General features: G+C 73.1%; 108 protein-coding genes (1 of these 108 cut by a window edge). 53 read left to right on the top strand and 55 right to left on the bottom strand.

Annotated features, from left to right (window positions below; genetic code table 11):
* Positions 1-861: the 3' portion of an SLC13 family permease gene (locus ACIRG6_RS24135; RefSeq protein ID WP_403324539.1), read on the top strand. The gene continues 393 nt to the left of window position 1, outside the view; the window shows 861 of its 1,254 coding nt (coding positions 394-1,254); its start codon lies off the left edge, out of view; its stop codon occupies positions 859-861.
* Positions 862-1,163: 302 nt separating this feature from the next.
* Here the strand turns inward: ACIRG6_RS24135 and ACIRG6_RS24130 are convergent, their stop codons facing one another.
* Both ACIRG6_RS24130 and ACIRG6_RS24125 read right to left on the bottom strand, forming a co-directional pair.
* Entirely contained in the window at positions 1,164-1,676 is a 513-nt protein-coding gene (locus ACIRG6_RS24130; RefSeq protein WP_364681490.1) for a GNAT family N-acetyltransferase, read from the bottom strand.
* 94 nt (positions 1,677-1,770) lie between these two features.
* The gene (locus ACIRG6_RS24125; RefSeq protein WP_403324536.1) at positions 1,771-2,331 is read right to left on the bottom strand and encodes a hypothetical protein; all 561 of its coding nucleotides are present in this window, start codon (positions 2,329-2,331) and stop codon (positions 1,771-1,773) included.
* A 170-nt stretch (positions 2,332-2,501) separates the two neighbouring features.
* Here ACIRG6_RS24125 and ACIRG6_RS24120 point away from each other — a divergent pair, with 170 nt between their 5' ends.
* Positions 2,502-3,155, top strand: coding sequence for a hypothetical protein (locus ACIRG6_RS24120; RefSeq protein ID WP_364681494.1), 654 nt, complete (start codon positions 2,502-2,504; stop codon positions 3,153-3,155).
* Positions 3,156-3,274: 119 nt separating this feature from the next.
* Here the strand turns inward: ACIRG6_RS24120 and ACIRG6_RS24115 are convergent, their stop codons facing one another.
* Both ACIRG6_RS24115 and ACIRG6_RS24110 read right to left on the bottom strand, forming a co-directional pair.
* The gene (locus ACIRG6_RS24115) at positions 3,275-3,832 is read right to left on the bottom strand and encodes a dihydrofolate reductase family protein (protein WP_364681496.1); all 558 of its coding nucleotides are present in this window, start codon (positions 3,830-3,832) and stop codon (positions 3,275-3,277) included.
* 134 nt (positions 3,833-3,966) lie between these two features.
* Entirely contained in the window at positions 3,967-5,457 is a 1,491-nt protein-coding gene (locus tag ACIRG6_RS24110; RefSeq protein WP_403324534.1) for a serine/threonine-protein kinase, read from the bottom strand.
* 259 nt (positions 5,458-5,716) lie between these two features.
* Here ACIRG6_RS24110 and ACIRG6_RS24105 point away from each other — a divergent pair, with 259 nt between their 5' ends.
* Positions 5,717-6,250, top strand: coding sequence for a GNAT family N-acetyltransferase (locus ACIRG6_RS24105; protein WP_350714788.1), 534 nt, complete (start codon positions 5,717-5,719; stop codon positions 6,248-6,250).
* 87 nt (positions 6,251-6,337) lie between these two features.
* Here ACIRG6_RS24105 and ACIRG6_RS24100 read toward each other — a convergent pair whose 3' ends face one another.
* Both ACIRG6_RS24100 and ACIRG6_RS24095 read right to left on the bottom strand, forming a co-directional pair.
* Positions 6,338-7,240: an RNA polymerase sigma-70 factor gene (locus tag ACIRG6_RS24100; protein WP_403324532.1), complete on the bottom strand. Its 903-nt coding sequence runs from the start codon at positions 7,238-7,240 to the stop codon at positions 6,338-6,340.
* On the bottom strand, positions 7,237-8,442 hold the full coding sequence (locus tag ACIRG6_RS24095; protein ID WP_364681504.1) for an NAD(P)/FAD-dependent oxidoreductase: 1,206 nt from the start codon (positions 8,440-8,442) through the stop codon (positions 7,237-7,239). The genes ACIRG6_RS24100 and ACIRG6_RS24095 overlap by 4 nt, the downstream gene beginning before the upstream one ends.
* A gap of 256 nt (positions 8,443-8,698) precedes the next feature.
* Here ACIRG6_RS24095 and ACIRG6_RS24090 point away from each other — a divergent pair, with 256 nt between their 5' ends.
* The 3 genes from ACIRG6_RS24090 to ACIRG6_RS24080 all read left to right on the top strand — a co-directional run bounded on the left by ACIRG6_RS24090 (position 8,699) and on the right by ACIRG6_RS24080 (position 13,309).
* The gene (locus ACIRG6_RS24090) at positions 8,699-10,870 is read left to right on the top strand and encodes a TerD family protein (protein ID WP_403324530.1); all 2,172 of its coding nucleotides are present in this window, start codon (positions 8,699-8,701) and stop codon (positions 10,868-10,870) included.
* A 100-nt stretch (positions 10,871-10,970) separates the two neighbouring features.
* On the top strand, positions 10,971-11,651 hold the full coding sequence (locus ACIRG6_RS24085; protein ID WP_364681508.1) for a nucleoside/nucleotide kinase family protein: 681 nt from the start codon (positions 10,971-10,973) through the stop codon (positions 11,649-11,651).
* Positions 11,652-11,683: 32 nt separating this feature from the next.
* Positions 11,684-13,309: a phospholipid carrier-dependent glycosyltransferase gene (locus tag ACIRG6_RS24080; RefSeq protein WP_403324647.1), complete on the top strand. Its 1,626-nt coding sequence runs from the start codon at positions 11,684-11,686 to the stop codon at positions 13,307-13,309.
* 57 nt (positions 13,310-13,366) lie between these two features.
* Here ACIRG6_RS24080 and ACIRG6_RS24075 read toward each other — a convergent pair whose 3' ends face one another.
* Positions 13,367-13,768, bottom strand: a complete 402-nt coding sequence (locus ACIRG6_RS24075; protein WP_318215773.1) for a DUF3662 domain-containing protein — start codon at positions 13,766-13,768, stop codon at positions 13,367-13,369.
* Positions 13,769-13,856: 88 nt separating this feature from the next.
* Positions 13,857-14,018 (bottom strand): hypothetical protein, encoded by a 162-nt coding sequence (locus ACIRG6_RS24070; RefSeq protein WP_350714801.1) that lies wholly within the window; start codon positions 14,016-14,018, stop codon positions 13,857-13,859.
* A 183-nt stretch (positions 14,019-14,201) separates the two neighbouring features.
* Between ACIRG6_RS24070 and ACIRG6_RS24065 the strand changes: the two genes are divergently transcribed.
* The 3 genes from ACIRG6_RS24065 to ACIRG6_RS24055 all read left to right on the top strand — a co-directional run bounded on the left by ACIRG6_RS24065 (position 14,202) and on the right by ACIRG6_RS24055 (position 18,389).
* On the top strand, positions 14,202-15,119 hold the full coding sequence (locus ACIRG6_RS24065; RefSeq protein WP_403324528.1) for a MurR/RpiR family transcriptional regulator: 918 nt from the start codon (positions 14,202-14,204) through the stop codon (positions 15,117-15,119).
* Positions 15,120-15,431: 312 nt separating this feature from the next.
* Positions 15,432-15,815: a hypothetical protein gene (locus ACIRG6_RS24060; RefSeq protein WP_225632628.1), complete on the top strand. Its 384-nt coding sequence runs from the start codon at positions 15,432-15,434 to the stop codon at positions 15,813-15,815.
* Positions 15,816-15,962: 147 nt separating this feature from the next.
* Positions 15,963-18,389 (top strand): SpoIIE family protein phosphatase, encoded by a 2,427-nt coding sequence (locus ACIRG6_RS24055; RefSeq protein WP_403324527.1) that lies wholly within the window; start codon positions 15,963-15,965, stop codon positions 18,387-18,389.
* Between the two features lie 8 nt (positions 18,390-18,397).
* Here the strand turns inward: ACIRG6_RS24055 and ACIRG6_RS24050 are convergent, their stop codons facing one another.
* Positions 18,398-18,886 carry a flavin reductase family protein gene (locus ACIRG6_RS24050; protein WP_364822132.1) on the bottom strand — a complete coding sequence of 163 codons (489 nt, stop codon included), beginning with the start codon at positions 18,884-18,886 and terminating at the stop codon, positions 18,398-18,400.
* A gap of 39 nt (positions 18,887-18,925) precedes the next feature.
* The gene (locus tag ACIRG6_RS24045; RefSeq protein ID WP_403324525.1) at positions 18,926-19,762 is read right to left on the bottom strand and encodes an ATP-grasp domain-containing protein; all 837 of its coding nucleotides are present in this window, start codon (positions 19,760-19,762) and stop codon (positions 18,926-18,928) included.
* Positions 19,763-20,056: 294 nt separating this feature from the next.
* Here ACIRG6_RS24045 and ACIRG6_RS24040 point away from each other — a divergent pair, with 294 nt between their 5' ends.
* A complete protein-coding gene (locus ACIRG6_RS24040) occupies positions 20,057-20,470 on the top strand; it encodes a Zn-ribbon domain-containing OB-fold protein (RefSeq protein ID WP_403324524.1) in 414 nt (137 codons plus the stop codon).
* 9 nt (positions 20,471-20,479) lie between these two features.
* Here the strand turns inward: ACIRG6_RS24040 and ACIRG6_RS24035 are convergent, their stop codons facing one another.
* Both ACIRG6_RS24035 and ACIRG6_RS24030 read right to left on the bottom strand, forming a co-directional pair.
* Positions 20,480-20,866: a PPOX class F420-dependent oxidoreductase gene (locus tag ACIRG6_RS24035; protein WP_403324523.1), complete on the bottom strand. Its 387-nt coding sequence runs from the start codon at positions 20,864-20,866 to the stop codon at positions 20,480-20,482.
* 154 nt (positions 20,867-21,020) lie between these two features.
* Complete coding sequence (locus tag ACIRG6_RS24030; RefSeq protein WP_403324521.1) at positions 21,021-22,199, bottom strand: MalY/PatB family protein; 1,179 nt, start codon at positions 22,197-22,199, stop codon at positions 21,021-21,023.
* Positions 22,200-22,224: 25 nt separating this feature from the next.
* Here ACIRG6_RS24030 and ACIRG6_RS24025 point away from each other — a divergent pair, with 25 nt between their 5' ends.
* Positions 22,225-23,232 carry a hypothetical protein gene (locus tag ACIRG6_RS24025; RefSeq protein WP_403324519.1) on the top strand — a complete coding sequence of 336 codons (1,008 nt, stop codon included), beginning with the start codon at positions 22,225-22,227 and terminating at the stop codon, positions 23,230-23,232.
* Positions 23,233-23,328: 96 nt separating this feature from the next.
* Positions 23,329-24,693, top strand: coding sequence for a S1 family peptidase (locus ACIRG6_RS24020; RefSeq protein WP_403324517.1), 1,365 nt, complete (start codon positions 23,329-23,331; stop codon positions 24,691-24,693).
* Between the two features lie 126 nt (positions 24,694-24,819).
* On the opposite strand, the gene ACIRG6_RS24015 is transcribed toward ACIRG6_RS24020, so the two are convergent.
* Positions 24,820-25,005, bottom strand: coding sequence for a hypothetical protein (locus ACIRG6_RS24015; RefSeq protein WP_189232565.1), 186 nt, complete (start codon positions 25,003-25,005; stop codon positions 24,820-24,822).
* A gap of 286 nt (positions 25,006-25,291) precedes the next feature.
* Here ACIRG6_RS24015 and ACIRG6_RS24010 point away from each other — a divergent pair, with 286 nt between their 5' ends.
* Entirely contained in the window at positions 25,292-26,494 is a 1,203-nt protein-coding gene (locus ACIRG6_RS24010; protein WP_364681526.1) for a Gfo/Idh/MocA family protein, read from the top strand.
* A 31-nt stretch (positions 26,495-26,525) separates the two neighbouring features.
* On the opposite strand, the gene ACIRG6_RS24005 is transcribed toward ACIRG6_RS24010, so the two are convergent.
* The 5 genes from ACIRG6_RS24005 to ACIRG6_RS23985 all read right to left on the bottom strand — a co-directional run bounded on the left by ACIRG6_RS24005 (position 26,526) and on the right by ACIRG6_RS23985 (position 30,997).
* A complete protein-coding gene (locus ACIRG6_RS24005) occupies positions 26,526-27,221 on the bottom strand; it encodes a L,D-transpeptidase family protein (RefSeq protein WP_403324515.1) in 696 nt (231 codons plus the stop codon).
* Positions 27,222-27,385: 164 nt separating this feature from the next.
* On the bottom strand, positions 27,386-28,186 hold the full coding sequence (locus ACIRG6_RS24000) for an SDR family NAD(P)-dependent oxidoreductase (protein ID WP_364822120.1): 801 nt from the start codon (positions 28,184-28,186) through the stop codon (positions 27,386-27,388).
* 32 nt (positions 28,187-28,218) lie between these two features.
* On the bottom strand, positions 28,219-29,133 hold the full coding sequence (locus ACIRG6_RS23995) for an SDR family oxidoreductase (RefSeq protein WP_403324514.1): 915 nt from the start codon (positions 29,131-29,133) through the stop codon (positions 28,219-28,221).
* Positions 29,134-29,279: 146 nt separating this feature from the next.
* Complete coding sequence (locus tag ACIRG6_RS23990) at positions 29,280-29,909, bottom strand: MBL fold metallo-hydrolase (protein WP_318215759.1); 630 nt, start codon at positions 29,907-29,909, stop codon at positions 29,280-29,282.
* Entirely contained in the window at positions 29,909-30,997 is a 1,089-nt protein-coding gene (locus ACIRG6_RS23985; protein ID WP_364822116.1) for an S-(hydroxymethyl)mycothiol dehydrogenase, read from the bottom strand. The genes ACIRG6_RS23990 and ACIRG6_RS23985 overlap by 1 nt, the downstream gene beginning before the upstream one ends.
* Positions 30,998-31,174: 177 nt before the next feature.
* Here ACIRG6_RS23985 and ACIRG6_RS23980 point away from each other — a divergent pair, with 177 nt between their 5' ends.
* A complete protein-coding gene (locus tag ACIRG6_RS23980; protein WP_403324512.1) occupies positions 31,175-32,929 on the top strand; it encodes an ABC transporter ATP-binding protein in 1,755 nt (584 codons plus the stop codon).
* A gap of 64 nt (positions 32,930-32,993) precedes the next feature.
* On the opposite strand, the gene ACIRG6_RS23975 is transcribed toward ACIRG6_RS23980, so the two are convergent.
* Complete coding sequence (locus tag ACIRG6_RS23975) at positions 32,994-33,269, bottom strand: hypothetical protein (RefSeq protein WP_364681537.1); 276 nt, start codon at positions 33,267-33,269, stop codon at positions 32,994-32,996.
* A gap of 172 nt (positions 33,270-33,441) precedes the next feature.
* Between ACIRG6_RS23975 and ACIRG6_RS23970 the strand changes: the two genes are divergently transcribed.
* Positions 33,442-33,807, top strand: a complete 366-nt coding sequence (locus ACIRG6_RS23970; protein ID WP_239769216.1) for a nuclear transport factor 2 family protein — start codon at positions 33,442-33,444, stop codon at positions 33,805-33,807.
* A 35-nt stretch (positions 33,808-33,842) separates the two neighbouring features.
* Here ACIRG6_RS23970 and ACIRG6_RS23965 read toward each other — a convergent pair whose 3' ends face one another.
* Positions 33,843-34,511 carry a TetR/AcrR family transcriptional regulator gene (locus ACIRG6_RS23965; protein ID WP_239769215.1) on the bottom strand — a complete coding sequence of 223 codons (669 nt, stop codon included), beginning with the start codon at positions 34,509-34,511 and terminating at the stop codon, positions 33,843-33,845.
* Positions 34,512-34,709: 198 nt separating this feature from the next.
* Here ACIRG6_RS23965 and ACIRG6_RS23960 point away from each other — a divergent pair, with 198 nt between their 5' ends.
* Entirely contained in the window at positions 34,710-35,969 is a 1,260-nt protein-coding gene (locus tag ACIRG6_RS23960) for a YncE family protein (protein WP_403324510.1), read from the top strand.
* Between the two features lie 217 nt (positions 35,970-36,186).
* Here ACIRG6_RS23960 and ACIRG6_RS23955 read toward each other — a convergent pair whose 3' ends face one another.
* Positions 36,187-36,714 (bottom strand): metallophosphoesterase family protein, encoded by a 528-nt coding sequence (locus tag ACIRG6_RS23955; protein WP_403324509.1) that lies wholly within the window; start codon positions 36,712-36,714, stop codon positions 36,187-36,189.
* Between the two features lie 93 nt (positions 36,715-36,807).
* Here ACIRG6_RS23955 and ACIRG6_RS23950 point away from each other — a divergent pair, with 93 nt between their 5' ends.
* A complete protein-coding gene (locus ACIRG6_RS23950) occupies positions 36,808-37,269 on the top strand; it encodes a MarR family winged helix-turn-helix transcriptional regulator (protein ID WP_364822103.1) in 462 nt (153 codons plus the stop codon).
* A gap of 84 nt (positions 37,270-37,353) precedes the next feature.
* Positions 37,354-37,938 (top strand): hydrolase, encoded by a 585-nt coding sequence (locus tag ACIRG6_RS23945; protein ID WP_364681547.1) that lies wholly within the window; start codon positions 37,354-37,356, stop codon positions 37,936-37,938.
* Between the two features lie 70 nt (positions 37,939-38,008).
* On the opposite strand, the gene ACIRG6_RS23940 is transcribed toward ACIRG6_RS23945, so the two are convergent.
* From ACIRG6_RS23940 to ACIRG6_RS23925, 4 genes are all read right to left on the bottom strand, one after another.
* Positions 38,009-38,188 carry a hypothetical protein gene (locus tag ACIRG6_RS23940; RefSeq protein WP_364681549.1) on the bottom strand — a complete coding sequence of 60 codons (180 nt, stop codon included), beginning with the start codon at positions 38,186-38,188 and terminating at the stop codon, positions 38,009-38,011.
* Between the two features lie 84 nt (positions 38,189-38,272).
* Entirely contained in the window at positions 38,273-38,692 is a 420-nt protein-coding gene (locus tag ACIRG6_RS23935) for a CBS domain-containing protein (RefSeq protein WP_364681656.1), read from the bottom strand.
* A 119-nt stretch (positions 38,693-38,811) separates the two neighbouring features.
* On the bottom strand, positions 38,812-41,262 hold the full coding sequence (locus ACIRG6_RS23930; protein WP_403324507.1) for a SpoIIE family protein phosphatase: 2,451 nt from the start codon (positions 41,260-41,262) through the stop codon (positions 38,812-38,814).
* Positions 41,263-41,632: 370 nt separating this feature from the next.
* Positions 41,633-42,961, bottom strand: coding sequence for a S1 family peptidase (locus ACIRG6_RS23925; protein ID WP_403324505.1), 1,329 nt, complete (start codon positions 42,959-42,961; stop codon positions 41,633-41,635).
* 566 nt (positions 42,962-43,527) lie between these two features.
* Here ACIRG6_RS23925 and ACIRG6_RS23920 point away from each other — a divergent pair.
* From ACIRG6_RS23920 to ACIRG6_RS23880, 9 genes are all read left to right on the top strand, one after another.
* Positions 43,528-43,743, top strand: a complete 216-nt coding sequence (locus tag ACIRG6_RS23920; protein ID WP_161163347.1) for a type A2 lantipeptide — start codon at positions 43,528-43,530, stop codon at positions 43,741-43,743.
* Between the two features lie 101 nt (positions 43,744-43,844).
* Positions 43,845-44,651: an HlyD family efflux transporter periplasmic adaptor subunit gene (locus tag ACIRG6_RS23915; RefSeq protein ID WP_350714855.1), complete on the top strand. Its 807-nt coding sequence runs from the start codon at positions 43,845-43,847 to the stop codon at positions 44,649-44,651.
* Complete coding sequence (locus ACIRG6_RS23910) at positions 44,648-46,870, top strand: NHLP family bacteriocin export ABC transporter peptidase/permease/ATPase subunit (RefSeq protein WP_403324504.1); 2,223 nt, start codon at positions 44,648-44,650, stop codon at positions 46,868-46,870. Before ACIRG6_RS23915 ends, ACIRG6_RS23910 begins: the two co-directional genes overlap by 4 nt.
* 1 nt (position 46,871) lies before the next feature.
* On the top strand, positions 46,872-49,694 hold the full coding sequence (locus ACIRG6_RS23905; protein WP_403324502.1) for an NHLP bacteriocin export ABC transporter permease/ATPase subunit: 2,823 nt from the start codon (positions 46,872-46,874) through the stop codon (positions 49,692-49,694).
* Positions 49,695-49,794: 100 nt separating this feature from the next.
* Complete coding sequence (locus ACIRG6_RS23900; protein ID WP_364681560.1) at positions 49,795-50,805, top strand: Ppx/GppA phosphatase family protein; 1,011 nt, start codon at positions 49,795-49,797, stop codon at positions 50,803-50,805.
* Positions 50,806-50,869: 64 nt separating this feature from the next.
* A complete protein-coding gene (locus ACIRG6_RS23895; protein WP_350714863.1) occupies positions 50,870-51,052 on the top strand; it encodes a hypothetical protein in 183 nt (60 codons plus the stop codon).
* 62 nt (positions 51,053-51,114) lie between these two features.
* Complete coding sequence (locus tag ACIRG6_RS23890) at positions 51,115-52,146, top strand: iron-containing redox enzyme family protein (RefSeq protein ID WP_365024268.1); 1,032 nt, start codon at positions 51,115-51,117, stop codon at positions 52,144-52,146.
* A gap of 12 nt (positions 52,147-52,158) precedes the next feature.
* The gene (locus ACIRG6_RS23885; protein WP_364681564.1) at positions 52,159-52,821 is read left to right on the top strand and encodes a HemK2/MTQ2 family protein methyltransferase; all 663 of its coding nucleotides are present in this window, start codon (positions 52,159-52,161) and stop codon (positions 52,819-52,821) included.
* Positions 52,802-53,059, top strand: a complete 258-nt coding sequence (locus ACIRG6_RS23880; protein WP_239769199.1) for a CDGSH iron-sulfur domain-containing protein — start codon at positions 52,802-52,804, stop codon at positions 53,057-53,059. The genes ACIRG6_RS23885 and ACIRG6_RS23880 overlap by 20 nt, the downstream gene beginning before the upstream one ends.
* A gap of 140 nt (positions 53,060-53,199) precedes the next feature.
* Here ACIRG6_RS23880 and ACIRG6_RS23875 read toward each other — a convergent pair whose 3' ends face one another.
* A complete protein-coding gene (locus ACIRG6_RS23875; protein ID WP_403324499.1) occupies positions 53,200-53,634 on the bottom strand; it encodes a protease inhibitor in 435 nt (144 codons plus the stop codon).
* A gap of 349 nt (positions 53,635-53,983) precedes the next feature.
* Between ACIRG6_RS23875 and ACIRG6_RS23870 the strand changes: the two genes are divergently transcribed.
* Positions 53,984-55,153 (top strand): lactate 2-monooxygenase, encoded by a 1,170-nt coding sequence (locus ACIRG6_RS23870; protein WP_403324646.1) that lies wholly within the window; start codon positions 53,984-53,986, stop codon positions 55,151-55,153.
* Positions 55,154-55,160: 7 nt separating this feature from the next.
* Here ACIRG6_RS23870 and ACIRG6_RS23865 read toward each other — a convergent pair whose 3' ends face one another.
* The 4 genes from ACIRG6_RS23865 to ACIRG6_RS23850 form a co-directional block, all read right to left on the bottom strand.
* The gene (locus ACIRG6_RS23865; protein ID WP_403324645.1) at positions 55,161-55,694 is read right to left on the bottom strand and encodes an AAA family ATPase; all 534 of its coding nucleotides are present in this window, start codon (positions 55,692-55,694) and stop codon (positions 55,161-55,163) included.
* A 50-nt stretch (positions 55,695-55,744) separates the two neighbouring features.
* Positions 55,745-56,350, bottom strand: a complete 606-nt coding sequence (locus tag ACIRG6_RS23860; RefSeq protein WP_403324497.1) for a class I SAM-dependent methyltransferase — start codon at positions 56,348-56,350, stop codon at positions 55,745-55,747.
* Between the two features lie 450 nt (positions 56,351-56,800).
* Positions 56,801-57,820, bottom strand: coding sequence for an LLM class flavin-dependent oxidoreductase (locus ACIRG6_RS23855; protein WP_403324495.1), 1,020 nt, complete (start codon positions 57,818-57,820; stop codon positions 56,801-56,803).
* An 11-nt stretch (positions 57,821-57,831) separates the two neighbouring features.
* The gene (locus ACIRG6_RS23850; protein ID WP_403324493.1) at positions 57,832-59,196 is read right to left on the bottom strand and encodes an MFS transporter; all 1,365 of its coding nucleotides are present in this window, start codon (positions 59,194-59,196) and stop codon (positions 57,832-57,834) included.
* A gap of 87 nt (positions 59,197-59,283) precedes the next feature.
* On the opposite strand from ACIRG6_RS23850, the gene ACIRG6_RS23845 reads away from it, so the two are divergent.
* Entirely contained in the window at positions 59,284-59,622 is a 339-nt protein-coding gene (locus ACIRG6_RS23845; protein WP_403324491.1) for an ArsR/SmtB family transcription factor, read from the top strand.
* A gap of 99 nt (positions 59,623-59,721) precedes the next feature.
* Positions 59,722-59,859, top strand: coding sequence for a hypothetical protein (locus ACIRG6_RS23840; RefSeq protein ID WP_364822085.1), 138 nt, complete (start codon positions 59,722-59,724; stop codon positions 59,857-59,859).
* Positions 59,860-60,031: 172 nt separating this feature from the next.
* Here ACIRG6_RS23840 and ACIRG6_RS23835 read toward each other — a convergent pair whose 3' ends face one another.
* Positions 60,032-60,877, bottom strand: a complete 846-nt coding sequence (locus tag ACIRG6_RS23835) for a helix-turn-helix transcriptional regulator (protein ID WP_403324489.1) — start codon at positions 60,875-60,877, stop codon at positions 60,032-60,034.
* Between the two features lie 138 nt (positions 60,878-61,015).
* On the opposite strand from ACIRG6_RS23835, the gene ACIRG6_RS23830 reads away from it, so the two are divergent.
* Positions 61,016-61,795, top strand: a complete 780-nt coding sequence (locus ACIRG6_RS23830; RefSeq protein WP_364822080.1) for an NAD(P)H-dependent oxidoreductase — start codon at positions 61,016-61,018, stop codon at positions 61,793-61,795.
* Between the two features lie 263 nt (positions 61,796-62,058).
* On the opposite strand, the gene ACIRG6_RS23825 is transcribed toward ACIRG6_RS23830, so the two are convergent.
* The 5 genes from ACIRG6_RS23825 to ACIRG6_RS23805 form a co-directional block, all read right to left on the bottom strand.
* Positions 62,059-63,669, bottom strand: a complete 1,611-nt coding sequence (locus ACIRG6_RS23825) for an RICIN domain-containing protein (protein WP_403324486.1) — start codon at positions 63,667-63,669, stop codon at positions 62,059-62,061.
* A gap of 319 nt (positions 63,670-63,988) precedes the next feature.
* The gene (locus ACIRG6_RS23820) at positions 63,989-64,366 is read right to left on the bottom strand and encodes a toxin Doc (protein WP_189232535.1); all 378 of its coding nucleotides are present in this window, start codon (positions 64,364-64,366) and stop codon (positions 63,989-63,991) included.
* Between the two features lie 3 nt (positions 64,367-64,369).
* Complete coding sequence (locus tag ACIRG6_RS23815; protein ID WP_077797179.1) at positions 64,370-64,618, bottom strand: hypothetical protein; 249 nt, start codon at positions 64,616-64,618, stop codon at positions 64,370-64,372.
* 97 nt (positions 64,619-64,715) lie between these two features.
* A complete protein-coding gene (locus tag ACIRG6_RS23810) occupies positions 64,716-66,959 on the bottom strand; it encodes a glycoside hydrolase family 9 protein (RefSeq protein ID WP_403324484.1) in 2,244 nt (747 codons plus the stop codon).
* A 149-nt stretch (positions 66,960-67,108) separates the two neighbouring features.
* Positions 67,109-70,204: a glycoside hydrolase family 2 TIM barrel-domain containing protein gene (locus tag ACIRG6_RS23805; protein ID WP_403324482.1), complete on the bottom strand. Its 3,096-nt coding sequence runs from the start codon at positions 70,202-70,204 to the stop codon at positions 67,109-67,111.
* A gap of 255 nt (positions 70,205-70,459) precedes the next feature.
* Here ACIRG6_RS23805 and ACIRG6_RS23800 point away from each other — a divergent pair, with 255 nt between their 5' ends.
* Together ACIRG6_RS23800 and ACIRG6_RS23795 are read left to right on the top strand one after the other, a co-directional pair.
* The gene (locus ACIRG6_RS23800) at positions 70,460-72,838 is read left to right on the top strand and encodes a SpoIIE family protein phosphatase (protein WP_403324480.1); all 2,379 of its coding nucleotides are present in this window, start codon (positions 70,460-70,462) and stop codon (positions 72,836-72,838) included.
* Positions 72,839-72,944: 106 nt separating this feature from the next.
* Positions 72,945-73,607, top strand: a complete 663-nt coding sequence (locus tag ACIRG6_RS23795; RefSeq protein ID WP_364681591.1) for a DUF4232 domain-containing protein — start codon at positions 72,945-72,947, stop codon at positions 73,605-73,607.
* 19 nt (positions 73,608-73,626) lie between these two features.
* Here ACIRG6_RS23795 and ACIRG6_RS23790 read toward each other — a convergent pair whose 3' ends face one another.
* From ACIRG6_RS23790 to ACIRG6_RS23780, 3 genes are all read right to left on the bottom strand, one after another.
* Positions 73,627-74,595, bottom strand: a complete 969-nt coding sequence (locus ACIRG6_RS23790) for an aldo/keto reductase (RefSeq protein ID WP_364822070.1) — start codon at positions 74,593-74,595, stop codon at positions 73,627-73,629.
* A 73-nt stretch (positions 74,596-74,668) separates the two neighbouring features.
* Positions 74,669-75,211, bottom strand: coding sequence for a flavoprotein (locus tag ACIRG6_RS23785; protein ID WP_403324477.1), 543 nt, complete (start codon positions 75,209-75,211; stop codon positions 74,669-74,671).
* A gap of 31 nt (positions 75,212-75,242) precedes the next feature.
* Positions 75,243-75,704, bottom strand: a complete 462-nt coding sequence (locus tag ACIRG6_RS23780; protein WP_403324475.1) for a nuclear transport factor 2 family protein — start codon at positions 75,702-75,704, stop codon at positions 75,243-75,245.
* A 97-nt stretch (positions 75,705-75,801) separates the two neighbouring features.
* Between ACIRG6_RS23780 and ACIRG6_RS23775 the strand changes: the two genes are divergently transcribed.
* Positions 75,802-76,374: a TetR/AcrR family transcriptional regulator gene (locus tag ACIRG6_RS23775; protein WP_403324473.1), complete on the top strand. Its 573-nt coding sequence runs from the start codon at positions 75,802-75,804 to the stop codon at positions 76,372-76,374.
* 180 nt (positions 76,375-76,554) lie between these two features.
* Complete coding sequence (locus ACIRG6_RS23770) at positions 76,555-77,004, top strand: nitroreductase family deazaflavin-dependent oxidoreductase (RefSeq protein WP_350724415.1); 450 nt, start codon at positions 76,555-76,557, stop codon at positions 77,002-77,004.
* 66 nt (positions 77,005-77,070) lie between these two features.
* Here ACIRG6_RS23770 and ACIRG6_RS23765 read toward each other — a convergent pair whose 3' ends face one another.
* Complete coding sequence (locus ACIRG6_RS23765) at positions 77,071-77,997, bottom strand: cation diffusion facilitator family transporter (protein WP_364681661.1); 927 nt, start codon at positions 77,995-77,997, stop codon at positions 77,071-77,073.
* A gap of 239 nt (positions 77,998-78,236) precedes the next feature.
* On the opposite strand from ACIRG6_RS23765, the gene ACIRG6_RS23760 reads away from it, so the two are divergent.
* Both ACIRG6_RS23760 and ACIRG6_RS23755 read left to right on the top strand, forming a co-directional pair.
* Positions 78,237-79,262 (top strand): glutathione S-transferase family protein, encoded by a 1,026-nt coding sequence (locus tag ACIRG6_RS23760; protein WP_318215727.1) that lies wholly within the window; start codon positions 78,237-78,239, stop codon positions 79,260-79,262.
* A 72-nt stretch (positions 79,263-79,334) separates the two neighbouring features.
* A complete protein-coding gene (locus tag ACIRG6_RS23755; RefSeq protein WP_318215726.1) occupies positions 79,335-79,637 on the top strand; it encodes a DUF4235 domain-containing protein in 303 nt (100 codons plus the stop codon).
* Between the two features lie 57 nt (positions 79,638-79,694).
* Here ACIRG6_RS23755 and ACIRG6_RS23750 read toward each other — a convergent pair whose 3' ends face one another.
* Together ACIRG6_RS23750 and ACIRG6_RS23745 are read right to left on the bottom strand one after the other, a co-directional pair.
* Positions 79,695-80,090 (bottom strand): VOC family protein, encoded by a 396-nt coding sequence (locus tag ACIRG6_RS23750; RefSeq protein ID WP_364681602.1) that lies wholly within the window; start codon positions 80,088-80,090, stop codon positions 79,695-79,697.
* Positions 80,091-80,260: 170 nt separating this feature from the next.
* The gene (locus tag ACIRG6_RS23745; protein ID WP_364681604.1) at positions 80,261-81,229 is read right to left on the bottom strand and encodes a GlxA family transcriptional regulator; all 969 of its coding nucleotides are present in this window, start codon (positions 81,227-81,229) and stop codon (positions 80,261-80,263) included.
* Positions 81,230-81,300: 71 nt separating this feature from the next.
* Here ACIRG6_RS23745 and ACIRG6_RS23740 point away from each other — a divergent pair, with 71 nt between their 5' ends.
* Together ACIRG6_RS23740 and ACIRG6_RS23735 are read left to right on the top strand one after the other, a co-directional pair.
* Positions 81,301-82,251, top strand: coding sequence for an NADP-dependent oxidoreductase (locus tag ACIRG6_RS23740; RefSeq protein ID WP_364681606.1), 951 nt, complete (start codon positions 81,301-81,303; stop codon positions 82,249-82,251).
* Positions 82,252-82,376: 125 nt separating this feature from the next.
* The gene (locus ACIRG6_RS23735; protein WP_350724424.1) at positions 82,377-82,742 is read left to right on the top strand and encodes an anti-sigma factor antagonist; all 366 of its coding nucleotides are present in this window, start codon (positions 82,377-82,379) and stop codon (positions 82,740-82,742) included.
* On the opposite strand, the gene ACIRG6_RS23730 is transcribed toward ACIRG6_RS23735, so the two are convergent.
* Positions 82,729-83,682, bottom strand: coding sequence for a ribose-phosphate diphosphokinase (locus tag ACIRG6_RS23730; protein ID WP_403324469.1), 954 nt, complete (start codon positions 83,680-83,682; stop codon positions 82,729-82,731). The two genes, ACIRG6_RS23735 and ACIRG6_RS23730, sit on opposite strands and share 14 nt — an antisense overlap.
* Positions 83,683-83,872: 190 nt before the next feature.
* Here ACIRG6_RS23730 and otr(A) point away from each other — a divergent pair, with 190 nt between their 5' ends.
* From otr(A) to ACIRG6_RS23710, 4 genes are all read left to right on the top strand, one after another.
* Positions 83,873-85,756, top strand: coding sequence for a tetracycline resistance ribosomal protection protein Otr(A) (otr(A), locus tag ACIRG6_RS23725; protein ID WP_364681612.1), 1,884 nt, complete (start codon positions 83,873-83,875; stop codon positions 85,754-85,756).
* Positions 85,757-85,859: 103 nt separating this feature from the next.
* On the top strand, positions 85,860-86,522 hold the full coding sequence (locus ACIRG6_RS23720) for a DUF4230 domain-containing protein (RefSeq protein ID WP_364681614.1): 663 nt from the start codon (positions 85,860-85,862) through the stop codon (positions 86,520-86,522).
* A gap of 79 nt (positions 86,523-86,601) precedes the next feature.
* Complete coding sequence (locus tag ACIRG6_RS23715) at positions 86,602-87,141, top strand: VanZ family protein (RefSeq protein WP_350724432.1); 540 nt, start codon at positions 86,602-86,604, stop codon at positions 87,139-87,141.
* A 152-nt stretch (positions 87,142-87,293) separates the two neighbouring features.
* Positions 87,294-88,541, top strand: coding sequence for an RICIN domain-containing protein (locus tag ACIRG6_RS23710; RefSeq protein ID WP_403324466.1), 1,248 nt, complete (start codon positions 87,294-87,296; stop codon positions 88,539-88,541).
* A 46-nt stretch (positions 88,542-88,587) separates the two neighbouring features.
* On the opposite strand, the gene ACIRG6_RS23705 is transcribed toward ACIRG6_RS23710, so the two are convergent.
* The 3 genes from ACIRG6_RS23705 to ACIRG6_RS23695 all read right to left on the bottom strand — a co-directional run bounded on the left by ACIRG6_RS23705 (position 88,588) and on the right by ACIRG6_RS23695 (position 90,887).
* A complete protein-coding gene (locus ACIRG6_RS23705; RefSeq protein ID WP_364681618.1) occupies positions 88,588-89,700 on the bottom strand; it encodes an ABC transporter substrate-binding protein in 1,113 nt (370 codons plus the stop codon).
* A 90-nt stretch (positions 89,701-89,790) separates the two neighbouring features.
* Positions 89,791-90,027 carry a hypothetical protein gene (locus ACIRG6_RS23700; protein WP_239769172.1) on the bottom strand — a complete coding sequence of 79 codons (237 nt, stop codon included), beginning with the start codon at positions 90,025-90,027 and terminating at the stop codon, positions 89,791-89,793.
* Positions 90,028-90,077: 50 nt separating this feature from the next.
* The gene (locus ACIRG6_RS23695; RefSeq protein ID WP_365023466.1) at positions 90,078-90,887 is read right to left on the bottom strand and encodes an SDR family oxidoreductase; all 810 of its coding nucleotides are present in this window, start codon (positions 90,885-90,887) and stop codon (positions 90,078-90,080) included.
* A 136-nt stretch (positions 90,888-91,023) separates the two neighbouring features.
* Here ACIRG6_RS23695 and ACIRG6_RS23690 point away from each other — a divergent pair, with 136 nt between their 5' ends.
* The 4 genes from ACIRG6_RS23690 (at position 91,024) to ACIRG6_RS23675 (ending at position 95,402) form a co-directional block, all read left to right on the top strand.
* Entirely contained in the window at positions 91,024-92,061 is a 1,038-nt protein-coding gene (locus ACIRG6_RS23690) for a PHP domain-containing protein (protein WP_364681621.1), read from the top strand.
* Positions 92,062-92,106: 45 nt separating this feature from the next.
* A complete protein-coding gene (locus tag ACIRG6_RS23685) occupies positions 92,107-92,763 on the top strand; it encodes an HAD family hydrolase (RefSeq protein ID WP_403324463.1) in 657 nt (218 codons plus the stop codon).
* A 40-nt stretch (positions 92,764-92,803) separates the two neighbouring features.
* Complete coding sequence (locus ACIRG6_RS23680) at positions 92,804-94,081, top strand: FUSC family protein (RefSeq protein WP_403324462.1); 1,278 nt, start codon at positions 92,804-92,806, stop codon at positions 94,079-94,081.
* 289 nt (positions 94,082-94,370) lie between these two features.
* Complete coding sequence (locus ACIRG6_RS23675; protein WP_364681625.1) at positions 94,371-95,402, top strand: SDR family oxidoreductase; 1,032 nt, start codon at positions 94,371-94,373, stop codon at positions 95,400-95,402.
* A 227-nt stretch (positions 95,403-95,629) separates the two neighbouring features.
* Here the strand turns inward: ACIRG6_RS23675 and ACIRG6_RS23670 are convergent, their stop codons facing one another.
* The gene (locus ACIRG6_RS23670) at positions 95,630-95,935 is read right to left on the bottom strand and encodes a hypothetical protein (RefSeq protein WP_364681627.1); all 306 of its coding nucleotides are present in this window, start codon (positions 95,933-95,935) and stop codon (positions 95,630-95,632) included.
* A gap of 73 nt (positions 95,936-96,008) precedes the next feature.
* The gene (locus ACIRG6_RS23665; RefSeq protein ID WP_318215712.1) at positions 96,009-97,298 is read right to left on the bottom strand and encodes an ROK family transcriptional regulator; all 1,290 of its coding nucleotides are present in this window, start codon (positions 97,296-97,298) and stop codon (positions 96,009-96,011) included.
* 226 nt (positions 97,299-97,524) lie between these two features.
* Here ACIRG6_RS23665 and ACIRG6_RS23660 point away from each other — a divergent pair, with 226 nt between their 5' ends.
* The 4 genes from ACIRG6_RS23660 to ACIRG6_RS23645 all read left to right on the top strand — a co-directional run bounded on the left by ACIRG6_RS23660 (position 97,525) and on the right by ACIRG6_RS23645 (position 101,768).
* Positions 97,525-98,019, top strand: a complete 495-nt coding sequence (locus tag ACIRG6_RS23660; RefSeq protein WP_364681630.1) for an FBP domain-containing protein — start codon at positions 97,525-97,527, stop codon at positions 98,017-98,019.
* Positions 98,020-98,140: 121 nt separating this feature from the next.
* A complete protein-coding gene (locus tag ACIRG6_RS23655; RefSeq protein WP_364822040.1) occupies positions 98,141-99,412 on the top strand; it encodes an FUSC family protein in 1,272 nt (423 codons plus the stop codon).
* A 54-nt stretch (positions 99,413-99,466) separates the two neighbouring features.
* The gene (locus ACIRG6_RS23650) at positions 99,467-100,522 is read left to right on the top strand and encodes a hypothetical protein (protein ID WP_403324460.1); all 1,056 of its coding nucleotides are present in this window, start codon (positions 99,467-99,469) and stop codon (positions 100,520-100,522) included.
* A gap of 40 nt (positions 100,523-100,562) precedes the next feature.
* Complete coding sequence (locus ACIRG6_RS23645; RefSeq protein WP_403324458.1) at positions 100,563-101,768, top strand: lactonase family protein; 1,206 nt, start codon at positions 100,563-100,565, stop codon at positions 101,766-101,768.
* On the opposite strand, the gene ACIRG6_RS23640 is transcribed toward ACIRG6_RS23645, so the two are convergent.
* Both ACIRG6_RS23640 and ACIRG6_RS23635 read right to left on the bottom strand, forming a co-directional pair.
* A complete protein-coding gene (locus ACIRG6_RS23640) occupies positions 101,736-102,461 on the bottom strand; it encodes a DUF2470 domain-containing protein (RefSeq protein WP_364681638.1) in 726 nt (241 codons plus the stop codon). The genes ACIRG6_RS23645 and ACIRG6_RS23640 overlap by 33 nt on opposite strands.
* A gap of 155 nt (positions 102,462-102,616) precedes the next feature.
* The gene (locus ACIRG6_RS23635) at positions 102,617-103,225 is read right to left on the bottom strand and encodes a TetR/AcrR family transcriptional regulator (protein WP_318215706.1); all 609 of its coding nucleotides are present in this window, start codon (positions 103,223-103,225) and stop codon (positions 102,617-102,619) included.
* 107 nt (positions 103,226-103,332) lie between these two features.
* Here ACIRG6_RS23635 and ACIRG6_RS23630 point away from each other — a divergent pair, with 107 nt between their 5' ends.
* A complete protein-coding gene (locus tag ACIRG6_RS23630; RefSeq protein WP_403324456.1) occupies positions 103,333-104,877 on the top strand; it encodes a cytochrome P450 in 1,545 nt (514 codons plus the stop codon).
* Here the strand turns inward: ACIRG6_RS23630 and ACIRG6_RS23625 are convergent.
* The 5 genes from ACIRG6_RS23625 to ACIRG6_RS23605 all read right to left on the bottom strand — a co-directional run bounded on the left by ACIRG6_RS23625 (position 104,839) and on the right by ACIRG6_RS23605 (position 109,897).
* Positions 104,839-105,681, bottom strand: a complete 843-nt coding sequence (locus ACIRG6_RS23625; protein WP_364681642.1) for a pentapeptide repeat-containing protein — start codon at positions 105,679-105,681, stop codon at positions 104,839-104,841. The two genes, ACIRG6_RS23630 and ACIRG6_RS23625, sit on opposite strands and share 39 nt — an antisense overlap.
* A gap of 51 nt (positions 105,682-105,732) precedes the next feature.
* Positions 105,733-106,626, bottom strand: a complete 894-nt coding sequence (locus ACIRG6_RS23620) for a sigma-70 family RNA polymerase sigma factor (protein ID WP_364681644.1) — start codon at positions 106,624-106,626, stop codon at positions 105,733-105,735.
* A gap of 5 nt (positions 106,627-106,631) precedes the next feature.
* Positions 106,632-107,375 carry a PIG-L deacetylase family protein gene (locus ACIRG6_RS23615; RefSeq protein WP_403324455.1) on the bottom strand — a complete coding sequence of 248 codons (744 nt, stop codon included), beginning with the start codon at positions 107,373-107,375 and terminating at the stop codon, positions 106,632-106,634.
* 76 nt (positions 107,376-107,451) lie between these two features.
* The gene (locus tag ACIRG6_RS23610) at positions 107,452-108,756 is read right to left on the bottom strand and encodes an alpha/beta fold hydrolase (RefSeq protein ID WP_403324453.1); all 1,305 of its coding nucleotides are present in this window, start codon (positions 108,754-108,756) and stop codon (positions 107,452-107,454) included.
* A gap of 115 nt (positions 108,757-108,871) precedes the next feature.
* Entirely contained in the window at positions 108,872-109,897 is a 1,026-nt protein-coding gene (locus tag ACIRG6_RS23605; protein ID WP_364681650.1) for a LacI family DNA-binding transcriptional regulator, read from the bottom strand.
* A 205-nt stretch (positions 109,898-110,102) separates the two neighbouring features.
* Here ACIRG6_RS23605 and ACIRG6_RS23600 point away from each other — a divergent pair, with 205 nt between their 5' ends.
* The gene (locus ACIRG6_RS23600) at positions 110,103-110,858 is read left to right on the top strand and encodes a (Fe-S)-binding protein (protein WP_403324452.1); all 756 of its coding nucleotides are present in this window, start codon (positions 110,103-110,105) and stop codon (positions 110,856-110,858) included.
* Positions 110,859-110,977: the final 119 nt, after the last annotated feature.

The raw sequence follows: 110,977 nt of genomic DNA, 5'->3' as shown, positions 1-110,977 counted from the left end.
ATCAACCCCTTGGTGGCCGGGATGATGGTGATCAGCGGTGGGCACGCGGGCGCGTTCTCCCCCCTCGCCGTCTCCGGTGCCCTCGTGCTCGGGCTCGTCGACGACACCCAGCTGCACGTCTCGCCGGTGGCCCTGTTCACCGCCAGTTTCGCCATCAATCTGCTGATCTCCGTCCTCACCTTCGTCTTCCTCGCCAAGCGGCCCGCTCCGCTGGACGAGAAGGCCGCCGAGGCAGCCGCCGACGAGGAGGTCGCCGGCCACACGGGGCTCGACTGGCGTCAGTGGCTGACGCTCGGCTGCCTCGTCGCCCTGGTGATCGGCGCGCTCGGCTTCCACCTGGAGATCGGCTTCCTCGCCCTCGTGGCCGGCGCGCTGCTGGCACTGGTGGACATGAAGCGCCAGGAGAAGGCCGTGGACGGCATCAGCTGGTCGACCCTGCTGCTGGTGGCCGGCATGATGACGTACATCGCGATGCTGGAGAAGGCCGGCATCATCGAAAAGCTCTCCGAGCACGCCGCGGATCTCGGCGCCCCGCTCGTCGTCGCCCTGGTGCTCTGCTTCACCGTGGCGATCACCTCGGCCTTCGCCTCCTCCACGGCAATCCTGACCGCGATCATCCCCCTCGCGGTTCCACTGCTGCTCTCCAGCCACCTCAGCGCCCCCGGACTGATCGCGGCCCTGGCGGTGTCCACCACCATCGTCGACACCTCCCCCTTCTCGACCAACGGCGCGCTCGTCCTCGGCAATGCCCGCGGCGTGGACACCCGTCGCTTCTACCGACAGGTGATGGGCTACACCGGCGGTATCGTCGCGATCGGTCCGGTCGTCGCGTGGGGGGCCCTCGTCCTTCCCTGGTCCTGACCCGGACGGTCAGAGCGCCCTCGCGGGCACCGGGCACCCCGGTGCCCGCTGGCGTTCTGCGCGCAAGAGGGCCCGGGCGCGAGTCGTCCGCCGGCGCCGGGAGGTGGTCAGCGTTCGAGGAGGGCGACGCGGATGGCTCGTTCGACGTGAAAGAGCTCCGTGACTCGCCGTCCCAGGCGGAGGTGTGCGAACTTCACTGAACGGTGGCACCGAGTGGACGGCCTCGCCCGGGGCGATCGTGCCCATCGCCGCGCCGGGAACCCTCCGGCGGACCGGGCTACAGACGGCTGCTGGACGGATGCTCACAGGTCCTTTCGCAGGAGAACGCACATCGTCTCGTGGCGGCGGATCGACCCGTCGGGCCCTTCCTCGTCCCAGGCGTCCGGTGCGCGACCGTATGCGACGTAGCCCAGGCGCTCGTACAGGGCGCGCGCCCGGGGGTTGTCCTCCTCCACAGCGAGTTCGGCCCTGCGTAGTCCGCGGAGCCGGATCCGCTGTTCGGCAGCGCGGACGAGCAGCGTCCCCAAGCCGAGGGACTGCAGCGCCGGCAGCACGGCGAGCTGCCACAAGGTTCCGGCCTCCTCGCAGACCTGGTAGTCGATGCCGCCGATCGCCACCGGGAGATCCACCGGAGTGCATACAGCCAGGTAGTCCACCTCGCCCGACGCTGTGCGCGCCAGCTCTCGCTCCACATGGCGTAGATGGGTGGCCGAGCCGGACCAGGTGCACGCCGGCAGATCCTGGGGCAGCAGATCGCGCACGGTGACGGGCAGGGGGACGGTGGCGTCGTCTTCAGTGGTCACGCCCTGAAGCATGGGACCCGCGGCGATGGGACGACAACGGATTTCTCCGCCCGGTGCCGTGCTTCGGCGCCGACAGGGGTCGCTGCCGTCGCTGTCGTTTCGCGCGTCACAGTCCGGCCGCCTGGACCAGTGACGCCCGCTCGTCCTCGCCCAGGTGAAGGCCGGCCAGCAATGCGTCGTCGGCCAGTAGTCGTCGTACCCATGCCGCGCCGGCACCGAATGCGGCTCGGCACAGGGCCCGTTCGGGGTGGTCCTCTTCAAGACCGCCGACCGCCATGTCCCACGCGTTGTCGGGGTCGGTCGGTGCGGACAGTGCGGCGGCTACGAGCACGAGCCCGAACAACTCGTCCCGGCGTGGGACCGATGGATCGGCAGCCAGTCGCAGCAGGTACGGGAGGACCGCTGGCATCACGGCGCTGATGGACATCGGTCCTGACATCACGAGCCAGTCCAGGGCTCGTTCGGCCATCTCCGCCGCGTCGGGATCGAGCAGCCCGCGCAGGACGACCGGTACATCGACGGGGCAGCCAGGAATGGCCGACCACTCCACGTCCTCGCAACCTGCCAGCGCCGGATGCGAGGAAGTCTCGTTCCTCAGGTGAGGGTGGGCTGCTGTCAGAGCTGCCGTTGCGGCCACCGCCGCGGCCTCGTGATCCACCTTGCACACCGGCGTACCTCCCCTCGGCCAATGGCTCCGTCCCGGCGGACATGAACGACATCGACGCCAGGAGTCTGCCAGAGCCCCCGCTCCCCGGCGGTGCCCAAGCGGTCCCTGCGGGCGGCGCCTTTGTGCGAAGGCGGTCCACGTAAGATCACCGCTCGACGAGGGGTGGTGGCATGACCACGCAGAACTACCGGTGGTGCGCGGCGATCGCGGCGGCCCTGCTGCTGGCCGGCTGTGGCGGTGGCGCGGAGGGCGACAGCGGGAGCGGCAAGGCGGTGGCGCTCACGAAGGAACAGGTACGGGAGACGTTGCCGGATGGCGAGGCCATGACGGGTTGGAAGGAGTCCGCTCGGTCCACGGCCGTCGAGATGGACAAGCTCTACCGTTCACAGGCCTGCCCCATCAAGGGCAACGCGGGCTGCGAGAACTCCCGCTACTTCGGCGCCTCGACCTTCCGGCACACCGACGACGCCGCCACCGTCACCTTTCTGATCGTCGCCTACGACAGCGAACAGGCCGCCCGGGAGGCGTACGACGTGCTCTGGGACGGCTACTACAGCAGGAGGGCGGGACAGAGGGCCAAGACGTTCAGCCTCGACCCGGTCGGGGACGAGCGCGATGCCCGGTTCGGTTCCTCCGGCTTCCTCGGCGAGCCCGGCGCCGTGACCCAGACCCGGGTCGGCACGACGCTGCTGTGGACCGAGGCGGCTTCCGCGGACAAGGGCGGCATCGACGAGGACGGAGTCCGGGACCTGGCCACGGTGCTCGCCAAGCGGGCCCGACAGGCCCAGAACGGGGACGCGCCTTCCGCCGCGCTCGCCGGCTGACCGGGCGGCCACGCAGGGACCCGGCCCGCTGCTGGAGCGCTGAGGAGCCGATCCACCCTTGGTTCATCCGACCTGGCAGCGGCAGCGCAGGAGCTCGTGGACGACCCGGTCCGTCCCGCTCAGCGGGTCCGGTAGCGCGCGTAGATCAGGCCGCTTTCGAAGGCGCGCTCCTCGACCAGCTCGAGGTCGAGGCGCACGCCGTCGGGGAAGAACCGCTTGCCGCCGCCGACCACGCTCGTGGTGATGAACAGGTGGTACTCGTCCACCAGGCCGGCCGCGATCGCCTGGGCCGCGAGGTTCGGGCCGTCGACGGTGAGGTCGTGATCGGCCTCGGCCTTGAGCTTGCGCACCGCGTCCGGGTCGAAGGTCCGCTCGACCCTGGTCTTCGCGCTGGACACCGAGTCGAGCGTCGTGGAGTACACGATCTTCTCCGCGGCCTGCCAGTCGCGGGCGTACTGCAGGATGTGCGGCGGCTGCCCGGGCTCGGTGTGCGCGGTTTCCCAGTAGACCATCGTCTCGTACATCCGTCGGCCGTAGAGGTACGTGCCCACGGGGCGGAAGAGGTCGTTGACGAAGGTGTGCACCTCCTCGTCCTCGGCCCCGGTGCCGAGGCCGCCCTCCGCCGCCTCGGCATAGCCGTCGAGCGAAGTGATCATCGAGTAGATGAGCTGTGCCATGCGTCTCCTCCGGGTACGAGCGCGTCAGTCAGCCGACGGTCCTGCGAGTGGTGACCCCCGCACGACCCGGAACTCATCGATCGGCCGGCCCTGCCGCGCGCCTTCCGACGACGGCCAGTGCTCCGTAACTCCCGTCAGCGTTCCGCGGTCGCCTCCTCGGCCGTCGTCTCCTGCGCCTTCTTCGTGGCCTTTTCGGCCTTCTTCGCCTGGCCAGGAGGGCTGTGCGGGGTCCGGGGTGCCGCGCTGTCCTTCGTTTCCGCGGCAGGTGAGTCCGTGGCTCGCGGCGTGGTCGGCGCCGTCGTGGCCGCGGAACCGTGTGTGGCCGCGTCGACGGCGGATCGCCGGGTCGGTCCGTGAGAGGTGGAGGGAATTCCGTCGCCGGGTGTGTCGTCGGGGGCCGTGCCGGCCGGGGCGCTTCCGACGGGGGCCGTGCCGACGGAGGCGCTGCGGTCGGGGGCCGTGCCGGCGAAGGCGCTGCGGTCGGACGGCTGCGCCGGGGCGGGCGTGGTGGCCGTCTCCGACTGCCCCGCGCCGCGAGGAGGGCCCGCTTCTCCCGTGGGGGTGCTCGTGACCTTGGGTGCGCTTCGGTCCTCGCCCTGGGACCCGGAGTCGTCGGTGACAGCGAAGGCGGTTGCCATGACGGCGGCGAGCGCAACGGTCGCGCCGGCCACGAGGGGGCGCCTCCGCACGGGTGCGGGGCGCGGAGCGGTCTGCTCCCTGCCGGGCACCTCGTTCCTGTGGGTGCGGTCGGCCGTCTGCGAGGGTCCGTGGTCGGCGACCAGGCTCGTGGAGTGCGCCGCCGGGCCTGTTCCCGCCGGCGGGGATGTCTCGGCCAACCCCGCCAGTACGTGGGCGCAGTCGTGGGCTGTCGGGCGGTTCAACTCGTCCAGGTCCGTCATGTTCCGCAGTACGTCCGCCAGTTGATCCGGCAGGTGCTGAGGCAGGACGGGCCGGCGGTGCAGTCGAGCGATCGCGGCTTCCAGGGGGCCGCCGTCGTACTCGAGCCTGCCCGTGAGGCATTCCAGGAGCACCAGGCCGAGGGCGTAGATGTCGGCGGGCCGGCCGACGGGCCGTCCGAGGACCTGCTCGGGCGAGAGGTAGGCGGCCGTGCCGGTGAGGGTGCCGGTGGCGGTGCGGGTGGTGGCGTCCAGGAGTCGGGAGATGCCGAAGTCGGTCAGGTAGGGCCGGTGGGAGGCGTCCAGGAGGATGTTGGACGGTTTGACGTCCCGGTGGACGATTCCCTCGTCGTGTGCGTGAGCCAGCGCCTGGGCGAGGCCGGCGCCGAGTCCGGCAGTCTCCGCGGGAGACAAGGGGGCCGTGTTGATGCGGTTCTTCAGCGTGCTGCCCTCGATCAGTTGCATGACCAGGAAGACACGTCCGTTGTGCCGGCCCGCGTCGTAGGCGGTGACGAGTCCGGGATGGTGCAGCCGGGCCAGGATCACTGCTTCGCCGTGCACGTCGTCCTCGATGTCGGCACCGGTGTCGGGCCGGAAGACCTTGACCGCCACCGGTCGCCGCAGCCGCAGATCGAACCCGCGATGGACGTCCGCGGCTCCGCCCGAGCCGAGGAGACCGTCGAGACGGTACCGGCCGCTCAACACCTCGGCGGAGCATCGGGAAACCATGACGCGGGCCGACTCACGAATCCACATTCCCTCTCCCACCGCATCGGGGCCGAACGCCCGTGGTGAGCCATGTCCGGCGCACCGCTGGGCTCAGGTACCCAGGGAGTGGCGGCATATCCCGCGTCGCCTCGGACAGCGAGGGGCGCCTCGACAGCCTCCGGTGAGGGCGTCCCCGCCATGAGGCCCCCGCGGGTGCCAGCTCCGCCCCGTACGGGGAGCCCGTCGTGATGAGGCGCGGTGCCTGCGGCAGGATGGGCCCATGACCGAGATCCGTACCCCCCGCCTCCTTCTTCGCCGCTGGCACGAGGACGACCTCGCGCCGATGGCGGACATCAACGCGGACCCGCGCGTCATGCACTGGATCGACGACGGCTCCGTGCACGACCTGGACCACACGGCGGAGTCCATCGAGAGGTGGGAGGAGGAGTGGGACGAGGAGGGCTTCGGGCTCTTCGCCGTCGAACTGCTGGCCTCGGGCGAACTGGCCGGCTTCACAGGTCTGTCCGTGCCCGAGTTCCTGCCGGAGGTGCTGCCCGCCGTGGCGATCAGCTGGCGGCTCGGCTCACAGTTCTGGGGCCAGGGATACGCGTCCGAAGCCGCCCAGGCCACTTTGGAGTTCGCACTCCAGGACCGTGGCCTCGACCGCGTCATCAGCATCAGCCAGGTGGGTGACGACGCCTCGGAGAACGTCGTGCGCAAGCTCGGCATGGTGCCGGAACGCGAGACGGCCCACCCGGTGTACGGCTATCCGCTGCGTGTTCACGCCATCGATCTCACCGAGTTCCAGGCGTGAACCGACCGGCCCGGCGAAGGGCCGTGGGATGACGGAGACCGCAGTCGGGCCCGGGTACGGAAGTCCGGGCCGACCCCCCTCTGCCGCTCACCCCGTCCCGATGTCGTAGGCGGTGCCGCCCGTGACGGCGTGGAGCTTGTCCGGGTTGGCCACGTTGTGGATGGCGGTGATGCGGCCTTCGGCGTCGAAGTCGAAGGTGAGGGTGGCGATCACGCGTCCCGGCCCGCTGAACACCACGCCCGGCCCGCCGTTGATCTCGACGAGTTCGGCCTTCATGTCGGCGGGCTCGACGCCCTGGTAGGTGACGGTCCCGATGGCCGCGAACCAGTTGGCCACCGTGGCGGCGCCCACCACCGGGCGCAGGGCCTGGCGGACCTTGCCGCCGCCGTCGGTCCACAGGGTGACGTCCGGGGAGAGCAGTTCCATCAGGGCGTTGACGTCCCCGCCGGTCGCGGCGGCGAAGAACCGCTCGGTGACCCGGCGCTGCCGCGACCGGTCGGTGGCGAAGCGCGGGCGCCGGGCCTGTACGTGCTCGCGGGCCCGGTGCGCGGCCTGCCGCACCGCGGGTTCCGAGCGCTCCACCGCCTCGGCGATCTCGGCGTGGCTGAAGTCGAAGACCTCCTTCAGCACGAACACCGCGCGCTCCAGCGGGCTGAGCGTCTCCAGCACCACCAGCATCGCCATCGACACCGACTCGGCGTCCGTGACGGCCTCGGAGGCGTCCCCGCCGGTGAGGATGGGCTCCGGCAGCCACGGCCCCACGTAGGTCTCGCGCTTGTGCCGGGTGGAGCGCAGCCGTTCCAGCGCCAGGTTCGAGACGATCCGCGTCAGGTACGCCTTGGGGTCGGCCACCTGCGACCGGTCCGCGGCGGACCACTTGATCCAGGCGTCCTGGACCGCGTCCTCGGCGTCGGCCGCGCTGCCGAGGAGGCGGTAGGCCACGGAGAACAGCAGCCGCCGGTGCTCGTGGAAGACCTGCTGGCCGGTCACGCGCCCTGCCCGCCCCGGGTGAAGCGGCCCCCGCGGGGCCAGACGGCGCCCGAGGCGGGCATCTTCCTCATGCGGCCGTAGGTCGGCCAGGGCGAAGCGGTCACCGTCTCCTTGTACCGGACGGCCGTACGTCCCGTCAGGCAGAACCGGCGCGGACTGTCGTCGGGCCGCGTGAACTGCACCACGGCATCCCCGCGTCCCAGGCTCACCGGCGTGTGGTAGTAGCCGAAACGGAACGGCTTGGGCTTCTTGCCCCTGAGCACCCGGTCGATCGACAGCGCGGCATGCACCCCGGTCGGCATGCCGCCCTGGCAGGTGCCGTGCATGACGCCGTACCCCTGGCGGACGGCGGCCGCGTCACCGATGGCGTACACCTCGGGGTGGGAGACCGACCGCAGCGCGGCGTCGGTGACGACGCGTCCGCGGTCGTCGACGGTCAGCCCGGCGGCGGCCGCAAGCGGCGAGGTGCGCGTGCCGCTGGTCCACAGCACCGCGTCGGCGGGGATGACCTCCCCGCCCGCGAGCTCGACCGCGTCGGGCAGCACCTTCATCACCTCGACGCCGGCGCGCACGTGGACGCCCAGCCGGTCGAGCGCGGCGTGCAGATACGCCTTGGCCTTCGGGTTCATGGCCACGCCGGGTTCCTGCCGCCCCAGCAGCACCACACGCAGCCGCGGGTGCCGCTCGGCGATCTCCGCGGCCGCCTCGATGCCGGTCAGTCCGCTGCCGGCGACCACCACCGTGCCGCTGCCGAGCCGCGCCAGCCGGTCGGCCAGCGCCTCGGCGTCCTGGGCGCTGCTCAGGGTGTACGCGTGGTCCTCGGCCCCCGGCACCGCCGAGGTGTCCGCGGTGCCGCCGAGCCCGTACACCAGCGTGTCGTAGTGCAGAACCCGGTCGTCGTCGATCCGCACGGTCCGCGCGTCCGGGTCCACCGCCGTCACCCAGCCGCGTACGAACCGCGCGCCCGTGCCCTCCAGCAGCTCCGGGACGCTCAGCTCGGCGAGCCGCTGCCCGGTCGCCGTCATGTGCAGCCGCATGCGCTCGGTGAACCGCTCCCGCGCGTTCACCACGGTCACCCGCACGTCCTCGCGTCCCTTCACCCGGGCCGCCAGCTGAACGGCCGCGGCCATGCCCGCGTATCCCGCTCCCAGAATCACCACGCGGTGCGCGGTCGCCGTGCCGGTCTCCTGCTGTGCGCTCACTTCGGTCCTCCTCGGCTCGCTTGCTGACACCCACCGGATGGGAGCAGGCGGCCTGAACGTGACATGACCCGAATGTGATGCGCGCCACACACAACGCCTTCCCGCCGGGACCGCGTGGCGTTCGAGCGGGCGCGTCAACGTCTCCCGGCCGGCGATCGAGGCACGGGGCGAGCGCCGGCGACGGTCTTCCGGAGCGATGGTCCCCACTTGTCCCCACCATCGACCGCACAGCTTCTTCACTGCCACCATGTGCCTCATGACGCACATCACCAAGGGCGCCAACACCCCTGTCCCCGCAGCTCTCCTGCGGGTCGCGGTCTGTCGGCACAACGTTCCGGGCGCACCGGCCGTGGACGCCTCCGCCCTGCTGCTCGACGCCGCCGGCAAGGTGCGCGGCGATGCCGACCTCGTCTTCTACAACCAGCCCGCGCACCCGTCGGGGGCCGTACGCCACGCGGGTACGGCCGAAGGGGGCGGGCAGCTCGCCGAGTGGCTGGAGGTGGACCTGCCGCGCGTGGAGCCCGCCGTGCAGCGGGTGCTGATCGCCGGGTCCTGCGACGGCGGGGTCTTCGGCCAGGTGCCCGGGCTGCATGTACAGACCCTGACGGCCGACGGCGCGGTGGTGGCGCACTACGCGGTGAACGACGCACGGAACGAGACGGCGTTCGTGCTCGGGGAGTTCTACCGCAGGAACGGGCAGTGGAAGTTCCGGGCGGTGGGCCAGGGGTACGCGTCCGGACTGGCCGGACTGGCCACGGACTTCGGCATAGCCGTGGCGGAACCGGCCCAGCCGGTCCAGCAGACCCCGGCGCCCGTCCCGCCCCCGGCGCCCGCCCCGTCCCCGACGCCGGCGCCCGCCCCGTCCCCGACGCTCGCCGCCCCGATGGCGCACCCCGCACCGGCCGTACCGCCGGTCAAGACGCCGGACGCGCCACCGGTCGCACCGCACGTCGCACCGCAGTTCACGGCCCCGGCCGCACCCTCCGCCCCCGCCCCGGCGGACGCCGTGCCCCACTCCTTCGGCCCCGAATTCCCCCCGTACACCCAGCGCGGCCAGGGCAACGGCGTGGTCTCCGTGGACGCGCCCCTGCCGCCGGGAGCGGTCGTCGTCGAGGCCTGGCACCAGGGCGAGGGCTACTTCGGCATGCACACCCTCAACCGTCGCAACAAGGACGACGACCTGCTGTTCAACTCCACCCTGCGCGACTTCCGCGGCCGCATCCTGGTCCAGCCCCCGAAGGACCGCCCCCTGCGGCTGCGCGTGGAGGCGGACAACGACTGGACGGTGCTCGTGCAGCCCCTGTCGGTGCTCCGCCGCCTGGGCCCCGGCCCCCTCCAGGGGTACGGCCCCGAGGTCGTGGCCTACACCGGGCCCGTGGCCGACCTGGACGTGGACTTCGCCGGCGACGAGGACGGCGGCGGATACTTCGGCCTGTGGAGCCTGGAGGCGTCACGCCTGCACGACCTCGACGACCGCGACCTGCTGGTCAACGACACCGACCGGCTGCGGCAGACGGTCCCGATCGCCGACGGCCCGCTCCTGCTGCTCCTGGAGGCCGACGGCGCCTGGCAGCTCGGCGCCCGTCCCCTGCACGTGCCCGACCAGGCCGCCGCACAGGCCGCCGGTGCCTACACCGGCAGCGGCGAGAAGACACTCACGCTGGTCAACCCGACCCCGGGGCGTCCTGCCCTGCTGGAGTACGCCTGCCCGGGCACCAGCGGCGGCCTCGGCCACCGGCTGCTGCTGGTCGACGAGTACGACGACGAAGAGGACCTGGTGCAGGGCTACCGCCACGGGGAGCACGGCCGCACCCTGCTGTTCACCAAGGGCGAGTCCCAGGTGCGGCTGCGGCTGGCGGACGTGGCCGGCTGGAGCCTGCGCCTGCTGCCGGTGGAACAGGCGCCCCTGCTCACCGGACCGGCCGAGGGCCGGGGCAGCACGGTCTTCCGCTACGAGGGGCCGCCCGCCCTGCTCGGCCTGTGCCGGACCGTCTCCGGCGACCAGGTGGTGACCACCCGTACGGTCCAGGCCGACGGCCGGTCGAAGATCTCCGCCGACACGACGCGCCGCCGACCGGTCACCGGGCCGCTGTGGGTGACGCAGGCGGGCCACTGCTACGTCCAGGTCTGGGCGACCGACGAGAGCAGCTGGCGGATCGAGCCGGCCGCCCTCGCCACCGCGCCGGTGCTGGACCGGGCGCCCGTCGAGGGCCAGGGCTACGGCGTCGTACGCCACGTCGGCCCCGAGACCGAGGTCATGATCCAGCACGACGCGCTCGGCGGGGCCTCCCTGCCGGTGCTGTGGGAACTGGACGAACGCCTGGAACCGGTACGCCGGATCAGTACGGCTTCCGGTCTGCAGCGCATTCCGAGCGGATATCTCCAGATCCGGACGTCCGGCCGCTGGGCCATCGAGCCCCGGGCGTGAGCCCCGTCGCCCGGCGGGGGTCGCCGTGACCCCGCTCGTCGGCGGCGGGACGGGGCCGGACCCGGACGGCGGCCGGCCGTCGGGTGGCACACTCTGCGGTGTGCCGCTGACTTTCGACGACCTGCTCACCCGGGCCCGTGCCCTCCCGCGCGGCGGACGGCGCGCGATCCTCGGCATCGCCGGGAGTCCCGGCGCCGGGAAGTCGACGCTCGCCGAGGCCCTGGTGCGGGAGTTGAACGGGACGGACGGGACGTGGGTCGCGCACGTCCCGATGGACGGTTTCCACCTCGCCGACGCCGAACTGGACCGGCTCGGCCGCAGGGACCGCAAGGGCGCGCCGGACACCTTCGACGCGGCCGGGTACGCGGCACTGCTGCGCCGCCTGCGCGAGCAGGGGAGCGCCGGCGGAGGGGACGCGGGGGACACGGTCTACGCGCCCGGCTTCGAGCGGGTGCTGGAGCAGCCGCTCGCCGGGGCCGTCCCGGTGCCGCCGACGGCCCGGCTGGTCGTGACGGAGGGCAACTACCTTCTGCTGGGCACCGGCGCGTGGACGCGGGTGCGGTCCTGGCTCGACGAGGTGTGGTTCTGCGAGGTGCCCGAGGAGGAGCGGGTCCGCCGACTGGTGGCCCGGCACGAGGAGTTCGGCAAGTCCCCCGAGGAAGCGGTGGCCTGGGTGCTCGGCACCGACCAGCGCAACGCCGACCTGGTGGCCGCGACCCGCGACCGTGCCGACCTCGTCGTACCGGAAACGGCACTGGCCCGCGTCGCCCCGCCGCGCTGAACTCCGCCGCGTCGCACGACGTACCGGTGGGCATGACGGACGAGGAGCGGTCGGACCCCCGGTGGCGCCGGTGCGCGGGGGCGTGGACGGTGCCGGTGCTCGTGGCCGTGCTGCTCGCCCAGATGGCCTTCGCGATGGTGACCACGGCCGTACGGCAGACGCCGACGATCGACGAACCCGTGTACGTGGGGGCCGCCGCCGACTACGTGCGCGAGCACCGGCTGCGCTACAACCCCGAACACCCGCCGCTGGGAAAGCTGGTCGTCGGCGTGGGCGTCGCGCTCGCCGGTCCGCGCGCCGACCCCTCCTTCGAGGGCGACCAGAGCGCGTGGGGGCGGCATCTGCTGTACGAGTCGGGCAACGACCCGTGGCGGCTGATGCTCTGGGCGCGGCTCCCGGTGATCGCGCTGACCCTGCTGTTCGGGCTGGTGGTGTTCGCGTTCGCCCGGGAACTCGCCGGCCGGGCGGGCGGCCTGGCGGCCCTGGCCCTGTACGCCCTCTCCCCCGACGTCGTCGCCCACGGCTCGCTCGCCACCCTCGACGCGCCCGCCGCCGGTTTCGTGCTGACGTCGGTGTGGCTGCTGTGGCGCGCCCGGCGCCGTCCCCGGCTGTACCTGCCGCTCGCCGGGGCCGCGCTGGGGGCCGCCCTGGCCACCCGGGCGAGCACTCTGCCCGCGGTGCCGGTGCTGCTGGTCCTGGCCGCCCTGCCGGCCGGGCCACGGGTGCGCGGGCGCGGGGCGGTGCGGGCGACGGCGGGCGTCCTGGTCGTGGCGGTGACCGCGATCGCCGTCGTGTGGGCCACGTACCTGGCGGTCGATCCGCGGCTGCGCGGGACACCCGGCCAGGCGCTGCCCGGCGTACCCGGCCTCAAGGGCGTGGTGGTGGACCTGCTGCCGTTCCCGGAGGCCTACCGGGACGGGATGCGGCTGCAGTTCGGCCTGGAGCGCCACCCGTGGCAGGGCTTCCTGTTCGGCCGGCTGTACACGGGTTCGCTGTGGTACTACCTGCCGGCCGCGCTCCTGGTGAAGACCCCGCTGGGCGCGCTCGCCCTGTGGGCCGCCGGGTCCGTCGCCGTGGTGGCGGTACGCCGGCTGCGGCCGGCCGCGCCGTACCTGCTGCCGCCGGCCGCCGTGCTGCTGGCGTCCGCGATGGCGGGCTCCCGGAACTTCGGCACCCGGTACGCGCTGTTCCTGCCGATGTTCCTCGCGGTGGCGGCGGGGTGTGTCCTGGCGGCGCGGGTGCGGTGCGCGCCGGCCGTGACGCTCGCGCTGGTGGCGTTCGTCGCGGTCAGCTCGGTGCGGACGTACCCGTACTACCTGCCGTACGCCAACGAGGCGTTCGGCGGACCGGCCAGGACCCGGCTGCTGCTCCACGACTCGGCCGTGGACTGGGGCCAGGACCTGGGCCGGCTCGCCGACCGGCTGCGCGAGCGGTACCCGGGCGAGCGGGTCTGGCTGGTCTACAAGGGCAGCGGCGTGCCGTCCCACTACGGCATCGAGGCCGCCGACCCGCGGTCGGTGCCCGCGCGTGAGGTGCGCGGGCTGCTGGTCGTGTCCGACTCCGCGGCGGCCAAGGCGACGGGGCGGCTGGCGGCGCTGATCGACAGCAGCCGGCCTGTCGACGACGTCGGTCACTCGATCACGGTCTACCGCCGCTGAGACGCGCGCGACGCGCACGGCGTACGCGGCCGCGCGGCGTGACCGCCGGGCGCGCCGCTAGGACGCCGCGTTCGGGAATTCCTCGGCGCTGACGTGCGGCAGCACGCCGCTCGCCACCCGATAACGGCCGTTGGGCACGTCGGCGGACTTGCCGACGTGCACCGCCAGCGGGCCCGCCCACTCGTAGCCGCGCCGCTCGGCGTGCTGGACCAGGCTGTCGGTGAGCACCTGGCCCACCCGGCCGTCACGGCGCGTCAGTTCCTCGTGGACGACCTCGTCGAGCTCGACGTCGTAGGCGTTGGGGACCATGACCCGGCCTTCGGCGCAGACCACGGCGTTGTTGTCGCACTCGGTGCGCAGGGCGTCGAGGATCTCGACGGGTTCCTTGTCGAGTACCCGCGCCCACAGCGCTTCCCAACGGTTCTCCAGGGCCTTCTCCAGCGCGCTGATGGCGCCCATGCGTGTCACCTGCCGGGGTTGGGGGTCGGATGCTTCTCGGGGTCGGATGCCGTGGGGGACGCGCGGTCGGCGCGCGGCCGCGGTGCGGTCATCGCTCGTCGTAGTCGTCGGGGCGCACGTGGGCCTCCTCCAGGGCCTCGCGCATGGTCCGGCCGGTGCCACCGGGCGGGCGCGGGGCGTTCTCGTCTCGCTGGTCGAGAACGTCGTCGGTGGTGTCGGTCTTCGGCCGGTTCTCTTCCGGGACGGTCATGACTCAGGCTCCTCGTCGCTGGTGTCGGGGTCTTCCGTGGCGGCGGGTTCCCGCCCGGCGCGGTGCTATCCCCCGAGGGACGGGATGCCCGTGCGCGGGGGTCCCGATCGCCCTGGACAGCGCCCTTGTGGGCGCGGCCGGTGGGCTATGTTGACCTCCGTGGGAGACAAAGGAGGCGCACCCGTGCCATCGCCGCAGCAGGCACGCGCGCAGGCATCGGCGATCACCTCGGGACGGGCGGCCCCGGAAACTGAGGTCTCCCCCACGTCCCAGCTGAGGACGTTGTTCGACCGCCCCCGGCTCTCCCCGGGCCAGCGGCGCATCGCCCAGTACCTGATCGAGAACCTCACCGAGGCGGCGTTCCTGTCGATCACGGACCTCGCCGACCGCGTCGGCGTGAGCCAGCCGTCGGTGACACGGTTCGCGTCGGCGGTCGGCTTCAGCGGCTACCCGGCGCTGCGGGAGCGGCTCCAGTCGATCACGCTGGGCGGCCGCGGCGGCACCCCGGCCGAGGAGAACGGCGGCAACGAACTGCAGGCGGCCGTCGACGCCGAGATCGAGAACCTGGAGAACCTGCGGCGCGACTTCGCCGATCCCGGGCAGGTCATCGAGACCGGCCGGAAGCTGGCCGCGTCGACGCCGCTGACCGTCCTCGGGCTGCGCATCTCCGTGTCGCTCGCCGAGTACTTCGCCTACGCCGCCCGCCGCGTCCACCCCGACGTCAGGCTGGTCACCCGCGGCGGCAGCGTCGCCTACGACGCCCTGCTGCAGTCCCGCGAGGCGGGCGGGGCCTGGGTGCTGGCCTTCTCCCTGCCCCGGCACGCCCAGGAGACCCTCAACGCCGTCCGGGTGGCCCGCGGGGCCGGACTCAAGGTGGCCCTGATCACCGACCTGGCGCTCGGTCCGGTGGTCGACGAGGCCGACGTCACCTTCGCCACCGGCACGGGGTCGCGGCTGGTCTTCGACTCGTACGCGGCGCCGGGCGTGATGTGCGCGGCGCTGCTCCAGGCCATGACCGACGCCGATCCGGAACGGACACAGGCCCGGCTGGAGGAGTACGAGCAGATCGCCGAGCAGCACCACTTCTTCCTGCGGGACTGAGTCCCCCTCCCCCGCTGCCCCGGCCGCCGGGCGCCCGGTCGCTCGGTCGCCGTCAAAGCAGGCATGAATGTTTTCATACGTCTTGCAAAGCAGATGGCATATATAAATACTGCTCACGGATCGCGACCCGGACGCCCGGACCGCGTCCGCACCTGCGCGAACACCTGGCCGCCGACTCCTACCCGCTCCGGCGCCCCGGGTGTTCGGTCGGGCATCGCCTGCGCGAGCGCCCGCGGCGGTCCCGGTCATCCCCTAGGCCGGGGCCGCCTCACAACGTCGCAGCACCCCGTCGACGCCGCACACCCGGAAGCGATGATCATGCCCCTGACGACCACGCGCATCAGCCCGGACTGGCCGTGCCAGGTCAAGAGCCCCGGCAGCTACGACTGGGAGCGCTCGGCGGCCAAGTGGCTGCGCGAGCTGGTGCCGGCCCGTTACGCCGGCTACCCGGCACTGATCCGGCATCCCGTCCTGCTCGCCCGCCATGCGCAGATCCAGGTCCAGCAGGAGCTCCGGGTGGCCCGTACCGCCCTGCAGACCGCCCGGGCCGACCTGCCGCGGCTCGGCCTGCCCGAGTCGGTCATCGAGCACACGATCAAGCTGTACGCGGCGGAGCTCCAGCAGTTGCAGCACATCGCGCGCAGCGTGCGGGCGGTCACCGAGGCCCTGGTCGAGCGGGGTGCGGCCGGGCGCTGACCCGCGCCCTCGGCGGCGCGGGACGGTCACTCCGGGCGCACGTCCCGGGGCGGCCGGCGCACGTCCGCCCCTCGTCGCGGGACCGGCGGAGGAATCACCTTCCGACGAGCGGTCATCGAAGCCCGGTCCATGTGCCATGCTCGTCGCGTGACGAGCGAGCACGCCACGCCGACGGATTCCGGCGCCGCGCCCGACCTGGCCACACCGGCCCGGGTCGTCGCCGGACAGCATGCCGAGATCGACCGGTTGCGCGACCTCGCCACGACGGCGGCCGTCGTGGCGCGGGCCGAGGGCGCTGTCATGGCGCTCACCGGCGTCTCCGCCGAGGCGGCGCGCGAGACGCTGACCCAGCGCGCGAAGGCGCAGCGGCGCCCGCTGCTGGAGGAGTGCTGGATCACGCTCGGCACCCTGTCCCCGCCGCCCGGCGCGCACCGCGCCCCCGGGCCCGCCGGCTCCGGCGTCTCGGTCGTGCCCCCTGCCCCGCGCCTCCCCGACGACGACGTCTCGGACGACGGCCTGTCGGAGGACGGCCTCTCGGAGGACGCCTCGGCCGCGCCGGCCGGCCTCGCCGAGGCCCTGGTGCGCGTCGGCTCCCCGCGAGAACTCGCCCGGTGCCTCAGGGAGCGGCTCGCGCCGGCAGTCGGCGCGGACGCGGTGGTGCTCTACGCCCGGCTGCCCTCGGGCGGCCTCGAACTGGTCGGCCACGCCGGAATCGACGACACGCTTGCCGCCCGGTGGCAGCAGGTGTCGCCGTGGAGCGGGATCCCCGCGCTGGAGGCCCTGCGCGCCGGTGAACCGCGCTGGCTGGACGACACCGGGCGGAACGGCGACCGGTGGCCGCCGGCCGGTGATCCGTCCGGGCACGGGCGGTCGCAGGCCTGGCTGCCGGTGCCGCCCGGCGACGTGTGCCTCGGGGTACTGCGCCACGACGACGCCCCCTTCACGCCCGCCGACCGGGCCCGCCTGCGGGCCGTCGCCCGCCTGTGCGCCGGGTGGCTGCGGACGTTCGGCGGCCGGCCGGAGCCCGCCGGGACCGGCGCCGCCGACGCCGTGCGGCGGGTGTTCGACGCCCTGCCGGTCGCGGCGGTGCTGCTCACCCCGGTGCGCGCGCCATCGGGGCGGGTCCAGGACTTCCGGATCGACGCCGCGACCCCGCACGCCGCGCCGTTCGCCCGCGGCGACGGCACGGACCCGGTCGGCCGGCGGCTCCCCCAGTGGCTGCCGGACGCGGTGGCCGAGCCGCTGCGGCAGGCCTGCCTGCGCACGCTGGCCACCGGGGAACCGTACGAGGGCGAGCCGTTCGCCCACCGGGACGTGGCGGACGGTGCCGCGGAGCCGGCCACGTACTCGGTGCGGGCGGCTCCGCTGGGCGACGGGCTCGTTCTGTCCTGGGTCCGGTTCGACGCCTCCGACCGGCAGGAGCAGCGGCTGGCCGATCTGCAACGACTGGGCAACCTCGGCTGGGCGAACTGGGACCTGGTCACCCACGAGGCCGCCTGGTCCGACCAGGTCTTCGCCATCTTCGGCCGCGATCCCGCACGCGGCCCGGTCGCCCTCGCCGGCCTGCCCGGCCTCGCGCTGGCGGACGACGTGCCCGCGCTGACCCAGGCCGTGGGGGAGCTGACGCGCGAAGGACGGCCGTGCGACGTCCCGTTCCGGACCAGGACGCCGGCCGGTGTCCGGCACCTGCGGATCGTGGCGGAGGCCGTGACGGACGGCGAGGGCACGCCCGTCGAGGTGCACGGCTTCGTCCAGGACCTGACCGCCCGGCGCCGGGCGGAGCTGGCGCTGGTCGAGAGCGAGCGGGCGATGCTGACCCAGCACGACGTGCTGCTGGCCGAACGGACGCTGGCCGCCCGGTTGCAGGACGCGCTGCTGCCTCTGCCCCGGGGCCCCGTGCGGCCGGCCGGGCTGCGCGTCGAGGTCGCCTATCTGCCCGCGCAGGCGGGTGTGCTGGTCGGCGGCGACTGGTTCAGCGCCATAGAACTCCCGGACGGGGACGCCCTGTTCGTGGTCGGAGACGTCGCCGGTCACGGTGTGGACGCCGTCGCCACGATGGCCCAGCTGCGCTTCACCGCCAAGGGCATGGTCGTCACGGGTTCCTCGCTGACCGGCGCACTGGCCCGCCTCAACGCCCTGCTGCTGCACTCCCGGGGGGCCCACGGCACCGCGAGCATGGTCCTGGCGCGCTACTCACCGGAGCGCCGACGGCTGGTGTGGGCACAGGCCGGTCATCTGCCGCCGCTGCTGCTGCGCGCCGGAAAGGCCCGCTACCTCGACCGGCCGCCGGGCATCCTGCTGGGGGCGAGCACCACCCCGGTCTACGCGGAGGCGGAGTGCCTCCTGGAGCCGGGCGACCGTCTCCTGCTGTACACGGACGGCCTGGTGGAGCGGCCTCCCGACGGCATCGACCAGGGTCTGGAGCGGCTCGCCAGGGCCGCCGCGGCCCACCAGGCCGACGCGGCGGGCACGCTGGAGCCGCTGCTGGCCGCGCTGCTGCCCGGGGACGAACTGCGGGACGACGTCTGCGTCCTCGACATACAGGTGCCGGACGCTCCGGCACGGCGGTCGTAGGCGGTGCGTCAGTCCACCGGGTGGCCGGGCTCGATGGTGAGGGCGTCGCCGAGCCGCAGCAGCGGCCCGCCGGACGTCTCGCGCCCGCCCCACTCGACGGGGTCGAGGACGAAACCGACGTGGTCGCCTCCGGTGACCCGCTCCACGACCCGGCCGACGAACCAGGCTTCGACGTCGTCCAGCACGACCGCCCCGCCGTACTCGTGGCGCCGGCGGACCTGCTGGAACTTGTCCACGTCGTCGCCGGTCTGCCCGCCGAACACCTCGGCCAGTCCGTGCTGTCCGCGGGCGAGCACGTGGACGGCCAGGTACTCGGCGGAACGGGCCACCTGGAAGGTCCGGTTGACCTCGGACAGCCATACGACGAACCGCACGGGGTTCATGGAGCACTGGGAGGAGAAGCCGACCAGACAGCCCGCCTCCTCCCCTCCCGCGGCCGCCGTCACCACGCACATGTCCGGGTCGAGCCTGTCGAGAAACACGTCCATGCCCGCCATGTTAGGCGGGCCGGAACGGACGGGGACGGATCGCGTCCGTCAGGTGTCGAGGAGCCGGCGCAGGGCCGCCTTGGCCGCCTCGACGAAGGCGTCCCGGCGCGGTTCGTCGAGGGCGTCCAGCGACAGGTACGGGTTGAGGTCCTCCAGTTCGACCAGCAGCAGCGCGCCGCCGGGAGCGCGGCAGGCGTCGACGCGCTGGATGCCGTGCTCGATGCCGTTCCACTCGATGAACCGCCGTGCGAACACGAGGTCGTCCGGGGTGGCTTCGTAGGGTTCGAGCTGCCAGCGCCGGTCGGGGTGCGGCGCGTAGAGGGCGTACTGGAAGTCGTGGTCGACGAAGTAGAAGGACACCTCGTAGGCGAAGTCGACGCGCGGCTGGACGAGGACGTCACCGGCTTCGGCGCGCACCGCCTCCCGGACGCGGTCCGCCGGCACGAACCGCAGCCCGAGGGAGTCGGCGCCCAGCTTCGGCTTCACGACGTACTCCTCGGCGGCGGGCAGCCGGTCCAGGTGCTCCGGCCGGTCGGCGGTGGGGATGACGGGGTAGCCGGCGGCGGTCAGGTCCAGCAGGTACTGCTTGCCGGCCATGTCCGCCCGGCCGGTGAGCTGGTTGTAGATGCGGGCACCGCACTCGGCCGCCCGCTCGCGGAAGGCGTCGTACGCGGCCCGGTGGCCCAGCACCGGACCGCTGTTGCGGACGACGACGGCGTCGAAACCTTCCAGCAGCGCGGCGGCGTCGCGCGGGTCGCACAGGGCCAGGTCGAAGTCCTCGCGCAGCCGGGAGGTGAGGAAGATGTCCTCGTCGCAGTAGCGCCGCCCCTGGGCCTGATAGGCGAGGTCGGTGACGTAGAGGACGCGGGGGCGGGCGGACGGCATACGGAACTCCGGAACTCCTCGGGATGACCGCAAGTGATCGTATGCGATCACTTGGGAGGAGGTGGCGGGCTCCTCGGACTCCCCTTTTCTCCCTGCACTCAGTGCCACGTTTCCCTCGTCGACCACCGCACCACCCCCACACGGGCCAGGAATTCAGCGGCATGCAGCGTCTTTACGAGTGGCACTCAGTGCCATATTCTGTCGTCGTGCACGGTGGCACGGTCTGCCGGGCACACGCGTGCCCGGGCAACCGGCGCACGCCGGATTCCGGCCCGAGTGCAGGGAGTTGACAGCGTGTACCACCCCTCAGGAAGCGTCGCTCAGCAGGCAGCCGGCTCCGCGACGGCCGTGCTCGCCCCCAAGGCCCCGGAGACCGACGCCATCTGGTTCCAGCGCTGCACCTGGTGCGGCACCTCGATGTACCACCGGCTGCTGTGTCCGGTCTGCCGCGGCAGCGACCTGCGCACGGAGCGCAGCGAGGGCACCGGGACGGTGCGCCACGCCACGGTGGTGCACCGCAACACCCCCGCCGCGCGCAATGTGTCCCTGATCGAGATGGCCGAGGGCTTCGTCCTGCGGGGCCGGGTCACCGGCCCGCTCATCGGCATCCACAGCGGGGACCGGGTGCGGCTGTCCACGGCCAAGGACCCGGTACGGGGCGAGCCGGTCTTCCAGTTGGTCGACGAGCCGTACCGCGCCTGGACCTGAGCCGGGCCGTCACGGCGTGAGCGTGATCGTGATCCCCACGGTGCCGTCCAGACCCCGGCGCAGCCGGCTCCCGAAGAGGGTGAGCCGCCCGAGGATGCCGTACTTGCGGGCGATGAGCCCGCGGTAGCGGCCGGCCGTGGCCGCGTCGCCGATCTCGGCGGTCGCGGGGATCTGGTCGCCGGTCGGATTGCCCCGCACGTCGCAGGGGCCGACCAGGACGTCGGCACGCCTGCGGATGCGCTTGACCTTCCACGAGTCGGCGGCCGTCCACACGCCGAGCACGTCCCCGTCCCGCACCACCCACACCGGGGTGGCGGCCGGGGTGCCGTTCTTGCGGTAGCTGGTGACCAACAGGTACTTACCGGCACCGAGCCGGGCCAGTGACGCCTCGTCCATGGTCCGGAAGTCTAGGGGGTGTCACTCGGATCGTGCCGGGGTCGCGGTCGGTTTCGAGGCACCGTTGCCTGGAGGCGGCCCGATCCGGACGACACCCCCTGGGCCCGCCCGCTCGAACGCGTTACCTGTACGCGACACGTGCGCGCGCCGCGGCTCAGGTCAGGGCCGACGCCATCCTGCGTACCGCCTCCGTGATCACCTCCGGGGAGGTGGCGAGGTTGAGCCGGACGTGTCCCGCCCCGCCGGTGCCGAAGTCCGGGCCCGGGCTGAGCGCCACCCGGCCGCGGTGGAGGAAGGCCTGGGCCGGGTCGTCGCCGAGGCCGAGCGCGCGGCAGTCGAGCCAGGCCAGGTAGGTGGCCTCCCCCGGGTGGTGGACGACGCCGGGCAGGTGCGCGGCCAGCAGGTCGGTGAGCAGCCTCCGGTTCACGTCGAGCCCGGCGAGCACGGCGTCCAGCCAGGCGGTGCCGTCGCGCAGGGCGGCGGTGTGGGCGATGACGCCGACATGGCTCGGACCGTGTCCGACCTCCTCGGGCATCCGGGCCAGGTCGCCGGCGGCACCGGGCCCGGCGAGGGCGAGCGCCGCCTTGAGTCCGGGCAGGTTCCACCCCTTGGACGCCGACATCAGCGACAGGCCGCGTTCGGCGCCGGGGACGCTCAGGTACGGCACGAACCGCACGCCTTCGGCGACGACGGGCGCGTGGATCTCGTCGGCCACGACCCGGACGCCGTACCGCTCGGCGAGGGCGGCGACGGAGGCCAGTTCCTCGGCGGTGTGCACGGTGCCGGTCGGGTTGTGCGGGCTGCACAGCAGGTAGGCGGCCCGCCCGCCGCCGGCGACCGCCCGCCGGAAGGCGTCCTCCAGCACCTGGGGATCGATGCGCAGGTCCGCGCCGAGCGGCGCCTCGACCACGCGCCGGTCCAGGTGTGTCACGAACTGGTAGAACGGCGGGTACACCGGCGGGTTGACGATCACCGGGTCGCCGGGGCCGGTGACCAGCTTGAGCATCTCGACGACGCCCAGCATCACGTCGGGCACGATCGCGGTGCGTTCCACGGCGAGGTCGTCCCAGCCCCAGCGTTTGCCCGCGAAGGCGGCCAGCGCCTCCGCGTAGGCGGTTCCGGCGGGGTAGCCGGTGTCGCCGAGTTCCATGGCGTCGGTGACGGCGCGCACGACGGGCCGGGCGAGCGGCACGTCCATCTCGGCCACCCACAGCGGCAGCACGTCCGCGGGATGCGTGCGCCACTTCATGCTCGTACGGCGGCGCAGCCGGTCGAGGGTGAGTGCGCGCAGGGGGTCGGGTTCACCGGGCGGGTCCTGCGGGATCCTGGTCATGGGGCTCAAGATAGGTGGCCGTGGTGTGACCGGGAAGCGGGACGACGGGGTGCCGGGGGCGCCGGCCGGGGCGTTCCTGGAGGTCGCGTGCGACGAGTCGGGGTCGGACGGGGAGAACCTCACCGGCGGGAACACCGACGTGTTCGCGCACGCCAGTGTGTGCCTGCCCGCGGCCTCGGCCGCCGAGGCGGTGCTGACGGTACGCAGCCGGATCCGGTCGCCCGCGGAGGAGTACAAGGCGAACCATCTGCTGCGGGAGAAGCACCGGCCCGTGCTGGAGTGGCTGCTCGGCCCGTCGGGACCGATCCACGGGCACGCGCACGTCCACCTCACCGAGAAGGCGTACTTCGTGGTGGACCGGACCGTCGCCCTGCTGCTCGGCGATCCGGCCGGGGCGCTCCTCCTGTTCCGGGCGGGGCGGCGGGTCTTCGGGGAGGAGAGCTGGCGGGAGTTCCTGACGTCGGCGAACCGGCTCCTGTGGGTGCGTGGCAACGGCAACGGCACGGACGCCGAGGACCGGGCGGCGCCCGTGGACGCCTTCTTCCGGGCGGTCGACGTGCTGCGCGCGGCCCGGCCGCCGTCCGGCCCGGCCGGGACCCTGGAGCGGCTCGCGGCGGCCCGGCCCCGCGCGGACGCCTACCGGGCCCGTCTCACGGCCGGCCCCGCGCCGATCCCGGTCCTCGAGCCGCTGCTGCCGGCCGTCGTCGCCACCGCGGCGCACTGGAGCGCGGCCGGACGACCGGTCCGCCTGGTGCACGACCGGCAGAACACCCTCACACCCGAGCGCATCGCCTGGATCGAGGAGCGGGCCCGGCTCGGCGGCGTCCGCCTCGACGGGCTGCGGCTGGTCCACGCCCGCCTCGACGCGCGGGTCCAACTCGCCGACTTCCTGGCCGGGATCGCCCGCACGATCGCCTCCGACGCGCTGGGCGGACGCGGTGACGCCGTGCTCGCCGGGCTGTTGCGTCCCTACCTCGACGCGGCCTCCGTGTGGGGCGACGAGGACAGTTGGCTGCGGCTCGCCGGGGAGTGAACGCGGCCGTCCCCGGGCCCGTATGGAGGGAGGGCGCTCGACGTCCGCAGGCCCCCGCGGTGGTGACGCCGCGTATCCGGGTTCGGGAGCGCACGCATGAGGCACGCACGACGACGCATCGTCCGGCGAGTGGCACGGCTGGCCGCCGTCGGCGGACTTCTCCTGGGCGGCACGATGGTCACCCGGGCCGTGGCGAGCGAGCCTCCCGGCGCCCCGGCCGTCCCGCACACGCTGGCGCTGCCGGCGTCCGGCACCGGCAGTGCTCTCGTGGCACGCCTCGGCGCCTCCCGTACGGCGGGCCACTGGGTCGGCCCCGACGGGCGGCCGGTCGTCGCGGTCACCGACGACGCGGCGGCCGACGAGGTGCGGCGCGCGGGCGCCGCGGCGAAGGTCGTCCCGCACAGCATGGCGGAGCTGAAGTCGGCGACGTCCGCGCTGCGTTCGGCACCCCGGGTGGCGGGGACGGCGTGGGCCCTGGACTACCGGGCGAACGAGGTGGTCGTACGGGGTGACAGCACCGTCTCCGGGGCCGACTGGTCACGGCTGACCCGGGTCGCGGAGGGCATCGGCGGCTTCGTCCGCATGGAACGCACCGAGGGCGCGTTCACGACGCGGCTGAACGGGGCGCGGCCGATCCTGTCGACGGCCGGCCGCTGCTCGGCGGGCTTCAACGTGACCGACGGCCGGAGCGACTTCCTCCTCACCGCCGGTCACTGCGGGCCGACGGGGTCGGTCTGGTTCGGGGACGGCGGGGGCGACCGGCAGCTCGGGAGGACGGTCGCCGGGAGTTTCCCCGGGGACGACTTCTCCCTGGTGGAGTACGCCAACGGCAGGGCGGGGGACGGCGCCGACGTGGTGGCCGTCGGCGACGGCAAGGGGGTGCGGATCACGGGCACGGGCGAAGCGGCCGTCGGACAGCTGGTGTTCCGCAGCGGCAGTACGAGCGGCCTGCGCGACGGTCAGGTCACCGCGCTCGACGCGACGGTCAACTACCCGGAGGGCACGGTCACCGGCCTCATCCAGACGAATGTGTGCGCCGAGCCCGGGGACAGCGGGGGCCCGATGTTCTCCGAGGGGATCGCGCTCGGTGTGACGTCGGGGGGCAGCGGCGACTGCGCCAGGGGCGGTACGACGTTCTTCCAGCCGGTGACGGAGGCCCTGACGTCGCTCGGCATGCGGATGATCGTCTCGTCGCCGGACGGGTCCGGGCAGCGGGCCGCGCCCGCGTCGCCGCCGTCCTCCGGTGGCGCCGCTCCCGGTGCGGCGTCGCCGGGGGCGCCGGCGCCGGTGACGGGTGTCGACGGTTCCACTCTGCTGTCCCGGCTCACGGACCGCCGCAATGTCGGCCCCGGTCTGCTGGTGATCGCGGGCAGCCTGATCGCGCTGGCGGCGACCCGGTGGCTGCGCGCGGAGCAGGACCGCAAGGCGTACCGGCGGCACTACTCGGCGACGTGGGGCTAGGCCGTGGTGGGCGCCGACGGACGAAGCCGACGGCGCCGCGGCGGAGGGCCGGGGCCGTTACGAGAAGAGCACCCCTCATGGGGTGCCGGGGGCCGGGGCTGCGATGCGCCGAGGAGCCTCAGGCGGTCAGGCGGCTTTCGCCGGCTCGGGGGCCGCGGAGGCCCACTCCAGGACGAGCCGCTGGTACTCCTCGCGCTGTTCGACGCTGAGTGTCCCGCCCGACCGGAGCCACAGGGCCCGGATCTCCTCGTTGACCTCGGCAGCCGATCGCTCGGAGGAGGGTTCAACAGTGGTGGACATGCTGTGAAGCATACGGCGCCCGACGTGAAGACGATGTGAGTAATCGCGAGCCAAACGGACATACCGGACCGTGTTGCTGATCACGTCGATCTTCCCATCTGTCAAGGCCCACCGGCGAGTTCGTTCACCGTGGCTGTGTCCTGGCGCACATGACCCGCCTTCATCGATGTCGTGCGCATCACGGCGGTGAACGGCCGGTGAGGGTGCCGGCGCACCGCGGCTGGGTACGGCATCGACGTGACGGCCGTCACCCGGGCGGCCGTCCCCCCACCCGCGACCAGCGAAGGACTCGCCCTCCATGACGTTCTCCCTCGGCATCGTCGGTGCCGGTCAGTTCTCCGGTCAGTTCGCCAGGCTGTTCCTGGCCCATCCCGGTGTGAGCGACGTGTACGTCACCGACCTGCTCCCGGAGCGGGCCGAGCGGCTCGCCGCCGCCGAAGGGCTCACCGGTACGTTCCCCACCTACGAGGCGATGCTGGAGTCGAGGGCGGTCGACGCCGTCGCGATCTTCACGCAGCGCTGGACCCACGGCCCGCTGGTGCTCCAGGGCCTGCGCGCGGGCAAGCATGTGTACTCGACGGTCCCCATGGCGATCAGCGCACGGGAGATCGCGGAGATCATCCACGCGGTCGAGGTGACCGGGCTGACGTACATGATGGGTGAGACGAGCCACTACCACCCGGCCACCGTGCACGCCCGCGACCGGATCGCCGAGGGCGCCTTCGGGCGGCTCTTCTACGCCGAGGGCGACTACGTCCACGACATGGACCTGGGCTTCTACGACGCCTACCGGTACAGCGGGGGCGAGGAGTGGAAGTCCACCGCCAGCTATCCGCCGCTGCTCTACCCGACGCACTCGGTGGGCGGGGTGCTGGGCGCCTGGCAGACGCACGCGGTGAGCGTCTCGGCGATCGGCGTGGTGGACGAGCGCGGGGACGGTGTCTTCGACCGGTCGGTCAGCCGGTTCGACAACGACGTCTCCAACGCGACCGCGCTGTTCGAGGTGGCCGGCGGCGGGTCGTTCCGTACGAACGAGTTCCGGCGGGTCGGCTACCCGTCGTTCATCCGGGAGTCCCGTTTCCGCTTCTTCGGCACCGAGGCGAGCATGGAGCAGCTCGCCACGGTGGCGCTGTGGCAGGACAAGAACGGGGTGGAGGACATCAGCGAGCTGCTCGAGCCCAAGGCCACCACGGCGCCCGACGATCCGTCGCTCCGGCACGTCGCGCCGGAGCTGCGGGCCGCCTTCACCTCGGGTTCGGCACCGGTGCACGACCGGACGCGGCTGCCGCGGTCCTTCGACCGTCTGCACAACGGGCACGAGGGCAGCCACCACTTCCTGGCGGACGACTTCGTGACGGCGGTCGAGGGCCGCACCCTGCCGCCCGTCAACGCGTGGGTCGCGGCCCGCTACACCCTGCCGGGCATCGTCGCGCACGAGTCCGCGCGGCAGGGCGGGGTCAGGCTGGAGATCCCGGACTTCGGGGACGCGCCACGGGGGTGACGAGGCCGTGCCCGCCCGGGTGCCCGGTCCGTCAGGTGCCCGGCTTGCGGCCGTACACGTAGACGTCGTCGCCGTTCTTCAGCAGCGACCAGTACTTCTTGGCGTCGGTCTTCGTCATGTTGACGCAGCCGTGGGATCCCGGCGGGCTCCACATGCTGACGCCGACCGAGTGGAAGGCCTGACCGCCGTCGAAGAACTGGCTGTAGGGCATCGGCACGTTGTAGATCGTGGAGACGTGGTCGATGTGCCGCCAGTAGATCTTCTTCAGGCCGGTGCGGGTCTCGTAGCCGTTGCGGCCCGTGCGGACCGGCACCGGGCCGTAGACGAGCTTCTTGCCGTCCTGGATCCAGCTCAGCTGGAGAGTCAGGTCCACGCAGGCGATGCGCCCCTTGTTGACCGGGCATTTGCCCGACTTGTTCGGGTTCTTGCCGACGGCCTTCTGCTTCTGCATGAGGTCCATCACGCCCCAGGTGACGGAGCCCGCGTAGCCGATGTTCGGCGTGATGCCGTGCTTGGTCTGGAAGGCCCGGGTCGCCTTGCAGTCGGCGGCGGACTGCTTGCCGTCGACCGGGCGGCCGAGGAACTTCTCGACCTTCTTCTGGTACGGGCCCGTCTGCGTGGTGCAGCTCGCGGCCTGCGCCGGTGCGGCACCGAGCGCGAGTGTGAGCGGCGCCACCAGTGCGGTGAGCCCGAGTGCGACGGCACCCCGTCTGCGTATGTCCCCCATGGCCGGTCAGCCTTTCGCGTCGAAGCGGTGAAGTGGGCGGAAGGTCGCCCGTGGTGCGATCCCCGCCTGCTAGACAGCCGACCGGCGGCTTCGGTTGCCCGCCGCGCCGCGTCGCGACGAAACAGTGACAAACGACACCAGGTGGCCCGTCCCGTCGGTTCCTGTCAGTCCGTGCCGCCCCACTCCTTCAGGGCCTGCCGGAAACCGGTGTTCACCGCGGTCAGACCGCCGTCGACGGCCAGGGTGGCTCCGGTGATCCAGGACGCGTCGCGCGAGGCGAGGAAGGCGACGGCCGCCGCGATGTCCCCGGGCTCCCCGACCCGCCCCAGAGGATACAGCCCCCGGACCGCCGCCAGTTCGTCGTCCCGGCCCTCCCAGGCCGTGGTGCGCACGGTGCCCGGCGCCACCAGGTTGACGCGGACACCTCGCGCGGCGGCGTGTCCGGCGAGGGTGCGGGTCAGGGAGGCCAGACCCGCCTTGGCGGCGCTGTAGGCATGGTTGCCGAAGTCCTGGAGGCCGTTGACCGAGCCGATGCTCACGATCGCGCCGCGCCCGGAGGCCGCCAGGTGGGGCAGTGCGGCACGGCAGCAGCGGTAGGCGCCGGTGAGGGTGATGTCGAGGTCGCGCGCCCACGCCTCGTCCGGTTCGTCCTCGAAGAGCGGGGCGTCGGGGGTGCACGCGTAGGCGTTGTTGACCAGCACGTCGAGGGAGCCGAAGGCGTCGACGGCACGGGCGACGGCAGCCTCGACGGACGCCCGGTCGGCGACGTCGCAGCCGAACGCCTCGGCGGTGAGTCCCCGCTCACGCAGCGCCGCCGCGGTCTTCTCCGCCGCGGGCCGGTCCACGTCGGTCACCAGCACCCCGGCGCCCTCCTCGGCGAGCCGTGCGGCGGTGGCGGCGCCGATGCCGCGCGCGGCGCCGGTGACGAGAATGCCGTGTCCCTCGAAGCGCTTGGTGTCGGTCATGGCGCCGACGGTAGTGCGTGGGCGCCCGCCGGTCAGCGGTAACCGGTCACGTCCGCCGGTTTGTCGGCGTCCTGGACCTCGACGAGGTATCGCCAGGCGTCGGGGCGGCTGCCGTCGAGGTCGGTGAAGCCGTACTCCCCCGCGAGCCCGCCGCTGGAGAGGGAGTGACCGTTGAAGCGTGCCACGCCCGGGTCGGCGGCCAGTGCGGCCACGGCGCGGCCGACGTAGCGGGGGGTCTCGGAGATGGCGAAGTGGGGGACGCGGTCGAGGGCGTCGCGCCAGTTCTCCTCCCGTACGCCGAAGTGGTCGAGCATGAGCTCCGAGCGCAGCCAGCCCGGCGTCAGCGCGACGGCGGTCGCGCCGCGCGGTCCGAGTTCGTGGCCGAGGGCGAACGCCATGCGCAGCACCGAGGACTTGGCGAGGTCGTAGAAGAAGGAGACCCGGTAGTGGTCGCGGTTGTAGTCGGCGGTGCCGTCGGTGACCTCGACGACGAGCCCGCCGGGGCTGCGCAGCAGCAGGGGCAGGGCGTGGTGGCTGGTGATCGCGTGGGTCTCCACGGCGAGCCGCAGGAGCCTCAGCCCCTTGTCGAGGTCGTGCTCCCAGACAGGGCTGTCCCACTCGAAGAGGCTCTCGCCGCCCCAGATGTCGTTGACCAGGACGTCGAGGCGTGCCTGTTCGCGGGCGATGCGGTCGACCAGCGCGGCGACCTCGGCCGGTTCGAGGTGGTCGGTGGGAACGGCGATGCCGTGGCCGCCGGCCTCGGTGACCAGGTCGGCGGTGTCCTCGATGGTCTCGGGGCGGTCGTACTCCGAGCGCCGGGCGCGGGTACTGCGTCCGGTGACGTAGACGGTGGCTCCGGCCGCGCCCAGTTCGACGGCGATGCCGCGTCCGGCGCCGCGGGTCGCTCCGGCGACCAGTGCGACCCTGCCCTCGAGTGACTTTGCCATGTCCGGCTCCCGTTCCCTCTCATCACGAGCCCACCCCGACTGCGGAGGGGCGATGTCGTGATCGAGACTGCCCGGGAAGCCGGACATCTTCTGTCACCTTTTCCGCGTGTCTCCCAGCTTGGTGCCGAGTGCCGCGCGGTCCGGTGTCAGTGGCCGCGTGCGATCCACTCCTCCAGGTGCGGGGCCTCGGCGCCGATGGTGGTCGGGTCGCCGTGGCCGGTGCGGACCTCCGTCTCGGGCGGCAGCACGAGGAGCCGGTCGCGGATCGAGTCGATGATCGTCGGGAAGTGGGAGTAGGAGCGGCCGGTGGCGCCGGGGCCGCCCTGGAAGAGCGTGTCGCCGGTGAAGACGGCGCCGAGGCCCGGGTCGTACAGGCAGACGGCGCCGGGGGCGTGTCCGGGAGTGTGCAGGACCGTCAGGTCGGCGCCGGCGGCCTCGATGACCTGGCCGTCGGTCAGCCAGGCGTCCGGGTCCCGGTCGGGGTGGGTCTGCTGCCACAGCGGCATGTCGTCGCGGTGCAGCCAGATGGTGGCGCCGGTGCGCTCGGCCAGCGCGGGGGCGGCGTTCACGTGGTCGTTGTGGGCGTGGGTGCACACGATCGCGGTCAGCCGCCGGTCCCCGACGGCCTCGGCGATGGCGTCGGCGTCGTGGGCGGCGTCGATGACGACGACCTCGTGGTCGTCGCCGACGAGCCAGACGTTGTTGTCGACGTCCCAGGTGCCGCCGTCGAGGCTGAACGTGCCGGAGGTGACGAGGCGTTCGATGCGGGCGGTCATCACAGCACCACCACCGAACGCAGCACGTCACCGGCGTGCATCCGCTCGAAGGCCTTCTCGACCTCGTCGAGCCGGATGGTCTCGGTGACGAACTTGCCGAGGTCCAGGCGGCCCTGGAGGTGGAGGTCGATGAGCATCGGGAAGTCGCGGGAGGGCAGGCAGTCGCCGTACCAGGACGACTTCAGCGAGCCGCCGCGCCCGAAGACGTCGAGGAGCGGCAGTTCGAGCTTCATCTCGGGCGTCGGTACGCCGACGAGGACGACGGTGCCGGCGAGGTCGCGGGCGTAGAAGGCCTGCCGGTACGTCTCCGGGCGGCCGACCGCCTCGATGACGACGTCGGCGCCGAAGCCGCCGGTCAGTTCGCGGATCGCCTCGACGGGGTCGCTCTCGCGGGAGTTGACGGTGTGGGTGGCGCCCATGCCGCGGGCGGTCTCCAGTTTGCGGTCGTCGATGTCGACGGCGATGATCTTCGCCGCCCCGGCGAGGTGGGAGCCGGCGATCGCCGCGTCGCCGACGCCGCCGCAGCCGATGACGGCGACGGTGTCGCCGCGGCCGACGTTGCCGGTGTTGATGGCTGCGCCGATGCCGGCCATCACGCCGCAGCCCAGCAGTCCGGCCACCTCGGCGGAGACGGCCGGGTCGACCTTGGTGCACTGCCCGGCGGCGACCAGGGTCTTCTCGGCGAAGGCACCGATGCCGAGGGCCGGGGAGAGTTCCTGGCCGGTGGAGGCGAGGGTCATCTTCTGCTCGGCGTTGTGGGTGTCGAAGCAGTACCACGGGCGCCCGCGCAGACAGGCCCGGCACTTGCCGCACACCGCACGCCAGTTGAGGATCACGAAGTCGCCGGGGGCCACGTCGGTGACTCCGGCGCCGACCGACTCCACGATGCCCGCGGCCTCGTGGCCGAGCAGGAAGGGGAAGTCGTCGCTGATGCCGCCCTGCTTGTAGTGCAGGTCGGTGTGGCACACGCCGCAGGCCTGGATCTTGACCACGGCCTCGCCGGGTCCCGGATCGGGCACGACGATCGTCTCGATCCGCACCGGCTCGTCCTTGCCCGGTGCGATCACGCCGCGTACTTCCTGCGCCATGGTCATGACTCCTTCTTCGGCCACTCGTGGTTCCTCCCCGACCCTACGCGCAACTGATCGGCAAGGGGCCGGTGACGGGGCGGTCAGGGCGTACCGGGCCGGTGAAACGGCGGGCCGTGGCGCACGGCGCCGTCGTAGCCTGGGGCGTCCGTCCGTGTGCCTGCCTGAGGAGTGCCGTTGAGCATCGCCGAGACGGAGCCGGGCCCGCCCGCCTGGCGACTGCTCCTGGGGTACGTGCGGCCGCACCGGTGGGCCCTCCTCGGGGGCGCCCTGCTCTCGCTGCTCACCGGGGTGACGGGGCTGCTGCTGCCGCTCGTGGCCCGGGGGCTGATCGACGACCTGTCGCACGACCGGGCCATCACCGGGGCGCTGCTCGCCATGTCCGCTCTGGTGGTCGCCAACGCGGTGGTGGGCGCGCTGGGTTCGTACGTGCTGCGGCGCACCGCCGAGTCGGTGGTCCTCGGCGCGCGGCGGTCGCTGGCCTCGTATCTGCTGCGGCTGCGCATCCCCGCCGTGGACCGTACGGAGCCGGGCGATCTGATGGCCCGCGTCACCTCGGACACGACGCTGCTGCGGACGGTCACCTCCGACTCGCTGGTCGGTCTCGGCACCGGCGGGCTCACGCTCGTGGCGACGGTCGTGATGATGGGGCTGGTCGATCCCGTGCTGCTCGGTGTCACGCTGGCCGTGATCGCGGGCGCGGGCGCGGTGATCGGGCTGATCGCGCCGCGCATCAACCGGGCGAGCAAGGAGGCCCAGAAGGCGGTCGGCGTGATGGGCGCCGCGCTGGAGCGGGTGCTGGGCGCCCTGCGCACGGTGAAGGCGTCGGGCGCCGAGCACCGGGAGGAGCGGGTGCTGCACGAGGCCGCCGAGGAGTCCTGGCGGCAGAGCGTGCGGGCCGCCAAGTGGTCGGCGGCGGCCGGCAACACGGCGGGGCTGGCCATCCAGATCGCGTTCATCACGGTGCTCGCGGTGGGCGGGGCGCGGGTGGCGACCGGGGCCGTGGACGTGGGCACGCTGGTGGCGTTCCTGCTGTACGTGTTCTTCCTGATATCGCCGCTCCAGGAGGTCATCGGCGCGGTCGCGCAGTACCAGACGGGCGCGGCCGCCCTGGTCCGCATCCAGGAGGCGCTGCGTCTGCCCGCCGAGCCGCCGGTGCGGTCCGCGCCGCTGCCCTCCCCCGGCGAATCGCCCGCCGCCCTGGCCTTCCGCGACGTCCGCTTCCGTTACGCCGACGATCTGCCGTACGTCCACCACGGGGTGACGTTCACCGTGCCCGCGCGGGGGATGACGGCGTTCGTCGGCCCGTCCGGCGCGGGCAAGACGACGGTCTTCTCCCTCGTCGAGCGGTTCTACGACCCCGAGTCGGGCGAGATCGCGCTGGACGGCCGCGACCTCGCGGAGTGGGACCTGGCCTCGCTGCGGGCCGCGATCGGTTACGTCGAGCAGGACGCGCCGGTGCTGTCCGGTTCGCTGCGCGACAACCTGCTGCTGGGCAGTCCGGAGGCGGACGAGGGGACGCTCGCCGCGGTGGTGAAGACGACCCGTCTCGACGCCCTGGTGGCCAGGCTGCCGGGTGGTCTCGACACGCTGGTGGGGCATCGCGGCACCAAGCTGTCCGGCGGGGAGCGCCAGCGCGTCGCCATCGCCCGGGCGCTGCTGCGCCGTCCCCGGCTGCTGCTGCTCGACGAGGCCACGTCGCAGCTGGACGCGGTCAACGAGGCGGCGTTGCGGGACACCGTGGCCGACGTGGCGCGGACGACCACGGTGCTGGTCGTCGCCCACCGGCTGTCCACGGTGACGATGGCCGACCGGATCGTCGTGATGGACGCGGGCCGCGTCCGCGCGGTCGGCACGCACCGGGAGCTGGTGACCGCGGATCCGCTGTACGCGGAGCTGGCGGCGACGCAGTTCCTGGCGACCGGCGGCTGATCCCGCGCATGCGTGAGGGCCGCCCGGATGCGGGCGGCCCTCTGCGGGGGTTGCGGCGCGGGTGTCAGCTCTGGGCGGGGCCGCCGAGCAGCGGGGACAACAGGCCGGTGACCGGCTTCAGTCTGCTGCCGTCGTCGGACCCCTGCTCCGGGGTGGTGTCCGTGCTCCGGACGTCGTTGTGCTCGACGGTCCGGCCCTTGGTGGTGAGGGACTCGAGCACCGAACCGCGTCCGCCGGCGTCCGGCGAGTCCGTGCCGGCGGCGTTCGCCATCGGCACGACGAGACCGGTGACAGCCGCGGCGAGACCGATGGCGGCGGCGATACGTCGTGTAGTGATCATGCCTTCGGCAACGCGGACGGGACGGGGGCGGACACGGGCGGGCGAGCGTACTCACCCGTCGGGAGCAGCGGTGCGGCCGGGCTTGCCGGAGCCGCCCGGGCGGAGGACGCTCGAAGGAGAGGCCCTCCGCGGCCCGTTCCCGGTCGGGCCGCGACCTTCGAAGGAGGTCGTCATGGGCACCAGCACAGGTCCCGGCTTCGACAGCGAAGTACTGCGCCGGGGCATCGAGGAGGAGACGGCGGCGACCCTGCTGTCGCTCTACGCGGACGACGCGGAGATCCGCATCGTGGATCGCTACACACAGCCCAGCAGCCCGAAGGTCCTGCACGGGCGCGACGAGATCGCCGAGATGCTCGACGACGTGTACAGCCGTGACATGACGCACCGGCTCGAGAACTGCGTCGTCCAGGGCGACCAGGCCGCCTTCACGGAGTCCTGCGCCTATCCCGACGGCGCCCGCGTCCTGGCGGAGTCGATGATGTCGCTGCGGGACGGGAAGATCGTCCGCCAGACCATGATCCAGGCCTGGGACGAGTAGCGGAGCGGCGGGGCCGGCCCGGTGCCGGGGTGCGCTCAGGTCTCGCGGCCACCGGGGTGCCAGTCCGGTGGCCTGAGGATCGACAGGAGCTGGCGGACCAGTTCGTCGACGACCTCGTCCAGCGTCGCGTCCACCCGGCCGGCGCTGAAGTCGTGGAGCAGGCCGTTGACGCTGCCGATGAACGCCGTGGCGGCGATCCGGTAGTCGCGCCGCGCCGCCTCGCCGCGCGCGGCGGCCGATCCGGCCTCGGCGCAGATGAGGTCGATCCAGCGGGCGCGGCGGGAGAGCCGCTGTTCCTCGAGGCGCGGGCTGACGCCGATGATCTCGACGAAGGTGATGCGGATGCGACGCGGGTCGGCGGTGACGTTCGCGGCGTAGGCGCGGAAGAGGGCGGCGGCGCGTTCGGCGAGCGGCAGATCGCGCGCCTGCGCCGCCGCGGCACGGACGGCTTCCTCGGCCCAGGCGTTGACCTGGAGGTGGAGCGCGGCGAGCACGTCCTCCAGGGTGCGGAACTCCTCGTAGAACTGGCGGGTGGAGAGGCCGGCGGCCTCGCTGAGGGCCGCGACGGTGGTGGCGCGGTAGCCGGGGGTGTCGCCGAACAGCCGGAGCGCGGCGTCCAGGAAGCGGCTGCGCCGTTCGGCCTGCCGCTGTGCGGCGGACTTGCCGCCGTATCGGCCCGTGGGCGCCCTGAGCCTGCCCGCCACCCGCGTCCCCCTTCGTGCCGGTTCCGGCGCCGACTCCTCGCGCCGGGGTCAATTTTGTCGTGTACGCGGTCTTGTGGAGAAGGGCACTCTCTCCTTACTTTTCAGTAAGTTCACTCTGAAAGCGGCTCTGTTCAGATTCTCCGCGCCCTCGCGCCTCCATCTCCCGCCTTTCCCCCCACCTCCAGAGGAGAGAGCAGCATGCCTGTTTCCAGATCCAGGCACCTTTGCTCCGTGGCCGCCGCCCTCGCACTCACCGTCGCCGCTCCCGCGACGGCGACCGCCGCCACCACGCCCCCGGACGCCCCCGCCGCGCTGCGCGAGGTGATGTTCGTCGGCAACAACTGGGACGGCACCGCCGACGTCATCAGGTCCACCGGCGACTTCGCGAGGATCGGCCGGATCGGCGTCGTCCCGGACAAGGAGCAGCGGATGGCCGAGATCAACGCCGATCCGATCCGCTGGATCTACTTCCAGGCCATCCGGGGCAGCGTCGGCGAGGGGCACGACCAGTTCGTCGACGACATGTACTCGACGCCGGACGGGAGGTCGATCGTCGTCTCCCGGCCGAGCTTCGCGGACGTCGTGTCCATCGACCTCGCCACCGGGCGACTCAACTGGCGCTTTCCCGTGTCGGGTTACCGCGCCGACCACATGGCGGTCTCGCCGGACGGCACCCGTGTCGCGGTGTCGGCCTCCACGTCCAACACGGTGCACGTACTGGACATCGACTCGGGCCGGCAGCTCGGGTCCTTCGGCACCGGGGACAAGCCGCACGAGAACATCTTCTCCAAGGACGGCAAGTACATCTGGAACATGTCCATCGGCGAGGTCAACACCGCACTCGACGCCCCCTGGCTGGACTGGACGAAGGGCGACCGGCGCATCACCGTCGTGGACGCGACGACGTTCCGGCAGGTCAGGGTGATCGACATGCGCGAGCGTCTCGACGCGATCGGCCTCGGCGACTACTCCGACGCCGTGCGGCCCGCCGTGTTCTCGCCCGACGAGTCCACGCTGTACTTCCAGGTCTCCTTCTTCAACGGCTTCTTCGAGTACGACCTCGCCACCGACCGGATCACCCGGACCAAGACCCTGCCGAAGAACCCCGCCACCAGCGAGGACCGCACCACCTGGGTCAACGACTCGCGGCACCACGGCCTGTCCATGAGTCCGGACGGCGCCAAGATCTGTGTCGCGGGCACGATGGACGACTACGCGACGGTCGTCGACCGTACGACGCTGAAGGAGGGCCCGCTGGTCACCGCCGCCAAGCCGTACTGGGCCACGGTCAGCGGCGACGGCACCCACTGTGTGATCTCCGAGAGCGGCGCCGATCAGGTCACCGCGATCGACTTCACGACCGGGCAGAAGTCGGTCTCCGTCCCGGTCGGCGACCATCCGCAGCGCGTCCGGCTGGGCCATGTGACGGCCGGCTGGACCGGGCCGTCGGCCGGCTGACCCGCGCGGCCCGCACTCGAGGATGTCCGCCCCGTTTTGTGTGTGTAGGAAGCGTGCGGACGGGTAGTCGCCCGGCATCGGATGAGGCATGCATGTCCTCGCAGTACTCCTGACGGAAGGAGGTCCGTGACAGCGCACACTCGTAGCGCCCGGGCCGCTTCCTCCGACACGGAGCGACCCGGCACGTAGCGGGCAGCGCCCCAGCGGCGCTGCCCGTCTATTTTTGCGGGCCCCGCGACGCCGGCCGGCGCCGCGGCAGGCGGTGGAGTTCGACGTCCCCGAGGCGGCCGTCGGCGGCCGTGGCGGTCATGTACGTGCAGTACGGCTGGCGGCGCCGGTCGGTCGGCGACCCGGGGTTGAGCAGCCGCAGGCCGGTGTCGGCCGTGGTGTCCCACGGGATGTGGCTGTGGCCGAAGACCAGCACGTCGAGGTCGGGGAAGCGGGCGGCACAGCGGGCCTCCCGGCCCTTGGCGGCACCCGTCTCGTGGACGACTCCGAAGCGCAGACCGCCGAGGTCGGCGTACGCCACCTCCGGCAGCCGTGCCCGCAGGCCGGGCCCGTCGTTGTTGCCGTACACCGCGACGAGTCGCCGGCTGTGCTCCTCCAGCAGGTCGAGCGTGTCCGTGTCGACCCAGTCCCCCGCGTGCACGACGACGTCGGCGCGCGGAATCTCCTCCAGCAAGGGCGCGGGCAGCTCCCTGGCCCGCTTCGGCAGGTGGGTGTCGGACATGAGCAGGAGGCGCACGGACCCAGCCTAGCGGCAGGGTCTCCACAATGAGCAGGTAAAACTGTTCAGCCGAAACTGGACAGTCTTCCCTGTCGAATTTACGGTGGCGGTATGGAAGCCGACGCCGCGGAGCCCGCCGAGGGCATCTCCGACTCCGCCGCCCGTGCCGCGCGCGAACTGCACGTGGTCTTCAGCCGGCTCCGGCGGCGGATCCGGGAGGTCGCCCGGGGCGAGGACCTCACGCCCTCCCAGGTGTCGGCGCTCACGCTGGTCGGCAAGCACGGTGCGGCGACGGCCAGCGCACTGGCGTCCGCCGAGGGCGTCCGGCCGCAGTCGATGGCGGCCACGCTGGTCGCCCTCGACCAGCACGGACTGATCCGCCGCAGCCCCGACCCGGAGGACGGCCGCCGGCAGCTCGTCACCCTCACCGAGGCCGGCCGCGCCCGCATCGAGGACAACCGGCAGGTCCGTGAGGAGTGGCTGGCCCGCGCCTTCCAGGACCGGTGCACCGCCGAGGAACGGGACACGGTCCTCGACGCGCTCGCCCTGCTGGAACGGCTGACCCGGCCGTGACCCCGAGGCTCGACGGGCGGACCGGCGCACTTTCGCCCACCCGAACCATCCGAACCGCCTGAACCACCCGAAAGGCCCACCCCCATGGCAGTCACCGCCCTCGACCCCCGCACGGCCCTCGTCGTGATCGACCTCCAGGCCGGCATAGTCGCCGCGCCTGCCCAGCCGCACGCCTCCGCCGACGTCGTCGCCCGCAGCGCCGAGCTGGCGGACGCCTTCCGCGCGCGGGATCTGCCCGTGGTGCTGGTCCGGGTCTCCTTCGCCGCCGACGGCGCGGACGCCGTGCCCGGCCGGACCGACGCCGGGGGCGCCGGTGGGACCCGGCCTGAGGGCTGGGACGTCGTGGTCGACGAACTGGCCGGTCGTCCCGGCGACATCACCGTGACCAAGCGCAACTGGGGGGCCTTCCACGGCACCGGACTCGACGTTCAGCTGCGCCGCCGGGGCGTCACCCAGATCGTGCTGACCGGCATCGCCACCAGCATCGGCGTGGAGTCCACCGCCCGGGCCGCGCACGAACACGGCTACCACGTCACGCTCGCCACCGACGCCATGAGCGACATGGACGCCGACGCGCACCGGAACAGTGTCGAGCGGATCTTCCCCCGGCTGGGCGAGACCGGGACCACGGCCGAAATCCTGGAACTGCTCGCCAAGACCCACTGCTGACCCCCGGGCCCGGACACGGGCCGCGCCGGCACGGTGGCCGGCGCTCGACGGTCTCGCTCCCGGGGTGCGGTCAGTCCTCGCCCCGGACGATGTTCGATTCCTGGCCCGCCTGCGACGCGCGCGGGCGGTCGCCGTCCTCGACGGCCGGTACGCAGGTGCGCATGGCGCCCTTGCTGCGCAGGCGGCGGGCTTGGGACCAGCCCGTCTCCAGGCGGCGGACAACGGGTTTCTCGCTGGTGTCCGCGATCACGAGGCATCATCTTCCTTCTGTGTCCGGTGCCGTTGCCCCACCGGGTCCCCGGGCGCGCGCCGGTGAAACGGGCGTGCCCCGCTCTCACGGGTTGGGCCGGGCCACGCTGATGTCACCCAGCGCCGAGCCCGGGTCACGCTCCATGGCCAGGTCGCCCAGGGCGACGATGCCCACGGGGTGGCCCTCGTCGACGACCGGGACACGGCGTACGGCGTGCTCGCGCATCAGCCGGATCGCACGGTCGAGTTCGTCGTCGGGGCCGACGGTCACCAGGTCGTCGCTGCACGCGCCGGCCACGGTGGTCTCCTCCGGGTCGCCGCCCTCCGCGACGGAGCGGATCACCAGGTCGCGGTCGGTGACCAGTCCGCGCAGCCGGTCGCCCTCCGTGACCAGGACGGCTCCGAGGTCCTGGTCACGCATGATGCGGGCCACTGCGGTGACCGAGGCCTGCGGCTCGACGGTCACCGGATCGGCGGTCATGATGTCCCGGACGTACTGGGTCATGACGTACCCCCTCATGGGATCACTGTGGGCTTTGCCTGCCGGGTACCCGGCGGGCGGGCGGCGATCCCTGCGGTTCCGGCCGGGCGCGGGACGGCGCCCCGCGGACGGGCCCGGCGGTCTCACCGGCCCAGCGTGATCTCGCTCCACACCTGCTTGCCGCCGCCGACCGGCAGCGTCCCCCAGGTCGCCGACACCGCCTCGACCAGCAGGATGCCGCGCCCGCCCGTGGCCTCCCAGCCGATGCTGGTCGGCTTGACGGGCGTACGCGGCGACGCGTCCGCGACCGCGACGCGCAGCCGGGCGCCGACCAGGGTGATGTCGAGCCGGACCGCGCCGTCGGTGTGCACCAGGGCGTTGGTGACCAGCTCGGAGACGACCAGGAGTACGGCGTCGATGTCGGCCGCGGGCACGCCCCAGGAGCGCAGGGTGCGGTGGGTGAAGCGGCGGGCGTGCCGGACGGCCTCGGGCAGCCGCCACACCGTCCAGGTCTCGCGCAGCGGGCGCGTCTCCATGCCGTCGTAGCGCACCAGCAGCAGGGCGACGTCGTCGCTGCGGCGGGCGTTGCCGAGCAGGGCGTCGGCGACGAGGCCGAGGTGGGCGGGGTCGGAGACGGTCAGCGCGTGCGCGAAGCGGTCCATGCCCTCGTCGATGTCGGCGTCGGCGGACTCCACGAGCCCGTCCGTGGTGAGGGCGATCAGGGTGCCGGGCCGCAGCCGGAGCGGGCTCATCGGGAAGTCGGCCTGCGCCACCACACCGAGCGGCGGGCCGCCCTCCGCCTCCGCGATCTCCGTGGTGCCGTCGGGGTGGCGCAGCACCGGCGGCAGGTGTCCCGCGCGGACGCACCAGGCGGAGCCCTCCTCCATGTCGAGGTCGACGTAGGCGCAGGTGGCGAAGAGGTCGGTGCCCATGTCGGTCAGCAGCCGGTTGGCCCGGGAGACGACCACGTCCGGCGGGTGCCCCTCGACGGCGTAGGCGCGCAGGGCGGTGCGCATCTGGCCCATGAGGGTGGCGGCGCCCGCGCTGTGGCCCTGGACGTCGCCGATGACGAGGGCGACATGGTGGTCGGGCAGCGGGATCACGTCGTACCAGTCGCCGCCGAGCTCCAGTCCGGCCGTACTGGGCAGGTAGCGGGCGACGGCGACCGCGCCGGGCAGTTCCGGCAGGCGGCGCGGGAGAAGCTGGCGCTGGAGCATGCCGACGAGTTCGTGCTCGGCGTCGAAGGCGTGGGCGCGCGTCAGCGCCTGGCCGGCGAGGCCGGCGGAGGCGGTGAGCAGGGCGCGCTCGTCGGGGCCGAAGTCGTGCGGGGAGTCCCAGCCGATCAGGCAGACGCCGGCCGTGCGGCCCGCGGCCGGCAGCGGCAGCACGGCCAGGCCGCCGGGGCCGACGTCCGCGAGCGCGGGTTCCAGCGCGGTGCCGGCGGGCCAGATCTGGGCGCGGCCCTCGCGCAGCGCCGAGGCGAGGGTGGGCATGGCGCGGACGGGCGCGTCCGGCCACTCGGTGCGCCACTCCAGCCGCCACAGCTCCGGCCACGACTCGGGTTCGGGCGGGTCGAGGACGGTGACGACGAGCCGGTCGCCCTCCAGCTCGGCCAGGGCGATCCGGTCGGCGCGCAGCGGCCTGCGCAGGGCGGCGACCACGGCCTGGCTGACGTCCCGGACGGTGCCCGCCGTGGCCAGCGCGGCGGCCAGGCGCTGGACGCGGGCGACGTCGGTCACGTCGGGGCGCAGGGTGGAGGCGTCGGCGACGGTGCCGACGAGGCGGGCGGGCCGGCCGTCGCCGCCCGGCAGCAGGCGCCCGCGCAGTTGCAGCCACTTCGGCGGGCCGGTGGGCTGCAGCACCCGGAACTCGAGCTCCCGGTCGCCGATGGACATGTGGCCGGCCTCGACCACGGACATCAGCGAGGGCAGGTCCTCGGGCACGGTCAGGCCGAGCAGCGTCTCGACCTTGCCGTCGAAGTCGCCCGGGGCGAGGGCGAACAACCGCAGGATGTCGTCGCCGACCTCGACCCGGCCGGTGTCCATGGCCAGGGAGAACGCGTCCGGCCGCAGTTCCCGGCTCTCGACGGCTACGGGCGGGACGGGACCGACGACGGCCTCGGCGACCAGCTCCAGACAGACCCGGTCCTCGGGGCCGAAGCCCCCCGGGCATTCGGTCAGGGCGAGGAGGCAGCCGCCGTCACCGGGCACGGGCAGGGCGGCGAGGGAGAAGCCGCTGGAGGGGACGTGCCGCGACTCGGCGGAGCCGGCGAACTCCTCGGGGCCGACCCACACCGGTGCCCCGCCCCGATGGGCGTCGGCGACCGGGGAGCCGCCGGCCGCGGGATAGCTGTCACGCACGCCGTACAGCGTCCTCGGCACGCCGACCGACTCGGCGAGGCAGAGCAGCTCTCGGTCCTCGCCGGGCGTGTACACGGCGGCGAAGGCGGCCCCGCCGAACACCAGGGCCTGTTCGAGGACGCGGCGCAGTCGTTCGCGGCGGTCAGGAAGGGCCGCGATCGCCTTCAGGGCACCCTCGGCACGCAGCGTTCTCGTCCCGCGTTCCGCGGTGCCCTCACTGACCACGTCGCCCATTACAGCGCGTATGGGACGGCCGCGCAGCCCCTGTGAGCGGGGGAACCCGCGATCCGGGCCCGGCAGCCGTGCCCGGCCGGTGAGCTCGGGGCGGGGGTTCGCGGGGATGCCGCACCGCGGCGGGCGGGCCCGCGTCTGCCCACCGGCGGGCCACGCTCGGCGTGCGCCGCCCGGTCGAGGCGACGGTGCGCATCCCGCACCGGAGAACCGGGCCCGCTGGTGGTCCGGCCCTCCCGCCGGAGGGCCGGACCGGTCCGCGGACCCGCGCGGGGCGGCGGCGGGCGGGGTCAGCGTGCCCGCGCGGGGCGGGGGCGAGCGGGGTCAGCGTGCCCGCGGGGCGGCCGGGCGGCGGGGCGGCCGGGCGGCGGGGTCAGCGGGTCCGGGTCAGGCCGGAGCCGTCCGCGCTGCCGGCGCCCGTTCCGTCGCCGGCGTCCCCGGCCCCTGTTCCGTCGCCGGCGTCTCCCGTACCGTCACCGGCCTGCGCGCCACCGGCCCGGTCACCGGCACCGGAGCCCTCGCCACCCGCCTGGTCGCCGGCACCCTCTCCGCCCGCCCGGTCGCCCGCGCCGCCCGCCGGGCCGCCGTCGCCGAGCGTCGCGCCGACCGCCTCCAGGGCGGTGGTGACCGGCTGGAAGAAGGTCTCGCCGCCCACCGTGCAGTCGCCGCTGCCGCCGGACGTGAGTCCGATCGCCAGGCCGTCCTGGGTGAACAGGGAACCTCCGCTGTCCCCGGGTTCGGCGCACACATCGGTCTGTATGAGGCCGGTGACGGTGCCCTCGGGGTAGTTCACGGTGGCGTCCAGGCCGAGGACCTGCCCGTCGGCCAGTCCGGTGGTGCTGCCCATCCGGAAGACCTGCTGACCGACCGTCGCCTCCGCCGCCCCACTGATCGGGACCGTCTGGTTCCCGACGTTCACCTCGCTCGGTGCCTCGGTCGCCGGGTCGTCGTACGTGACGAGCGCGAAGTCGCCCTGGCCGGGGAACACGGCCTGGTCGACGGTGGCGATCGGCTGCCCGCCCTGCGCGTCGGACCACTGCTCGGCCGCCACCCCGCAGTGACCGGCCGTCAGGAAGGCGGGCGAGCCGTCCGCCGCGGTGACGTTGAAGCCGAGCGAGCAGCGCGCACCGCCGCCGAAGACGGCGTCCCCGCCGGACACGAAGGTCTTGAAGGTTCCGCCGGACTTCCTGAGGGTGGCCATGCCGGAGCCGAGGCTGTCGACGGTGGACTCCAGCCGGTCCCACGCGGTGCCGGTGACGGTGCTGTCTGCGGTCACGAGGATCTTGTTGGTCCGGGGGTCGACGGCCCACGAGGTGCCGGGGATGGTCGCCTCGGACCTCAGGGTCTGCGCGCCGCTCCTGAGTTCGGCGATGCTGTTGTCCACCTCGCGGACGGCCGCGCCCGCCTTCTTCGCCTGCACGACGACGTTGTTGTTGTCGCCGGGTACGACGTTGACGACGAGCTGCTGCCGGCCGGCGTCGTAGTAGGAGCCCGCGAAGGCGTCGCCGAGCAGTCCGGAGAGCTGTGAGGCGAGATCCGAGGCGTCCGCCGCCTTGAGTGTCCTCGGCGCGGCGGCGTCGTCCGAACCACCACCGTCCTGTGAGGCGTTGGCGTTCGGCAGCAGGACGGCGGCCGCGCCGAGCGCCACCACCGAGCCTGCCACCATCGCGGCCTTGCGCTTCGGGATTCGCTTGTGACTCAACCTTCTCGACCTCCTGGGACGGGGTCCGTGCCGCCGGTCGGCAGCTATCGGGGGCGCCTGGACGGCTGTTGGTACGCACGGGCCGGACGGGCCGTTCAATCCCGCCCGCCCACCACGCTCAGCGATCACGCGGACACACTCCGTTCCGCTCACGGAGTGGAATCCGGGCTTCAGCGAATCTGCACACCGACTGCCCAACCCGGTCACCCCGAACAGCCGTTCTCCACAACCCACGGGTGCCGCGCACGCCTTTCAGGCGGGAGTGCCGGATTCGCGACGGCGTGGGCAAGGGATCGCGCGGTCCGATGCCGCACCCGGTGTGAAGAAGTCGCCTCGAAGACGTGCGCAGTCCTGCACGGTTGGGCGCCCCGGCGTTGCAAGTGTCCAGGTGAGAGGGGTGATTGATTGGAAGGGCCGACCGGCCGCGTGCTTTGATCCATCGCACCGCGGGGGCCGCGGAGGGGCTCCGGAAGGGGCGCCCGGCCGCCCGTGGTCGCGGCCGTCATCTGTCCCCAGAGGGGGCCGCTCCCCCCTTGTGAATTGGCTATACGAAGGGAAGTTCCATCATGAACTCCACCCCCCAGGTTGAGACCGTCGAGATCTCCGACGCCGAGCTCGACAACGTCTCCGGCGGCCTGAACGTGAACGCCGTCGGCACCGTCACCGGCCTGGTGGACGGCATCGCCCCGGTCTCGGGTCTGCTCAACACCGCCGTCGGCACCGTCGAGGGTGTCACCGGTCTGAACACCGCCCCGGTCACCGGCCTGGTCGCCGGTCTCTGATCGGGCCCTTGTGCCGCTGAGTCCCGGAGCCGTACCCCGGCTCCGGGACTTTTCGGCCGTTCCCCGACGGCTTCTTAGCGATCTCCTGGGATACGTCCGACGTGCAGTTCCGCCAACAGGCCCTCGCCAAACTCCAGTCACCGGAGGAGCTCGACCTTCCGGTGCGTTTCGCCCGCCCGCAGGGCTGGCTGGTGCTGTCCGTGACCGTAGTCGCGATGGCCGCCGCGTCCGTGTGGGCGGTGACCGGCTCGGTGACCTCCACGGTCGGCGCACCCGCCGTCCTCACCCACGGGCAGGGCAGTTACGTCCTGCAGAGCCCTGTCTCCGGCCAGGTCACCGCGGTTCTCGCCCGGCAGGGACAGCGGCTGGCCGCCGACTCGCCCGTGCTGAAGGTCCGCACCGCCGAGGGTGACACCGTCGTCCGTTCGCTCGACGCGGGCCGCGTCAGCGCGCTCGCCGCCACCGTCGGGCAGATCATCCGGACCGGCGCCGACGTCGCGTCGATCGAGAAGGTCGCCCACGCCGGCGACCCGCTCTACGCCACCGTCTACGTCCCCGCCGAGAACGCCGCCGCCATTCCCGCCGACGCCCCGGTCGACCTGACCGTCCAGTCGGTGTCGGCCCAGGAGTACGGCGTGCTGAAGGGCCATGTGAAGGCGGTGGACCGCTCGGCCCAGTCGGCACAGTCGATCGGCGCGTTCCTCGGGGACGGCCAGCTCGGCGAGCAGTTCACCAAGGACGGCAGGCCGGTGGCCGTGACGGTGCGCCTCGACACCTCGAAGTCCACGAAGAGCGGCTACGCGTGGTCGTCCGCGGACGGACCGCCGTACGACCTGACCTCCATGACGCTGGCCACGGGCTCCATCCGGCTGGCCGGGCAGCGTCCCGTCGATTGGCTGCTGCCGTGAGTACCGCGACCGACACCCGGGGCAGACGCCGGGCCGCCCCGCCCAGGCGCAAGATTCCCCAGGGCCGGGCGAAGACCGTCCGTACGCCCACCGTGCTCCAGATGGAGGCCGTGGAGTGCGGCGCCGCCTCCCTCGCGATGGTGCTGGGCCACTACGGCCGGCACGTCCCGCTGGAGGAGCTGCGCATCGCCTGCGGCGTCTCCCGCGACGGTTCGCGCGCCAGCAACCTGCTCAAGGCGGCGCGCAGTTACGGCTTCACCGCCAAGGGCATGCAGATGGACCTGGCCGCCCTCGCCGAGGTCACGGCGCCCGCCATCCTGTTCTGGGAGTTCAACCACTACGTCGTCTACGACGGCATGGGCCGGCGTTTCGGCCGGCGCGGTGTGTTCATCAACGACCCGGGCAAGGGCCGCCGCTTCGTGTCCCTGGAGGACTTCGACGGCAGCTTCACCGGGGTCGTGCTGACCATGGAGCCCGGTGAGGACTTCGCCCGGGGCGGCCGCAAGCCGGGCGTGCTCGGCGCGATGCCGGCCCGGCTGCGCGGCACCGCGGGCACGCTGCCCGCCGCCGTGCTGGCGAGCCTGCTGCTGGTGGCGGTGGGCGCGGCGGTGCCCGCGCTGAGCCGCACCTACATCGACATGTTCCTGATCGGCGGGCAGACCTCGCTGCTGGGCGTGCTGTTCGCGTCGATGGCGGCGTGCGTCCTGCTCACGGTGGTACTGACCTGGCTCCAGCAGGCGAACCTGCTGCACGGCCGCATCATCTCCTCCACCCTCTCCAGCGCCCGTTTCCTGCGGCATCTGCTGCGGCTGCCGGTGACGTTCTTCTCGCAGCGCAGCCCGGCCGACCTGGTCCAGCGCCTCCAGTCCAACGACGCCGTCGCCGAGACCCTGGCCCGCGACCTGGCGGCGGCCGGCGTCGACGCGATCGTCGTCGTGCTGTACGCCGTGCTGCTGTACACGTACGACCCTCAGCTCACCTTCGTCGGCATCGGCGTGGCGCTGCTCAACATCGTCGCGATGCGGGTCGTGATCAAGCTGCGTGCGACCCGGACGGCGAAGCTGCGCGCGGACACGGCCCGGCTGACCAACACGGCGTACTCCGGTCTTCAGCTGATCGAGACGATGAAGGCGACCGGCGGTGAGGACGGCTACTTCCGCAAGTGGGCCGGGCAGCACGCCACGACGCTGGAGGAGCAGCAGCGGCTCGGGGTGCCGGGCGCCTGGCTGGGTGTGGTCGCGCCGACGCTCGCCACGCTCAACAGCGCGCTGATCCTGTGGATCGGCGGCATGCGGGCGGTCGAGGGGCACATCTCGATCGGCCTGCTGGTCGCCTTCCAGGCGCTGGTCACCCGCTTCACGGCTCCGCTGACCCGGCTGAACGGCGTCGCGGGCCGCATCCAGGACTTCGCGGCCGACGTGGCCCGTCTCAAGGACGTGGAGAACTTCCGGGCCGACCCGCTGTACGGCCGCCCCGGCGGCGGCGACTCCACGCGCCGGCTGCACGGCCATGTCGAGCTGGAGAACATCTCGTTCGGCTACAGCCCCCTCGACAAGCCGTTGCTGACCGGCTTCGACCTGACCGTCGGGCCGGGGCGGCAGGTGGCCCTGGTGGGCGGCTCGGGCAGCGGCAAGTCCACGGTCTCCCGGCTGATCTCCGGCCTGTACACCCCGTGGGAGGGCGTGATCCGCATCGACGGGCAGCGCCTCGAGGACATTCCGCGCGGGGCGCTGGCGTCCTCCGTCTCCTTCGTCGACCAGGACGTGTTCCTCTTCGAGGGCTCGGTGCGCGACAACGTGGCGCTGTGGGACCCCTCGGTCCCGGACGACGCCGTGGTGGAGGCGCTCAGGGACGCCGCGCTGTACGACGTCGTGATGCGCCGTCCGGGCGGCATCCACAGCAGGGTCGAGCAGGACGGCCGCAACTTCTCCGGCGGGCAGCGCCAGCGCCTGGAGATCGCGCGGGCGCTGGTGCGCAGGCCCAGCATCCTGGTGCTGGACGAGGTGACCAGCGCGCTGGACGCGGAGACCGAGCTGGTGGTGATGGACAACCTGCGCCGGCGGGGCTGCGCGTGCGTGGTGATCGCGCACCGGCTGAGCACCGTGCGGGACAGCGACGAGATCGTCGTCCTGGAGCACGGCACGGTCGTGGAGCGCGGGCGGCACGAGGAACTGGTGGCGCGCGGCGGCGCGTACGCGGCGCTGGTCGGGGAGCGGTGAGATGACGACGGTGCACGAAGGGCAGGGCGATCTCGTCCTCGGCGCGCTCGGCTCCCTGGGCACCCGCGTCGACTGCGCCGGGTTCAACCGCCTCGACCTGGAGGGCCCGCAGGTGCTCTGGCTGGTCGTGTCCGGCGCGGTGGACCTGTTCGCGGTGGACGCCGGGCAGCAGGGCCACTGGCACCATCTGGGCCGCCTGGAGGCGGGCTCGGTGCTGCTCGGTCCGGTGGCCGGCCCCCAGCACACGCTGGTCGCCCGTCCCCTGCGGGACTGCGTGGTGCACCGCATCGGGCTGCGCGAGCTGTACCAGCCGGCGGCCACGCAGACCTGGTCGTACGACGAGTACGGCAACCCCCAGTACGTGCCGCCGACGACGAGTCCGCTGGAGTACGCCCTCGCCCTGGGCGTCGGCCGCAGTCTGTCCATCCTCTTCCAGGCGCCGATGGCCTCGGAACGGGCGGCGGCACCCACCGACGACGACGTCTTCTGGATGCAGGTGCCGCCCGGCAGTGTGCAGTACGGCGCGGTGTACGGCGACGAGGCGGCCGCCGACCTGCTGATGGACCCCGCGCTGTGGCAGAGCATGGTCGATCAGCAGTACCGGCTGCTGACCACCCTGGACCGCTGGATCGAGCAACTGGAGCGCACCCACGAGACGCGTACGGCGGCCGGTATCAAGGCCGGCGAGGCGGTCCGCGCCCAGGCCGACCGGACGCTGCTGGCCTCCATCGGCAGGCGGCCGGAGAAGCGGGCCACGGCCGCCGACGCCGACGCCACCTACGCGGCCTGCGAGCTGGTCGCCCGCGCGGCCGGGATCGCGCTGGCCGAGCCCGCGCAGAACGGCACCGAGAGCGACCGGCTCGACCCGGTGGAGCGGATCGCCCTGGCCTCCCGGGTCCGCACCCGGGCCGTCCGGCTGGACGGCCGCTGGTGGCGGGACGACGTCGGGCCGCTGGTCGGTCACCGGGCCCTGTCGGGCGCTCCGGTGGCGCTGCTGTGGCGGCGGGGCGGCTATGTGGCCGTCCACCCGGCGACCGGCCGGGAGACACCGGTCGAGAAGGCGAACGCCGAGGAGTTCGAGCCGCGGGCGGTGATGTTCTACCGGCCGCTGCCCGAGCGCCGGCTCGGTCCGCTGCGGCTGCTGCGGTTCTGTCTGCGGGGTACGCGCGGTGACCTGGCGAGCCTGCTGCTCGCCGGGCTGGTGACGGTGGCGATCGGCGCGCTGGTGCCGGTCGCCACCGGCAAGGTGCTCGGCGAGTTCGTGCCGAAGGCGCAGACCGGGCTGATCGTGCAGGTGTGTCTCGCGGTGATGCTCAGCAGTGTCGTCTCGGCGGCGTTCATGCTGTTGCAGAACCTCACGATCCTGCGGCTGGAGGGCCGTATCGAGGCGACCCTCCAGCCGGCCGTGTGGGACAGGCTGCTGCGGCTGCCGACCCGGTTCTTCACCGAGCGCTCCACGGGTGAGCTGGCGAGCGCGGCCATGGGCATCAGCGCGATCCGCAGGCTGCTGGCCGGGGTCGGGCCGACGGTGGCACAGTCGGTGACCGTCGGGGCGATGAACCTGGGGCTGCTGCTCTGGTACAGCGTGCCGATGGCGCTCGCGGCGATCGGCATGCTGGTGGTCGTCGCCGCGGTGTTCCTGGCTCTCGGGCTGTGGCAGGTGCGCTGGCAGCGGCGGCTGGTGCAGCTCACGAACAAGCTGAACAACCAGGCCTTCCAGACGCTGCGCGGACTGCCCAAGCTGCGGGTCGCGGCGGCCGAGAACTACGCCTACGCGGCCTGGGCGGCGCAGTTCGCGCGCAGCCGTGAGCTCCAGCAGCGGGCCGGGCGCATCAAGAACCTCAACGCGGTGCTCGGCGCGGTGTACCTGCCGCTGTGCACACTGCTGATGTTCATGCTGCTGGCCGGCCCGGCCCGCGGTTCGATGTCGGCGGCGGCGTTCCTCACCTTCAACACCTCGGTCACGATGCTGCTGACTTCGGTCACCCAGCTGACCGGGGCCTTCGTGTCGGCGGTGGCGGCGCTGCCGCTGTTCGAGGAAATCAAGCCGGTGCTGGAGGCGGCGCCCGAGGTGGGCACCGCGAGCACCCGGCCGGGACCGCTGTCCGGGGCGATCGAGGCGCGGCGGCTGTCGTTCCGGTACACCGACGACGGACCGCTGGTCCTGGACGACGTGTCGTTCGCGGTGCGGCCGGGCGAGTTCGTGGCGATCGTCGGGCCCAGCGGCTGCGGCAAGTCGACGCTGCTGAGGCTGCTCATCGGCTTCGACCGTCCGCTGTCGGGCAGCGTCCTGTACGACGGCCAGGACCTGGCCGCGCTCGACCAGTCGGCGGTTCGCCGGCAGTGCGGGGTGGTGCTCCAGCACGCGCAGCCGTTCACCGGCTCGATCCTGGACGTCATCTGCGGCACCGAGCCGTACACGCCGGAGGAGGCGATGGCGGCGGCCGAGATGGCGGGGCTCGCCGAGGACATCAAGCGGATGCCGATGGGCCTGCACACCATCGTCTCGGGCAGCGGGGCGGTCTCCGGGGGCCAGCGGCAGCGGCTGATGATCGCGCAGGCGCTGATCCGCCGGCCGCGCGTCCTCTTCTTCGACGAGGCGACCAGCGCCCTGGACAACGAGACGCAGCGCACGGTGATCGAGTCGACCAAGGCGCTGAACGCCACCCGGATCGTCATCGCGCACCGTCTGACCACGGTGCTGGACGCCGACCGCGTGATCGTGATGGAGGACGGGAAGGTCGCCCAGCAGGGCCCGCCGGCCGAGCTGCTGGCGGACACGGGCGGCCGGCTGCACGAGCTGGTGCGCCGGCAGCTGGCCTGAACCGGGCCCGGCACGGGCGGGGGCGGGACGGCGGTCCCCGGCTGCGGCGGCACGGTGCGGGCGCAGTTGGACCGGCGTATAAGTGGGTACCTGCGCCTTCATGCGAATCAGCGTGGTGGATGTCGGGTCGAACACCGTCCGGCTTGTGGTGGCGGACGCGGAGGGCGGTGTTCCGCTGCCGGTCCACACGGCGAAGTGGCGCCTGCGGCTGTCCGAGCAGGTCCCGCACGGGGCTCCGCTCCCCGAGGAGGCCGTGGAGCGGCTGGTGGCGGCGGTCGCCGGCGCGAGCCGGACCGCGGCCCGGTGGGGCGCGGCCGACCCGCTGGCGTTCGCCACCGCCGTGGTGCGTGCCGCGCCGAACCGCCGGGAGGTGCTGCACACGGTCCGGGCCCGCACCGGGGTCGGTCTGTGCACCCTGCCGGGCGAGGTGGAGGCCGAGCTGACGTTCCTCGGGGCCCGGCGCTGGATGGGCTGGCGGTCGGGGCCGCTCGCCCTGCTGGACATCGGCGGCGGCTCGCTGGAGGTCGCCTTCGGCCGCGGCCGGCTGCCCGACTTCGTGGCCTCGCTGCCGCTGGGCGCCGGGCGGCTGACCCACGAGTTCCTCGCCGGCGGCCAGGACGCACCGCATCCGGAACAGCTGCGGGCGCTGCGCCGCACGGTCCGCCACCAGCTGCGGGACGTCGCGGCCCGGATCCGCTGGGAGGGACCGCGCACGGCGGTGGCGACCTCGCGGACGTTCCAGCAGCTCGGGCGGCTGTGCGGGGCCCTGCCCGGCCGCCACGGGCCCTTCGAGGAACGCCGGATGAGCTGCGCGGACCTGAAGCGGGCGGTCGGCCGGCTGGCCGCCCTGCCCGCCGCGGAGCGGGCCCGCCTGCCCGGAATCTCCGCGCCGCGCTCCGCACAGAGCCTGGCGGGCGCGGTGGTCGGGCACACGGCGATGAAGCTGACCGGACTGGAGTCGGTGACGCTGTGCCCCTGGGCGATACGCGAGGGCGTCCTGCTGCGCCACATCGAGGACGGGCCGTCCTGGTGGGCGGAGATCGTCCGCCGCAACGACGAGCCCGCCGTCCCCGGCCCGGTTCCGCTGCGCATCGCGTCCACGGCGAACTGACACCGCCACGGTCCCCTGACGGGGACGACCGCCACACCGAACCGAACGAGAAGAGGAGCCCCACGTGTCCCACGACGCCGACCGCGGCCACCAGAAGCCCGAGACGGCCATCGAGGAGGTCATGCGCGAGATCGAGGAGGCCGAGACCCGTGACCCGGAGTCCGCGAAGGAGCGGCGGCACCGGGGTGAGGCGGGTGACGCCACCTCGCCGAACGCAGAGGCGCAGGAGGAGTCGGACAAGGACTAGGCCGGCGACGCGGGGCCCGGCGCGACGCGGATGCGACGGCGCCCGGCGGGTACCCGCGACGCATGGAGAACGTCCGCGAAGAACCACAGCTGCCGACGGCCCGGGGCCCGCTCTCCGCGGCCGTCGGCTCGTATCTGCTCGGCACCGGCCCGCTGCCCCGCCCCGAGGAGGTCGCCGCCGCGTCACCGTACGGCGACGACCTGCAGCTGGCCCTGTACCAGTGCTACGAGCTGCACTACCGCGGTTTCGCCGGCGTGTCCGCCGGCCTGGAGTGGGACCCCGGGCTGCTGCGCACCCGGGCGGCGCTGGAGGACCGCTTCCTGTCCGCGCTGCGCGCCGACACCCCGGTCCACGACAGTGTGGCAGCCGCGGTCGGGGCGCTGCTGGTCGAGCCCGTCGACGGCAAGGGCGTGAGCCACTTCCTGCGCGACGAGGGCGAGTTGTGGCACCTGCGGGAGTACGCGGCCCAGCGCTCCCTGTACCACCTCAAGGAGGCCGACCCGCACGCGTGGGTGCTGCCGCGGCTGTGGGGCCGCGCGAAGGCGGCGATGGCGGCGGTGGAGTTCGACGAGTACGGCGGCGGCCGTGCCGACCGGGTGCACGCCCGGCTGTTCGCCGACCTGATGACGGACCTCGGTCTGGACACGACGTACGGGCGTCATCTGGAAGCGGCCTCGGCCGAGTGCCTGGCCACGGTGAACATGATGTCCCTGTTCGGCCTGCACCGGGCGTTGCGCGGCGCCCTGGTCGGTCACTTCGCGGCAGTCGAGATCACCTCGTCGCCCGGTTCCCGGCGCCTCGCCGAGGCCATGCGCCGCACCGGCGCGGGCCCCGCCGCCGAGCACTTCTACGACGAGCACGTCGAGGCCGACGCGGTGCACGAACAGATCGTCCGGCACGAGGTGATCGACGGTCTGCTGGACCAGGAACCGCAGCTGGCGGCGGACGTCGTCTTCGGTATCGACGCCACCGGGTACCTGGAGGACCGCTTCGCCGACCGACTGCTCGCCGACTGGCGGGCCGGCCGCTCCTCGCTGCGCACGCCCCTGGCGGGCGTGTCCCCCGAGCCCTCGGGAACCTCCCATATTTCGTGACTGCGGGGGTACGTGGGTTCCGTGAATTTCAAGGTGCTACCGGGCGTCTACGCCCCTCAGGAGGACACCGCCCTGCTGGCCGGGGCCCTGTCCGACGAGTCGCTGCCACCGGGAGCGGCCGTGCTCGACGTGGGGACCGGCTCGGGCGCCCTGGCGCTGGCGGCGGCCCGGCTGGGCGCCCGGGTCACCGCGGTGGACGTGTCACGGCGTGCCGTGTGGGCCGCCCGGCTGAACGCGGCGCGGGCCGGCGTACGCGTCCGGGTCCTGCGCGGCAACCTCTTCACTCCGGTACGGGGTGAGTCCTTCGACCTCGTCCTGGCCAATCCGCCGTACGTGCCGGCGCCGGGCGGCGGCCACCGGCCGCGTGGTGCGGCCCGGGCCTGGGACGCGGGTCACGACGGCCGGCTGGTGCTGGACCGGATCTGCCGGGAGGCGCCCGCACTGCTGCGGCCCGCCGGTGTGCTGCTGCTCGTGCAGTCCGCGCTCAGCGACCCGGAGCAGACGGTCGGGCATCTGCGGGCGGCCGGTCTGAAGGCCGCGGTGATCAGGCGGCAGCGCATCGCCTTCGGGCCCGTGGTGCGCGGCCGGGAGCGCTGGCTGCGGCAGCGGGGTCTGCTGTCCCAGGCCGACAACGAGGAAGAGCTGGTGGTCGTCCGTGCCGAACTCCCCGTCTGACCCGCCCCGCCGGATCACCGTCCAGCGCCAGGGGCCGATGCTGGTGGAAGGCCCGGTGGAGATCGAGCTGGAGGACGGGACGACGGTGTCCTCCGACCGCTTCCGGGTCGCCCTGTGCACCTGTCGCCGCAGCCGGCGCTACCCCTGGTGCGACACCAGCCACCGTGCCCGGTCGTCCGGTCCGGGCGACGGGCCGGCGGGCGGCGCCGAAGGCCGAAGGCCGGGTGCCGAGTCCTGAGCCTTGATACCGGGGAACGGCGGACGGCCCCACTCCGTCCGCCGTCCCCGGTGCGGGACCGTCCCGTCCACGCGGCGGCGCTCGCACTCCCCAGCGACGAGCAGCCGGTCACGTCGCGCGGGCCGCGCGGTCCCGGTCTCTCAGAACGTGAAGACGCTCGTACTGCCCGCGTTCTTCACGCACTCGTTCGCGAAGGCGCGCTCGTAGGAGACGCGCCGGCCCTGCCAGACCCCCTCCACGGTGACGACGACCGGGGCGTACTCCCGGGTGCACAGCACACCCGTGTCGCCCGTCAGGGCGTCGAAGTCGCCGTCCGCGCCGCGCAGTTCCGCGCAGGCCGGGCCGGCGGCCGGGTGGGTGCCGGAGGTTCTCGGCGCACAGGTCAGGGTGACGGCGCGCAGCGGTGCGGCGGTGGCAGCGCTCTCTCCTTGCCCCACGGTCAGCACCAGGGCCGAGGGGGCGTAGAGCGACGCGGGGGCGGGGGCCGGGGAGGCGATGGAGGCTCCCGCGAGGGGCCCGCAGACGGCGGTGGCCGTCAGGCCCAGAGTCGCTGCCCAGCGCGCGGTGTTCCGCATTGTGTGCATCCTTCCGCTCGGTTCGAGGGTGGTGCCGGCCCGGCCCGGTCGGTGCCGGAACGGCGAGCGCGAGTCTGCCGAGTCCGCCGCCGAAAGACACATCGACCCCACGGATTTCAGTAACCTTGCGTATTGAATCAGTGGCGGGAAGTCACGGAATTAGAACGTTCCAAGTCCGGAACCGTGGGGTTCTTGATCACGCGATCTGGCCGGATGGCGTGATCCACACGTTTGCCAATAGGCCGGAAACACTCCCGAAACAGTCCGGCACCCGCCGGACCCCCTCGACCTACTCGCGAGTATGGTGCTGGCGGCACGCGGGCTCGACGACGAGAGGCGGGACGTACGGATGGCGAAGCACTGGGCGGACTTCCAGTACGAGATCTACCTGAACGGGATGACGGGCGCGGTGCCGCGGCTGCCCACCGACCTGACCCGGCTGGAGGAGCTGACCGAGCGGCGGCTCGGCCCCGGACCCGTGGGGTACGTCACGGGCAGCGCCGGCGACGGCTCCACCGCCCGCGCCAACCGCCGGGCCCTGGAGCGGCGCCGGATCGTGCCGCGGATGCTGCGGGACGTGCACGACCGGGACCTCTCGGTCGAGGTGCTGGGGCGTGCCCTGCCGGCTCCGCTGGCGCTGGCGCCCGTGGGCGTGCTGTCGATCATGCATCCGGACGCGGAGCGGGCCGCCGCCCGGGCCGCCGCGGCGCAGGGCGTGCCGTTCGTCCTGTCCTCGGCGTCCAGCACCCCGATGGAGCAGGTCGCCGAGGCGATGGGGGACGCCGAGCGCTGGTTCCAGCTGTACTGGCCGAAGGACCGCGAGGTGGCCCGCAGCTTCCTGGACCGGGCGAAGGCGGCCGGGTTCACGGCCCTGTTCGTCACCCTGGACACCCCGCTGCTGTCGTGGCGCCCGCGCGATCTCGACCAGGCGTACCTGCCGTTCCTGCACGGTGTGGGCACCGCCAACTACTTCTCGGACTCGGCGTTCCGGGCGGGTCTGGCGAAGCCCGTGCACGAGGACCCGAACGCGGCGGTGATGCACTTCGTCGGCATGTTCTCCGACCCGGGCAAGACCTGGCCGGACCTGGCGTTCCTGCGGGAGAACTGGGACGGCCCGATCGTCCTCAAGGGCGTCCTGCACCCGGACGACGCCCGGCTCGCCGCCGACGCCGGGATGGACGGGGTCGTGGTGTCCAACCACGGCGGGCGCCAGGTGGCCGGTTCGGTCGCGGCGGCCGACGCGCTGCCGGGCGTGGCGGAGGCGGTCGGCGACCGGCTCACCGTGCTGTTCGACAGCGGCGTCCGCACCGGCGACGACGTCTTCAAGGCGCTCGCGCTCGGCGCCCGGGCGGTGCTGCTGGGCCGCCCGTACGTCTACGGTCTCGGCCTGGACGGGCAGGCGGGCGTCGAGCACGTGATCCGCTGCCTGCTCGCCGAACTCGACCTGACGCTCGCCCTGTCCGGACACGCCTCCCCCACCACGCCCGGCCCCGCCGACCTCGTCGAGGAGCGCGCCTGAGCGCCGGTCAGCGGTCCTGTGCGGGCAGGTGGGCCAGGCCCGTGTCGCGCATGATGCGGTCGACGGTCTCGTGCAGGGCGCTGTCGGCGCCGATGACGGTCTCGACGCCGCCGGGCAGCAGATCGCGCGGCCGGTACCAGTCGCGCAGTTGCGCCTCGCCGACCTCGTCGGCGATCGGCTTGCAGGCGTGCCGGGCAAGGGTCTCGCCGAACGGCACGTCCAGGTAGTAACCGCGGGTCGGACCGCGGTGGTCGGCACGCAGCCGGGCGAGCATGTCACCGTAGCGGTCGGCGTACAGGATGCCTTCGACCACGACGTGATACCCGGCGTCCAGGGCGTAGCGGGCCGTCAGGTCGATCAGGCCGATGTTGGCGGCGCCGGGCCGGTCGCGTTCGCGGAGCACGGTGCGGCGGAGGTTGTCCTGGCCGACCAGGGCCAGGCCACGGCCGAACTTCTCCCGGAGGCCGGCCGCGACGGACGACTTGCCCGAGGCGCTGTTGCCCCGCAGGACGACCAGCCGGGTTCCTTCGGTGCCCACCATCACGACGGTCACGCTACCGGCGGCCCGGCGGCCGGTGCGGGGGACCGGCCTCAGCGGCGATGGAGGCTGACCGCGTATCCGCCGCCGTCGTACGGGTCGGCGTCCCAGGTGGCGAAGCGGTCGGTGAGGGTGAGGCCGGCCGCGGTGCAGCAGGCGTCGTACTCCGCGAGGGTCAGGCCGGGTGGCACGGGAAGATGGTCCCGGTCCAGGCCGAAGCCGGCGACGAGCAGGCCGCCCGGGCGCAGGACCCGGGCCAGCGTGGCGGCGACGGCGGCCTCGGTGCCCGGAGCGAGGAGAGGGAAGACATTGCCCGCGGCGACGACGAGGTCGAAGCCGGGGGTGATGCCCGCGGCGGCCGGGTCGAAGTCCGCGAGGTCGGCCTGCACCCAGGTCAGTCCGGGCGCGTTTCGGCGTGCCACGGCCAGCATGGAGGCGTCCTGGTCCACGCCCACTCCGTCGTGGCCGAGGCGGGCAAGCTGGATCAGGACCCGCCCGGTGCCGCAGCCGGCGTCCAGCACGCGTGCCCCGGGAGGCACCAGCGTGGCGCAGAGGCGCGCCTCGCCGTGTACGTCCTGTCCCTGTCCGGCCAGTTCCGCGAAACGAGCGGCGTACTGCTCACCGGACCCGCCCCCGGTCAGCTGCTCCCATCGGTTCATGACGGCAAGCCTAAGTCCGGGACGAAGCCGCCTGAGAGGGTGGCATGTGAACTGATGTCCGGTTTTTCGTTTCGCCGACCGGCCGGGATACCGCACCGCCACACGTTCAGGTGACGAGAGACCTCCACCACCGTGCCCCTGACCAGCCAGGGAACAGGTGCCGCCAAGAGTCACCAAGAGCTGGGTCGACACCGGCTTCAAGAACGCCGCCATCACAACGGACGAGACAACACCAATCTCGCGAGGGACCTACGAGAACAGAAAGGACAATTCGCCTAGATCGAATGCCCCCTGAGAGAGCATTCAGCACGGCGTTTCGGCGCGAAGTCGGCGTCTCACCTCGCCAGTTCCGCACGGCGACACGATAGGTGAACAAAGATGGGGAGGGGGCGGCGTCACGAATAGATTCGGGTCACCGCCCCCTCCGTTGGCTTGCATGGCTCCCTTGAGTCAACTCGCTCTCAGGGAGCGAAGAGTCGGCGCGATGTGCTCTGCAATATTGCCGAGGATGCGCAGGTTCTCCTGCACGCCGAGCGTGTTGGGGATCGTGACAAGCAGGGTGTCCGCCTCCTTCACTGCGTGATCTTGCTGAATCTCCCTGATGATGGCCTCCGGCTCTCCGATGAAGCTCTTCCCGAAACGGGAGATGGCACCTCCAAGGACGCCGACGCTTTCTTGTGCTTGGAGCGCCGCGGGGCCGAACAAGGATCGGTCACGGTCGGAGACGATCGGCAGGATGCTGCGCACGACGGCGACGCGGGGCGCACCTCGATGGCCCGCGCGATCCCAGGCGGCACGGAAGACCCTGACCTGTTCGGCCTGGAGCTCCGAGAACGGAACACCCGTGTCCTCAGAGAGCAAGGTGCTACTGAGCAGGTGCATACCCTGTTCGCCGGCCCACTGTGCGCTCTGTCGCGTGGCCGATCCCCACCAGATGCGCTGCGGAAGGGTCTCTGACTGCGGTTGGATCGGCAACGGCACCTGCACGCCGGCCTCGGCGGGGTCGCTGATCGCCATCGGGGTCCCGGCGATGGCGGCGCGGAAGCGGTCGGTGTGCTCGCGTGCCATGTCTGCGGCGTTGCTGTCGGCGGGCGGATGGAAGCCGAAGCTCTCCCATCCGCGCAGTGCGGGTTCCTGCGATCCTCGGCTGATGCCGAGCTGGAGACGTCCGCCGCTGATGAGGTCGGCTGCGGCGGAGAGCTCGGCCATGATGAGTGGGTTCTCGTAACGCATGTCGATCACGGCAGTGCCGAGCTCGAGTCGCTGAGTTCTCGCGGCCATGGCTCCCAGGAAGGACCAGGGGCTGGCGAACTGGTGCTGATAGTGGTGCACGCGCATCCAGGCGCCGTCGAAGCCGAGTTCTTCCGCGCCGACCGCGATCTCGATCCCCTGCGTCAGCGAGTCGGCTGCGGACAGGTGGTGGCGGGGCTGGTAGTGACCGAAGGAGAGGAACCCCAGATTCTTCGTCATCGTGGTTCCTTTCACAGGACCGGGATGGAATCGGTGGGCGACTCCGCCGCAGTGGGCAGCTCGTCCTCGGTGGAGTTGGGGGTGGGCGTGCCGCCGGCTCGGCGCAGGAGGATGACGGCGGCGCCGATGACCGTGGTGACGACGGCGCAGGCGATCATCATCATGCGGAACACGGTGGCGTAGACGGCTGCATGGCCGGTGGCCCCGGCTGCGACCTCGGCGCCGAGAGCTGAGTCGCCGAGCTGGGCGCCGATGATCGCGGCGAGGGCAGCGCCGAAGACGGCGACGGCGAGCGCCTCGCTGCCGAGTCGGAGGAAGTTGAGTACGCCGGCTGCGGCGGCGCTGCTGTGTGCGGGGACGGAGGCGAGTGCTTCGCCGTCGACGAGCCCGAGGGGGAGCCCCCATCCGAATCCCAGCAGGATCATCGGGACAACGAGCAGCACCGGGGACAGGCTGGGGTCGAACAGCAGGAACAGCACGTCGCCGGTGATGAGCAGGATGATGGCGGTGTTGATGATCGTGTGCGGCGAGACGCGGGTGCGGGTGATCAGCGCGCCGGCGAGCAGCGGGCCGACGAGGACGGGGAGCGTCAGCGGGAGCATGAACAGCCCCGCGGTCGCCGCGTCCTGACCGTGGACGGCGCTCAGCGCGATGGGTGCGTAGGTGAGGACTGAGACGTAGGCGAACGACGCGGCGACGGGGACTAGCGCGACTGCAAGGAAGCGAGGGCTGCGCAGCGGCGACAGATCGAGGAAGCCTCGGCGGGGCGCATCACCCGTCGACGTGGCGGACGGTGCCGGCAGGACTCTGAACGCTGCGGCCGCCAGCACGAGCGCGGCGACCCCGGCGACCACGCCGAAGACACCACGCCATCCGAGCGCCGTGACAAGCAGGCCGCTGAGCGTGGGGCCGGCCGCCAGGCCGATGCCCACGATCGTGCCCAGGAGAGCGAAGGCATGTGCGCGTCGCTTGCCGTCGTAGGCGTGGGAGATGATCGAGGTGCCGCCGGTCGCGATGGCGGCCGCGCCGACGCCGGTGATGATCCGTGCGAGGTCGAGGAGGATCAAGTTTCCGGCGAGGGCGCTTCCGACTGCTCCGAGCAGGACCGTGGCGAGGCCGATGACGAACGTCCGTCGCAGCCCGATCCAGTTGCCGATCTGCCCCCAAAGCAGCGTGGAGATCGTCAGGGCGATGTTGAAGCCGTTGACGACGCCCTGCAGCAAAGTCGGGTCGCTGCCGAGGTCCCGCGAGATGTCGGGAAGCGCGATCGCGGCGCCAGTGATGCTGATCGGCATCACGAAGATGCCCAGCAGCACGACGGGCAGCAGCAACGGCGATGGTGATGGACGCTCGGGGGTGGCGTGAGTGAGCGACAAGACTCCTCCTAGGTACGATGCGTGTCGTACCTGATAGAAGCACGCAAGCAAGGTACGATGCAAACCAGACCTGAGAGGTGGAAGCGAATGGTGAAGGAAACACCTTCGGGGCCGGCGGCTGCGGAGATGGAGCTCGGCACCGTCCTGCGAGCGCTCTCCGATGAGCACCGTCGTGCGGTGATGGTCGAGCTCGCCGCAGACGAGGAGGATCGCGAGCGCACATGTAACTCGTTCGATCTGCCGATCTCGAAGCAGACCCAGACGCACCACTTCCGTGCGCTTCGGGAGGCCGGGCTGATCTGCGAGATTGATTACGGGAACCGGAAGGGCATCCGGCTGCGCCGGTCGGACATCGACGTACGTTTCCCTGGTCTGCTCGGGATCCTCGCAGCGGAGGCGCGCAAACCGGAACACCCAAATGGCTAGCAGCGCCGCCACGGCACGCTTTGCGCAGCAAGACTCGCAGGTCGGACTCGTCCCCGCCCGCGGGTGCGGAAGGCGACGACTGCGGCGACGGTGGCCTCGGTGCGCGAAGCCCCGCAGGCGAGCGTGTGGACCGAGGTCGACGTGACACAGACGATGGACTGTCTCCGTCGCCTTCGCTCCGCGGGCACCTTCGACGGCGTGAAGGTGCCTCCACTGCTCGTCGTCCGGCAGTCCTGAGCGCGATCCGCCGGACTCCACACGAAACGAAGAACCGGACATCAGGTCTCATACGGCCCTCTGAGACCCTCGAGGGTGCGCGCGGGCTCGGGGTCGCCCTCTCGGGGATGGCCGGGCACGGGGCCGCGGGACTCGCGCAGGGCGTTCCCGGCGGTGGGCGGGCGTCGCCGAGTTACTCGCGGAACCGGGAGTTCACCGTGGGATGCGCGTCACCGCCGGCCGCGTCCAGGCCCGCGAGCAGGCGCAGCCCGTCCTCGGCGGGGCTGCCGGGGGCCGCGGACAGCACCAGCAGCTCCATGCCCGATTGGTCGGGCAGCGCGAAGTTCTCCTGGTGCAGTTCCAGCAGTCCGATCAGCGGGTGCCGGTAGGCCTTGCGTCCATGTGTGCGGGCGCACACGTCCGCGCGGGCCCAGAGACGGCGGAAGCGATCGCTGCCCATCGCCAGCTCGCCGATGAGGGAGGCCAGGCGGGGGTCCTCGGGGTATTTGCCGGCGGCCAGCCGCAGGTGCCCGACCGCGTCGAGGGTGCAGGTCTCCCAGTCCGCGTAGAGGCCGCGCTCGGCCTCCTCCAGGAAGAGGTGCCGGGCGGTGTTCAGGCCCGGCACCGGCCGGCCGTAGAGGAGCCCGGCGAGGCGGTTCCCGGCGAGCACGTCCAGCCGGTGGTTCATGATCAGCGCGGGTGCGCCGGCGACCAGGTCGAGGACGCGCAGCAGCTCCGGCCTCACCCGCCCGCCCGGTGCCTTGGCGCGGCGTCGGCGCTGCCGGGCGAGCCGGTGGAGGTGCCCGCGTTCGGTCTCGTCGAGGCCGAGGACGCGGGCGAGCGCGTCGAGGACCTGCTCGGAGGGCTGGGTCGCGCGGCCCTGCTCCAGGCGTAAGTAGTCGACACTGACTCCGGACAGGTGCGCGACCTCTTCGCGGCGCAGTCCTTCGACCCGGCGGCGGCTGTCGGTGGGGATGCCGACGGCCGCCGGGTCGACCCGGGAGCGCCGGGTCCGCAGGAAGCTCGCGAGATGGTCCATGGGCCCAGTATCGCCTCGGTGGTGCCCGTGAAGGTGGTCCTGCCAGTACCAGGAAGTCCCGTCCGACGGAAGAAGCGTCCCTGAACACCGGGCGCCGCGACGCCCAGGATCGAAGGCATCCGATCCGAAGGAGTTCCCATGAAGACGCTGATCGTCCACGCCCACCCGGAGCCGCGGTCGCTCAACGGCTCGCTGAAGGACCTCGCGGTGTCCACGCTGGAGAACGCCGGGCACGAGGTGCGGGTGAGCGATCTGTACGCGATGAACTGGAAGGCGGTCGTGGACGCCGAGGACTACGGCCCTCACGCCTCGGATCCGCTGAGGGTCGTCCGGGACTCGGGCCGGGCCTTCGACGCCGGGGCGCTCTCCCCGGACGTCCGCGCCGAGCAGGAGAAGCTGCTGTGGGCCGACACGGTCGTCTTCCAGTTCCCGCTGTGGTGGTACACGATGCCGGCGATCCTCAAGGGCTGGGTGGACCGGGTGTTCACGTCCCACTTCGCGTACGGCGTCGGCGAGCACAGCGACACCAAGTACGGCGAGCGCTTCGGTGAGGGCACCCTCGCGGGCAGGAAGGCGCTGCTGTCGGTGACCGTCGGCGGCCCGGAGGCGCACTACGCCGCTCGCGGGATCAACGGCCCCATCGACGATCTGCTGTTCCCGATCCAGCACGGCATCCTCTACTACCCGGGCATCGAGGTGCTGCCGCCGTTCGTGCTGTACGGCACCGACCGGATGACCGGCGAGGACTACCAGGACGCCGCCAAGGCCTGGGAACAGCGCCTGCTCACCCTGGAGTCGACCGATCCGATCGCGTTCCGGCGGCAGAACTTCGGCGACTACGAGATTCCCTCGCTGCACCTGAAGGAGGGACGGGAGCCCGCGGGCCGCACGGGTTTCGGGCTGCACGTGCGCGGCTGACCGACGGCCACGAGCGGGACGAGCCGGGGCATGAACCCGGCGAACAGCCCGCGGGCACTTCGAGGACAACTCCCCCCTGGGGCCTGTCGTTCGGATCGGGTCGGCCGAGAGGGACTGCGCCCTTCAGCCGACCCGAGCGGGGCGTGGTGCGTGCAGGCTGCGAGACGGAGGAGGTCGCCAGGGCGAAGCCCTGGCAACCGACGGCAACGCGGCAGATGTGCGTGCCACGCCCCGCGACGCCGGCATGATCCGAACGACCGGCCCTAGGCGCCCGAGAGCTCGACGGGGCGCGCGGCCGGGGCCGCGTCGGTCCCGGCGATCGACAGGGCCCCGTCCGCCGCCGGCGCCTTCTCGATCCGCCAGCGCTGTCCGGTGGAACCGTCGTGCACCTTGACGACGACGTCGGCGTCCGGCGCGCCGGTGGTCGCGGCGAGGGCGAGCTGGTTCTGCCAGCGCGGCAGCAGCGCGCCCTGCGCGGTGCGGTCGTAGCGCACGTCGTCGCCCCGCTCGGCGCCCTCGTCGGCGCAGGTGCCGAGAATGACGATTCCGGCGTCCGCCTGCGAGTCCAGGCACAGCCCGGGGTCGGCGACGCTGCGCAGCAGGCCGTCGTCCTCCAGGGTCCACTGCTGTGTCCATGCCTCGGAGCACGCCGCCAGCCGGGCGCCCGCCCCGGCCTTCGGCTCGCCCCGGACGTCGAGGCAGAGGCCGGCGGCGACGTTGCGCAGCCGGGTGGGGTCCGCGGCCGTGGGCAGTCCGGCGGTGCCGGGCGGCTTCGGGCGGGAGGTCGCGGACGTCGTGCCCCGGCCGTCGACGGCGCTGGTGGACGCGGCCGGATCGGCGCCGCCGCCGTCGTACGACCACACGTTCACCACGAGGACGATCGCCAGCACTCCCGCCGAGGCGGCGCCGACTCCCCTGAGCATCGACCGGGCGGAGCGCGGCCGGCCCGGGAGCCGGCGGACGGGGGCGGGGAGCCGGGCCAGCAGGCCGGGGCGGCCGCCGCGGTGCCGGGCGGCGGCCCTGGCCTGCGGGCCCCGGTCCGCGCGGCCCGGACGGGAATCGAGATAGCGCCGGGCACCCCAGCCGAGCACGGCCTCCGCGATCAGCGGCCCCAACTCGCGTTCGAAGTAGGAGAGTTGTTCGGCCGCGTGCCGGCAGTGCCGGCACTCCGCCAGATGTTTCCGCACGTCCGGCAGCAGATCCCCGCCGCGGCGGATCGGGACGTCGAGGAGACGGTTGTGGAAGCGGCAGTCCTGGCTCGGCGCGAGTTGCCGGTGGGCGTGCAGACAACCGTCACGGAATTGCTCACGCGCCTGTTCGAACGTGGCCGACGCGGTGTCGGTATCCATGCCGAGGAACCCGGCCGGCACGGCAATGGGTTCGCCTTCGACTTCTGTGTGCCACAGCAAACAACGGGCCGGTCCGGGAAGGGACGCGAATGCGCGCGCCGCGAGTGTGCGGTTTTCCGGAATCAGGGACTTCGCCGCCCGCATACCGCGTCCGCCGGCGGGTTTGAGCAGCTGCGGCAGAACGCCGGAGACCGCCTCGTCGGCCGACCACTGGCGGACGGTGTCGCGCACGGCCACGAGCAGTCGCGGGCGCAGGGCCGTGGCCGGTTCGCCCTGGGCGAGACGGTCCAGGACCCGGTGCTGGGCGGCGGCGGTGACCATGGCGGTGATCTGCCCCGACGCGGCGAGGCAGATGGCCGCGTAGTCGTGGGCGGGCTGCCAGTGCCGGGCCGTCAGCAGCGCGGCGGCCCGCGAGGCCTCGCTCTCCGGGCCGTCCCTGAGCCGGGCGGCCAGCCACTCGTCGGACTCCCCGGGATCCCCGCCGGAGGGCGGGTGGACGGGACGAGGGGGGTGGGGGGTGGGCACTGAGCTGTTTCCTTCCCACGCGCGGGTGACGCAAAAGTTCCGATGACCGAAAGGCAATTGGTGTATACCTTTTCGGCGCGGCGTGGGGGGCGTGAATTCGCCACGGCGAAATCGGACCCGGTTCTCCACGGTGCGTGCGAGACCCGGCCTTCACCCCCCGCACGAGTGCTTCACTCTCGCACAAACCACTCATGGTCAACAAGGCGTCCGGGTAACGTCGGACCTCTGGGAAAGAAGCCCGGAATCCGCGGCAACTGATGCTGCTTACACGGGCTTTCGGATTTCCCGGCGCGCCCCGTGTGAAAGGCGCCGGGCGGGCTCAGATCTGCCAGGACCGCAGACGGTCGGCCGCCCCGTAGACGTCCGCGTCGCCGGTGAGCAGGTCGCGCGCGAGGTCGACCAGGGCGCCGTAGGGCGGGTCGATGCCGACGCCGCTGGCGAACATGTACGCCACGGCCGTCGCGCAGGCGAAGCGGGCGTTGGCCGACGGCAGGGGCCTGAGCACGGCGAGGGTGTGCAGCAGCGCGGCGGCCCGCCAGGCGGGGTCGGAGTTCACCCCGAGGCGGGGCGGGTCGACGCGGTGCCGGGCGACGGCGGCGACCAGCGCGGAGAAGTCGTTGATCGTGGGCTGCTCCGGCAGCACCTCCTCGTGACGCTGGAGCAGCCAGGGCACGTCGATGTGCAGAACGGGTGCCATGGGTCAGGCGGCCCGCCCCTCGCCCCGGGCGGGCGGTGGTTCGTCGTCGGGAAAGGCGGCCGCGAACTCGTCGGCGTGGGCGGTGAAGAACCGGCGGAACGCCTCCGCGCCCTCCTGCAGTGCCCGGTGCCGGGCTATGTCGGCGGCGGCGGCCTCCCGCACGAGCGCCTTCATCGACGTACCGCGTTCCTTGGCGATCTGCCGCAGGTCCTCGAGCTCGCGGTCGCTGAACTCCACGTTCAGAGCTGGCATGCCTCCCACGGTACCGCGCGGGTACTGGCCCGTAAATACCCCCAGGTCAGAGCAGGAGTACGACGGTACCGTGGGAAGCGAACGGGTGAGCGGACGGTCAGCCCTGGTCCGCCACGAAGGACGCCATGCGGGCCAGCGCCGCGTTCCAGTTGACGGTGTGCTCGTTGGTCGACCAGGACTGGATGTCGTCGATGTAGCAGAACTGGCCGACGCACCCCTGAAGTTTGCTCTGTGCGTACGGATCCTGGATGTTCGAGTTCGGTCCGCCGGCGAGGGTGCCGTCCGGCGGGTCCGGCAGGGCGGGGTCGAGCTGGCGGGCGTACCAGCGGCTGTGCTGGTGGTGGGCGTTGACCTCTCCGTAGCCGGTGACGTACGAGATGTTCAGCGCGTTGCGGCCCAGGATGTAGTCCATGGTCTGGACGGCGCCGTCCCGGTACGCGGAGCCGCCGGTGATGTCGTAGGCGGAGGCGAGGACGACCGCGTTGTTGAGGACCTGGGCGCTGGAGCCCCAGTCGTAGACGTTGCCGTCGGGGGCGTACGGCATCCCGTAGGGCTGTGTCTTCAGCGTGGCGAGATAGCGGTCGGCGCCCTTCACGACGGAGCGGCGCACGGCGTCCCGGCCGGGGAGGCGGTTCGGCACGGTGGCCAGGTCGAGACGGGCCGCCGCCGCGGTACGCGCCCAGTCGAAGCCGAGCGGGACGAAGATGTCGGCGGTGTGGACGGGGGACGTCAGCACGTACCGCTCGAAGGCCCGCTCCCCCGTCGTCAGGTACAGCTCGGCGGCCGCCCAGTAGAACTCGTCGTCGACCCGGCTGTCGGGATACGCCCCGCCGCCGATGCCGTCGCTCTCGTCGGCGAGCACGTCCGGGTGGGCCAGGGCCGCCGTCCAGGCCGTGCGCGCGGCGTCGAGCGCCTTCGCCGCGAAGGCGCGGTCGTAGGGCCGGTAGAGGCGGGCCGCCTGGGCGGCCGTCGCCGCCAGGTTGAGGGTCGCCGCGGTGGTCGGCGGGTGCAGCTCGCGCTTTTGCGGGTCGGCGCTCGGCAGCAGCGGCAGCCCGGTCCACTGGGCGTCGTGGATCTTGTGGTGGGCCATTCCGGCCAGCGGCTGCCCGGCGGGCACCTGCATCTTCAGCAGGAACTCCAGCTCCCAGCGGGCCTCGTCGAGGATGTCCGGCACCTTGTTGCCGCTCTCCGGGAGGGCCAGCGTGCCGTCACCGAGCTTCGACGGCTTCCCGGTGCGGGCGTGCAGCGAACGCTCGTAGGTGCTCAGCAGCTCCCAGGTGGAGATGCCGCCGTTGACGACGTACTTGCCGTGGTCGCCGGCGTCGTACCAGCCGCCCGAGACGTCGAGGGTGTAGTCGCACACACCCGGCTGACAGGGCACCTGGGTGTCGCCCTGGTTGGGTGCCGTGCCCACGTGTCCGGCGGGGCGGGCGTAGCCGGGGCGCAGCTCGTCGCTGATGGCGATGCCGCTGCGCTGCGTGTAGTAGTACTTCGCGGAGTCGACGCGCAGCCGCTCGTAGGCGGCCGTGCCGATGTCGAACGGGCGGCTCGTCTCTCCGTCGGCGACCAGGGTGTAGCCGTCGCCGCGGCGCGTGTAGCGCCCGAAGTCGATCGAGTGGACGTTCTGCCCGGAGGAGGCGTCGACGCCGCGCGGCACGCTCCAGCCGTGGGCGACGACCCGGCCGCCGCCGTCCTTCAGCTGCCAGGGCAGACGCGAGGTCGCGTCGGTGACCAGCGTGGCGTTCTTCGGCCCGGACGGCAGATAGCCGACCTGGTTGACCCGCACCCGCGGCCCGGTGTCGGGCACGTACGGCTCGGGCGCCACGCCGCCCAGCAGGGACACGTCGTCCGCGCAGAACCGCCAGGCGTCGGGCGTGCCGCCGAGCTGGAAGCCGACCTGGCCCTGGGTGGTGTCGACGGGCGAGGTGAAGGTGTACGAGTAGGTGTTGCCGGAGACGCTCAGCTGGGGGCTGACCTCGTAGTAGGTGTCGTACGGGGACACCGACAGGCCCACGATCGCCCGGACCACATGGTCGGCGGGCGCGCCGGTCGCGGTGAAGGAGAACCTGTACGACTCCCCCGCGACCAGGGCGATGTCGTTCTGGCCGACGGCGGCGTCCCAGCGGTTGGTGGTGCCGCCGGGGACGTCGGCGCACAGCCGGCCGTCCGACACGGCCGCGGTGACGTTGCTGCTCGCCCACCAGGACTCGGTGCCGTTGTCGAAGGTGCCGTTCCTGACCTCCTCGGTCTCGTCGGCGCCGGCCGGCGCGGCGGGCAGCGCGGTGACGGCCGCGGCGAGCAGGGCCGTCAGGGAGACGAGCGCGGTTCTGCGTCTTTTCACGTCCGGGCTCCTCGGGGGTGAGGGAGGGGCAGCGCCACCGACGCGTGGGAGCGCTCCCAAAAGCGGTCGGGGCCATGCTTGTGGCAGACATGACAGCCCGTCAACGGTCCGGACGGGACTGGTTCCCGTCCGGACCGCTGCCCGGCCGATCAGACGGCGGGCGCCTCCAGCCGGCTGACCCGGACCGCTCCCCGCGCCTCACCGGGGTGACGGCTCGTCAGCGTGAGCCGGACGCGGGAGCCGCTCACCGGTTCGAAGGTGATCACCGTGGGGGCGTCGGACGCGGTGGCCCACTCGATACGGGCCCCCTCGGCCGTCCGCCACGCGCGTCCGTCCCAGACGGCGGCCACCACCGCGGCGGGCAGGCTGTGCGCGGCGTCCACGGTGAAGGAGACCTCGACCCGGCCGTAGCGGCGCGTCCGCCCGTGGTCGACCGAGATCCAGTCCTCGGCGCGGGCCCCGTCGAAGGCCGGCAGCAGCGCGGTGGCCGCCTTCTGGAACCCGTTGGACCAGCCGGTGGCCGGGTCGCCGTCGAGCACCGCGGCGGGCAGCGTGTCGGGGCGTCCGGAGTAGCTCGCGTCCGCGTGCGGGTGGGCCACGGGCGCCGGATGCTCGGGCGCGAACCGGGGAGCCGGCGTGGTCGCCGGGGACGCGGCCCGCCGGGCGTGCACGGTCGCCGTGTCCGCGCGCAGCCCGTCCGCGCGGGCGGTCACGCGCACCGTCCCCGGCCGGGTGCCGGAGCGCACGATGGCGAGGGCCTTGCCGTGGAAGGCGGTGCGGGTGCTCGCCTGGTACCGCTCGGCGCTCTCCTGGCGGCCGTTGTCCACCCCGGCGAGGGAACCGCCCGCGACCTCGAAGGTGATCAGGTGCTCGGCACCGGGCACCACCACCCCGTGCCGGTCGACCACGTCGGCGGTCACGAAGACCAGGGAGCGGCCGTCGGCGGCGACGGCCTCCCGGTCCGGGGTGAGGCGTACGGCGTGCGGCGCTCCGGCGGTGCGCAGGACGTCGGTGGCGACGGTCCTGCCGCCGCGCCGGGCGACGGCCTTCAGCTCGCCCGGCGCGAAGGGCACCCGCCAGGTCAGGTGGAGCTTGCCCGCGCTGCCGTTCGGACTGGTGTAACTGCCCGGGTAGGGGCCGTCGGTGAAGGTCTTGTCGTCGCCGGTGGCCTCGGTGGTCTCCAGGTAGGTCCGGCCGTCCACCGTCTTCTTGGTGTCGAACGAACGGACCCCGAGGGACTTCCCGTTCAGGAACAGCTCGACGGTGTCGACGTTCGCGTACGCCCAGACCTCGACGGTGTCGCCCTCGCGGTGGTTCCAGGTCGCCGGCAGCAGGTGGACCATCGGTGCGTCGGTCCACTGGCTGCGGAACAGGTGGTACATGTCCTTCGGGAAGCCGGCGGTGTCGACCGCGCCGAAGAACGACGCCTTCACCGGGAAGACGTCGTAGGGGGTGGGCTCCCCGATGTAGTCGATGCCCGACCACAGGAACTGCCCGGCGAACCACCTGCGGTCCCGGTCCTTCTTGTGCCCGTACTCGCCGCTCATGGTCCAGGAGGCGAGGTTGTTGTCGTACGACGAGGTCGCCCGCCCGCCGGGAGTGTGGTTCTCACCGGTGTTGAGGTGCTCGGGCTCCTGGTAGGTGCCGCGCGTGGAGGTCTCGGAGGACGACTCGGACTCGAACAGGAACAGGTGCGGATAGGCGGCGTGCAGGGCGTCCACGGACTTGGCGGTGTTGTAGTTGAGGCCGAGTCCGTCGAGCTTGGCCAGCATCAGGTCGGCCGCCGAGCCCTTGGCGGGCAGCCGGCGGTACTTGTCGGAGCCGATGACGAGCGGCCGGGTGGCGTCGGCGGCCCGGATCGCGGCGATGATCCGGTCGGCCATCGCGAGGCCGGCGGTGGAGGTGGAGTCGGGGATCTCGTTGCCGATGGACCACATGACGACGGCGGGCGAGTTGCGGGCCGCGAGCACCATCTCGGTGGCGTCCCGCTCGCACCACTCGTCGAAGAACCGGCCGTAGTCGTACCGGTTCTTGCCGGTGCGCCAGCAGTCGAAGGCCTCGACCAGCATCACGATGCCCAGCTCCTCGCAGACCTCGATCATCTCGGGCGAGGGCGGGTTGTGGGAGGTGCGGAAGGCGTTGGCGCCCATCGACTTCATGAGGGTCATCTGGCGGCGGACCGCGTCGACGCTGACGGCCGCGCCGAGCGCGCCGAGGTCGTGGTGCAGGTCGACGCCCTTGATCTTGGCGTGGGCTCCGTTGAGGTGGAAGCCCTCGTCGGGGTCGATGCGGAAGGTGCGGACGCCGAAGGGGGTGCGGTAGGTGTCGACGGTGCGTCCGCCGACGCGCAGTTCGGTGCGCAGGGTGTAGCGGTGCGGGTCCGCGAAGTCCCACAACCGGGGGCGCCGGACGGTGAGTTCGTGAACCTCGCTCCGGTCGTCCGCGACGGTGACCGTGGAGGCGGCGCGGGCCACCGTACGCCCCTCGGCATCCTCGACCCCCGACCTGATCTCGACCTCGCGCACGGCGCCCGAGGCGTTGACGACGGACGTCTCCACCCGGACGAGGGCGCGCTCACCGCTCACCTCGGGCGTGGTGACGTACGTGCCCCAGCGCCGCACGTGCACCGGTTCGGTGACGACGAGCCGGGCCTCCCGGTAGATGCCGCTGCCGGAGTACCAGCGGCTGCTCGGCAGCTGGTTCTGCACCTTGACCGCGAGGACGTTCTCGGTGCGGCCGTCGGTGTGCACCAGGTCGGTGAGGTCGAGGGCGAAACCGGTGTACCCGTAGGGGTGGCGGCCGGCCTCCCGACCGTTGCAGTAGACATGGGAGTCCATGTAGACGCCGTCGAACTCGACCGAGATCCGCTTCCCGGCCGTCGCGGGCGGCAGGGTGAAGGCGAGGCGGTACCAGCCGAGGCCGCCCGGCAGGAAGCCGGTGCCGCTGGTGGTGCCGTGGTCGGTGGTGGGCGTCTGCTCGATGCTCCAGTCGTGCGGGACGGCCACCTCGCGCCACGCCGAGTCGTCGTAGTCCGGTTCGGCGGCGCGCGCGTACGCCCCGGCCGGGTCGGTGGTCCCGCCCGGATCGACCAGGGCGAAGCGCCAGCCGTCCCGCAGGGCGACCGTGCGGCGGCCCGTGCCCTCTCCCGCGGCGTCCGCGGCCCACGCCGACGGGGCGCCCAGCAGCGCGCCCGCCGTGGGCGCCGCCGCGGAGGCGATCAGGACCGATCTGCGTGTGACCGTCATGCCGGATCTCCCTCACCAGAAATCAGAAGTACTCACAACTGATCGTGAACAAACAGATTCTGACGTCGGTCCACATGTGGCCGTCAAGGGCACGGAAAGCTCTTTCTGTCCCGGGCGCCCCAGCCGTTCGATGGCCCGTGCCCCGAGGGGGCCTCGCGACCCCGCTGGTTCGGGTCCGCGGAAGGCCCGGACGCACTAGGCTGGGGCCCAGGTGACGCGCTGTTCACTGTGGGTGTGCGCAATGGAGTGGCGACGATGAGTCCGGTCAACCCGCACGACGATGCCGCCGCGGCCCGCGTCGTCGTCGACGAATCCGGCACATTGCGGGAGTGGAGCGAGGGCGCGCGTCTGCTGCTGGGCCACTCGGCCGCGGACGTCGTGGGGCGCCCCGCCGCCGAGCTGCTGGCGGACGAGGCGGACAGCCCGGCTCTCGAGCCCGGTGCCGAGCGCTGGAACGGGACGCTGGCGCTGCGGCACCGCGACGGCCACACGGTGTCCGTGTGGGTACTCGCCCGCCACAGACCGTCCGAGGAGGACGGACCCGGCACGTGGCTGGCCGTCGCCCCCCTGGACCGTGGCCCCGAACAGCCGGACGACCCGCTGGTCAGAGCCGCCCTGACCCAGTCACCCTGCGCCACGATGATCTTCGACGACCAGCTCCGGATCCGCGGCGCCAACGACGCCATGGCACGGCTCTTCGAGCTCCCGCCGGACCGCATCCGCGGCCTGCGGGCCCCCGACCTCGGCGGCCGGACTCAGGCCGCGGAGCTGGAAGGGCACATGCGGCGCGTACTCGCCACCGGCCAGGGCCACGACATGCACACATATCTCAAGGCCCCCGGCGAGAGCCGCGCCCACGCCTGGCTCGCCCGTGTCGCCCCGCTCACCGGCGCCGACGGCGAGGTGCGCGGTGTCTGCGTGACCGCCCACGACTTCACCGAGCAGCACCTCGCCCGGGAACGGCTCCAGCTGGTCAACGAGGCCAGCGTGCGCATCGGCACCACCCTCGACGTCACCCGCACCGCCCAGGAGCTGGCCGACGTGTGCGTCCCCACGCTCGCCGACTTCGTCAGCGTCGATCTGCTGGACCCGCCGGAGCACGGGGGCGATCCCGTCGCCACTCCGACGCCGCCGGTCGCCCTGCGCCGGACCGCCCATCAGTCGGTCACCCCGGGCTGCCCGCAGGCGGTGGCCGAGCCGGGCCGCCTCGACGTCTATCCGGCTGCCTCGCCGCAGGCCCAGTGCCTGGTCGCGGGGCACGCGGTCGTCGCCGCGGTGCCCTCCGACGACCTCGAACGGTGGCGGGAGCGGGACCCCGTCCGGGTCGAGCGGATCGAGGAGTACGGCATCCACTCCATGATGTCCGTCCCGCTGCAGGCCCGCGGCACCACCCTGGGGATCGCGGTCTTCAGCCGGTTCCGCCGCCCCTACGCGTTCACGCACGACGACGTGCTGCTGGCCGAGGAGGTCAGCGCCCGCGCCGCCGTCTGCATCGACAACGCCCGCCGCTACTCCCGCGAGCGCGAGACGACTCTGATGCTGCAGCGCAGCCTGCTCCCCCGGTGGCTGCCGCCCACCGCCGCGCTGGAGGCGGCCTCCCGCTATCTCCCGGCGGCCCGCTCCGGGGTGGGCGGCGACTGGTTCGACATCATCCCCCTGTCCGGGATGCGGGTCGCGCTGGTCGTCGGGGACGTCGTCGGCCACGGCATCCAGGCCTCGGCCACCATGGGCCGGCTGCGTACCGCCGTGCGCACCCTCGCCGACATCGACCTGACCCCCGAGGAGCTGCTCACCCACCTCGACGACCTGGTCGTCCGGCTGTCGGAGGAGTCCGGCGGCGACGGCACGGGCGAGGTCGGCGCCACCTGCCTGTACGCGGTGTACGACCCGGTGTCCCGGCAGTGCTCCCTGGCCCGGGCCGGGCATCCGCAGCCCGTGCTCGTCCCGCCGGACGGCCCGCCCCGGCAGCTCGAACTGCCCTCCGGTCCGCCGCTCGGCGTCGGCGGCCTGCCCTTCGAGTCGGCCGAGCTGGAACTGCGCGAGGGCAGCGTGCTCGCGTTCTACACCGACGGCCTGGTCACGAGCCGCGACCGCGGCGCCGACGACGGCCAGGCGCTGCTGCGGGACGCCCTGGCCGCCCCCGACGGTTCGCTGGACGCGGCCTGCGACCGCGTGCTGCACGCCCTGCTGCCGACCGGCGGCGCCGCCGACGACGTGGCGCTGCTGCTGGCCCGCACCCGGGGGCTGCCCGCCGGCCAGGTCGCCACCTGGGACATTCCCGCCGACCCGTCGCTGGTCGCCCCCATCCGCAAGCAGGTCGTCGAGCAGTTGTCCGCCTGGGAGCTGCTGGAGGCCTCCTTCACCGCCGAACTGGTGGTGAGCGAGCTGGTCACCAACGCCATCCGGTACGGCTCGCCGCCCATCCGGCTGCGGCTGATCCACGACGCGACCACGCTGATCTGCGAGGTCTCCGACACCAGCCACACCGCGCCCCACCTGCGCCGGGCCAAGACCTGGGACGAGGGCGGGCGCGGTCTGCTGCTGGTGGCCCAGCTCACCCAGCGCTGGGGCAGCCGGCACACCGCCGAGGGCAAGACGATCTGGGCGGAGCTGGCCCTGCTCGAGGAGGAGTGACTCGCGGTTTCCGCACCCCTGCCGGGGGACACTCGAAGGCAGGGCGTGCCGTCCGGCACCCGTGCCGGGCCGTGCGCGACGAACCTCACGGAAGTGTGGAGAAGCGATGGCGAAGACGTCCCAGCCCGTAGGCCGGACGGCCCTGCTGGCGAGCGCGGTCGCGGTGCTCGGCATGCTGACCGCCTGCGGCACCGACAGCGGCACGGCGAGCACGACACAGACCGGCCGCGCCGAACACCCGGCCGGTGCGAGCAGCAGCCCGCTTCCGGACCGGAGCACCGGCGGCGCACCGACGGCCGGCACCGTGCCCACCGACACCGCCGGTTCCGCGTCCGCCTCGGCCCGCACCGACGGCCGCTGCCACACCTCCGAGCTGCGGGCCTCCGTCGGCCGCGTCGACCCCGGAGCCGGGCAGCGCAACTTCCCGGTCGTGCTGACCAACACCTCGGAGCGCACCTGCACCCTGTACGGCTATCCGGGCGCCGCCTTCGTGGACGCGTCCGGCAAGCAGCTGGGCCCGGACCCGCAGCGCGCACCGGAGTCGCCGCGGACGGTCACGCTGACCCCGGGCCGCAGCGCGTGGGCCGGCCTGTCGTTCTCCAGCCCGCAGATCAGCGGCGCCCGCGCCGCGGCCCCGGCGCGGCTGCTCGTCACCCCGCCGGACGAGCGGAATCCGATCGAGGTGACGTGGACCGCCGGTGAGGTCCCGGTGGGCGGCAACGAGTCGTCGGTGTCCGTCACCGCCCTGGCCCCCGGAACGGGCCCCTGAGCGCCCGGTCGCCCCGCGGTCAGTGGCCGGCGATCGGGTGCGGCGCGTACGGCCGTTCCAGCTCCTCGATCTCCTTGTCGGAGAGGGCGAGTTCGACCGCCGCCACGGCGTCCTCGAGGTGCCGCGGCTTGGCGGCGCCGATGATCGGCGCGGTGACCGTGTCCTGGTGCAGCAGCCAGGCGAGGGCCACCTGGGCGCGCGGTACGCCGCGGTCCTGCGCGATGCGGGTGACGGCCTCGACGACGGCGCGGTCGCCCTCCTGGTAGAGCGTGCTGCCGAAGGCGTCGGTGGCGCTGCGCCCGGTCGCCGCTCCCCAGTCCCGGGTGAGGCGGCCGCGGGCCAGCGGGCTCCAGGGCAGCACACCGACGCCCTGGTCGGCGCAGAGCGGCAGCATCTCGCGCTCCTCCTCGCGGTAGAGGAGGTTGTAGTGGTTCTGCATGGAGACGAACTTCGTCCAGCCGTGCCGCTCGGCGGTGTACTGCATCTTGGAGAACTGCCAGGCGTACATCGAGCTGGCCCCGATGTAGCGCACCTTGCCCGCCTTCACCAGGTCGTGCAGTGCCTCCATCGTCTCCTCGACCGGCGTATGGGGGTCGAAGCGGTGGATCTGGTACAGGTCGACGTAGTCGGTGCCCAGGCGGCGCAGGCTGTGGTCGATCTCGGACATGACGGCCTTGCGGGACAGTCCGGCGCCGTTGGGCCCGGGCCGCATCCGGTTGTTCACCTTGGTCGCGAGCACGATCTCGTCCCGGCGGGCGAAGTCCGCGAGCGCCTTGCCGACGATCTCCTCGCTGGTGCCGTCGGAGTAGACGTTGGCGGTGTCGAAGAAGGTGACGCCGGCCTCCAGCGCCTGCCGGATCAGCGGACGCGAGGCCTCCTCGTCGAGGGTCCACTCGTGCGTGCCGCGGTCGGGAACGCCGTAGGTCATGCACCCCAGACAGATCCGCGACACGTCCAGGCCCGTCGAACCGAGCTTCACGTACTGCATCGTTGCTGCTCCTGCCTTCCGGATCGGTACCGGGCGAGCGTACGTCCTCGTGCGGGTCCGCGTCCGGCGCGGGTCAGTGCTCCTGGAGCAGGTCGAGGGCCCGTTCCCAGCCGAACTCCGGGCGGCCGCCGTCCGTTTCGTCCTGTCCCGTGTACGGGTCGCCGAAGCGCACCCCCATCCCGCGCAGTCGTTCCAGACTCTCCTGGTAGGCGGGATGCGCGGCCAGCGCGTCGGCCACGCAGGGCAGGACGGCGACGGGCACGCCGAGGCCGCACGCCTCGCACAGGGTGGCCACGGCGAGGGTGTCGGCCAGTCCTGCGGCCCACTTGTTGACCGTGTTGAAGGTGGCGGGCGCGACCACGACGGCGTCGGGCGCCGGGAAGGGGCGCGCGTCGCCCGGCCGGCGCCAGGCCGAGCGGATTCGGCGGCCGGTCTGCGCCTCGACGGCGGCGGCGTCGAAGAAGCCGTCCCTGGCGACCGGGGTCGCGAAGACGCCGACCTCCCAGCCGCGTTCCTGTGCGGCGGTGATCAGCCTGCCGACGCCGGAGGCCACGCCGGCGGCGCAGACGACGACGTAGAGGAAGGGCTTCTCGGTGCTCCGGGCCGGTCCGTTCACGCCGGAACCCTACTCAACCGGCCGACGGGGCCTACCGCAGGGGGAAGGACAGCCCTCGCTCCGCCTCGGGCCGCGGGCCGTGGATGCGGCGGTCCGCCTCCTCGATGGGGACGTCGTTGATGCTCGCCTCCCGCCGGGTCATCAGGCCGTGCTCGTCGAACTCCCACAGTTCGTTGCCGTAGGAGCGCCACCACTGCCCGTCGGTGTCGCACGACTCGTACTGGAAGCGGACGGCGATGCGGTTGCCGTCGAAGGCCCACAGGTCCTTGCGCAGCGCGTACTCGCGCTCGCGCGCCCACTTGGCGGTCAGGAACGCGACGATCGCGGCGCGGCCCGTGAGGAAGGTGTCGCGGTTGCGCCAGACCGAGTCCTCGGCGTAGGCGAGCGCGACCTTGTGCGGGTCGCGGGTGTTCCAGGCGTCCTCGGCCGCCTGGACCTTCCGGGCGGCGGTCTCACGGCTGAACGGTGGCAGGGGCGGGCGGTCGGTGGTCATGGCGAACCCTCCGTCGACAGGCTGGAGAACGCTCGTTCTCCACTGTGGCTGCTACCGTTGGAGAACGATCGTTCTCACGTCAAGGAAGAGGCCCTTCATGGACAGCGAGGCCGCCCGGGAGCGGGCGCTGGACGCCGCGGAGCGGCTCTTCTACGGGCGGGGCGTCCAGGCCGTCGGCATGGACGACGTCCGCGGCACCTCGGGCGTCTCCCTCAAGCGCCTCTACCAGCTGTTCCCGGCGAAGGAGCAGTTGGTGCTGGCGTATCTGGAGCGGCGCGACGTGCGCTGGCGGGGCCGGCTGGCGCAGTACGTCGACGACCACGAGGGGGCCGGCCCCCGGATCCTCGCCGTCTTCGACTGGCTCGGGCAGTGGTTCGCCGAGCCGGACTTCCGCGGCTGCGCGTGGCTCAACGCGTACGGCGAGCTGGGCGCCGGATCGCCCCGGGTCGCGGAGCACGTACGGGCGCACAAGCGGGCGTTCCGCGAGTTCCTCGACGCTCTGGCGGCCGAGTCGGGGCTGCCCGCCGCGGTGGGCGGGCAGTTGTTCCTGCTGGCCGAGGGCGCCATGACGACCGCGGGCCTCACCGGCGGCCCGGAGCCCGCACGGGAGGCGCGGGAAGCCGCCCGGGTGCTGCTGGCGGCCGCCGGGGCGGGCGCACCGGCGCCGTGACGGCACGGCGTCCGGCTTCCGGACGGGCGGTCCGGACGGTGCTGAACGCGTCGTCGGGCACATCGTGTCGCGCGGTCGGCGGCGGTCCACCGCCGGGATGCGGTATGGATGGATCGTGCACCGGCCGGCTTCGGACCGCGGTGCCAGTCAACCGTACGACGCGACGATGGGACGGAAACCATGCCTCTTGAGGGCGAGTACGAACCCAGCCCGACGCAGTGGGTGCGCGAGCAGGTGGAGCTGTACGAGAGCTCCGGCGGCACGCAGGGGACGACCCTCCTGGACACGGGCCTGCCCGTGATCGTGCTGACCACGCGGGGCGCCCGCAGCGGGAAGATCCGCAAGACACCGCTGATGCGCGTCGAGCACGAGGGCCGCTACGCGGTGGTCGCCTCCCTGGGCGGGGCGCCCGAGCACCCGGTCTGGTACCACAACGTCAAGGCCGATCCCCATGTGGAGCTCCAGGACGGCCCGGTGAAGCAGGACATGACGGCCCGTGAGGTCACCGGCACGGAGAAGGCCGAGTGGTGGGAGCGCGCCGTCGCGGCGTTCCCGGCGTACGCCGACTACCAGAAGAAGACGGACCGGGAGATCCCGGTCTTCGTGCTGGAGCCGGCCGGCGGGAACTGACCCCGGGCCGGACGAGAAAGTTCCGGATCCGCGTGCATGGCCCGGCCGGCGCCGGGCACACGAGGGTCAGGCCCCGCCGCGTTCCCCCGTCGCGGCGGGGCTTTCCGCTGCCTCGTGCGCGGGCCGGTCGGTGACGTCGAGGAAGATCTGCTGGGCCTCGGGGACGGTCCGCGCGATGGACTTCTTGATGCGCACGGACACCTCCTCCACCCGCTCGCTGTCCAGGCCGGGCACCAGGTCGATGCGGGCGGCCACCAGCGTGGAGTCGAGGCCCGTCTTCATCGTGAACAGCGCCTCGACACTGTCGATCTCCGGCTGAGCCCGCAGCAGCGCGCGGATGCGGCCGCTCGCCTCCGGATCCGCGGCCTCGCCGATCAGCTGGTCGCGGGCCTCGCGGCCCAGCCGGTAGGCCACGTACACGAGCAGGGTGCCGATGGCGAGCGAGGCGCAGGCCTCCCACACGACCTGTCCGGTGACCATGTGCAGGACCATGCCGATCATGGCGAGGGTGACGCCGAGCACCGCGGTGCCGTCCTCGGCGACGACCGTGCGCAGGGCCGGGTCGCGCATCCCGGCGGCGACCCCGCCCTGCCCGCGCACCTGGTGCAGCGCCCGCAGCAGCGAGGCGCCCTCGGCGATCAGGGCGACGCCGAGCACGATCAGCCCGGCCACGTAGCCGCTGAGTTCCTCCTCCGCGCCCGTCCGGAGGGCTTCGACGCCCTGGAAGAACGAGAAGCAGCCGCCCATGACGAAGATGCCCACGGCCGCCAGCAGGGACCAGAAGAAGCGTTCCTTGCCGTACCCGAAGGGGTGGCGGCGGTCGGCGGGCCGGCGGCTGCGGCGCAGCGCGGCGAGGAGGAAGACCTCGTTCAGGCTGTCGGCCACCGAGTGCGCCGCCTCCGACAGCAGCGCGGGGGATCCCGCGAGGAAGCCGCCGACGGCCTTGGCGACCGCGATCACCAGGTTGGCCGCCAGGGCCACGAGCACGGTGATCCGCGTCCTGCGGTCCGCCTTGCCGGCGGACCCGCCCGCGGTCTCGCCGCCGGCCCCGTCGTCCCTTCCGTCGGTGGTCTGTCCGTTCGCTGTCGTGTTCGAGGTAGTCCGGCTCACGATTCGCCGACTGCCCCCTGCCGGCCGGGCTCACACCCGCCTTGTGGGTGGCCCACCAGTGCCGACGGCCGAAAACGGGGAACGCGTTACCAGGGCCCACCGACGACAGGGAGGTACGTCCCATGAGCGGCGACGACGGGACGCCCGGCAACAGCGGCTACGGCAGGAAGGCGTTCAAGCGGTCCAAGAGCCATTTCGCCGACCGGATCACCGCGGACGGCCGTGACGGCTGGCCGGTGGCGGCCGGGCGTTACCGGCTCGTGGCCAGCCGCGCCTGTCCGTGGGCGAGCCGGGCCCTGGTGTCCCGGCGGCTGCTCGGCCTGGAGGACGCCTTGTCCCTGGCGATCACCGACCCGATCCAGGACGACCGCAGCTGGCGGTTCACCCTGGACCCGGACGACCGCGACCCGGTCCTCGGCATCCGCTTCCTCAGCGAGGCCTACGACAAGCGGGAGACCGGCTATCCGGGCGGGGTGAGCGTGCCGGCGGTCGTGGACGTGCCCAGCGGGAGGCTGGTGACCAACGACTACCAGCAGATCACCCTGGATCTCGCGACCGAGTGGACGTCCCTGCACCGGCCCGGTGCGCCCGACCTGTATCCGCACGCCCTGCGCGACGAGATCGACGAGGTGATGGCCGACGTCTACCAGGACGTCAACAACGGTGTGTACCGGGCGGGCTTCGCCACCGGACAGGAGGAGTACGAGGCCGCCTGCGCGGGCGTGTTCCGCCGGCTGGAACAGCTGACGCCCCGGCTGGAACGTCAGCGCTATCTGGTGGGCGACACGATCACGGAGGCGGACATCCGGCTGTTCACCACGCTGGTGCGCTTCGACGCCGTCTATCACGGCCACTTCAAGTGCAACCGCTGGAAGCTGACGGAGAATCCGGTGCTGTGGGCCTACGTCCGCGACCTGTTCCAGACGCCGGGCTTCGGCGACACCGTCGACTTCGACCACATCAAGCGCCACTACTACCAGGTCCACACCGGCATCAATCCGACCGGCATCGTGCCGCTGGGCCCGGACCCGTCCGGCTGGCTCACGCCGCACCACCGGCAGGAGCTGGGCGGCCGCCCGTTCGGCGACGGCACGCCGCCCGGGCCGGTGCCCGCCGACGAGGAGGTACCGGCGGCCGGCAGGCCCTGATCCGCGGGCCGTGCCCGTCACGTCCCGACGTCACTCGACGAACCATCACTCCGCGAACCCGAAGGAGACCCAGTGGGCAAGAAGAAGAAGCAGAAACTCCCCCTCGCGTACAAGCCCGTCGGCTTCGTCCTGGGCTGGGCGGGCGGCGCGCTCGCCGGGATGGCCTTCCAGAAGACGTGGAAGCTGATCCGGCACGAGGACGACGCACCCGACGCCCTGGACCCGGACCGCGGCTGGGGCGAGATCCTCCTGGCCGCGGCGGTCCAGGGCGCCATCTTCGCCGCGGTGCGCAGTGCCGTGGACCGGACGGGCGCCAAGGCGATCGAGCGCTCGACGGGCGTCTGGCCGGTCGCCGACAAGGGCGGACGGGACTGACCGGAGTCGACCCTTCCGCCGCACTCACCGCGCCGGCGGCACCCGGGCCGCGGGGCCTCAGCCCTGCTTGGGTGCCGTCGGCGGCGTGCTGCGGCGCAGGGTGAAGGAGTGGCCCGACGGGTCGGCGAAGCCGCGCTCCTCGTGCGGGCCCGCCGCGTCCTTGGCCTCCAGCGGACGCCCGCCGAGCCCGATGACCCCGCGCTCGGCCTCGTCCAGGTCCTCCACCACGAAGTCCAGATGGGCCTGGAGGGAGTTCTCCGGGCGGGGCCAGCTCGGCGGGGTCGCGTTGACGTCCCGCCGGAACGCCATGCGGAAGCCTGCGGGGGCCTCGATCTCGATCCGGTTGGCGGACACGTCGGTCTCCTCCGCGCCCAGCAGCGCCTTGTAGAACTCGGCGAGCTTCTCGGGTTCCGCGCAGTCGAGCACCACGACGCCCGCGTTGACCAGTGCCATGTCTCCTCCGAAGGATTCTGGGCACGGGGCGTCGGACCCCGCAGCCCTCTGCCTTGCGCATATCCCGGCCCGGCGGATTCAGTCGGGCGGCGGGCCAACGGCATTGTGCGGCACGCCTCCTGACCGGCTCTCTGGGACGGGGGCGAGACGCCGGTCCGCCGCGCCCGCGCTCAGCCCGCCGACTGGAACGTCCGGCGGTACACCTGGGGCGAGACGCCGATCGACGCGTGCAGGTGCTGACGCAGCGAGGCGCCCGTGGCGAAGCCGACCTGGCCGGCGATCCGGTCGACCGGAAGGTCGCTGGACTCCAGCAGATGCCGGGCCCGGGCGACGCGCTGCTGGGTCAGCCAGCGGCCGGGGCTCATGCCGACCTCGTCGTGGAAGCGCCGGGCGAAGGTGCGCAGGCTCATCCGCGCGTGCGCGGCGAGGCGGGCCAGCGTCAGGGACTCGCCGAGGTGGTCCAGGGCCCAGGCCCGGGTCGCCGCCGTGCTCGCGGCGCCCTGTTCGGGCACCGGCTGCTCGATGTACTGCGCCTGTCCGCCGTCCCGGAAGGGCGGGACCACACAGCGGCGGGCGACCTTGTTGGCCAGTTCGCTGCCGTGGTCCTCGCGCACGAGGTGGAGGCAGACGTCGACGCCGGAGGCCGCGCCCGCCGACGTGATGATGCGGCCGTCGGCCACGAAGAGCACGTCGGGGTCGAGGGGGATGTGCGGGAACATGCGCCGGAACCGGTCGGCCAGCTGCCAGTGGGTGGTCGCCCGGCGGCCGTCCAGGAGCCCGGCGGCGGCCAGCACGAAGGCGCCGGTGCAGATGGAGACGATGCGGGCGTCGGGGCGGACCCGCGCGAGGGCGGCGATCACCTCGGGAGCCGGTTCGTCGGTGACCAGGGCGGGCGAGACGGCGGGGACGACCACCGTGTCGGCCGAGTCCAGGATCTCGGGTCCGTGGTCCGCGGTGACGGTGAAGTCCGCGTCGGTGCGCACCGGCCGGCCGTCGACGGTGCAGGTGAGCACCTCGTACCGGCCGTCGGCGGCACCGAGGATCCGGCTCGGGATGCCCAGCTCGAAGGGATAGGCGCCGTCGAGGGCCAGCACCACGACCCGTTCCGTCCGCCCCGCGGGGCGTTTCGTATGCCGCATGGCACGATTCTATCGGAGCGTGGCAATCATGCCATTTCCCCGAGGGGCGGCGAACGGCAGGCTGGGTCAGCATGAGCGATGTGAAAACGATGCGAGCCATCAGCCAGGACACCCTCGGCGGTCCCGAGGTGCTGCGTGAGGTACAGCTGGAACGTCCCGAGCCGCGCCCGAACGAGGTGCTGGTACGGGTGCGTGCCGCCGGAGTGAACCCGACCGACTGGAAGCACCGGGCGAACGGCGGCTTCCTCGGCGAGCCGCCCTTCGTCCTGGGCTGGGACGTCTCGGGCGTGGTGGAGGCGGTGGGGATCGGCGTCGCCGCGTTCCGGCCGGGCGACGAGGTCTTCGGCATGCTGTCGTACCCGTTCGGCCACGGCTCCCACGCGGAGTACGTCACGGCCCCGGCCCGTACCTTCACCCACAAGCCCGCCGGGATCGACCACGTCCAGGCCGGCGCGCTCCCGCTGGTGTCGCTGACGGCGTGGCAGGCGCTGGTGGAGCGGGCGGACCTGCGGGAGGGGCAGCGGGTGCTGATCCACGCCGCCGCGGGCGGCGTGGGACATGTGGCGGTGCAGATCGCCAAGGCCCGGGGCGCGCACGTGATCGGCACGGCGAGCGCGGGCAAGCACGAGTTCCTGCGTTCCCTCGGCGTGGACGAGACGGTGGACTACCGCGAGACGGACATCACCGAGGCCGTGAAGGACGTCGACGTCGTCCTGGACACGATCGGCGGCGAGACCTCGCTGCGGTCCCTGCGCGTGCTGCGGCCGGGCGGGATCGTGGTGTCGATCCTGCCGGTCGGTTCGGAGGAGTTCTTCGAGGAGGCCGAGCGGCTCGGCGTGCGGGCGGTGCGGATGCTCGTCGACGCGGACCGGGCCGACATGCGGGAGATCGCCGGCCTGGTCGAGTCGGGCAGGCTGCGGGCCACGATCGAGAGGACGTTCCCGCTGGCCGACGCGGCCCAGGCTCACGAGCTCGGTGAGACGGGCCGCACGACGGGGAAGCTGGTCCTCGTGGTCGACTGACGGGCCTCGCCGTGAGAGTTCGATGACATATGTCAATCGAACATGCTCAAACGCGCTCGTTCGGGGTAACTTTCGAGGGAGGTTGGGCAGTTGGGCCCCCGGAGCAGGCTGGAGGCGTTGTCGTCGTGCGACAGGAATCCGCGTCGCTCACCAGGCATCTGCGCGTCCGCCGCGACCGGGGGCACACGGTGCTGGAGTTCCTCGGCGAGATCGACATCGCGTCGGCCGCCGAGATCGTCCCGCACCTGGACCGGGAGACGGGGCGTCCCGGCGCCCTGGTCGTGCTCGATCTCGGCGGGGTCGAATTCTTCGACTGCTCGGGACTGCGGCTGCTGTACCGGGCACGGCGCCGGGTGCTCGACGGGGGCGGCCAGGTGCACCTGGTGTGCACCCATCCGCTGACGCTGCGCATGCTGCGGATCACCGGACTCGCGCGGTTGCTGCCCCCGCGGCCGACCCTGGCGGAGGTGCTCGGCGTCAGTCCGCCGTAGTGGCGTCGAACAGGGCGCTGACCGACTCGCCGTTGTGGATGCGGCGCACGGCCTCGGCGAGCGCCGGGGCGATGGACAGGACCCGCAGCTTCTGCGGGTGGTCGTCGGCCGGCACGGGCACGGTGTTGGTGCACACGATCTCCAGCACGTCGGGCTGTTCGCCGAGCCGGCCGAGCGCGCCGGCCGCGAACAGCCCGTGCGTGCAGGCGAGCCGGATCGTGCGCGGACCCTGCTCCCGCAGCCGGTCGAGGAGTTCCAGCACGGTGCTGCCGCCCGCGATCTCGTCGTCGAGCACGATGACGTCGCGCCCGGCGACGTCCCCGATCACGGCGCTGATGCTGACCCGGTCGTCGGCGAACCGCTGCTTGGCGCCCGCCGCCACCCGGGCGCCGAGCAGCCGGGCGAAGGCGGCGGCCTCCTTGGCGTTGCCGAGGTCGGGCGAGACCACCGTGGTGCGGGACAGGTCGTACTGCCGGAAGTGCGCGGCCAGTTCGCGCAGCGCGTGCAGGTGGTCGACCGGGACCGGGAAGAAGCCGTGCACCTGGGGCGAGTGCAGGGTCATGGCGAGGACCCGGCCGGCGCCCGCCGCCACCAGCAGGTCGGCGACCAGGCGTCCGCCGAGCGAGATGCGCGGCGCGTCCTTCTTGTCGGAGCGGGCGTAGGAGTAGTGCGGCAGGACGACGGTGATGCGCCCGGCCGACGCCCCGCGGGCCGCGTCGCACATCAGCAGCAACTCCACCAGGTGCTCCTGCACCGGCTTGACCAGCGGCTGGATCAGGAAGACGTCCCGCTCCCGGCAGTTGGCCCGAAGCTGCACCTCGAGGCAGTCGTTGGCGAACCGGCTGACCCGGACGGGGCTGAGCGGCACGCCCAGCTGCGCGCAGACCTCCTCGGCCAGCTCGGGGTGGGCACTACCGCTGAACACGGCGATGTCTCGCACGGATCGCTCCTCGCGTGATCCTGTCCGGCCGGAACCTCAGCTTACGGAAATCCGGTTGCGGCGGGCCCGGGGGAAGGCGTCATGATGACGCCGTCCGTGTTCCCTCAGGTCAGGATCCCTCGCATGCGCCGACTCCTCGACATCGCCCAGTGCCCCTTCCGGCCCACGGTTCTCGAGGACTCATCCCCGCATGCACACCCTGAACATCGGAATTCTGGCCCACGTCGACGCCGGTAAGACCAGCCTCACCGAACGGCTGCTGTTCGACCACGGGGCCGTCGACCGGCTCGGCAGCGTCGACGCCGGGGACACCCGTACGGACGACGGCGAGATCGAGCGCCGGCGCGGCATCACCATCCGCTCCGCGGTCGCCGCGTTCACCGTCGGCGACACCCAGGTCAACCTGATCGACACCCCCGGGCACTCCGACTTCACCGCCGAGGTCGAGCGCGCCCTGGAGGTCCTGGACGGCGCGGTGCTGCTGCTGTCCGCCGTGGAGGGCGTCCAGGCGCGGACGCGGGTGCTGATGCGCACTCTGCGGCGGCTGCGGCTGCCCACGCTCGTCTTCGTCAACAAGATCGACCGGGCCGGTGCCCGCGCCGAGGGTCTGCTCGCCGACATCCGGCACCGGCTGACCCCGCACGTCGTGCCCCTGACGGAGGTCACCGCCGGGCTCGGCGGTGCCGGTGCCCGCGTGCGGCCCCGCCGTCTGACGGACCCGCTGGTCCGCGCCCGTACCGCCGAGGCGCTCGCCGAGGTGGACACGGGCATCCTGGCGGCGGTCGTGGACGGCCCGGAACCGACCGCCGACGAGGTGCGCGCCGCGCTCGCCGCCCGCACCGCCGACGGCTCGTTCCACCCCCTGTACTTCGGCTCGGCGCTCGGCGGCCAGGGCGTCGCGGAGCTGGCGCAGGGCCTGGTCCGGCTGGTCCCCGCCCGCTCGCCGGCGGCCGGTCCCGTGCCACCGCGCGGCACGGTGTTCGCCGTACGCCCGGGACCGGGCGGTGAGCGGACCGCGTATCTGCGGCTGTACGACGGCGAGGTGCGCCCGCGTCAGCGGCTGACCTTCCTGCGGCGCGAGTCCGACGGCCGGACCGGCGAGGTCCGCGGCCGGGTGACGCGCCTGGAGGTGATCGGCGGGGCCGGGACGCTCACCGCGGGGAACATCGCCGCCCTGTCGGGACCGGCCGCGCTGCGCGTCGGCGACCGGCTCGGCGGCGTCACCGACCGGGCGCCGCAGTTCGCGCCGCCGACCCTGGAGACCCTCGTGCGGGCCCGGCGCCCCGAGCAGGCGGCGCCGCTGCGGTCGGCGCTGCTCGCCCTCGCCGACCAGGACCCGCTGCTGCACGCCCGCCCGGCCGAGTCCGGCGCCACCGCCCTGCTGCTGTACGGCGAGGTGCAGATGGAGGTGCTCGCGGCGACCCTGGCCGGGGACTTCGGCATCGAGGCGGAGTTCTCACCGGGGCGCGTCCGGTTCCTGGAGCGGCCGGACGGCACCGGTGAGGCCGTCGACGAGATGCCGTGGCACGACCACGCCCGCTACTGGGCGACGATCGGGCTGCGGGTGGAGCCGGGGCCGCGCGGCTCGGGCGGCGTGTTCGCCCACGAGACGGAGCTCGGCGCGCTCCCCCGCGCCTTCCACCAGGCCGTGGAGGAGACGGTCCACGCCACGCTGCTGACCGGCCTGACCGGTGCCGCGGTGACCGACTACCGGGTGACGCTGATCCGCTCCGGTTTCAGCTCCCCGGTCAGCACGGCCGCCGACTTCCGCGGGCTGACCCCGATCGTGCTGCGCCGCGCCCTGCGGCGGGCGGGGACCCGCCTCTACGAGCCGTACCACGCGTTCGAGGCGGAGGTGCCGCCGGACGCCCTGGCGTCCGTGACCGCCCATCTCGCGGCACTGGGCGCGGACTTCACCGGGACGACGGGGGGCGACCCCGCCTGGCTGATCACCGGTGAACTGCCGGCCCGGCGGGTGCGTGAGGCCGAACTGCGTCTGCCGGGGCTCACACGCGGGGAGGGGGTGTGGTCCTCCCGGCCGTCGCGGGACCGGCCGCTGAAGCCACCGCGCTGACCACGGCCGCCCCCCTGCCTCGACACTCCCGCCTGATCGCCAACTGCTGCGCCTGGCACGGGAGATGAGGGGCATGCGGACAGTAGGAAGGAGGGCCGTCACCATGACGACTCCCAACAGGCGCCTCCCCGGGCGGATGCCCGGCTGGGCCAAGGCGCTGAGCGCGATCGTGCTGGTGCTCGTCGTACTGTTCGCGGGACTGCGGCTCAGCGTGCTGCCGGGTCTGAAGGACCTGTTCGGCTCCGAGACCCACGACCGTTCCGGGCCCGCGCTGCTGAAGTCCATCCAGGACATCAGCCGCTACGAGGCCGCCTCCGGCTCCTTCCAGGTCGTCGTGGATCTGGAGAAGGACGCCAAGTTCCTGCCCGACGCGATACGCGGCACCCGCACCCTGTACGTCGGTGCCGGGACCGTCGACGCCTACGTCGACCTCGGCCAGATGGGCGAGGACGACGTGACCGTCGACGGCGACCGCACGTCGGCGACGCTGCGGCTGCCGCACGCCGCGCTGGGCGAACCGGCCCTCGACCCGGAGCACTCGTACGCCGTCTCCAAGCAGCGGGGCCTCCTCGACCGGCTCGGCGACCTGTTCTCGGACAACCCGAACGGCGAGCAGGCGGTACAGAAGCTCGCGGCCCGGCACATCGGCGACGCCGCGAAGGAGAGCGAGCTGACCGCGCGCGCCGAGGGCAACACCACGGCGATGCTCCAGGGCCTGCTGCACTCCCTCGGCTTCGAGGAGGTGCGGGTGACCTACGGCTCCTGAACCACAGGACCCCGGCATCCCCGGCGGCTTCGCGGGTAACCGCCCAAGGACGCGGGGAAGTTGACGACTGGAGGACCGAATGGCTCGTGCCGTCCCACGACCGAGTTCCCTGTTGCGCCCCCGTGCCGCCAAGGCACGGGAGGCCGACCGGCGCGAGCGGCGCCCGCTCGCCCTCCCACTGCGCCTGCTGGCGATGGCGTGCGCTTTCGTGTTCATGGTGGCGTTCGCGGCGGTGCTGGCCCGGCTGACCCTGCACCCCTCCCCCGCCTCGGAGGCACTGACGCACACCAACATGCATCCCGGCCGCTCGCTGCGGGCGTATCTGGACCAGCCCGCGCTGCGCGACGCCCTGAAGCAGGTCGGCGGCAACGTGCTGCTGGGCGTTCCCTTCGGCGTCCTGGTCCCGGTGGTCGCGCCGCGCACGCGCGGGGTGCTGCGGGTGCTGCTGCTGACCGCCGTGGTGATGCTGCTGGTGGAGTTCGCGCAGGGCGCCCTGGTCACCGGGCGGGCCTTCGACATCGACGACGTGATCCTCAACAGCACGGGCGCGCTGATCGGTTACCTGCTCCTGGGCCGGCGGACGAGCCGCGCGGTACACGCGCGCCGGCCCCGCGACTGAACGGGGCCGGGCTCCTGCCCGAGAAGGGGTCAAGTGGTCCGTACCAAAGTATTGACGGACCCTTATCTCACTTCTTAAATCAAGAGGCGACACCCTTACCCCCCACCTCTGCCGGCGCTCCCGCCCCGGGACGCCGTACGGAAGGGAGAGCCGTGGTCCGCCCACACCTGCTCCGCAGATGTCTCCTCGCCGCCGCCCTGTCCGCCGGACTGGCCGCCTCACTCGTGACCGGCCCCGCCCAGGCCGGACCCGAAGACGCCGGGACCGCCGGCACCGCGGCCGCCGCCGTGACGTTCTCCGACACCTTCGACGGCCCGGCCGGTGCGGCCGTCGACTCCTCGAAGTGGCAGATCGAGACCGGCGACAACGTCAACAACCACGAACGGCAGTACTACACGTCCGGCAACAAGAACGCGGCCCTGGACGGACAGGGCCACCTGGTCATCACGGCCCGCCGCGAGAACCCGGCCAACTACCAGTGCTGGTACGGCACCTGCCAGTACACCTCGGCCCGGCTCAACACCTCCGGGAAGTTCACCGCGCAGTACGGGCACGTGGAGGCGCGGATGAAGGTGCCGCGCGGGCAGGGGATGTGGCCGGCGTTCTGGATGCTCGGTACACCGGTCAACTGGCCGGACTCGGGCGAGATCGACATCATGGAGAACGTCGGCTTCGAGCCCTCCACCGTCCACGGCACCATCCACGGCCCCGGCTACTCCGGCTCGGGCGGCATCGGCGCCGGCTACACCCTGCCGGGCGGCCAGGCCTTCGCGGACGGCTTCCACACCTTCGCCGTCGACTGGGCGCCCGACTCGATCACCTGGTCCGTGGACGGCAACGTCTACCAGCGACGCACGCCGGCCGATCTCGGCGGCAGGCAGTGGGTGTTCAACAAGCCGTTCTTCCTGATCCTCAATCTGGCGGTCGGCGGCTACTGGCCCGGCGACCCGGACGGCTCCACGGTCTTCCCGCAGACACTGGTGGTGGACCACGTGTCGGTGACGACGAGCGACTCGGCGAACGGCGGCGCGATCCGGGGCCTGGCCGGGAAGTGCGTGGACGTCGCCGCCGCGAACACCGCCAACGGCACCCCGGTGCAGCTCTACGACTGCAACGGCACCGCCGCCCAGCGGTGGACGGTGGGCTCCGACGGCACGGTCCGGGCGCTCGGCAAGTGCCTGGACGTCAACGGCGGCGGCACCGCGGACGGCACGGTCGTCCAGCTGTGGGACTGCAACGGCAGCGCCGCCCAGCGCTGGGTCGTCACCGGCGCGCACGACATCGTCAATCCGCAGGCCGACAAGTGCCTCGACGCCACCGGCAACAGCTCGGCCAACGGCACCCGGCTGCAGATCTGGACCTGCACGGGCGGCGCCAACCAGAAGTGGACGGTCGGCTGACGCGGTGCCGGGAACCGGGGGTCCGTACGCGGGCCCCCGGTTTCTCTCAGCCGGTGTGGAGGATCCGGAAGCGACCGGGCTGCGCCGGATCCCGGTCGACGACCTGGACGGGCGACCACGTCCACTGCCAGACGCTGACGCCCGGCGCGCGGGAGAACCGGATCCGCCCGCGGGTGCCTTCGACCGCGATCCGCGGCCAGGACCCGGCGATGCGCGCCCGGTCCGTGCCGCCGGCACGCAGCACCTCGGCGAGGACCAGGACGGCGTCGTACCCCTCGAAGGCGACGAAGGAGGGCGCTTCGGCCAGCCGCTCGCGCAGGGCCGACTCGACGCGTGCGCCGAGGGGGCCGAGCCGCTCGGGCAGGTAGCGCAGGAACGGGACGGCGGCGCCGTCGTCGCCCAGCGACGCCGTCCAGTCGGCGAACTCCGGCTGTCCGGCGGGAGCACCGATCAGGACGTGGTCGAGGCGCGGGTCGCGGCGGACGGCCCTGACGAGCGACACCGCGGGCTCCGGGTGGCCGACCAGCAGCAGGAGGGCCGTCGCGCGACGGGCGGCGAGTGCGTCGCACACGGCCGTGGGATCCAGCGTGCTCATGTCGAGCTCGACGACCGTGCCGCCGTGCGGGGCGAGGTGGTCCCGCAGGATGCGGGTCCCGGACGCCCAGTAGGCGCTGGGCTGGGCCGCGACGGCGATCCGGCTGTGCCCCGCCTCGAGGAGGTGGTCCGCGTAGAGCTGCCAGCCGCGGGACTGCGCCGGGGGGAGGCGCGCGACCCAGTCCGTCGGCCGGTCGGTGAGCGCGTCCAGAACCGCCGACGAGCACAGGAACGGCAGGCCGAGGGCGTCGGCCCTGGTGGCGGCGGCGCGGGCGACGACGCTGTGATACTCCCCCGTCAGGGCGGCCACGCCCAGGCCGGCCAGTTCCTCGACGGCCGACGCGGCCCTGTCCGGGTCGGCCGCGGTGTCCCGGACGACCAGCTCGAGCGGTCTCCCGGCGATCCCGCCGCCGTCGTTGACCTCGCGCACCGCCAGTTCGAGTCCGGCGAGCAGGTGCCGGCCCGCCTGGGCCCAGCCGGGCGGAGTGAGCGGAACGAGAGCTCCGATCCGGACGTTCGTCTCGTCCCGCCGGGGCGGGCGCACCTGGGTGACCATGCCGGACATTGCAGCCGCCACCGTCGCCGGCGGGCAACCGATTATCCGTTGGCCGAACTGCCGGGACGCACGGCCCGGCGGCCGGACTGCCGGGACGGGCTAGTGCGGCGTCCAGGTGAACTTGTCCCCGCCCACCCAGCGGACCACGTCGGGGTCGTCGAGGTCGTGGACCTTGATACCGAAGGCAGCGGCGGCCTCCAGGACGTCGATGAGGGTCGTCGCCTCTCCGACCACCTGTCCGTCGATCTCCACGATCCGGAACGGCGGCGTGCCCGGCTGAACACCGAGCACGAGGATCCGCGGACTGCCGATGTGCGGGCTCGCGATTTCGGTCATGAGTCGAGGGTAGGCCGCAAACCCCGGGAGCGGCCTCCAGGACCCCCCGTTCAGGGGCGCCGCCAGTCGTCGCTCGTCAGATGCGAGCCGGCCATCGGGCCCATGCGGAGCATGCCGCCGTCCACGCTCCAGGACGCGCCGGTGACGTACGAGGCCTCGGGCCCGGCGAGGAAGGCGATGACGGCGGCGACCTCGCGGGCGTCGCCGGGACGGCCGAGCGGGACGCCGGGCCGGCGCTCGGTGTGCGGGTCGGTGTCCTCCTGGCCGGTCATCGGGGTGGCGATCTCGCCCGGGGCCACGGAGTTCACGGTGATGCCGTGCTCGGCCAGCTCGATCGCCATGACCTGGGTGAGCAGGCCGAGGCCGCCCTTGGCCGCGCAGTACGGCGCGGCGCCCACCCGCGGCTGGTGCTCGTGCACCGACGTCACGTTGACGATCCGGCCGCCGTCGCCCTGGCGGATCATGCGCCGGGCCGCGTTCTGCCCGCACAGGAAGGGCCCGGCCAGGTCGACGTCCAGGACGTGGCGCAGGTCGTCGAGGCCGAGGTCGAGGAAGGGCGTGGCGGTGCCGGTGCCGGCGTTGTTGACCAGGACGTCGATCCGGCCGAGCCGCTCGCACAGCGCGTCCACCGTGTCGGCGGCCCAGGGCAGCCGGGTCAGGTCCACGTGGGCGACCTCGGCCCGGCGTCCGAGGGCGCGGACCTCCTCGGCGGTCCGCTCGGCGCCCTTCTCGTCGGCGTGCCAGGTGATGCCGATGTCCATGCCCGCCTCGGCCAGGCGTACGGCGGTGGCGCGGCCGATCCCCGAGTCGGAACCGGTGACGACGGCCACCTTGGTGTCGGTCGGCGTGGGACTGGGCACGACAGGCCTCCTCGTCGGCGCGGGCGGTGTGACGGGGGATCGCAGTACCCACGGGCCGCGCGGACAAACGGCCGGTGCCGTCGTGCGGTCCCCGGTCCGCTGGGGAACCCTGGAGGTGCCGAAGGAGGAGGTGGCGATGGATCCCGTTCAGGCGCTGGACCGGATCGCCTTCCTGCTGGAGCGGTCGCAGGAGCCGACGTACCGGGTCCGCGCCTTCCGTACCGCGGCCCGGGTGCTCGGCGAGCTCTCCGACGCCGAGCTGCGCGAGCGGGCACAGGCCGGTTCGCTGGAGTCCCTCAAGGGGGTCGGCCCGAAGACGGCGCAGGTCGCGAGGGAGGCGCTGGCCGGGCAGGTGCCCGGTTACCTGGAGAAGCTGGAGGGCGAGGCCGGGGCACCGCTCGCCCACGGCGGCGAGGAGCTGCGGGCCCGGCTGCGCGGTGACTGCCATCTGCACTCCGACTGGTCGGACGGCGGCAGCCCGATCGAGGAGATGGGCCGGGCCGCGGCGGCGCTCGGACACGAGTGGGCGGCGCTGACCGACCACTCGCCCCGGCTGACGGTGGCCCGCGGGCTGTCCCCGGAGCGGCTGCGCGAACAGCTTGACGTGGTGGCGGAGCTGAACGAGACGTGGGCGCCGTTCCGGCTGCTGACCGGCATCGAGTGCGACATCCTCGAGGACGGCGCGCTGGACCAGGAGCCGGAGCTGCTGGAGCGGCTCGACGTCGTGGTGGTGTCCGTGCACTCCAAGCTGCGGATGGACGCCCGCTCGATGACCCGCCGCATGGTGGCCGCCGTCCGCGATCCGCACGCGGACGTCCTCGGGCACTGCACCGGGCGGCTGCTGACGGGGCGGGGCCGGCCGGAGTCGGAGTTCGACGCGGACGCCGTGTTCGCCGCCTGCGCGGAGTCCGGCACCGCCGTGGAGATCAACAGCCGGCCGGAGCGGCTCGACCCGCCGCGGCGGCTGCTGCGCCGGGCGGTGGAGGCGGGCGTGCTGTTCTCGGTCGACACCGACGCGCACGCGCCGGGACAGCTGGACTGGCAGATCCACGGATGCGCTCGGGCCGAGGAGTGCGGGGTGCCCGCCGAGCGGGTGGTGACCAGCTGGTCGCTCGACGAGCTGCTGGCCTGGACCCGGGAGGGCCGGGTACCGGCCGGAGTGGCGGGCGGCTGACGTGGTACCCGCCGGGCTCACACAGCGAGAAGGAAGGAACGGTGCATGGAACGGGCGGCCGTGTTCGACGTCGACGGAACCCTCGTCGACACAAATCATCTGCACGTGGTGACCTGGTGGGAGGCGTTCCGGCAGGCAGGCCACCGGGTGCCGATGCACGCCGTCCACCGGGCGGTGGGTCTGGCCTCCACCGACCTCATCGGCCGTCTGCTGGGCGAGGACCGGGACAAGGACCAGGACGCGCAGCTGAGCGCCGCCCACAAGGCACTGTACGGGCAGTACTTCGACCGGCTGCCGGCGCTGCCGGAGGCGGGGGAACTGCTGCGGCGCCTGGCCGGCGACGGCTGGAAGGTCGTCCTCGCCACCTCGGCGGGCGGTGCGGAGCTGGGCGCGCTGCGGCGGGCGATCGACGCGGACGACGTGATCTCCGCGACCGCGAGCGCCGACGACGTCGACGCGGGCAAGCCTGCACCGGAGCCGGTGGAGCACGCCCTGGAGCTCGCCGGGGTGCCGGCCGAGCGTGCGGTGTTCGTCGGCGACACGGTGTGGGACATGCTCGCGGGAAGCCGCGCCGGGGTGCGCTGCGTGGGCGTGCTGTGCGGCGGTCTGCCGCGCGCCGATCTGGAGGAGGCGGGCGCGGACGCGGTGTACGCGGACCCGGCCGACCTGCTGGCCTCGCTCGCGAACAGCCCGCTGTCATGAGCCGCCCGGTCATGGGGACGCACGGCACCGCACGGCACGTATGACGGACGTGGAACGCGACACCCGGCGAACGGCCGGGAACGACGGCGGGACGGGGCGCCGGGGGCGGTGGCGGACCGCCGGGGCGCAGGCGCTGCGCGAAGCGCGGCCGGTGGACCGGGTACGGCGGGAGGCCGCTGCCGTCGGGCAGGCCGTCCTGGCCGCCTGGCAGGGCCCCGGCCGGGAACGCGACCTGGTCGTCCAGTCGCTGAAGGCCGCGGGGGCGGGGCTGCTCGCCTGGGCCGTTGCGGGGGTCTGGCTCGACGATCCGATGGCGCTGATGGCTCCCTGGGTGGCGGTGGTCCTCGTCCAGGCCACCGTCTACAGCTCCGTACGCCAGGCCGGGCAGCAGTTCGGGGCGATCTGCGTCGGATCGCTGGTGGCCTCCGCGGCCCAGGCGATCACCGACGACAACACGGGGGCGCTGGCCCTGTCCCTGCCGTTGCTGATGCTGCTCGGCAACTGGGCGCGCTTCGGTCAGCAGGGCGTCTACGCGGCCACCACGGCGGTGTTCGTCCTGGCCTCCGGAACACCGGTCTCCGCGTCCGCGGTCGGGCACCGGGTGGGGCAGGCGGCGCTCGGCGCGGTCATCGGCATCGCGGTGAACGCGTTCGTGCTGCCGCCGATCCATCTGCGGGACGTCCGGGAGAACCTCGCGGCGCTGGCCCGCGAGGCGGGCGACGTCCTGCACACCATCGCGGGCGACCTGCGGGAGAACGAGTGGGACGCGCAGACCGCGGCCGGGTGGGCCGGCGAGTCCGCGCGGTTGCAGCGGCGTCTGGAGGCGCTGGCGTCGGCCCGGTCCTGGAGTCAGGAGAGCCTGCGGCTGACGTCCGGCCCGCTGCGGGCGCTGCACCGGGCGCCGCCGCCCGCGCCGCCCGAGGAGGAGGACCAGCGGTGGACCCGGGTCACCGGGAACATCACGGCGCTCACCCGGACGCTGTCCGTGGCGGCCGACGAGAATCGCACCCCGGCCACGCCCGGGGGCCCGGTCCTCGGCCTGTACGCGCGTCTGCTGAAGCAGATCGGCGACTCCTGCCACACGGAGGCCGGCCGCCTGCTGGGCGAGGCCACGGGTCCTCACCCGGACGACGCGAAGGATGCCCAGGACACGACCGAGGCGACGGAGGAGACGATGGAGGAGCTGCACCGGCAGTTGCAGGACGGGCTGCGGGAGCACGCCGGGCAGCGCGCCGCCGAGGCGTCGGTGCTGGGCGCGCTGCTGCTCGAGGCCGAGAACCTGTGGGCCGACATCGGACCCGAGCCCCGGGACCAGTGACGCGGATCACCCCAAAACGCGACAGACGGTGGAACACCGGCAGGGTGCGCGCCGTTGAAGAGAGCGTGGGTACGGATGGGACAGTGTCCCCGGGCCTCACCTCTTGCCCACAGGGACGATCGTTCGGCTGAAGCCCTGTGGAGCACTTCGCCGAGAGGCGACCGCCATCCGTATCCACCACAGACCGCCCCGACCGTGATCCCCCCGTCCGGTCGGGGCTCTTCTTTGCCCGCGGCAGGGCGGGGTACCCGTGGCCTCCGACCTGACAGGCGGACGGGAGGAGCGGAAGGTGAGCAGCACAGCGGGCCGCAGGATCGTGGTGACGGGCGCCACCGGCAATGTGGGCACCAGCGTGGTGAGACTCCTCTCGGAGGATCCGGAGGTCGGTTCGGTCCTGGGGCTGGCCCGGCGGATCCCCGAGTGGTCGCCCCCGAAGACGGAGTGGGCCGCCGTCGACCTGGCCTCCGAGCAGGCCGACGCGGCCGGCCTTTTCGCGGGCGCCGACGCGGTGATCCATCTGGCGTGGGCGTTCCAGCCGACGCACGATCCCGCGACGACGTGGCGCACGAACGTCCTCGGCTCCCTGCGGGTCTTCGAGGCGGTGGCCGCGGCCGGCGTGCCGGCACTGGTGCACGCCTCGTCGGTCGGCGCGTACTCGCCGGGGCCGAAGGAGCGCGCCGTGGACGAGTCGTGGCCGACGCACGGCTGGCCGGACGCGGCGTACTGCCGGGAGAAGGCGTACCTGGAGCGGGCCCTGGACATCTTCGAACGCGACCATCCGGGCATCCGGGTGGTGCGGATGCGGCCTGCCTTCCTCTTCAAGCGGGAGTCGGCGAGCGAGCAGCGCAGGATCTTCGGCGGCAAGTTCCTGCCCGGGCCGCTGGCCCGCCCCGAACTGCTGCCGTTCCTGCCGGACATCCCCGGGCTGCGGGTGCAGGCGCTGCACACCGACGACGCGGCGGGCGCCTACCGGCTGGCGGTGCGTACGGAGGACGCCCGGGGGCCGTACAACCTGGCGGCCGACCCGCCGGTCGACGCGGAGCTGCTGGGGGAGATGACCGGCGCGCGTCCGGTGCGGCTGCCCCGCACGGCCGCCCGGTCGGCGATCGCCGCCGCGTGGGGGCTGCATCTGCTGCCGGCGTCCCCGCACCTGTTCGACGCGGTACTGCGGCTTCCGCTCATGGACTGCACGCGGGCGCGCGCGGAGCTCGGCTGGCGCCCGGTGCACACGGCGACGGAGGTGCTGGAGGAGTTCCTCCAGGGCTTCCAGCAGGGCGCGGGCGGGGCCACGGAACCGCTGCGGGGGCGCAAGGTCGGCTGACGGCAGGGCGCGGGGGGGGGGGGGGGGGGGGGGGGGGGGGGGGCGGGGCGGGGGCGCGGGGCGGCGGGGGGGGGGGGGGGGGGGGGCCGCCCCGCGGGGGGGGGGGGGGGCGGGGGGGGGCCGGGGGGGGGGGGGGCGGGGGGGGGGGGGGGGGGGCCCCCCCCCCGCCCCCCCGCCCCGTGCCGGGGTGCGCGGCGCCCCTCGGCGCCCCTGCCGTCGGCGTGCCGTCAGCCGGACGACTCGTCGGGTACGGGGTGCTCGGGGTGCACGTTGCCCGACCGCGGTGCGCCCTGGCGTCCCGTCCCGGCCTCGTCCGTGTCGGGAACGTCGGTGTCGCCGGAGTCGGCCGGCTCGTCGCGGCCGGCCTTCTCGGCGTCGTCCTTGGCGTCGTCCGTGCCGTCGGCAGGGTCCGGCTTCGCGCGGGAGGGCGTGGCCTCCCAGGGGTCCTCGCCGGCGCCGGCCTGCTGGTCCGGCATGTCCCGCGGCACGGGGACACCGTTCTCGCCCGGTCCTTCGAGGCGGTGGTCGGTCACGGCGCTCTCCCTTCCGGTGGTTCGCCGGGTCGTACGAGCGACGTCGGGTACCTCCGCGGCGGCCGGTGAAACCTCAGTGCGGCGCCCGTTCGTCCAGTGCCGTGCGCCAGGCGGGGAGGGGGTTCTCGGGCGCCGGCTCGGGGCGCCGGCCGCCACGGGCGAAGAAGTCGGCCAGCGGCAGGATCGCGGCACCGACGGTGACCGCGTCGGGGCCGAGCCGCCCCAGGTCGACGGTCACCTTCTGGGCGGGGTGGCGCAGCGCGTACGACACCGCGTGGCGGCGTACGGCGGGCAGGAAGCGGGTGCCGAGCTGGAGGCCGGCCCAGCCACCGATGAGGATGCGCTCGGGCTGGAAGAGATTGATCAGGTCGGAGAGGCCGGCGCCCAGGTACTCGGCGGTCTCCTCCAGGACGGCGAGCGCGACCGGGTCGGCGGCGCGGCCGTCGGACGGGTAGGCGGCGGCCAGCATGGAGGTCAGGGCCGTCTCCTCGTCGGTGCCCTCGGGCACCCGGCCGCCCTCCTCGCGCCAGCGGGCCAGCAGGGACTCGGCGCCCGCGTAGGCCTCCAGGCAGCCGAGCGCGCCGCAGCGGCAGCGGCGCCCCCGGACCCGGACCGTCAGGTGTCCCCATTCGACGGCGCGGCCGTGTTCCACCTCGGGGGTGACGAGGCAGGCGCCGACACCGGAGCCGAAGAGCACCACGATCGCGTTGCGGGCACCGCGTCCGGCACCGAACCACATCTCGGCCTGGCCGAGGGTCTTGGCGCCGTTGTCGATGAAGTACGGGACGGTGTCGGGCAGCGGTGAGCCGGCACGGAGCAGGGCCTCCAGCGGTACGGCGTCCCAGCCGATGGTCTGACCGTGGACGACGGCACCGCGCTCCGGGGTGTGCTCGACGATGCCGGGGACGCCGATCCCGACGCCGAGCAGCCGTTCGGGCGCGAGGCGGGCGGCGGCCAGCACCTCGGCGATGCCCTCGCGGATGTGGTCGACGATGACCTCGACCTCGTAGCGCTGCTGGGTCAGCGGGCGTTCGGCGCGGGCGAGCTCGGTGAGGGTCAGGTCGAACAGCTCGACGCGCACCCGGGTCTCGCCGACGTCCACGCCGATCATGTGGCCGCTGCCGGGCGCCACGCGCAGCAGGGTGCGGGGCCTGCCGCCGTCGGAGTCGACGCTGCCGGCCTCCTCCACCAGACCGTCGCCGACCAGGTCGGCCACCACATTGCTGACCGAGCCGGAGCTCAGCCCGGTCGCGGGGCCCAGCTCGAAGCGGCTGAGCGGTCCGTCGAAGTAGAGCCGCTGCAGTACGGCCGTACGGTTGGCCCGCCTGAGGTCGCGCACCGTGCGCCCGTTCCGCCCCGCCATGTGGCTCCTCCCGCCGTGCCCGGCCAGCAACATACCTCCGCCGGCCCGCCGCCCGCGACTTTCCTCTCCCCTTAATTCAGGCTGTGAACTCTCCAGTGCGGCCCGCACTCCGGGCGCCGCATGCGAAATCCGTTGGCTCATCCGCCGCCCGGCTATTTACCCTAGGCGGAAACCTAGGCCCCCTAGGTTTGCTCCGAGGACCAACGAACACATCCCGAGGCTTCCCATGAAAACACTCACCGAGCGGGACATCCGCGACTCCTTCGTCAACTGCTCGAAGGGCGAGGCGAAGCGTCTGGCCGTCCCCCGGGACCTCGACGAGCGCCCGTGGGAGGATCTCGACTTCCTGGGCTGGCGGGATCCGGGAGCGCCCGACCGCAGCTATCTGGTCACCGAGCACGGTGGGCGCCTCGTCGGTGTCGCACTGCGCTTCCAGCAGGCCCAGCGCGGCTTCTTCCACCGCAGCATGTGCTCGCTGTGCCTGACCACCCATCCCCGGGGCGGCGTGTCGCTGATGACCGCGCGCAAGGCGGGCCCGGCCGGCCGCGAGGGCAACTCGGTCGGCCTCTACATGTGCACCGACCTCGCCTGTTCCCTGTATCTGCGCGGCAAGAAGCTGCCGGAGACCGGTGCCCGCTTCGAGGAGAGTCTCACCCTGGAGGAACAGATCGCCCGGACCACGGGCAATCTGTCGGCCTTCCTCACCAAGATCACCGATTGATCCCTCCGCCCCCGGCACTTCGGGCGGAGTCCGGCGCGTGAGAGGCGTTTTGGCCGCCTGCGTCCGGTTACCGTCTGTCCGGATACGTTCGATGCGCCGGGGGAAGGGGAACAGCCCGAGGATGCTGGATGTGCGTGAGACGGTGGCGTCCGCCGGGCGCGAGGCGAAGCGCCTGGCCAAGTGGCACCGGGACCCGATGGTCGTGCAGGCGCTGCGCTCGGCCGCGGCGGCGTCGATCGCGTATGTGATCGCGGTGCGGCTGTCCCCCGACAAGTCGGCGGCGCCGCTCACGGCGCCCCTGACCGCGCTGCTGGTCGTCCAGGTCACCCTGTACGCCACGCTGAAGATGAGCGTCCGACGGGTGAACGCGGTGGTGGCCGGTGTCCTGGTCGCCATCGTCTTCAGCGAGGTGGTGGGGCTGAGCTGGTGGAGCCTCGCGCTGGTCATCGTCGCGGCGCTGGGCGTCGGGCATCTGGTGCGGGCGCACGAGTTCGTGGCCGAGGTGGCGATCAGCGCCATGCTGGTCCTCGGGGTGACCTCGCACGGTTCCCTGGCCTGGGCCCGGGTGGTGGAGACGCTGATCGGGGCGATCGTCGGACTGGTCTTCAACCTGCTCTTCGCTCCCCCGGTGTGGGTGGAGCAGGCCGGGGAGTCGATCGAGGGCCTGGCCCGGCGGGTGCGGCAGCTGATGCTGCGCATGGGCGAGGAGGCGGCGGGCAGCACGCCGTTCCGCGAGGCGGCGGCCCGGCTGCACGAGGCCCGCCGCCTCGACCACGACATCGCGGAGGTGGACGAGGACCTCCGGCAGGCCGAGGACAGCCTGCGGCTCAATCCGCGGGTCAGGGAGGGGCTGCTGCACCGGGTGGTGCTGCGGACCGGTCTGGACACCCTGGAGATCTGCACGGTGGTGCTGCGGGTCCTGGCGCGCACCTTCACCGACCTCGCGAAGGAACGTGAGCCGGATCCCCTGTTCCCGGCGGAGACGGGCGCGACGATCCAGCAGTTGCTGTCCGAGATCGCCGACGCCGTGGTCAGCTTCGCGGTGCTGGTCACCACCAGCGCCAGTGAGAACGCCGAGTCGGCGGAGGAACGGCTGAGCGCCGAGCTGCACCAGGCGGCGGTCACCCGGGACAAGCTCGCCCAGCTGCTGCTGGGCGAGATCCAGCGCGACGCCCGGCAGTGGCAGTTGCACGGGGCGGTGCTGACCGAGGTCAACCGCATCATCGACGAGATGGACACCGAGCACCGTTCGCGCAGGCTGCTGGAGGAACTGGACCGCCACACGCGCGAACAGCGCGAGCGGCGCCCCCGGCTGATGAGGATGTGGGACCGGTTGCGCAAGGTGACGCGGCTGCGAGGGAACCGGGGCGCCTCCAGGCGTCGTTCTAAGTGACGGACACGGACCCATCGGGACGGGTACGGACGGACGGGTGAAGGGGGCGTACGGATGACCGGAACCAGCGTGCGGATCGACGGGAACACGCTGCGGCTGCCGGGCGGGGCGGCGGTGCGGTTCATCCGTACCCTGCGGCTGCCCGAGACGGGCACGCATCCGTTGCCGCCGGGGCTCGGCGAGTTCCCGGTCCGCCGGATCGCCGACTACGCCGACACCGTGCCCGAGGCGTGGCGGGCGCGCGGCGGCGTGATGCTGCCGGTGTATCTGCGCGAGGCCATGTGGCTGAGCTTCGCCGGCACCCAGGAGCCCGCGGCCCTCCAGGTCGGGGTAGGCAAGGTGTGCGCGGTGTCGGGCCGGCCGTGGAGCGACCGGCTGTCCCGCGGCCCCCAGAACTATGTGGTGCTTCCCCGGCAGCCGTGGCTGGACGGCATCAACTCCGGGACGGGGACGGTCCGCCAGTTCGTGGCGGTCCCGCTGGGCCTGGGCGCGACCGTGGAGGGCCAGGTGACCGGCGAGGAGGTGTGGGGCGGCGTGCAGTTGCAGGCCTTCTCCCTCAACGACCGGGAGCTGGCCCGCTGGCGCGAGGAGGAGCGGCGCCGGGCCGAGGCACTGCGCGCCCGCAGGAGCCGGCCGGCCGGAGCCTTCGGGACCGCGATGCCGATGTCGGCGCCGGCCGCCCCCGGCGCGGCCCCGGCGCCGGCCGGCGGGGCCCGGGAGCGGTCCGCCCCCGCCATGGGACTGGGCGTCGGCGGGTCCATGCGGCAGGAGGTCTACCGGGACGAACGCCCCCTGACGGACTGGGCCGAGCGGCCGGCGGGCCGGGTCTTCGTGCACCTGGTGACGCCTCCGCAGTGGCGGCGCATCACCGGCGAGGCGCCGCCGCCGTCCCCCGTGGACCGGGAGGCGTACACCAAGGCGGGCCTGCCCTGGTACGACTACTACGACCAGGACGCCCACGACCTGGCGCCGACCGAGCCGCTCCAGGACGTCAAGCCGGTCGGGGACTGGATCGGCGACGACCACGAGCCCTGGCAGCAGCCCGCCCCGCAGCAGATCAAGCCCCTCGGGGACGCCCCGGGGGCACCGGTGCAGGACGGCGACTGGTAGACACGGGGCGGAGCGGACGGACCGACGGGCTGGAGCGCGCATGAGCGGTGGTGGCTGGAGCAGGCGCCGGTTCGCCGGGGTCCTGGCCCGAACGGCCGCCGCGGCGGCGCTCCCGGCGGTGTCGGCCTGCGACGACACGCCGGCGCCCGGGCCCGCGGCCACCCCCGCGGCACCGGCGGCGAGCAGCGGCGCTGCGGGCCGGGATCACGCCCCGTCCGGTCCGCGCCCGCTCCACCTCGGGACGTACACCTCGGCCGAGGGCGGCGGCCGGGGCATCGGCCTGGCCGAGTACGACGCCCGCACGGGCCGGATCACCGCACTGGGCACCGTCACCGGCGTGGCTGATCCGTCGTATCTGGCGGTGCACCCCGCCGGGCACACCCTGTACGCGGTGAACGAGCGGGAGGACGGCGCCGTGACCGCCGTACGCCTGTCCGACCGCAAGGTTCTGGGCAGCCGGAGCACCGGCGGCTCCGCGCCCTGTCATCTGTCGGTGCATCCGAGCGGGCGCTGGCTGCTCAGCGCGAACTACGGTTCGGGCAGCATCGCCGTGCACCCCGTCGACGCCTCGGGCGCGCTCGGGGAGCCGGCCGCCGTGGTCACCCACTCCTCTCCCCCGCCCGGCCCCGGTCAGCAGGGCCCGCACGCCCACCAGGTGGTGACCAGTCCGGACGGAGGCCACGTGCTCGCCGTGGACCTGGGCACGGACACCGTCTACACCTACCGCCTGGACGAGCGGGCGGGCACGCTCCGGGAGGTCTCCCGGGCGCGCACCCGGCCGGGCGCCGGACCGCGCCACCTGACCTTCCATCCCGGCGGGCGGTACGCCTATCTCGTCAACGAGGTCGACAACACGGTCGCGGTCTGCGCCTACGACCCGGAGACCGGGCGCCTCACCATCGGCGAGGCCCGGTCCACCGGCACGGGGCCGGGCACCACCTACCCGGCGCAGCTCCTGGTCACGGCGGACGGCTCGTACGCCTATCTCGCCAACCGTGGGCACAACAGCCTCACGCGCTACGCCGTGGCGGCGGGCGGCGCGCAGCTGCGGCTGCTGGACACGGTGCCGGTGGGCGGGGACTTCCCCCGTCAGATCGCGTTCTCCCCGGACGGCGGGCTGCTGTTCGCGGCGAACCAGCGGTCCGGGACGGTGAGCGTGTTCCGCGTGTCCGCGGGGACGGGCGAACTGCGGCTCGCCGGGGAGCCGTTCGCCTCACCCGTCGCCGTCTGTGCGCTGCCGCTGTAGCGCGCGGGGGCAGGCGGCCGCGCTCGCCTGGGCGAGCAGCACGTGCATGCGTTCGGTGAGCTGCGCGACGTCGTCGGCGGGCGCGTGGAACGGCAGTCGTACGTCGCCGTGGGTGCGGGCGCGCTCGACGCGCAGCGTCAGTCCGTGCCGGTCGACGGCGAGCGGGCGGACCCGGACCGCGCCGTGCAGGCTGCCGGCGTCGACGAGCCGGGTGAGCCGTTCCACCGCGTCGGCGTGGCAGTCGGCGAGGTGGGTCAGCAGCCGGGCCTCGGCACAGGCCAGCGGGTCGGGCACGGCGGCGGCGAAGTCGTCGAGGCCGACCACCACGGCACCGGACGGCTGCCGCAGCACCACGCGCGTGGGCCGGAAGGCCAGGTGACCGTCGTCCGCGGCGAACCAGCCCGCGAGCCAGAGCCGGGCACGGATCCGGCTCCGCACCGGGACGGGCGCCACGTCGGCGAACTCCAGCACGGCGGACGGCTCGCCGCGGGGTGCGCAGACCGCCGCCGCCGACAGGGCGCTGTCCTCGGGTACGTGCAGCAGCACCCGGCCGTCCTCGGCCACGGTGTGCGCGCCGACGAACTCCTCGCGGCCGCACTCCGCGGTCACCGCACAGGACCACGCGGTGGCGAGCACGGAGCGGGCCTGCTCCGCCGCGGCGGGCGCGGCCGTCCAGGTGTGGTGGTCACCCATGCCAACCTCCGTCATCTTCATTAGGTAAGGCTTGCCTAACCTATCGGAGATCGGGGTGCGCGCCAACCAGGACGTGTGATCTTTGCGTGACCTTTCCGCGCACGAGGGGCGCGTATCGGCGGACCGCGCGCCCGTGCCGCGGCGGACCGCGCGCCCTACGGTGCGATCGCGCCCAGCAGAGCCCGCGCGCACAGGTCGCGCACCTGCTCCCGGGCCGGCCGCGGGTCGCGCAGCCACTCCAGGCAGACCGCGGTGGTGAACGCCAGCCAGCCGCGCACCGCCAGCCGCACGTCGGCCCGTTCCTCGAAGGCCGGACCGAACTCCGGGTCGGCGGCCAGGGCGGCGAGGATCTGCCGTTCCTGCGCGGCCAGCGCCTTCTGGTACACCCGGCGCACGGCCTGGTCCCCCGTCGCGTCGGCACGGTGAAAGGCGCGATAGCCGTGCGCGTGCTCCCGGACGTACTCCAGATACGCGTCGAGGCCCGCGGCGAGCTGCTCACGCACCGGGACGCCGGGCACGGCCGCCGTCATCCGCAGCATGCGCTCGCTCTCCCGCTCGACGACCGCCGCGAAGAAGTCCCGTTTGGCCGGGAAGTAGTGGTAGAGCAGGCCTCGCGAGACCCCGGCGATCTCGGCGACGCGCTCGATCCACACGTCGTCGTAGGGGCTCTCGGAGAACAGCCGCGCCCCCACCGACAGCAGCTGCTCCCGGCGCTCCTCGGTGCTGAGCCGGCGGCGCGTGCGCTCACCCTGGTTCGCGGCCATGCCCGCACTTTACTTGACGCCGGTTCAACAACGGGTCGAGACTGGGGCCGCTATTGAATCCACGTACAACACGCTTCGACACGGCGCCGCGTCAAGGGAGATGCGTCATGGCTCAGACGAGGACGGAAGCGGCCGCGGACGGGCTGCCGAAGGGGTTCCGCAGCGCCGAGCTGGGCTGGCCCGAACTGGACCGCATCCCGCGCCCGCCGTACCGGCTCCCGCTGCTAGGGGACGTGATCGGGGCCAGCCGGAGCACGCCGATGCAGGACTCGCTGCGCTACGCACGGCAGCTGGGGCCGATCTTCCGGCGGCGGGCCTTCGGCAAGGAGTTCGTCTTCGTGTGGGGTGCCCGGCTCGCCGCCGACCTGGCGGACGAGTCGCGCTTCGGCAAGCACGTGGGCCTCGGCGTGGCCAACCTGCGGCCGGTCGCCGGGGACGGACTGTTCACGGCGTACAACCACGAGCCCAACTGGCAGCTCGCGCACGACGTCCTGGCACCCGGGTTCAGCCGGGAGGCCATGGCCGGCTACCACCTCATGATGCTGGACGTGGCCGGACGGCTGACCGCCCACTGGGACCGCGCCGAGGCCGCCGGACGCACGGTGGACGTGCCCGGCGACATGACGAAGCTGACGCTGGAGACGATCGCGCGCACCGGGTTCGGGCACGACTTCGGGTCGTTCGAACGCCCCCGCCTCCACCCCTTCGTGGAGGCGATGGTGGGCACCCTCACCTACGCGCAGCGCCTCAACACCGTGCCCGCGCCGCTCGCGCCATGGCTGCTGCGCGGCGCGAGCCGCCGCAACGCCGCCGACATCGCCTGTCTGAACCGCACGGTCGACGACCTGGTCCGGGCCCGCCGCGCCTCGGACGGCGGCGACGGGGACCTGCTCGACCGGATGCTGGAGACGGCCCACCCCGACACCGGTGAGCGCCTGTCGGCGGAGAACGTCCGCCGACAGGTCATCACCTTCCTGGTGGCCGGCCACGAGACCACCTCGGGCGCGCTCTCCTTCGCCCTGCACTACCTCGCCCGGCACCCCGAGGTCGCGGCCCGCGCCCGGGCCGAGGTGGACCGCGTCTGGGGCGGCACCGAGGTACCCGGCTACGAGCAGGTGGCCAAGCTGCGGTACGTGCGCCGGGTGCTGGACGAGTCGCTGCGGCTGTGGCCGACCGCGCCCGCCTTCGCACGGGAGGGGCTCCGGGACACCGTGCTGGACGGCACGTACCCCATGCGGCGGGGCGCCTGGGCGCTGGTCCTCACCGGGATGCTGCACCGCGATCCCGACGTGTGGGGGCCGGACGCGGAGCGGTTCGACCCGGACCGCTTCGACGCGAAGGCCGTACGGGCCCGTGCCCCGCACACGTTCAAGCCGTTCGGGACGGGCGCGCGGGCGTGCATCGGGCGGCAGTTCGCGCTGCACGAGGCCACGCTGGTGCTCGGGCTGCTGCTGCGCCGCTACGAGCTGCGGCCCGAGCCCGACTACCGGCTGCGGGTGACCGAGCGGCTGACGCTGATGCCGGAGGGACTGCGGCTGCGGCTGGACCGGCGGACCGCGGTGCCGGAGCCCGCCGCCCCGGGCGCGGAGCAGGCAGGCGCGGAGGCCGGCGTCTCAGAGGCCCGTTGTCCAGTGCACCGGTCGGCTCAGTGACCCCGGCAGCTTCGTGCCGGCGCTGCCGCGGGCCGCGGTGAGCTGCGGCTGGGTGAGGAAGAAGGCGCCCGTGAGGTCCGCGTCCGTCAGGTCGGCGTCGCGCAGGTCGGCGCCGATCAGGTCCGCGCCCCGCAGATCGGCGCCGGTGAGGTCGGCGGCGATCAGGTAGGCGCCGCGCAGATCGGCCCCGCGCAGGTCGGCGCCCTTGAGGCGGGCACCCATCAGGTCGGCGTTGCGGCGGTTCTTCTTCTTGCCGCGCGTCCCGGCGCGCATCAGTTCGCTGGTGCGCAGCAGGAGCGCGTTGGCCCGCTGCCGGTGCGCTGCCAGGTCCAGCGCGGCCAGTTCCTCGGGGGTCGCGGCGGTGAGCCGTTCCGTCTCGTCCAGCAGCCGGCGCACGTCGGCGTGGACGGGCCGGGCGGCGGGCAGGGTCAGCGCCTCGGTCAGGTACCAGAGCAGCTCGTGCAGATGGCGGACCACCGGGAACACCTCGAACATGCGGCGGGCTCGCCCGGGCGGGGCATCACGCCAGTCCTGTCCGCCGAAGGTGACCTGTGAGACCTGCTGTCCGGCACCGAAGCAGTCGTAGACCGTGCAGCCGGTGAAGCCCTTCGTCCGCAACTGCGCGTGGATTCCGCACCGGCTGTCCTCGCGGAGGTTGGCGCAGGGGGTGCCGGCGTCCTTGTTCACCGCGAAGTCGGCTGACCGCGTGAACGGCAGCGCCACGCAGCACAGCCCGAAGCACCGTTCGCAGTCCCCGCGCAGTTCCGCCCGGCCGGTTTCTCGTTCTCGCATGGCGTTCAGCATACGGAACGGGGGCCGGCTCCCCGTCGGGTGCGGGCCCGGCCCCCGTCGGGGTCATCCCCTCTCGTCCGGCACCTCCAGCCGGGTGAGCCGGTCCGGGTCGGCCAGGATGTACAGGCCGGTGATGCGGCCGTCGGCGACGGTGACGGTCAGGACCGACTGGGGGCGGCCGTCGACCACGCTCACCAGGCCGAGCGAGTCGTTGACCCGGACCATCCGCGCCTCCGCGTTGTACTGCGCGAACATGAGCGCCGACTTGGCCACGGCCTCCGCGCCCCGCAGCGACTTCGACCCGGCGATGCCGCGCACCAGGGTGCCCGCGTCGGCCCGCAGGGTCACCTGCGGGTGGAGGACGGCGACCAGCGCCTCGAAGTCGCCGCCGCGCGCGGCGGCCTGGAAGGCGTCCAGCGCCTCCCGCTGCCGGCCGAGGTCCGGCTCGGCGGGCGGTCCGGCGTCCCGGACACGGCGGCGGGCACGGGAGGCCAGCTGCCGGGTGGCGGCCGGGCTGCGCTCCACGACCGGGGCGAGGTCGTCGAAGGGCACGGCGAACATGTCGTGCAGGACGAACGCGAGCCGCTCGTCGGGCTCCAGTCGCTCCAGCACCACCAGCAGGGCCACGCCCACCGAGTCGTTGTGCAGCGCCTCCTGCTCCGGGTCGTCCGCCGAGAGGGGGCCGACCACCAGGTCCGGGACGAACGTCTCGTCCATCGGCTGCTCGCGGCGTGCGGTGCGCGAGCGCAGCAGGTCCAGGCAGATCCGGCCGGTCACGGTGGTCAGCCAGCCGCCGAGATTGTCGATGGCGCCCGCGTCGCTGCGGCCCAGGCGCAGCCATGCCTCCTGGACGGCGTCCTCCGCCTCGGCCAGTGAGCCGAGCATGCGGTACGCGACCGCCTTGAGCTGTGCCCGGTGCTCCTCGAAGCGCTCCGCCAGCTCCGTGTCGTCGGCCATCCGCGTCACCGCGCGAACAGCTCGAAGGCGACCGCGGGCCGGTTCCCGAACCGCCGGCCCGTCTCCTCCGCGGTGCGGGTGAGGAACCCTCGGGCGTACGCCTCCGGGTCCTCGTCGGTCAGCACCTCGATGTAGGTGCGGTGTTCGAGCAGCGAGCGGACCGCGCGCTCCAGCCCGGCCGTCGCGTCCATGGCGTGCGTGGGCGTGGCGGATCCCGCGACGGCGACCCAGCGGACGCCGTTCCACGGTTCGAGTCCCTGCTCGGTCAGCTCCGGGAAGATCCACCGGTTGCCGGCGTCGCCCGCCGCGTCGAGCGTGGCCCGGCCGACGGCGACGTGGTCCGGGGTGTTCCATGCGCCGCCGCCCCAGGTGTCCCGGTGGTTGAGGGTGATGACCAGCTCGGGCCGGTGCCGGCGGATCGCGGCGGCGATGTCCCGGCGCAGGGCGAGTCCGTACTCGACGACGCCGTCCCGGTGGTCGAGGAACTCCACCTCGCTCACCCCGACCACGGCCGCGCTCGCCCGCTGCTCCCGCTCGCGCAGCGGGCCGCAGCCGGCGGGCGCCAGGGTGTCGATGCCGGCCTCACCGCGGGTCGCGAGGACGTAGGCGACCTCGCGGCCCTCGTCGGTCCAGGCGGCGATCGCGGCCGAGCACCCGTACTCCAGGTCGTCCGGGTGGGCGACGACGGCGAGGGCGCGTCGCCAGTCGCCGGGCATGGGCTCCAGTTGCGTGATCGTCGGCTCCGTCATGCCCGCACCCTAGCCCGTGGCACTGACATCACACTCGGTGTTCACGCGCCGCGGACACCTGGTGCGGGCCGCCCGTTCAGGCCTCGTCGCGGGCCAGCGCCAGGAGCCGGTCCAGGACACGGGGGCCGCCGGCCCGCACGCCGTCGTGCTCGAACTCGTCGGTGACCCAGGTGCGCAGACCGCGGATGCTCCGGGCGGTGCCGAGCGCGTGGGCGGTGTCGACGTACATGTCGTCGTGGTAAACGGCCGCGGCGGCCGGCACCTCGTTGGCGGCGAGGCGCGCGGGGTCGTACAGGGGCGTCCAGTCGGTACGGGCGGCGAGCACGTCGGCCGTCTCGCGCAGCGGGCGCAGCGCCGGGTCGCAGTCGAACATCCAGGGGTGGACCGACTCGCCGGTGAACAGCAGCGGTTCGTCGCCCGCGAGGGTCTTGGCGGCGTCGAAGCGCGGGAACTCGGCGCGGACCCGCTCGGCGGACCAGTTCGTCGGGCGCGCGTCCTGCCCGTAGATGGCCTCGTGGACGAGGGCGTACAGCGGGTGGCCGGCGTACGACAGCAGGCCCTGGACCTCCTCCTGGAAGGCGTCGGAGAGCTCCGCGCCGTGCGGGGTGCGCACGAAGGCGTCCTCCAGCAGGAAGTGCAGGCGGTGGCTGCCCTCGCTGCCGCCGAGGAGGATGCCGAGGGACTGGAAGGCCTCCACGGTGAGGCGGTAGCCGTTCGGCAGGACCACGTCGTGGGTGAGCAGGTGGTCGGCGATGCGCCGGGCGCGTTCGACGTCCTGCGGGTAGCGGTCGTAGTGCGCGGCGACCTTGCGCTCGATGCGGGGGTAGGCAGCCCGGTAGACGTCGTCGGCGTGGGCGTCGAGGGAGGGCAGGCCGCCGGTGATCAGGGCGGTGTGCAGGCCCTCGGGGGCCAGGGAGAGGTAGGCGACGGTGCAGAAGCCGCCGAAGCTCTGGCCGAGGACCGTCCAGGGGGCGCCGCCGGTGACCTGCGGACGGATGGCCTCGCAGTCGCGGACGATGGCGTCGGCGCGGAAGTGGGTGAGGTAGTCGGCCTGCTCGGCGGGGCCGCCGCGCAGCGGGAGCGTCTGGCGGTTGGCGGGCGTGGAGGCGCCGGTGCCGCGCTGGTCGAGGAGGAGGACGCGGTACTCCTTGAGGGCGCGGCCGAACCAGGCGGGCCGGCCGATGAAACGGTTCGCTCCGAAGCCTGGGCCGCCCTGGAGGTACACCAGCCACGGCAGGTCGTCCCGGTGCGCCTGGTCGCTCGCGACGGCCTCGCGGGCGTACAGCTCGATCGTCTCCCCCGAGGGGTCGGCGTGGTCGAGGGGCACGGTGAATCGGCGGTCGGTGAGGACGACGCCGGGCTGGCGGTAACTGGCGCTCAACGGGGCTCCCGGGACGGATGGGTCGTACGGCCGGATCTTTCGGCCGTGTCCCAGTTCAGCACACGGTCCTCCGGCCGCCGACCCCCGGGACCGGAACATTCTGCTGAACGGCGGGTCAGCGGGCGGCCAGGCTGGAGCGGCGCACCACCAGTTCGGGCTGGAGCACGACCCGCCGGTGGGCGTGGGTCCGGTCGGTGCCGTCCAGTTCCGTCTCCTCCAGGAGCAGCTCGGCGGCCATGGCGCCCATGGTGACGGCGGGCTGGCGCACCGAGGTGAGCGGGACGGCCGCGGCGGCGGCGAACTCGATGTCGTCGTAGCCGACGATGGCCAGGTCGTCGGGGACGCCGACCCCGGCGGCGTACATGGCCTGCAGGACGCCGAGGGCGAGCAGGTCGTTGGCGCAGAAGACGGCGGTGGGCCGGTCGGCGAGGCCGAGCAGGCGGGCGCCGGCGTCGCGGCCCGCGGCGACGTCGAGGCGTTCGGTGGGCAGTTCGCGCAGGGTCCCGGGGGCGAGTCCGGCCTCGGCGAGCGCGTTCAGGGCGCCGGTGCGGCGGTCGCGGACCTGGTTGAGGCCGGGCGGGCCGCTGACGTAGGCGATGGAGCGGTGGCCGGCGTCGACGAGGTGGCGCACGGCCAGCGCGCCGCCCGCGATGTCGTCGACGGAGACCGAGCACTCCGTGGTGCCCTCGGCGACGCGGTCGACCAGCACAAAGGGGATGTGGTGGCGCCGGAAGCCCTCGATGTTGCGGCCGGTGGCGTCGGCCGGGGTCAGCAGCACGCCCCGGACCCGCTGTTCGGCGAAGAGGGAGAGGTACTCGGCCTCCTCGCCCGGGCTCTGGGCGCTGTTGCAGACCATCACGCCCAGGCCCGCCTCGCGAGCGGCCCGCTCGGCGCCGCGCGCGACGTCCACGAAGAAGGGGTTGCCCATGTCGAGGACGAGCAGCCCCATGATCCGGCTGCGGCCGGCGCGCAGCTGGCGCGCGGACTCGCTGCGGACGTAGCCGAGCCGGTCGATCGCGGACAGGACCCGTGCGCGGGTCTCGACGGCGACGGTGTCCGGGCGGTTGATGACGTTGGAGACCGTGCCCACGGATACTCCGGCGGCGCGGGCGACGTCCTTGATACCCACCGAATGGGCCATCGGGCAGGGACCTCCAGGGTCGGTCTGGGGAGGGGCGGCGGGAAAGACCTTCACATTACCCGCGCCGCGGCGGGCCGGTCTCCGTGCCGCGGGGGCGGGAAGCCCCCGCCGCGCACGGCGGGGCACGCGCTCTGCCGTCGGCCCGGGACCGGCGACTACGCTGCCTTTCGTCCGATGATCACCACGATCGCCCCGAGGAGCTGCGATGCGTGTCGCCCTGTTCCTGACCTGCGTCAACGACACGCTGTATCCGGACACCGGCCGTGCCGTGGTGACTCTGCTGACGCGGCTGGGCGTCGAGGTCGACTTCCCGGCGGACCAGACCTGTTGCGGACAGGCCCACTACAACACGGGGTACCGGCACGAGGCGGAGCCCCTGGCCCGGCGCTTCAGCGAGGTCTTCGCGGACTACGAGGCGATCGTGACGCCGTCGGGGTCGTGCGGGGCGATGGTGCGGGAGCTGTATCCGCGCATGGGTGAGCGGGCCCGGGCCGAGGGCCGCGGGAACGCCCTCGCCGCCACTCTGGCGCCGGTGGTGCCGAAGACGTACGAGCTGACCGAGTTCCTGGTGGACGTGCTGGGGGTGACGGACGTGGGGGCGTACTACCCGCACACGGTGACGTACCACCCGACCTGCCACGGGCTGCGCGGCCTCGGCCTCGGGGACCGGCCGCTCAGGCTGTTGCGGGCCGTGAAGGGGCTGGAGCTGGTGGAGCTGCCGGGCGCCGAGGAGTGCTGCGGCTTCGGCGGCACCTTCGCCGTGAAGAACGCCGACGTGTCCGTGGCGATGGGCGCGGACAAGGTGCGCAATGCCGAGTCGACGGGCGCGGAGGTGCTGTGCGCGGCCGACAACTCCTGTCTCATGCACATCGGCGGGACCATGGCGCGGCTGCGGACCGGCATACGGCCGGTGCACATCGCGGAGATCCTGGCGAGCACGGAGGAGGAATCGACCGTATGAGCGGGACGTTCGTGGGGATGCCGTCCTTCCCGAGGGCGGCGCGGGACGCCGTGCGCGACACGACGCTGCGCGGCAATCTGCGGCATGCGACGCACACCATCCGGGACAAGCGGGCGCGG

The sequence above is a fragment of the Streptomyces flaveolus genome (genome assembly GCF_044765825.1).
In the GTDB taxonomy this organism is placed as follows: domain Bacteria; phylum Actinomycetota; class Actinomycetes; order Streptomycetales; family Streptomycetaceae; genus Streptomyces; species Streptomyces flaveolus.
The sequence above is the reverse complement of the archived record's forward strand: the minus strand, read 5'-3'. Positions and strand labels throughout refer to the sequence as shown.

Coding starts and splice junctions, on each gene's coding strand:
- ACIRG6_RS23635 (WP_318215706.1), bottom strand. CDS start 103,225: ATGGCCGCGAACCAGGGTGAGCGCACGCGCCGCCGGCTCAGCACCGAG.
- ACIRG6_RS24070 (WP_350714801.1), bottom strand. CDS start 14,018: ATGACCGTCCCGGAAGAGAACCGGCCGAAGACCGACACCACCGACGAC.
- ACIRG6_RS24120 (WP_364681494.1), top strand. CDS start 2,502: ATGACCACGCAGAACTACCGGTGGTGCGCGGCGATCGCGGCGGCCCTG.
- ACIRG6_RS23715 (WP_350724432.1), top strand. CDS start 86,602: ATGGCTCGTGCCGTCCCACGACCGAGTTCCCTGTTGCGCCCCCGTGCC.
- ACIRG6_RS23990 (WP_318215759.1), bottom strand. CDS start 29,909: ATGACCGCCCGCATCGAACGCCTCGTCACCTCCGGCACGTTCAGCCTC.
- ACIRG6_RS23745 (WP_364681604.1), bottom strand. CDS start 81,229: ATGCGGCATACGAAACGCCCCGCGGGGCGGACGGAACGGGTCGTGGTG.
- ACIRG6_RS23650 (WP_403324460.1), top strand. CDS start 99,467: ATGACCGGAACCAGCGTGCGGATCGACGGGAACACGCTGCGGCTGCCG.
- ACIRG6_RS23740 (WP_364681606.1), top strand. CDS start 81,301: ATGAGCGATGTGAAAACGATGCGAGCCATCAGCCAGGACACCCTCGGC.
- ACIRG6_RS23700 (WP_239769172.1), bottom strand. CDS start 90,027: ATGACCGAAATCGCGAGCCCGCACATCGGCAGTCCGCGGATCCTCGTG.
- ACIRG6_RS23620 (WP_364681644.1), bottom strand. CDS start 106,626: ATGGCCGACGACACGGAGCTGGCGGAGCGCTTCGAGGAGCACCGGGCA.
- ACIRG6_RS24005 (WP_403324515.1), bottom strand. CDS start 27,221: ATGGGGGACATACGCAGACGGGGTGCCGTCGCACTCGGGCTCACCGCA.
- ACIRG6_RS24080 (WP_403324647.1), top strand. CDS start 11,684: ATGACGGACGAGGAGCGGTCGGACCCCCGGTGGCGCCGGTGCGCGGGG.
- ACIRG6_RS23945 (WP_364681547.1), top strand. CDS start 37,354: ATGGCAGTCACCGCCCTCGACCCCCGCACGGCCCTCGTCGTGATCGAC.
- ACIRG6_RS23690 (WP_364681621.1), top strand. CDS start 91,024: ATGGATCCCGTTCAGGCGCTGGACCGGATCGCCTTCCTGCTGGAGCGG.
- ACIRG6_RS23870 (WP_403324646.1), top strand. CDS start 53,984: ATGGCGAAGCACTGGGCGGACTTCCAGTACGAGATCTACCTGAACGGG.
- ACIRG6_RS23720 (WP_364681614.1), top strand. CDS start 85,860: ATGACGACTCCCAACAGGCGCCTCCCCGGGCGGATGCCCGGCTGGGCC.
- ACIRG6_RS23855 (WP_403324495.1), bottom strand. CDS start 57,820: ATGACGAAGAATCTGGGGTTCCTCTCCTTCGGTCACTACCAGCCCCGC.
- ACIRG6_RS23905 (WP_403324502.1), top strand. CDS start 46,872: ATGACGACGGTGCACGAAGGGCAGGGCGATCTCGTCCTCGGCGCGCTC.
- ACIRG6_RS23645 (WP_403324458.1), top strand. CDS start 100,563: ATGAGCGGTGGTGGCTGGAGCAGGCGCCGGTTCGCCGGGGTCCTGGCC.
- ACIRG6_RS23665 (WP_318215712.1), bottom strand. CDS start 97,298: ATGGCGGGGCGGAACGGGCGCACGGTGCGCGACCTCAGGCGGGCCAAC.
- ACIRG6_RS24030 (WP_403324521.1), bottom strand. CDS start 22,199: ATGACCAGGATCCCGCAGGACCCGCCCGGTGAACCCGACCCCCTGCGC.
- ACIRG6_RS23680 (WP_403324462.1), top strand. CDS start 92,804: ATGACGGACGTGGAACGCGACACCCGGCGAACGGCCGGGAACGACGGC.
- ACIRG6_RS24020 (WP_403324517.1), top strand. CDS start 23,329: ATGAGGCACGCACGACGACGCATCGTCCGGCGAGTGGCACGGCTGGCC.
- ACIRG6_RS24090 (WP_403324530.1), top strand. CDS start 8,699: ATGACGCACATCACCAAGGGCGCCAACACCCCTGTCCCCGCAGCTCTC.
- ACIRG6_RS23615 (WP_403324455.1), bottom strand. CDS start 107,375: ATGACGGAGCCGACGATCACGCAACTGGAGCCCATGCCCGGCGACTGG.
- ACIRG6_RS24045 (WP_403324525.1), bottom strand. CDS start 19,762: ATGCCGTCCGCCCGCCCCCGCGTCCTCTACGTCACCGACCTCGCCTAT.
- ACIRG6_RS24000 (WP_364822120.1), bottom strand. CDS start 28,186: ATGACCGACACCAAGCGCTTCGAGGGACACGGCATTCTCGTCACCGGC.
- ACIRG6_RS23630 (WP_403324456.1), top strand. CDS start 103,333: ATGGCTCAGACGAGGACGGAAGCGGCCGCGGACGGGCTGCCGAAGGGG.
- ACIRG6_RS23655 (WP_364822040.1), top strand. CDS start 98,141: ATGCTGGATGTGCGTGAGACGGTGGCGTCCGCCGGGCGCGAGGCGAAG.
- ACIRG6_RS23770 (WP_350724415.1), top strand. CDS start 76,555: ATGCCTCTTGAGGGCGAGTACGAACCCAGCCCGACGCAGTGGGTGCGC.
- ACIRG6_RS23975 (WP_364681537.1), bottom strand. CDS start 33,269: ATGATCACTACACGACGTATCGCCGCCGCCATCGGTCTCGCCGCGGCT.
- ACIRG6_RS23705 (WP_364681618.1), bottom strand. CDS start 89,700: ATGTCCGGCATGGTCACCCAGGTGCGCCCGCCCCGGCGGGACGAGACG.
- ACIRG6_RS23605 (WP_364681650.1), bottom strand. CDS start 109,897: ATGGCCCATTCGGTGGGTATCAAGGACGTCGCCCGCGCCGCCGGAGTA.
- ACIRG6_RS24110 (WP_403324534.1), bottom strand. CDS start 5,457: ATGGTTTCCCGATGCTCCGCCGAGGTGTTGAGCGGCCGGTACCGTCTC.
- ACIRG6_RS23805 (WP_403324482.1), bottom strand. CDS start 70,204: ATGACGGTCACACGCAGATCGGTCCTGATCGCCTCCGCGGCGGCGCCC.
- ACIRG6_RS23900 (WP_364681560.1), top strand. CDS start 49,795: ATGCGAATCAGCGTGGTGGATGTCGGGTCGAACACCGTCCGGCTTGTG.
- ACIRG6_RS23820 (WP_189232535.1), bottom strand. CDS start 64,366: ATGGCACCCGTTCTGCACATCGACGTGCCCTGGCTGCTCCAGCGTCAC.
- ACIRG6_RS24075 (WP_318215773.1), bottom strand. CDS start 13,768: ATGGGCGCCATCAGCGCGCTGGAGAAGGCCCTGGAGAACCGTTGGGAA.
- ACIRG6_RS23815 (WP_077797179.1), bottom strand. CDS start 64,618: ATGCCAGCTCTGAACGTGGAGTTCAGCGACCGCGAGCTCGAGGACCTG.
- ACIRG6_RS23995 (WP_403324514.1), bottom strand. CDS start 29,133: ATGGCAAAGTCACTCGAGGGCAGGGTCGCACTGGTCGCCGGAGCGACC.
- ACIRG6_RS24130 (WP_364681490.1), bottom strand. CDS start 1,676: ATGCTTCAGGGCGTGACCACTGAAGACGACGCCACCGTCCCCCTGCCC.
- ACIRG6_RS23970 (WP_239769216.1), top strand. CDS start 33,442: ATGGGCACCAGCACAGGTCCCGGCTTCGACAGCGAAGTACTGCGCCGG.
- ACIRG6_RS23960 (WP_403324510.1), top strand. CDS start 34,710: ATGCCTGTTTCCAGATCCAGGCACCTTTGCTCCGTGGCCGCCGCCCTC.
- ACIRG6_RS24035 (WP_403324523.1), bottom strand. CDS start 20,866: ATGGACGAGGCGTCACTGGCCCGGCTCGGTGCCGGTAAGTACCTGTTG.
- ACIRG6_RS24015 (WP_189232565.1), bottom strand. CDS start 25,005: ATGCTTCACAGCATGTCCACCACTGTTGAACCCTCCTCCGAGCGATCG.
- ACIRG6_RS23780 (WP_403324475.1), bottom strand. CDS start 75,704: ATGACCACCGACCGCCCGCCCCTGCCACCGTTCAGCCGTGAGACCGCC.
- ACIRG6_RS23795 (WP_364681591.1), top strand. CDS start 72,945: ATGGCGAAGACGTCCCAGCCCGTAGGCCGGACGGCCCTGCTGGCGAGC.
- ACIRG6_RS23930 (WP_403324507.1), bottom strand. CDS start 41,262: ATGGGCGACGTGGTCAGTGAGGGCACCGCGGAACGCGGGACGAGAACG.
- ACIRG6_RS23920 (WP_161163347.1), top strand. CDS start 43,528: ATGAACTCCACCCCCCAGGTTGAGACCGTCGAGATCTCCGACGCCGAG.
- ACIRG6_RS23875 (WP_403324499.1), bottom strand. CDS start 53,634: ATGCGGAACACCGCGCGCTGGGCAGCGACTCTGGGCCTGACGGCCACC.
- ACIRG6_RS23750 (WP_364681602.1), bottom strand. CDS start 80,090: ATGGCACTGGTCAACGCGGGCGTCGTGGTGCTCGACTGCGCGGAACCC.
- ACIRG6_RS23890 (WP_365024268.1), top strand. CDS start 51,115: ATGGAGAACGTCCGCGAAGAACCACAGCTGCCGACGGCCCGGGGCCCG.
- ACIRG6_RS24010 (WP_364681526.1), top strand. CDS start 25,292: ATGACGTTCTCCCTCGGCATCGTCGGTGCCGGTCAGTTCTCCGGTCAG.
- ACIRG6_RS23865 (WP_403324645.1), bottom strand. CDS start 55,694: ATGGTGGGCACCGAAGGAACCCGGCTGGTCGTCCTGCGGGGCAACAGC.
- ACIRG6_RS23760 (WP_318215727.1), top strand. CDS start 78,237: ATGAGCGGCGACGACGGGACGCCCGGCAACAGCGGCTACGGCAGGAAG.
- ACIRG6_RS23935 (WP_364681656.1), bottom strand. CDS start 38,692: ATGACCCAGTACGTCCGGGACATCATGACCGCCGATCCGGTGACCGTC.
- ACIRG6_RS23600 (WP_403324452.1), top strand. CDS start 110,103: ATGCGTGTCGCCCTGTTCCTGACCTGCGTCAACGACACGCTGTATCCG.
- ACIRG6_RS23660 (WP_364681630.1), top strand. CDS start 97,525: ATGAAAACACTCACCGAGCGGGACATCCGCGACTCCTTCGTCAACTGC.
- ACIRG6_RS23800 (WP_403324480.1), top strand. CDS start 70,460: ATGAGTCCGGTCAACCCGCACGACGATGCCGCCGCGGCCCGCGTCGTC.
- ACIRG6_RS23985 (WP_364822116.1), bottom strand. CDS start 30,997: ATGGCGCAGGAAGTACGCGGCGTGATCGCACCGGGCAAGGACGAGCCG.
- ACIRG6_RS23830 (WP_364822080.1), top strand. CDS start 61,016: ATGAAGACGCTGATCGTCCACGCCCACCCGGAGCCGCGGTCGCTCAAC.
- ACIRG6_RS23845 (WP_403324491.1), top strand. CDS start 59,284: ATGGTGAAGGAAACACCTTCGGGGCCGGCGGCTGCGGAGATGGAGCTC.
- ACIRG6_RS24115 (WP_364681496.1), bottom strand. CDS start 3,832: ATGGCACAGCTCATCTACTCGATGATCACTTCGCTCGACGGCTATGCC.
- ACIRG6_RS24105 (WP_350714788.1), top strand. CDS start 5,717: ATGACCGAGATCCGTACCCCCCGCCTCCTTCTTCGCCGCTGGCACGAG.
- ACIRG6_RS23835 (WP_403324489.1), bottom strand. CDS start 60,877: ATGGACCATCTCGCGAGCTTCCTGCGGACCCGGCGCTCCCGGGTCGAC.
- ACIRG6_RS23640 (WP_364681638.1), bottom strand. CDS start 102,461: ATGGGTGACCACCACACCTGGACGGCCGCGCCCGCCGCGGCGGAGCAG.
- ACIRG6_RS24060 (WP_225632628.1), top strand. CDS start 15,432: ATGATCATGCCCCTGACGACCACGCGCATCAGCCCGGACTGGCCGTGC.
- ACIRG6_RS23775 (WP_403324473.1), top strand. CDS start 75,802: ATGGACAGCGAGGCCGCCCGGGAGCGGGCGCTGGACGCCGCGGAGCGG.
- ACIRG6_RS24050 (WP_364822132.1), bottom strand. CDS start 18,886: ATGGCGGGCATGGACGTGTTTCTCGACAGGCTCGACCCGGACATGTGC.
- ACIRG6_RS23685 (WP_403324463.1), top strand. CDS start 92,107: ATGGAACGGGCGGCCGTGTTCGACGTCGACGGAACCCTCGTCGACACA.
- ACIRG6_RS23950 (WP_364822103.1), top strand. CDS start 36,808: ATGGAAGCCGACGCCGCGGAGCCCGCCGAGGGCATCTCCGACTCCGCC.
- ACIRG6_RS23860 (WP_403324497.1), bottom strand. CDS start 56,350: ATGAACCGATGGGAGCAGCTGACCGGGGGCGGGTCCGGTGAGCAGTAC.
- ACIRG6_RS23790 (WP_364822070.1), bottom strand. CDS start 74,595: ATGCAGTACGTGAAGCTCGGTTCGACGGGCCTGGACGTGTCGCGGATC.
- ACIRG6_RS23625 (WP_364681642.1), bottom strand. CDS start 105,681: ATGCTGAACGCCATGCGAGAACGAGAAACCGGCCGGGCGGAACTGCGC.